Raw genomic sequence first — 115,343 nt, 5'->3', positions numbered from 1 at the left:
GTGCCGCCGACTTGGTGCCCGAGTGCAGGTAGCAATCGCCAATTTTGACGTTGAGCGCGGCGTTGTCGGGGTTGAGTTCCTGGGCCGCCAAGTAGTGCGGCAAGGCCGCGTTGTAGTTGGCCGGGTCGGCCTGGTAGGCCTCGTCGCCCGCCTTCAGTTCGCGCAGAGCTTCCTTCAGCTCCTGTTTCTTCTCCGCAAACTGGTCTTTCGAAAACTCCACATTTTGGGCTTGAGCCCCAAAGGCCAAGCCGCCGCTCAGCAGCACAAACCAAATAAAAGCACGCAGCATACTAGCTCTCGTAAAAAGCTGGGGGTAGGGAAAAAGCACCGGCGGCAGGCAGCCCTACCCCCGGCGGTGGCCGGCAGGCTACTCGGCGGTAGCCTCCTCGGCGGCGGGGCCGGCGCAGCCAGCCGCGGCGGCGTAGTCGTTGCCCACGGCCAGGCCCAAGGCAGCCGCGTGGTGCCAATCTTGGCAGGCCTCGTCGGCGCGGCGCAGCATTTCGCGGGCGTGGCCGCGGTTGAGGAAGGCCTCGGCGTAGCGCGGGTTGAGGCGCAGGGCCTCGGTGGCGTCGGCGTCGGCCTTGGCATAGTGCTCCAGCTTTAGCTCGGCGGCGGCGCGGTTGTTCCAGGCGTAGGCGTAGGCCGCTTTCAGGGCGATGGCGCGGTCGTAGTCGGCCACGGCACCGGCGTAGTCTTTGTGCTCGAACCGGGCATTGCCCCGGTTATTATAGGCAATAGGGTTATCGGTTTTTTGGGTTAAATACGCATCGTAATCGCGCAAAGCCTCGGCGAGCTGGCCGGTGTGGCGCTCGGCGGCAGCCCGGTTGAGCAGCGCGGGCAGCAGCGCCGGCTGCAGCTCTAAGGCCCGCGAGTAGTCAGGCACGGCGGCCGCGTAGTTGCCGAGCCGCAGGTTGGTGCTGGCGCGGTCGTGGTAGGCGTAGGTGAAGGCCGGGTCGGCCTTCACGGCCCCGTCGAAGTCGGTGAGGGCCGCCGTGTACTCGCCTTTCTCAAAGCGCAGTACGCCCCGGTTGTACCAGGCCGGCGCGTAGGCCGGGTTCACCCGCAAGGCCTCGCCGTAATCGGCCTCGGCCTCGGGGGCTTTGCCAGCCGCCTCGCGGGCTTGGGCCCGGCCAAAATAATGAGCGTAGGCGCCGGGTTCCAGTTTGAGGGCCTGGTCGTAGTCGGCCACGGCGGCCGGGTAGTTCTTGAGGGCCAGCTGGGTAGCGGCCCGGTTAGCATAGGCCGGCGCAAAATCGGGCTTCTCCACCAGCGCCTGGTCGAAGCTGGCCAGCGCGGCCGCATAATTCTGAGCCGTGAAGCTGGTAAGGCCCGCGTTGTAAGCTTTTTCGGCCACTTGGCGGCCTGGCAAGGTACTGGCCCGCACGGTATCGACTTGGGCCTGGGCAGCAGTGGCGCTCAGCAGTGCAGCTGCCCACAAGCCCCAAGTAAGCAGCGTAGCGTGTTGCGGCATAAGAATAAGTTGTTGGAATAGAATAGCTCGGTAGTTATTCTGCGAAGATAAGACGGGATTGACCTATTGTATATTTTTTATATTTTTTGAACTTATCAAATAATTTATAGCAGCTTTGAGCCAAGGTCCGGCTTACATAATTAGCTCAGCACGTAATCCTTCCTTTGGCTTGTGTGGCGACTAAAGCCTAGTTTTGGCCGCCCGAGCCTGGCAAAAATGCTGCGCCTTTTTGTAATGCTAAAGCGGGGGCAGCTATCAAGTATAGCAGCAAGCCCGCCCCTACCCCCAGTCCTAGCCATGAGCGTCCAGCCCAGCCTTTTATGTCGTTAAAAATACAAATTCGCTTGGGCGTTTCCCTCATGCTGGGGCTGCTGCTAGGGCTAGGCAGCTACGTCATTTTCACCATTCACCGGCTCGAAAGCGAAGGGCCAGTGGTGCAGGCTGCCAACGCCCGCATGGCCCAGCAGGCCGTGTATTTATTCTTGGGCATCAGCACGTTGCTGGGCATTGTGCTACTGGTGCGGCTACCGCGGCTAGTGGTGCGCCCGCTGCACCGCCTCACCGCCGACGTGGAGCGGGTGGCGGGCCCCGGCCCCGCCACCCGGGTGTCGGTGGCCAAAAACAACGAAGTGGGTTCGGTAGCGGCGGCCGTCAACCGGGTGCTGCGCCAAGCCGAAGACGAGCGCCGCGCCACGCTGGCCGAGCTCATCACCCAGCGCAACCGCACCGATAGCCTGGTGCGCAGCCTCGACGAAGGCTTGCTGCTCATTGACCAGCAAGGCCTTATCGTGCTCACCAACCCCGTGGCGTGCTTGCTGTTAAGCCTACCCCCCAAGGAACTGCTGGGCCGCCCGGCTGCCGAAGTAGCCCGCACCAACGACATGCTGCGCGACTGGCTAGCGGTGCTCAGCGCGCCGCCGACCGCCGAGCACGCCAGCCAAGGACCCACCTATTTGGTGCGGCCGCACGGCGAAAACCTGCACTACCAGCTCACCGTCACGGCTATTGAGGCTTTCAATGAAGACTTAAAGAAAAGCGAACCCGCTGGCCACGTGCTGTGCCTGCGCAACGTATCGGATTTTAAAAACCTCGACCAGCTGAAATCCACCTTTTTGGCCACGATTTCGCACGAGTTGAAAACGCCGCTGGCTAGCATCAATCTCAGCCTCATGCTTTTGCAGGATGAGCGCCTGGAGGCCGCCAAGCGCCAGCAGGTGGCCGGCGGCATCCGGGCCGAAACGCAGCGGCTACTGGGCCTGGTGGGCCAGCTTATTGAGGTGGCGCGCCTCGACGCGGGCGGCGACCTTAAGCTAAACCCGCAGCCGGTGCCGCTGCCCGAGGTGGTGCGCTACGCCACCGAAACCATTAAGGCCCAGCTCGATGACAAGCAGCTACAACTGCGCGTGCGGCTGGCCGAGCCCCTACCCCATGCCCAGGCCGACGTGGAGAAAACGACCTGGGTGCTCATCAACCTGCTGTCGAACGCCATCCGCTACTCGCCGCACGGCGCCAACCTCACCATTCATGTGAAGCCCTGGGGCGAGATGGTGCAGCTGAGCGTGGAGGACGAAGGCCCCGGCATCCCGAAGGAGTACCATATCCGTATTTTTCAGCGCTTTGCGGGTGGGCCCAGGGCGGCCGGTATGCCGGGCGGCGGCTCGGGGCTGGGGCTGAGCATCTCGCGCGAATTCATCACGGCGCAGGGCGGGCAGCTGTGGGTCGAGAGCCAGCCGGGAGCCGGCAGTTGCTTCACCTTCACGCTGCCGGCGGCGGGATAAAGCCCGCCTGCGTGAGGGCCGCCTGGCTGCGGTGCTGGCACTGCGTGAGCCAAGCCGTGAGCGGGCCTTCTTCGGCAAAAAATGCAACCCAGCCCGCGCTATCGGCCGGCACTACAAACTGCTGCAAGAGGCTGGGCGATAGCAGGTATCCTAGGCAAACCGCCCGACCCAGCCGGCCCGCCAAGCCGGGCAAGAACTCGGCCGTGAGCCACTGCCTAGCCGCCGCGTCGGGGGCATTGCGGCCGCGCAAATCGAGCTGCCAAAAGGGGCAGCTGGTAGCCTGGGCAGCGCGCAGCATGGCGCGGTAGCCCTGCCTAAACTCGGTGGCCGAAACCGGCCGCTGCCAACGGCCCACCAGCAGGTGCAGGTCGGGGCGGTAACGCAGGTCTAGAAAGTCGGCTTCGGACCAGGAAAGAGCGGCGGTGGGCGGCGTTTGCATAGCGTAGAAATTGAGAAATAAGCCAGGGACTCACCCAATTGAGAGCCCAAAACTGGCCCTGGCGTTTAATGCCTGGCTCGTGGCTTCGGCCGGTAGCTTGTCTTTCTAGACCAATGCCCCGATTGCATCGCGCAAAAGCCGCGGGTTAATGCGCGCGCTGGTCCCGAACTTGGCTGCATGATTCGCTTCTTGCTGCTGTTTTTCGTGCTCGCTACCCCCCTGCTTACCAAGGCCCAAACGGGCACGGCTGATGATTTTCCGCTGGCTAAATACCCGGTGTACCAAGGCCCCGACTTGGGCCTGACCTTCGACCGCACCGGCCAGGGCACCCTGCGCGTGTGGGCCCCCACTGCCGAAGAAATGCGCCTGAACCTGTACGCGGCCGGGGTGGGTGGCACGGCCACCGCCGTACGCGAAATGCAGCCGGGCGGTGCGGGCGTTTGGCAGGCGACCCTGCCCGCTGGCACCACCGGCTTCTACACCGTGCAGGCCCTCATCGACGGCGAGTTGCGGGCCGAGGTGGCTGACCCCTACGCCCGCGCCGTGGGCGTGAACGGCCGCCGGGGCGCCTGGCTCGACCCCGCCACCGCCTACCCCCTCGGCTGGGACCAAGACCTGCGCCCGCCACTAGCCGCACCCACCGACATCCTAGTGGGGGAAGTGAGCGTGCGCGACCTCTCGGCCGACCCGCAGTCGGGCATCAAAAACCAGGGCAAATACCTAGGCCTGACCGAGCTGAACACCACTGGGCCGGGCGGCGTGCGCACCGGCCTCAGCCACTTGCAGGAGCTGGGCGTGACGCACGTGCACCTGCTACCGACCTACGACTTTGCGGCCATCGACGAAAGCCTACCCCCCTCGCCCAGCCGCTACAGCTGGGGCTACGACCCAGTCAATTATTTTGTGCCCGAAGGCTCGTACGCCACCAATGCGCTCGACCCCGCCGTGCGCATTCGGGAGTATAAGCAGCTGGTGCAGACCTTGCACGACCGCCAGCTGCGCGTGGTGGCCGACGTGGTGTTCAACCACGTGGCCGACGCCGGCACCAGCGCCTTCGAGCAGTTGGTGCCGGGCTACTACTTCCGCCACAACGCCGACGGCAAGCTCTCGAACGCCACCGCCTGCGGCAATGAAGTGGCCTCGGAGCGGCCCATGGTGCGCAAGCTCATCGTGGACTGCGTGAGCTACTGGGCCCGCGAATACCACGTCGATGGCTTCCGCTTCGACCTGATGGGCGTGCTCGATGTGGAGACAATGCGCGCCGTGCGCGTGGCCTTGGACCAGCAGGACAATAGCATCTTCGTCTACGGCGAAGGCTGGGCGGCTGGCCCTAGCCCCTTGCCCGAAGCCCAACGCGCCGTGAAGGCCAACCTGCCCCGCCTACCCCGCATTGCGGCCTTCGGCGACGAGCTGCGCGACGGCGTGAAGGGCCACTACGCCCGCCAGGCCGAAGCCGGTTTTGTGGGCGGCCAGCCGGGCCTGGAAGAGAGCGTGAAATTTGGCATCGTGGCCGCTACCCAGCACCCGCAGTTGGATTACACCAAGGTTAATTACAGCAAAGCGCCCTGGGCTACTACCCCCGCCCAGGCCCTCAACTACGTGGCCTGCCACGATGACCGCGTGCTCTGGGACAAGCTTAAAATCGCCAATCCTGCGGCCAGTGAGGAAGAGTTAATTAAAATGGATGCGCTCTGCAACACCATCGTTTTCACTTCGCAGGGCGTGCCGTTTATCCCAATTGGCGACGAGTTTTTGCGCACCAAAAAAGGCGCTGCTAACTCCTACAACCTCCCCGACAGCATCAACCAGCTTGATTGGGCCCGCAAGGCGAAGTACCGGGCTGTATTTGAGTTTTACCGGCAATTACTGGCCCTGCGCAAAGCGCACCCGGCCTTCCGGCTGCCCACCCAGGAAGCCATTGCACAGCACCTGCGGTTCTTACCCGGCCTACCGGCGGGTACCATCGGCTACCAACTTGTGGGCCACGCCGGCGGCGACGTCTGGCAGACAATTACGGTGTTGTTCAACGGCACGAGCCGCGCGGCTACCCTACCCGTGCCGGTTGGCACCTACAAGGTGGTGCTGCGCGGCCTCGACATCAAGCCCAGCGGCCTGGCCACGCTGCCCGCTACTACTAGCAAAGTGGCTGTGCCCGGCAGCACGGCGCTGATATTGGTGCAGCAACCACCTAGTGCAAAATAGTTGGCAGACCAGAAAAGGCTGCCAAAACAACAGCGTAGCTATTCAGAAAAAGGCCGTTCTGCTGAGCTTGCCGAAGCCTCTTGGCCGCCCCGCTGGAGGAAGGGGTAGAGCTGCTTCGGCAAGCTCAGCAGGACGGCCTTTTTCTTTCATGCCTTTGCTTTAACGTGTTGTTTCAGGCGAATTACCTCACGGCAACTGCACCTGTTTGGGCACTTGAGCCTTCCTGCGAATTAACCCAGGCGACAATGCTCTTGATATCCTTGTCCGATAGCTGCGGGAAGGAGGGCATTTGCTGCTTGCCATTGTCGTTGAACAGCTTCACGGCGTATTCGTCGCCGCTGGCGATGACTTTGCTGGAGTTTTTTACCCACGGCAGCAGCCACGAAATGGGGCGCCGCTTGGTGATGCCGGCCAGCGCCGGGCCCACTACTTTGTCGTTCACGGCGTGGCACTGGGCGCAGTTGTTTTTGAAGAGCGCGTCGCCGGCCGCGATGGCGCTGGCTTCTTCGGGCGAGGCGGGCTTGTAGGCCACTGGCAGCGCCGTACTGTCGCCGGCTAGTTGGCCGGGGCCTTCGTTCACGGGCATAGCTTGCTCGGTGAGGGGCAAGTAATCGGCCAGGCTCACCAAACCCGCCGCGCTTAGCACCGCAAATCCCATTAATAAAACAAGTAAGCCCATTCCGACGGAGAGGGCCAGGCTGGCTGGATTCGTGCGCATGGCAGCAAGGAGTTAAGTGGGTAAAAAAGTCCTTATATAGAACTCTACCGCCCAGCTTTTGCTTACTGAAAATCCTATTTTCTTAAAAAATAATTGGGCGCTGCTCAACCACTGCCGCTAGCGCACCTGCCGGCCCTTCCAGCGGTAGCCGCCGCGCTGCCCAGCCAAGCCCACCGCGAGGCCGTAGGGCGCGTACAGCAGCTGCAAGGGCAGCAACCAGGCCAGCAAGCGGCGGCGCTTTAGCAGCCGGAGCATGGGCAGCAAGAGCCAGGCATCGCCCCCTAGCTTTAGGGCCCACCCTACCCCCACCCACGGCGCCAAGGCCGGCCACCTCAGCGCCCACACTAGGCCCACCGCCAGGCTCACATTGGCCCCCAGCACCAGCAGCGCTAGCTGGCGCGGCGCGGCCGTGCGGTAGTGCGGCCATTTGCTAGCCCAACGCACCCGCTGGCGCAGCAGCGCCCGCAGCGTGGCGGGCGCGGGTGTATCAATGAGGGCCCGCGCATCGGCTAGGAAGTGAATGCCGGCCGGGTAGCGCAGGTGGATTTTGTGCAGCAAAAATTCGTCGTCGCCGCTAGCAATGCCTTGGTTGTCGGCGTAGCCGCCCACTTCGTGAAACGTGGCACGCCGGAAGGCCAGGTTGGCGCCGTTGCACATGGTGGGCCAGCCCCGCCCAATGCAGCCCGCCCCTACCCCCACCAAACCGGCAAACTCCAGCCCCAGCAGCCCGTCAAACCAGCCCCCCCCCGGCGTGAGGCGCACCGGCCCACTCACGAAGTGCAGCCCAGGCTGTGCACTTAGCAAGTCGGCGTAGGCGCGCAGCCAGCCGGGCGCGGGGCGGCAGTCGGCGTCGGTGCAGACTACCCAGGCGGCGCGGGCCTGGGCTTCGGCGGCGGCTAGGGCGGCCTTCTTGCCGGTGGTACCGGGGGGTAGGGTTATCAGGCGCAGGGCAAAAGGCGTTTTCTTGGCCGCCGCTACCACGAGCGCGGCGGTGCCGTCGGCCGAGTGGTCGTCGGCGATGAGCACCTCGAAGTAGTACGGGGGTAGGGTTTGGTTTTGGAGCGCTTGCAAAAGGTGCGGCAGGGCCGCGGCTTCATTGCGGGCGGCGAGCAGGAGGGAGAAGAGGGGCTGGTGGTTGGCCTCCTGGTTGGCTTCGCTGCCCGGCCCCGTCTCCTTCAGAAAGGGGAAACTGAGGGGCGAGGCCAGCCGGGCAGACGGCTTCGCAAACCCTATCCCCCCCCGTAGCCAGCCGAGCAGCCCCGCGTACAGCGCCGGCCCCAGTAGCAGCGCCCCTCCAAGTAGCGAACTAGCGTCCATGGCGTTCGCGCAGCACCCGCAGGCCGGGCAGCCACAAGAGTCCCAGCGCGCTTGGCAGCGCAATATTTAGCACCCACAAGCTCAGGCTAGCGCTGAGCACCGGCAACGCCGGCTGGCCTAGCAGGCCAAATAAATGCGTGGCCGACAGCTCACGCACGCCCACATCGGCCAGGGCGTTGAGCGAGGGCACCAGCGACTTAAACAAGAACGTGCCCGCCACCGCCGCCGTGGCCGGGCCCAGCGCCGTGCGCACCCCGTAGGCGTACAGCAACAGCAAAAACTGCCCGCAAAACACCGCGTAGCGCAGCCCCGAAATACCCAGCACCGCGTGCAATTCACTAGCCGAATAAGTAGGCATCACGGCCAGGTAGCGCTGAAAACGGCGCAGCGGCTTCACCGCCCCCAGCACGGCCAGCAGCAGCCGCGAGCGGTAGAGCGGCAGCAGCGCCACCGCGCCGCCAAGCCCGGCCGCCAGCCCTACCCCCACCTGCGCGGCCGGGTAGCCGCCGAGGTAAAATTTGAGCACGAAGTACAGCAGCCCTGCCCCGCCCGCCAGCACGGTGGCCACCAGTTGCGCGTAGCGCCCCAAAAACACCGCCCCCACGGCCTCCAGCCGGCGCCGGGCGTGCAGCTCCAGGATGCGAGCGGCGTAGTCGCCCACCCGGTTGGGGGTAGCAAACCCCAGCGTGAGGCCCACCAGCACCGCCCGCAAGCTGCGCCCAAATGAATGCCCCGGCTCGAGGTGCTGGGCCAGGCGCTGCCATTTCCAAGCCTCCAGGCCCCAGTTGAGGGGCACCAGCGCCAGGGCCGCCAGCACCGGGCCGCGCCCGTCGCCGCGCAGAGTGGTGGCCACCAGCTGGCGCCAGGCGGCGGCCGTGTCGGGCGCAGCAAACACCGAGTGGTAGAGCAGCCCCAGCGTGAGCAACGTGATGCCGACTTTGGCCAGCAGCACCCAGCGGGCACCGCGCCGTGGCGGTGGCGGGGGCATTGGGACGTAACTTTGGGCTAGATGGCCGTTTCTCATACTTTGCTTCCTACCCCCGCCCCGCTGCAACGGCTGCCCCCGGCCGAGAAGGTCATCATGGGCGTTGACCCCGGCACCCAGATTATGGGCTACGCCGTTATCGAGGTGCGCGGGCAGCGCATCGACGTGCTGTGCTACGACGTTATTAATATGAAGGCCTTGGGGTCGAATCACGCCGTGAAGTTAAAGCGGATTTTCACCCGGATGCTCGAGCTTATTGACGAATACCTGCCCGACGAGTTGGCCATCGAGGCGCCGTTCTACGGCGTCAATGTGCAGAGTATGCTCAAACTGGGCCGGGCGCAGGGGGTAGCCATTGCGGCCTGCCTCTCGCGCGATATTCCGTTTGTGGAGTACGCGCCCACCAAGGTCAAGCAGGCCGTCACGGGCTCGGGTTCGGCCGATAAAGAGCAGGTAGCCCGCATGTTGCGCCAAACCCTGACCCTACCCCCCCTTGAGGAAGCGCCCAAGTTTTTGGATGCCACCGATGCGCTGGCCGTGGCCCTGTGCCACCACTACCAGCAGGGCAACAACGTGAAGGCAGGTTCCAAAAGCTGGGGTAAGTTCTTGGAAGACAACCCCGGCCGCACCGTGGCCACCACTACCACCAAGAAATCCGCCCGGCCCAAGTAGGCCCTACCCCTCCCAACGGGCCCCAGCGGCGGCTTAGCGCCGCCAGCAGCCCTCCTCTGGGAGGCTCGGCGCCAAGCTAGACGCTTAGAAAGCGACATTCGGCCAGTAAAGGCAATCATTGGGATAGTTTGCCAAAGGGCGGGCAAAACGCCCCGTTAGCTTTGTCTTACTAAAATGCTACTCGCTACTTCGATGCGCTCCTTATTAGCCCTTTGCCTCTCCGTTTTTGTTATGCTCGTTCTCCGCTCTTGCTTCGCTCTGCCCGCCGCTTTATTGTTGTTTTCAGCTGGGCCCGCCTTCGCTGCCCACCCTACCCCCGCTCCCGCCAAAAGCAGCCGAATAACGGTACCTAAGCAACCAGCTGCAGCTGCTACCAGCCTAGCTCCTAAGGCTATGGCCCCATTAGCCAGCGGCTCGCCGCTGGCCGCCGATACTGCCGCTAAGCCACTGGCAGCAGCCCTGCGAATTTTGAGCGGCACCGTGCTCAGCGCCGATGGCCTGCCCTGCGTGGGTGCCTGCGTTTTTGCTACTACCAACACCCACCAGATTGCCGTTACCGACCGGCAGGGCACGTTTCGGCTGGCGGTACCCGCGAGCACGGCAGTGCAGCTGCAAGCCGACTATTTTGGACTTGGCAGCAGCCGGGTAGTAGTCGAAAACCAGCCTACTCAGCCAGTACGCATCGTGTTGGGTCAGTAAAAATACTTGCTAGCAATCAGTTATCTTCTATAAACTTAATTGCCTCTTTCTGAATCAGGAAGAGGCAATTTTATAACTATCTCGGTAAGCGGCCGTGGCTTTTCGCGCCGCGTGTGCTTGTTTTGCAACTGAGGAGCTTCGCCGCCACCTCCCCTCCTTATGGCTACTTCCCTTATAAATTATACTACTGCTGCTACTCTAGTAGGCCCGCCCAGCCCGCCGGAGTTGGCCCGCGCCCACGCCGAAATCATGGACTTGCGCCGCCAAGTAGCCGCACTGGAGGTTTTGACTAGTATTCCGGAGGATGACCCCAATCCCATTGTGCGGTTTGATGCGCTGGGACGGCAGCTCTACGCCAACCCAGCGGCCCGCCGCCTGCGCAATGGTCTCAGCCGGGCCGAGCAAGTGGGGGTGCGCCGGCAGCTGCGGGCAGTGGCTATGTCGGGAGCTGCCAACCAGCAGGTGCAGGTGGGGGAGCGGTATTTTCAGCTAAATGTGGTTCGGGCAATGGTTGGGCCTGCGGGCAGCGTTACCCTATACTTAGCCGAAACTACGAAGCGCGTATTAGCCGAGCAGCAACTGGCCGAGCAGCAGGCGTTTATCAAGGAAATACTAGACACTACGTCGAGCCCCATTTTTGTGCGCGACCACACAGGCGCGTTTGTGTTTGAGAACCGCGCCGCCACCGAGTGGCGCTGCCTGGCCGGCTACCTGCACCCGACCCAAGCCAACTTGCCTACCCCCACGCAGGCAGCCGAGCAGAGTCGCTACTTGGCTAACGATGCGCAAGTGCTGGCTACCGGCGAGCAGATGATAGCTGAAACTAACTTCACGCTGGCTTCGGGCGAGTTGCGCTACGTTCACACCGTGAAGCGGCTGCTGGTGCGCGCCGATGGTGCCCGGCAGGTACTGAGCGTTAGCACCGACATCACGGCCCAGCACTTGGCCAGCCAAGCCCTGGCTGAGCGCGAAAAGCTGTACCGCGACCTGATGACGTATTCGCAGGCCCTCATCTGCACTCACGACCTGGAGGGCAACATTTTGACGGCCAACCCCGCGGCGGCCGAGTTGGTGGGCCAGCCTTTAACTTCGCTACCGGGCCGCCACATTTGCGAAGCGTGCCGGCCCGAGCACCAGGCCGGCGTGGCCGAGTACCTGGCCAAACTGGCCGTAACCGGCAGCCAGCGCGGTATCATGGCCCTCACCGGGGCAAAAGGCGAGCGGCGCTACCTGCTCTACGACAACCACATGGTGCGCGAACCCGGCCAGGCACCCTACGTTATCGCCTACGGCCAGGAGATAACCGACCGCGTGCTGGCCGAACGCGAATTGAAACGGGCCAAAGTAGCCGCCGAAGCCGCCGTGCTGGCCCGCGAAAACTTTCTGGCCAACATGAGCCATGAAATTCGCACGCCCCTAAATGGTGTGCTAGGCATGGCCGCCCAATTGGCCAAAACGGCGCTCGACGCGCGCCAGCACGACTTTGTGCAAACCATTCGCCATTCGGGCCAGCACCTGCTGCACGTTATCAACGACGTGCTCGATATGGCCAAAATCACCTCTGGCAAGCTAGAGATGGATGCCGTGGCCTTCAACCTCTGCGACTCGATGGCCGAGGCCGTGCGCCCGCTGGCCGTGCAAGCCATTGAAAAAGGGCTGCACTTTATTGGCACGCACCTGCGCACTACCTGCGCCTACCCCTGGGTGCTGAGCGACCCCTACCGCCTCAACCAGATTCTTATTAATCTGGTAGCCAATGCCATCAAGTTTACGCCAGCGGGCGGGAGTGTGGCGGTGGCTGGCGAGCAATTGGCGGAAACCGCCACCACCATCACGGTGCGCTTTAGCGTGCACGACACCGGCATTGGCATTGCGCCCGACAAGCAGGAGCTTATTTTTGAAGGCTTTACCCAGGCCTACGCCGACACGGCTCGTCATTTTGGCGGCACCGGGCTGGGCCTCAGCATTTCGCGGGCGCTGGTAAACCAGCTGGGTGGCGAACTAATGCTCAGCAGCGAGCCGGGCCAGGGCAGCACCTTTGCCTTCATTATTACCTTGCCGAAGGCACCCATTTCCGAGCTACCGATAGCTGCCCCCGATGCTTACGATACCGGCGCCCTGCGCGGTCGCCGCGTGCTGGTGGTCGAAGACAATGAGATAAACCGCACCGTAGCCCGGCTGCTGCTCGAAGGTTGGGGCGCCCACGTCGACGAGGCGGTAGATGGCCACGCGGGCGTGGCGCAGGTGCAGCAAGCGCTTCCCTACGACATTGTGCTGATGGATATTCAATTGCCGGGCCTCAATGGCCTCGATGCCACGGCCGCCATCCGGGCCCTACCCGACCCGGCGCGGGCCGGCAGCACCATCATTGCCCTCACGGCCAATGCCTTCCGAGCCGACCGCGACCGCTACCTGGCCGCTGGTATGGCGGCCTGCCTGGCCAAGCCCTTTGAGGAAGAAGATGTGTATAGCACGCTCGTGCGCCTGCTGCCCACGACCCCAGCAGTGGCCTGCTCCTACGACCTCACCAAGCTGCGTACCATGGCCCGTGGCCGCGAAGAATTTGTGCACAAAATTGTACGTTCTTTTTTGCATAACATGCCCGGCAGCCTGGCCGCGTTGACTGCCGCGGCCGATGCCGGCAACTGGGCCGAAGCCGCCAAAATCGTCCACCACATCAAGCCCAGCCTCGAATCGCTGGGGGTACGGGCGGTAACCGCCGCGGTGCAGCAGCTTGAAGAAGCCCGCCCCGCCGACTATGGGCATCTGCCAGCCGCAGTGGCACAGCTGGTAGCGCAAGTGCAGTGCGCCTTGGCCAGCCTTCCCTGCGAATTAGTTGGTTAACTAATTCATCCGCAGGTCTTTGGAGAGCACAAGTATCTAGTTGCTACTTGTGCTCTCCAAAGACCTGCGGCTAAGTTTTGGGCCAACTTACAGGCTGCGTAGCTGCCGCTGAAAGTCTTCTTGGTACGACTTGCCTACCGGCACCTGGTAGCTACCAAGCTTAAGCACATAGTCTTCCACAGCCTCAATACGCTGCATATTAACAATATACGAGCGATGCACTCGCATAAAATTATGAAAGGGCAGCCGCTCCGTTAGCGATTTGAGCGTGTGGTACACGATGTGCTTTTGAGTGGGCATCACCAGCACCGAGTAAGTAGAGAGAGCCTCAATGTAGAGAACTTCATCAAAATTGACTCGTAGCGAGCGACTGCCAACTTTCACAAACATTTCGGCGCTGGTTGGCGCGGCTGGGGGCGCTACACGCGCGGTCGGCCGCGCCGCCAGCACCTTTGCCACTGCCTGGCTGAAGCGAGCAAATTCTACGGGTTTCACCAGATAATCAACGGCTTGCAACTCAAACGCTGCCACCGCAAACGTGCGGTGCGTAGTTACCAGCACCACGGCTGGGGCGGGGTCAGGGAGCAGCTTGGCCAGCTCGAGGCCCGACATGTTGGGCATCTCAATATCGAGTAGCAGCAAGTCGCAAGTGCCACCCTGCCGAAAAAAATGCAGCGCCTCCACGCCACCCGGCAGCGAGGCTACCAGGCTGAGCTCGGGCGTGAGGTCGACGAGGTGCTCCAGGGTCAGGCGGTTAATTTCATTGTCATCGACGATGACGCAGGTAAGTGGGGTAGTAGTTAGCATAGCTGATAATGAAGTAGTAATAAAGCAAGCCACCGGCTATTGCCCGGTAGCCGCTCACCCGAATAGCTAGTTAGCCTAAAGCTCTTAGCCGCCGAAATATACAAAACTATTGCGTAGCCTTCGCAGTGGATAAAGTCTATTCACCTTTCTATCACCGGCTTATAGCAAGCTGCTCTATCCTGCTACTTACAAGGCGCAATACCCTTGTAACCACTCATTAACGCGCTTATTTTCAATAGAACAGCATTCTACTGTACCAAGTAATTATCCAAATATTGTTTCTTGGATAACAACTAGTTTTTTATAAGTATAATCATAATTATTATTTTGCTATCTGCTTATGGCCGGCTACTTAAAGGGGGGTAGGACGCACTCGCCCTACCCCCCTTTAAGTAGCCGGCCTAGTAGTAGCCACCGGGCTTTGGGAAGCTAGTCCACGGCAATTTCGCCACGTAGATACGTTACGGCATACCCACCGATATCTACGCGGTCGCCACGCAGCCGGCACCAGAGTTCACCACCCCGCGCCGACTCCTGGCGGGCAAACAGTTCGGTTTTACCCAGTTTTTCGGCCCAATAGGGAATGAGGGTGCTATGGGCCGAGCCGGTGACGGGGTCTTCGGGCACTCCCACTTCGGGGGCAAAAAAGCGCGAAACAAAATCGACCCCGTTGCTACCGGGGGCAGTGGCAATCAGGCCAATATACCCCAAGTCAACGAGCGCCGCGAAGTCGGGGCGCAGCGCCAGCACTTCGTCGGCATGGGCAAACTCAACCACTAAATCGCGCGAAGCGAGCACCGCCAGCGGCGTAGCGGCGCCCGGCCCCAATGCCTGCACCAGCACCGCCGGGTGCTCGGCAATGGTTAGCAGCTGGGGTGGGCGGCTCGGGAAATCGAGCACCAGGCGGCCATCGGCCTCGCGGCGCACCCGCAGCAGGCCGCTCTGGCTTTTAAACACAATTTCGGGTTTCGAAAAACTGCGCTCGGTCCACAGCACGTGGGCTGTGGCCAACGTGGCGTGGCCACACAGGTCAATTTCGAAGGTGGGCGTAAACCAGCGCAAGTGAAAATCGGCTTCCTCCCCCACCAGCGGGATGAAAAAGGCCGTTTCGGCGAGGTTATTTTCAGCGGCAATTTGCTGCATGGTTTCGTCCGGCAGCCACGCAGACAGCGGGCACACGGCAGCCGGGTTGCCCGCAAACGGGCGCCGGGCAAAGGCATCGACCTGGTAAAGGGGGGTAGGCATTGGGAAAGCTACAAAAAGCGAAGCGCAAAGATGCGCTACCAAGGTTGGCTGCACCAATTATGCCCTACCCCCTCCCCCGGCGCCAGCCCCGACTAGCAACCAAGGCCCATCCTTAATTAATTATCTATTTCACTGATAGTCAAATTATAAAAGCTGGGCACTACCGCATGAGCACTTGGCTGGTAAGCTACGGCGCCTACGTAACCATCGGCCACGGTAAAACTGCTGACGAGCCAGGAAGGCACCAGTTGGCCGCTAGCCGCCGCCAACCGATGCGGCCCATCTAGCGCCGGAATGGTGCTAAACTCGTCGTCGATGCCACGGGCAGTAGCTTTCACGAAAGCCTCTTTACGCGTCCACAACTGGTAAAAGAGGTGAGCGCCGTCGGGGCTGCTCATTATGGCTTGCCTTTCGGGCAGGCTAAAACTGTGGGGGAGGATATCCTGAAACGGAAAAAGCGGGTCAATGGCCTCCACATCTACCCCCACTGGCGCCGCCGAAACGGCAATCAAAATCCAGTCTTTTGAGTGCGAAACATTGTAGTGCAAGCCCGGCTCGTTTTGGATGGCGGGCTTTTTATTCGGGCCAACCACAAACTGGATGGCGGCGGGTGCGCACGCCAGGTATTGGCCGAGTATGCTGCGCAAAGCGGCCCGCGCCACCACAAACCGCTGCTGGTCGGCTAGCTGGTGGTAGCGCTGGGCACGAGCCAGCTCATCGGCACGGAGCAACGTACGCAATCTGGGTATAAATGCTTTATTGTTAGCTATTCTAATCCTAAAAACTGCCAGCTCGGCTTGCGCAGAAAACCTACTTGTTTTCTGCGTAAACCGAGCTGACAGCGTGTTGCAGCTAATCAACATTTGAGTGGTTTTACTACCAGCTTTACGCAATTAGCTATGCATATTCAATGCTTCCTGCAAAATTCTGGCGCATTCTTTATCGTGCGGAGGAGCAAATATAAAATTGTGATTACCAGGGATATCATGAATATGAATCCCTCCTAGTGCGAACGGTTTCCACCCCAAGTGCTCAAAGTCTTCGACGTAAAACACGCGGTCCTCGTTGCGAAATAAGTGCACCGTGAACGGCTGCGGCGCCAAGCGGTACTTGTTAAACGCCAGCTCTTGGGCTTGGCCAATCTCGAAGCGGTGCCCGTGCAGCAACTCATAATGTTGCTTTTTGGTGTACTTGAGTTGGTCGACGGTGAGCTTTTTAATGGTGTTAGCGTTGGACAGCAGGGTACGACGCGGGTTGTTTTTTAGAAGCGTAAAGTTATACAGCAGCTTATTAAGCAAGAACTTAGTCCTCTTAAATAGCCTCACCAAATGCGGGCTATCCGCGTCGGATTGATAAGCATACGTGTCGAGCATGCCCAGAAACTTGACCACTTTGCCAGCGGCCGTTAGCTGCTTAGCCATCTCGAAGGCAATGATGCCCCCAAAGGAATAGCCAGCCAGCGCGTATGGCCCGGCCGGGTTGGTGGCTCTGATGGCGGCCACGTAATGCGCGGCCATCGCCTCAATACTGTCCAGGGGTTCTTCGCGGCCATCGAGGCCTTTGGCTTGCAGGCCGTAAACGGGCTGCTCGGCATCCATGTTCTTAGAAATCGCGTTGAAAAGCAGCACGTTGAGCCCCGCGCCGTGCACAATATAGAGTGGCGTTTTGGTGCCCTGCGGCTTGATGGGCACCAGCGAGTCCCAGCTGATGGCGTTGCTGTCCAGTTGCAGTACGGCGGCGAGTTTCTCGACCGTAGGATGCTCAAACAAAATAGCGAGGGGTAGGCGTTTGCCGGTTTCTTGCTCTAGGCGCAGCATCACGCGCACGGCAATGAGGGAGTGCCCCCCGAGCTCAAAAAAGTTGTCGGACACGCTGATGACACCCCCGCCTAGGTGCTCCTGCCAAATGGAGGCCACGAGTTGCTCGGCGTCGGTGCGCGGGCTGGTGGGCTGGGCCGGCGGCGCGGGGGGCGGGCTGGCATGCTGGCGCAGGGCCTGCCGGTCTACCTTGCCGTTAAGCGTTAAGGGTAAGGCCGGTACAACAACAAAATCGCTCGGCACCATGTACGCCGGGAGTTGTGCTAGCAGCGCTTTTTTCCAATGCCCAACGCTGGCCGAGCCATACGCAGCCGCGGGGCTGAGCACCACGTAGGCCACTAGGCGCTCATCGCCAGGATGCGGTTCGTGGGTGATGACGACGGCTTCCTTCACATCGGCCAGGGTGGTGAGGGCGTGCTCGATTTCGCCGGGCTCGATGCGGTAGCCGCGCACTTTTACTTGCTGGTCGAGGCGGCCCAAGCACTGCAATTCGCCTGTTTCCAGCAGCTTACCCAGGTCGCCGGTGCGGTAGAGGCGGGCACCGGGCTGGGTCGAAAACGGGTTAGCGATAAATTTTTCAGCCGTGAGGGCATCGCAATGCAGGTAGCCCTGCGCCACGCCATCACCGGCGATGCACAACTCGCCTACCCCCCCCACCGGCACGGGGCGGTCGGCTTCGTCTAGGATGTACACCTGGGTATTGGCAATGGGCCGGCCAATGGTAATGAGCTTATCCAGGTAGGTCAACTGCTTGACGGTGGACCAGATAGTAGTTTCCGTGGGGCCGTACATGTTCCATACCGACTGGCTGCGGGGCAGCAGGCGGTCGGCCAAGTCGCGGGCGAGGGCTTCGCCGCCGCAGAGCACCTTAAGGGGCAGGGGTTGCTCCCAGCCGGCTTCGAGCAGCAGCCGCCAACTCGAAGGGGTAGCCTGCATAATGGTGATGTGCTCGGCGGCCAGCACCCGCAGCAGCTCGCGGCCGTCGCGGGCGGTGGCGGCATTAGCCAGCACCAGCGTGGCTCCGCTCACCAGCGGCAAGAACAACTCCAGCCCCGCAATGTCGAAAGATATAGTGGTGATGGCTAGCAATTTATCTGCCGCCGTGATGCCGGGCGCTTGCTGCATGCTGTGCAAGAAGTTCACCACGTTGCGGTGGCTTATCTGCACGCCCTTGGGCCGGCCAGTCGAGCCCGACGTGTACAGCACGTATAGGGTGCTGTCGCTGGCTACCTGCACTGCCGGCGCCTGCCCCGAATACTGGCGAGCCGCCGCCAAAGCGTCATCGACAAACAGCACGGTGGCCGGGGCAGACGGGGCGGTGCGGTCCGAAGCCAGCAGAAACTCTGCCCCCGAATTGGTGAGCATAAAGGCCAGCCGCTCGGCGGGGTACGCGGGGTCGAGCGGCACGTAGGTGGCACCGCATTTGAGGGTGGCGAGCAGGGTGAGCAGCAGCGCAGGCTCGCGCGCCACGGCCAGCGCTACCACGTCGCCGGGCTGCACACCTTGGTCACGCAGGTAATTGGCCAGCTGGTTGGCCTGGCGGTGCAACTCAAAGTAAGTCAACTCGCTACCCTCAAAGCGCAGGGCTACGCTTTGGGGGGTAGCAAGGGCTTGCTCGGTCAGCAGCTGGGTCAGGGTTTGGGTGGCGGGGTAAGGCTGCGCGGTGCGGTTGAGGGACACGTAGGGGTCGGCCAACGGCGCGGCCGCGGCCCTACCCCCCACCGAACCGCGCAGGCTGGTGGCGGGGTTCGCAATAATTTCGCGCAGCAATTCCTCAAAGCTGCCCATCAGCTGGGCGATGGTTTCGGGCTTGAAAAGGGCCGTATTGAACGACCACTCCAGCACAAGCGCCTGCTCGGAGCCGCTGGCGTTGAGGAACAGTTCAAAGGCTTCGTAAGCGCGCGGGTTGCTGCGTAAAGTGTAGGTAAGGCCCTGAAAATCGACGTGGTCGGCTAGGCCCAGGTCGATGTTGAACATCACCGGCACCAGCGGCACGCGGGCAGTATCGCGCGCCAGGCGCAACTTTTTCAGCAAGCTACCAAAAGTAAGCTGCTGGTTTTCATAGGCGTCTAAGATGGCGGGGCGGCGCTGGCGCAGGTACTCGCCAAAGTTGGCCGCCGCGCCCGGCTGGCTGCGTAGGGGTAGCAAGTTCACGCAGTGGCCTACTAGGTGCAGCTGGCCGGCGGCCGACTGCCCAGCGGCGGGCAGCCCCACCACTAGGTCGGCTTGGCCCGTGAAGCGGTGCAGCAGCACCTCAAACGCCGCCAGTAGGGTGGTTACGAGGCTGCACCCGGCGCCCAGCCCCACCTTTTTGAGGCCGGCCACCAGCTCGGGCGCCAGCGGGTAGTCAGCGCGCGCGCTTTGGTAGGTGCGCACTGCGGGCCGCGGAAAATCGGTGGGCAGCGACACTACCGGCACTTCGCCCTGGTATTCTTTAAGCCAAAACTGCTCGACGCGCTGGTAGGCCGGGCTGCGGTTAAATACCAGTTGCTGGTCGGCGTAGCGGCTAAACGACGTGGCGGCCGGCAAGCTGGGGTATTGGCCCTGGCAGTAGGCCGAGTAGAGCTGGCCCAGGTCTTGCAGCAGAATGGCCAGCGACCAGCCATCGCAGATAATGTGGTGCACCGTGAGCACAAAATAGTGCTCGTTGGACGCTAGCCGCAGTAGGCCCGCTTTCAACAAGGGGCCGTGCAGCAGGTCGAACAGGTGGTGGGCATCTTGGCGCGTATACAAGTCTACTAGTTGCTGCTGGCGAGCAGCAGCTTCACTAGAGATGTCTTGATAATCAGTCGGAAGCACTAGTTCGCGCAGTACGCAACTGTACTTGCCATCGGCGCTAAATACCGAGCGCAGCGCCTCGTGGCGCTGCACCAGCGTCTGCACGGCTTGCTGCAACGCATCGGGGTCGAGCGGGCCGCGCAGGTGCAGCGCCACCGACTCGTTATACGCCCGGCTGGCGTCGTCGCCGCCCAGCCGGCAGGCCAGCCAAATCTCGGATTGCGGCTCAGTGATGGGGGCCAGGCGCACGATTTCGGGGCCGGCAAAGGGGTCGAACCCCACGGCCACCGCGCTAGGCGCGGCGGGCCGTTCGCTCATCAGAATGGGTTCCATCGCCTTAGTTCACGTTGATTTGCAGATGGCTACCGGGCTGGGTAGGGTCGGCGACGAACCAGGCGGGGTTGCCGGCGCGGTCGCGGCCTAGGCGGGCGCCCGGCACCGGCGGCTGGCTGAGCATAAACGACGTGCCGGGCTCGCGCAGGCTAGCTTCGGCCGCCGCCCCGGGGGCGCCCGTGAAGAAGCCAGCGGCTACCAGCTCGGCGGCGCTGGCTAGGCAGGCCGCCACTATCTGGTCTACCTCGGCTTCGGTGTGGGCCTCGGTGAGAAAGCAAGGAAAACCATCCCAGATGTGGATGCCTTTTTCGCGCATCAGTGTAAACAGCAGCTCACTGTAGGGTACTTCTTCGGGAAACTTAACCTTCCAGAGCGAGCCAAAATGCGCCACAAAGAAGGGCAGTTCGCGCCGCTCCAGCTCGGCGTTCAGGGCCTGGGCCAGCCGCTCGGTTTTGGCAGTGAGGCGCTCTTGCAGGGCCGGGCCCTGCGCCTGCATGTACTGCAAAGAGGCCTTGGCCGCGGCCAGCGCCAGGGGGTGCCGCACGAAGGTGCCCGCAAAATAGGTTACCCCCACTTCGGGCACCGAGGCGTCGCCGTATTGCCAGTAGCCGCCGTCGAGGGCATCCATCAGGTCTTTGCGGCCCGCGATGATGCCGATGGAGAGGCCGCCGCCCACCACTTTGCCGTAGGCCGCCAGGTCGGCCTTGATGCCGAACAGCGCCTGCGCGCCGCCGGGGTGCATTCGAAAACCGGTGATGACTTCATCAAAAATGAGCACCGTGCCGGCCGCCGCCGTGATGTCGCGCACTTGCCGCAAAAACGCCACTGGCCGAAACTCGGGCCGCCGGCTTTGCACCGGCTCCACGAGCACGGCCGCCAGCTCGTGGGCCCGCTCGCGGATGATGCGCAGGCTCTCATCGGTGCCGTAGTCCAGGATGAGCATGTTCTGCACCGACTCGGGCATGATGCCCGCCGCTGCCGGAAACGACTTCAATTTCTTGGTGCCGCGCACCAGCACTTCGTCCACAATGCCGTGGTACGAGCCCGTGAACGCCACCACCAGCGAGCGGCCCGTGGTGGTGCGGGCAATACGCAGCGCGCCCAGCACGGCCTCCGAGCCGGTATTGCACAAGCCCGCCCGCTCGAAGCCGGTAAACTCGCAAATCAATTCGCTTACCTCGCCGGCCAGCGCGTGCTGCGGACCTACTTCGTAGCCGGCGTCAATCTGCGCGTGCAGCGCCTCCTTGATGAAGTCGGGCTGGTAGCCGAGCATCGACGAGCCGAAGCCGTTGAGTGCGTCAATGTATTCATTGCCATCAATATCCCAGAGGCGGCTGCCCTTCGATTTGTTGACAACCAGGGGGTAGACAATCTCCTTGGTGAGCGGCTTGAAGCCCGATACCACCCGCGGGTCGGCCATGTGGGCGCGGTGCTGCTGGGCGTAGGCCTTGCTGGCCCGCGTTTTTTGGGTGTAGCTACGGGTGAGCTGCTGCAAAAAATCCTGCTGAGCGGCACCCAATTCGGTTACTTGGCGCTCGATGCGCGCCGTGGCGCCAAAGGGCTTCTTGATTTCGAGAGCTTCTTCGGGCGTCAGGTCAGGGGCCGGGGGTAGGGCCACCGGCGCGGCACTGGGGGCGAGCGCACTTATAGCCACTGGGGCGGCGGGCACCGCCACGGGTACTAGCGGGCTGGGGCTCAGCACCGGGCTAGGGCCCTGCATCAGCGCTACTTGCTTCGCCAATAGCTGCAGCTGCTGCACCACCAAGCCCAGGGCTGAATCGTCGGAGTGGGCGGCGGCTACGCCTACCCCCATTGCTACGGGCGAGGGAGCGGGCAGGTACACCGGGACGGGGGCGGGTTGGCTAAGCACCGGCACGGCGGCCAAAGCGGGCGCGGGGGGTAGGGCGGGCGCCGAGGTGGGCAATTGCTGGTCGAGGTAAGTAGCTAACTGAGCCAGCGTAGCGTACTCCTCGTTTAGCTGTCGGAAGGTCAGGGGCAAGGCAAATTCTTTGCGGAGCGTCAGCGCTACCTGAGTGAGGAGCAGCGAATCGAAGCCGATTTCGAGGAAGCTCATCTCGGGCGTTACGTCCGCCATTTCGATGCCCGAGGCATCTTCCAGAATGGTCTTGACTCTGTTGAGTAGAAGTGTTTTTCTCATAGTACTTGGTGCAGAAGGGGTAGGCAGGTTGGGTAAAGGGATAGCGATAGTAGGGAGCATAGTGGGCTGGGCGACCAGCGCAGCAGACTGCGTGACCGGCGCAGCGGGCGGGTCGAGCCAGCAGCGCTGACGAGCGAAAGCGTAGGTGGGCAACGCTATTTTTTGGCGGTGCTGCCCGGCGTAAAAGCCCGCCCAGTCGGGCGTTAAGCCAGCCAGCCACAGCTGGCCCAGCGTGTTTAGCAGGGTGTGGTAATCGGTTTGTGGCCCGGCCGGGGCTACTAGCCCGGGCAGAATGCCAGCGGCGCGCCCCGCGCCGGCCTGCCGGGCCAGGGTGGCTGCCACGTTGCCGGGGCCTACCTCTAGCAGCAGCGGCTGGCCCAGCTCGAAGAGGGTATGCAGGGCCGGCCCAAACTGCACAGTCTGGCGCAGGTGCCGGGCCCAGTAGTCGGGGTCGGTAGCTTGGGCATCAGTCAGCCACGTGCCACTGACGGTAGACACAATGGGTAGCTGCGGGCGGCTCAGCGCCACCTCGCCCACCACCTGCCGAAAGGCGTCCACCACAGGCTCCATCATGGCCGAGTGGAAGGCGTGGCTGGTGGCGAGCGCGCGGCTGGCCGTGCCTTGCGCCGCCAGCAATTGCCCGAAGGTGGCCACGGCCTCGTCGGGGCCCGCTACCACGCACGCTTTGTCGCTATTCACGGCGGCCAGCGACAATGCGGGGGGTAGGATGGCCAATAGTTTTTCGGCCGGCAGGCGCACCGACAACATACTGCCGCGGGGCTGCTCGCTCACCAGGCGGCCGCGGGTGGCCACCAGGCGCAGCGCATCGGCCAGGCTGAAAACGCCCGCCAGGTGGGCCGCCACAAACTCGCCGATGCTGTGGCCGCACAGCACCGTGGGCCGAATGCCCCAGCTGCGCCAGAGCATTGCCAGGGCATATTCCGTTACGAAAAGCGCGGGCTGGGCGTAGCGGGTATCGCGCAGTTGCTCGGCCGCCGCCGTAGCTGCGGGCGGGTAAAGCACCTGCCGGATGTCGGTTGCGAGCTGCCCTTGCAGCAAATCGGCGCACTCATCTACCGCCTGGCGGTACACCGGCTCCCTTTCATACAATAGCTGGCCCATGCCCAGGTACTGCGAGCCCTGGCCCGGAAACAAGAATACGGTTTCGGTGGGCACGGCGCGCACGGTGGCGGTAGTAGCCGGTGCTTCGGTATCGGCTTGCAGCGCGCGGTGCAGTTCGTCGGCATTGCTGACCACCGCAAAGCGGCGCTGCGCAAAATCGGGCCGGGTCGTGTGCAGGGTAAACGCGGCGTCGGCCAGCGAAAGCGCTGGGTTTTTGGCGAGGTGCTGGGTTAGGCGCTGCGCGTACCCCTCGCGGCTGGCCGCCGCCTTGGCCGACCACGCAAAGAGCTGTACCGGGCGCTCGTGGGCCACCGGCGGGGGGGTAGAAATATGTTCTTCCAGTACCACGTGCACGTTGGTGCCCCCCACCCCAAACGAGCTGACGCCCGCCCGCCGCGCGCTGGCTGCCGCCCAGGGCCGCAGCTCGGTATTGACAAAAAATGGGCTGTTGACGAAGTCGATGTGCGGGTTGGGCGCCGCAAAGCCCAGCGATGCCGGCAGCTGCTGGTAGTGCAGGGCCAGGGCCGTTTTGATGAAGCCCGCTACCCCCGCAGCGGCCGTGAGGTGGCCCATGTTGCTTTTAATGGAGCCTAGGGCGCAAAACTGCTTGGCCGCCTGCTCGCCAAAGGCCATCGTGAGGCCTTCTAGCTCGATGGGGTCGCCGAGGGGCGTGGCCGTGCCGTGGGCCTCCACGTAGCTGATGGTGGCGGGCGCTACTTGGCCGTCGGCCAGGGCCTGGCGAATGGCACCGGCCTGCCCTTCGGCGTTGGGCGCCGTGAAGCTGCCCTTGCCTGCACCGTCATTATTCACCCCTACCCCCTTGATAATGGCGAAGATGGTATCGCCATCTTGCTGCGCTTCGGCCAGGGGCTTGAGCAGCACCACGCCCGCGCCGTCGCTAAAAACGGTGCCCTGCGCATCGGCCGCAAACGAGCGGCAGTGGCCGTCGCGGCTCAGCATGGCGCCCTCCTGGTAGAGGTGCCCGCTGCGGATGGGCGCCGTGATGCTGACGCCGCCGGCCAGCGCCACTTCGCACTGCCCGCTGCGCAGGCTTTGCACCGCTTGGGCAATAGCCAGCAGCGAGGTCGAGCAGGCCGAATACACGCTCACGGCTGGGCCGGTGAGGTTGAGCTGGTAGGCAACGCGGGAAGCGACGTAGTCCTTCTCATTGACCGTCATCACCTGAAAGTCACCCAACTGCTCCACCACTTGCGGGTTGGCCAGCACATTGTTTAGGAAGTAAGTATTGTTGCCGCTGCCCGCAAACACACCCACGCGGCCGCCGTAGGTGGCGGGCAGGTAGCCGGCTTGCTCCAGGGCTTCCCAAGCAATTTCCAGAAAGAGCCGCTGCTGCGGGTCCATGGCCTCGGCCAGCTTGGGCGTGAGGCCAAAAAAAGCAGCGTCGAATTGGTCGGCGTCGGCCACGATGCCACGGGCTCGCACGTAGCGTGGGTCGGTGCGCAGGCGCGCTGGCACCGACGGGTCTAGTTCGGCCTCGGTGAAGAAACTGGTGGTTTCGCGGCCCTCGCGCAGCACGTCCCACAGGTCGGCCACCGTGGCGGCGCCCGGAAACCGGCCCGCCATGCTGATAACGGCAATGTCGCCCTGGTTGCCACCAGCAAGCCGCGCTTTTTGCGGGGCGGGACTAGTGGGGCGAACCGCCTGCGCCAGGTACTGCGCCACCCCAGAGGGGGTAGGAAACTGGTAGAGCTTGGTAATAGGGAGCACGTACTGGTGCTGCCGCAGCAGCTGCGCCACCACGGTTTGGGCCACCAACGAATTGCCCCCCAATTCAAAGAAATTATCATCCGCCCCAATCTCGTCGAGTTGCAAAAGCTGGCTCCAGAGCTGGGTAATGCGCTTTTCGGTCTCGGTAGTGGGCCGCCGATACAGGGTGGCTAGCTCGGGCCGCGTGCGGCCGGGCGGGGGTAGTGCCTTGCGGTCGACTTTACCGCTGGCCGACTTGGGCAGTTCCTCGAGCCACACGTAGGCGGCGGGCAGCATGTAGGCGGGCAGGCGCTGGGCCAAGGCCTGGCGCACGTGGGCCACGTCGCGCGCGGCCGCCGCGGCGGGCACCAGGTAGGCCACCAACTGCTGCTGGCCCACGGCGACTTCGCGGGCCACTACCACGGCTTGGCCGATGCCGGCTACTTTACTCAGGGCCACCTCTACCTCACCCAGCTCGATGCGGTGGCCTCGTATTTTCACTTGGTCGTCGCGCCGGCCCAGAAACTCGATATTGCCGTCGGGTAGGTAGCGGCCCAGGTCGCCGGTGCGGTACAGGCGCCCTACCCCCGCTTGGGTCACAAACTTCTCGGCCGTGAGGGCCAGCCGGTTGAGGTAACCCTCAGCGAGGCAAGCGCCACCGACACACAGCTCGCCAGCCTCGCCGGGGGGTAGCACTACCAAGTTTTCATCGACGATAAAAATCCGGGTATTCGCAATGGGCTGGCCAATGGTGGGCAGGCGGGGCCAGCTGGCGGGCGGGCCCATCAGCTGCAAATTGGTAGTGATGCAGGCGCACTCCGTAGGCCCAAACTGGTTGTACAACGTGCAGCTAGGCAAAGCGGTGAAGAACGCTTCGACCTGCGGCGTAATCTTGAGCTGCTCGCCGGCCGTCATTATTTCCTGCAAGCTGGCCGGAAAGTGCTGCGTGCTCACCGCTACTTCGGCCAGCGCCTGCAAGGCTACAAACGGCAAAAACAACCGGTTTACGCCGCGCTCCTCGATGAGATGCAGGAGCTTGGCTAGGTCCAGGCGCTGTTCTTCGGCCACCAGCACCAGCGTGCCGCCCGTGCTCAACGTAGCAAAAATCTCCTGAAAGGAAACGTCAAAAATCAGCGGCGCAAATTGCAGCGTACGCGTGCCCGGCCCGGCCAGCGAGTGGCCTTGCTGCCAGTGCAGTAGGTTGAGGAGCGGCGCGTGGCTTACGCACACCCCCTTGGGCTCGCCGGTGGTGCCCGAGGTGTACAGAACGTAGGCTAGCTGGCTGCCCGCTGCGGTTGCGGCAGGCGGGAAGTTATAGTCGGCTTCTGAAGCCAGTACGTGCAGGCCAAGCTCAGCAAATAAGGCAGTATCCGCGTCTGGGGCAAGGCAGGTAGTAATGCCCGAACTGGCCACAATCTGCGTGAGGCGCTGCGGGGGGTAGGCCGGGTCTAGCGGCAAGTAGGCCTTGCCGGCCTTCAAAATGGCCAGCACCCCTATAATGGTCGCCAGCCCGCGCGAACTGCTAATACCGATGAGAGTCTCCTCTGGTGCTCGGCGCCGAATGGCTTGGCTAAGCCGCTCGGCCCGCTCATTTACTTGGGTGTAGGTAAGCTCGACTTCACCCGCGATAAGGGCAATTCGCGCTCCATGGGCGGCTACCGCTTGCTCCACCAACTGGTGCACCGAGGCACCACTTAGGCTACTTGGCTGCTCACTCATAACCAAAACGCTTAGTTAGGCGATAGCTGGCAGCTACCGGCAGTGATAAGAAGCTTAGATAGGCTTGTAACATAAAACTCAGGTATATACTCACTTCACTACTAATAAAATACCTAATTATACTTAACTGAAGTGTTCTACCAAAGGTCAGCGTATAATATAATTTTCACTACAATAAACATAATTAAATACAGTTCGCTTGTCAATAATAATACTATTTCTTCTAGTTCTTATTTGCTACGATCTTTTATAAACCAAAAGGTACCGTTAATAGGCTATCATAGCATAAAATGACGATATAAAGCACCTTATAAAGACTAACGGTTGGGCAAACAGTTGGGTAAAAGTAAGAAGATTAACGAAGAAATAAGCAAGCAAATTTATTAGTTGTCAGTTAAATATCATAAAATACAACCTATTCCCCCAATCATCTTAGCCATTAGCTAGGTAGTACAATACTTACCCCACTTAGTTTTAACAAGACTCTTGTTTTCCTTAAATCATACGTTTGCATCCCCCTTATCTCCTATAATAAGCCTTGATTTGTAAGGCAATAGCTAGCACCAGCGACAACTACTGCTGCTCGCAACCGCCGGCAGTAATTACCACTAGCAAGCCTTTCTCCTCCGGCTGAGGTTAGCCTAGGGCTATCACTTCGTAGATTGACCGATAGCAAGTGGGGCTAACTTGGTAAGGCCGACTATAAAAGCAAGGAATTTACCGGCACGTGGCAGCCCGCAGCGCTGTTTTTCTGTGAAGACGACTTTTGGAGCGCTCAATCCGAGCTTTTAGTGTGCGGAGGCAACCGACTCATTTGGGCGCCAATGCCAATAGGAAATGTTGCTGAACCCGCTGCCGATGGGCCATCAGCTTAACCTTTCGGGGCTGGGCCGGGTACACCATTCGCCGGTTAAAGTCGCAGTTTGACGCGGCGCGGCTTTGTTGGTATGAAAGAACAAGCAACTCAACTTCTGGCGCACTTCCCCGATATTTTCGTCGTAATGGGCGTGCTACTGGGCGGTTTGGCCCTGGGGCTGGTCGTCAAAACGATACTATTTGCCCTATTACGGGCCTACGACCGGCGCGAAAACTCGGCCCTAGCCCGGTCGGTATGCGAGAACTTGAGCGCGGCCAGTGCTTTTTTCTTTCCAGTGCTAGCGCTCTCCTTGTTGTTGCCGCTGCTGCCCCTACCCCCCAAGCCCTTTGAAGTAGTGCGCCGGATAATAGAATTTGCCCTGATTCTGTCCTTTGCCTGGGGCCTCATCAAGACCTTGGATGTGCTGCAAGACCTGATTCGGTGGCACTACCAACTCGAAACCGGCGACAACCTGCGGGCGCGCAAGCTTTTTACGCAGCTGCAATTCATCAAGAAAGTGGCCGTGGGACTTATCGGCTTCGTGGCCGTGGGGCTGGTGCTGATGAGCTTCGAAACGGTGCGCCGCCTGGGCACGGGCCTACTCACCTCAGCGGGTATTGCCAGTGTTATTGTGGGCTTTGCGGCCCAGCGCTCCATCAGCAACTTGCTGGCTGGCTTTCAGATAGCGTTCACGCAACCTATTCGCATTGACGATGTGCTGGTAGTAGAAGGCGAGTGGGGCCGGGTCGAGGAAATCACGTTTACCTACGTCGTGCTCAACATCTGGGACGAGCGCCGCTTGGTGCTACCGCTCAATTATTTCATCGAAAAGCCCTTCCAAAATTGGACGCGCACTACCGCTCGCCTTACGGGCGCGGTCTACCTACACGCCGACTATACTGTGCCGGTTGAGGCCCTGCGCACAGAGTTGCGCCGCATTCTCACGGAACATCCGCTCTGGGACCAGCGCGTGTGCGTGCTGCAAGTCACCGATTCGAAAGAACTGACCGTTGAGCTGCGTGCCTTAGTGAGCGCCGCCAATGCCAGCGCACTCTGGGACTTGCGCTGCGCAGTACGCGAGCAGCTGGTAGCCTATCTGCAAACACATTACCCTGGCAGCCTACCCCGTACCCGGGCCGTACTGCAAGAGGTTGGCCCAACGCAGCATGGCTTCGCCGTTGAAGCAGTGAAGTAACACAACTTCTATCGTAGCGCTACTACACAAAAAAGCCCTGCCGATTCATCAGCAGGGCTTTTTTGTGTGTTATAAGCGGCTCGTTAAACGAGCGATACTTTTACAGCGTTCGGGCCTTTTTTACCCTGGGCGATTTCGAACTGTACCTTGTCGTTCTCGCGGATGTCGCTGAGAAGGTCGGTTACGTGTACGAAAACATCTTCGCCACTCTGGTCAACTTTGATAAAGCCGAAACCTTTGGTTTCGTTAAAGAATTTTACGGTTCCTGTCTGCATGATGCTAGGGAATGGAAGGTGATAAAGCAAGCAGCAGCGAACCTAACGTAACAAGCTGAACGAGCCAGCTTGATTGTATTGAAACGAGGCGATTTTACTTTTAATGAGCTAAAATTACGACTTATTTCTTTACCGGGCGGTCCAGCAGGTTACAGCCGGCGATGCAGCCTGTAAGCTTTAAGCTTAAACAAGGTTCTCGAATTTTATCCAAGTGACTGTAAATCAACAGTATAATTGTTCATTTTACGAGATAGCAAATCAAAAATAAGGGTTAAATAATAATGTGTATTTTTATACAGTAGTACGCTCACAGCTTAGGAATTGGCTGCAAAAGGCATCTGCACGCAGTCCTAGGCTGCCCAACGCCCCGCGGCTAACTCCTCCACGCGAAAGAGCGTAAAACCACTTCTCTACGCCACTGTAAAACCTATCTCGTGCCTACCGATTATCAACCCATTGCCTGCGGCTTTTATGATGTGCTTGAAGCCGCAGCTACCCGTAAGCAGCAGGTGTATTTGCAGTATTTCAACGACTTGCGGCAACTCTGCCAGGAGTCTACTACTATCAAAACCTTCTTCACCCGCGAGCACGCCGAATATGCGCAGCTTGCCTCCGGCGAGGAAGTGCGGCTCGACCGCATTATTCGCCTCGACGACACGCCGGCGCCGGCCTATGCCGAATACCCCGATTTTCGCTGCGGCTGCTAACCCTCCTACCCCGCCTGACTAGGCTGAGCTACTGGGTAAAGGCCGGGCCGGTGCTAGTGTTCTAAAAAAGCGCTTATTAACGCGTTTATCTCCTGTTGCTGAGCGGCCGTGGCACCGTCCCACATATCGTTGTGGATGGTGTGCGGCAGTGTTACAACGGTGCTACTAAAGTGGCGCTGCTCGGCCAGCGTATGCACTACTCCGCTATCAGCCACCTGGTCGCTCGAACGTAGTGAGAGGATGCGCGGCCGCCGGGCGCGCGGGAAAGGCATGCGGCGGTTATCGAGCGAAATAACACGCTGCACCAGTCGCGGATACTCTTGCGCGAAGAGCATACTCACGTCGCCACCGTTGGAGTGGCCCACTAGTAGTAGCCGGCTAAAATCGAGGCGCGGATAACGATGATGCAGCTCCTGCCGCACAAACAAGATATTTTGCACGCCGCGCTCCCAATTGGGGCGGCGCACAAGCTGAGGCGTGCCCACCAGCGGTATGGGTTCATCAGTGGGCAGCTCGTGCTGAATGCTGGCCACAAAATAGCCGTGCGCTACCAGGTTGCGGGCGATGAAAGAATAGCCCGTATGCTGCCCGCCGTAGCCGTGACTAATGATGGCGGCTTTGAGCCGGGTTTTGCTACCCCCCTTATTAGGCCAATACAAGGCCACGGGAATAGCGCGGTGCCGAGCAGAATCCACTAATTCCAATTGCTCAGTTCGTACTTCCGCCGAGGCCACAGCGGCTAGCGACGGCGAAGACTGCGTAGCCGTAGTTGGACGCGTATTCGCGCAGCTAGCCATAAGCAAGACCATGCAGCAGATAATGAACAGTTTCATTAGTGAGGCGTGGCTAGCTTACTGGTCCTCTATTGGGTGACCCAATTGTGTCAAAAATCCACGCAACGCTTGGTAAGTGTTCACATCGGCTTCTAGGTACAGTCCAACGTCAGTTTTCATGTAGAAGCACTCAAAACAGATATTGAGAACACCGAGCATTTCTCCCTGTTCGCTGTAGAAAACTAGTGCATCGCGATAAATTGGAATACACCCTGCATAAAACTGCTGCGCTGCCGAGTTCCGAAATATAGTTTTTACTTGCTGAGCCTCAATAGAACTGCTATTAATCTGAGCTATTACTGTAGCGGTGCTATGAAAGACTGCTCCTTCTTCTATTAAAGTTGAGTTCGCAGCCTCTAGGCTTTGTAACCGCTGCAGCAACTTTGGCCTGCGCATAAAGCGCGCAATTTGTAGCTCTCGTTTCGTTTGTTGAATCAACTCCGTACGTTTCGGACCCCGATTGAAGGAGTACGTTACCAAGTAGCTGAAATCCTGCTGGTCCCAAAACTCGCTGGCGGTCATCGTTATTCTTGCTTCGCGTGGGGTGCGAAGCTAGTTACTACGTCCAGTATTGCACGGGCGCGTGGGGGAAGCGGCGCTGCCACTCGGTGTAGAACCACGCTTTCAGCTCCTTCATGGTAGGCAGGTCGTACACGTATTTGAGGCCACCGAATTTGTTGCGCTTCACGGCGCGGGTGCTCTCTTCGAGGTCGAGGCTGGTGTTGGGGTACCAGCCGAGCAGCACTTCCTTCGAGCCGGGCGTGAAGCGGTGCGTGACAAACTCCACCGTGAGGTCGCAGTCAAAATCGAAAGCCGCTTGCACGCGGTCGAGCAACTCGCCGTAGTGCTGCTGCCAGTCGGGCAGGGGCATAATGGGCGCCAGCAGCACGCCTACGGGGTAGCCCCCGCCGCCCTGCGCTACCGGCAACGCCAGCTTGCGCAGCGCCTGAATACGGGCCTCGATGCTAGCCGTACCGCCTTCCAACTGCCGGGCCAGCGGCTCGGCATTGAGCGAAGCGCGGGCGCGGGTGTGGCCGTTGTGCGGCAAGCCCAGCAGGCTCTCGACGTGGTCGTACTTGCTGACGAAGCGCAGCCTACCCCCCTCGCGGCCCGCGAAGTAGCGCACGGTTTCGGCCAGGGCACCGGTGAGGTGCTCGATGCCCAGCACATCGGTGTAGCAGCTGGCCTCGAAGCTTACGGGGCGGTCGGCGCGCTCATATACCTGGGTGTTGGCCAGCAGCTTGGGCAGGTTGGCGAAGGCACGCACCACGGGCGGGCCGCTGAGGCTGCCCGCCAAGTAGCAGTACTGGCAGTGGGCGGGGCACCCCTCGGCCAGGTTGAGCTGGTAATCGGCCGAAGGGGGGGTAGGCTGGAGGCGCAGCGCGCCAGCGGGCGCGTTTACTACGGCCAGCGTGGTTTTGGCCGTGCGGTAGGTGGCGCGCTCGTCGTCGCCGCGCAGGCCGGTAAGGCGGTTGCTTTTTAACAGTTCCACCTCAAGATTGAGGGCAGTGGCGCGGGCCAGCATTTGCTGGCCGTACTCCTCCTGCAGCGCATCGGGCGTGAAAAGCACCCGCTTGGGCAGCCACAGCTTGGCGCCGTGCGTACGTGGGGCAGCGGCATCGCTAGGCGCGGGCGCTGCTACGGAAACTGGGGCGTTGAGAACGGGCAAAAAGAGGTCAGTCTGCATAAGTAGTAAACAGCCAGCGCCCGGCAATAGGTCATTTTCGACCTGCTTTGCGCCTAGTTTTTCGCGCTGAATTTCAGCATTTTATATAAATATTTTTGCTTCCTCACTAAAACCCAATGCTTACCCCCTCCCCTACCCCCCTCATTGTCACGCTCACGCTGGACGAGACAAGCCAGGCGTTTTTTGATGAGCAGCGCCGACTGCATTTTCCCTCCAAAATTAATTACCTGAGTGCGCATCTCACACTGTTTCATGCGCTGCCGGGCGCCGAATACGAGGCTATTGCGGCGCACCTGGCCGAGGTAGCGGGGGCTCAGCCCGAGCCATTGCCGCTGGCCGTGACTGGCCTAAAATTCATGGGTCGGGGCGTCATGTACACCCTTGCTAACCCTACCCTGCCCGCGCTGCACAAGGGCTTGCAGCAGCACTGGCAGGCCTGGCTAAGCCCGCAGGACCAGCAGGGCCTGCGCCCCCACATTACGGTGCAAAATAAGGTGGACCCCGCCGTGGCCCGGCGCCTGCTCGACGAGCTAACCGCTAGCTTCCGGCCCTTCGAGGTGCAGGGTACTGGCCTGGCGCTGTGGGCCTACCGAGGCGGCCCCTGGGAACTGCGGCAAAAGTGGGCCTTTGGCGGGGCTGCTGCCGCCAGCCAGGCGGGCTAGCGCACAGGCTCCTCGCTCAGGGCCAGAAAATCGTGCAGCAGCTGGCGAATTTGGCCGGCGGCGGGCAGGTTTACCAGCGGCAGGAAGCCTGGTAGCTGCACACGGCTGCCGGGGGGGGTAGCAAAACCCATGTGCCACTCGGCAAATTCGCGGTGGGGCACGGGGCCATCGGCCAGTTTTTCGAGCTTACCGTGGCGTAGGTCGGCGGCAATGTTGTTGTACACACTTTGCACAGCGGCCTGGCTGCCTTCTAGCACCTGCAAAAAGCGCCCGTTGCTATAGGCCATCATTCCGGTGATGCCGTGCTCTTGGTGCAAGGCCCAGGCCTGGGTCAGCAGCTTGAGCAGCTCAGCTTCGCCAAACTCGATGGTGGCGGTGCTCACGAAAACGATGCAATGGTAACTCATCTTGGTTAGTGCATTACGCTTACCTGCCAGTTACCAGCGGGCCAGATACACGAGGTTTTCTACTAGGCATTGCCACGTCTGCTTACATCACTGGGCACCTACTGGTAATCAGCAACGAGAGATGGGCCACCCCTCCAGGATACCCGGCGAAGTTAGGCATGCTGGGCGGGCAGTTGGTACTAGCGCGGGTATTATTTCGGCCTTGGCGCGCTGTTTCGCGTATTCCAGCCCAATTACCTTTGCGCACTATGAATCTTACGACCCCTTCCGCCAAGCCGCTTGACACCGATGTGGTGCTCATCGGGGCTGGCATTATGAGTGCTACGCTGGGAGTACTGCTCAAGCAATTAGCGCCCAGTCTGACCATCGGCATCTACGAGCGCCTCGACGCCGTGGCCGCCGAAAGCTCCGACGCCTGGAATAATGCTGGCACCGGCCACTCGGCTTTTTGCGAGCTTAATTATACTCCCGAGTTGCCCGACGGCCGCATCGAAATCAGCAAGGCGGATAAGATTGCCGAGCAGTTTGAGTTGAGCAAGCAATTTTGGGCCAGCCTGGTAAGCAAGGGCATGCTGCCCGACCCGGGCGCTTTCATCCACAGCATTCCGCACATGAGCTTTGTGTGGGGCGCCGACAATGTGGAGTACCTGCGCAAGCGCCACGCCGCGCTGCTGGGCTCGCCGCTGTTTGCGGGCATGGAGTTTTCGACCGACCCCGAGGAGATAGAAAAATGGATTCCGCTGGTGATGGATGGCCGCGACCGCAACCAGCCCGTGGCGGCTACGCGCATGGCCATCGGCACCGACGTCAACTTCGGTGCCCTCACGCGCGCGCTTTTTGACCACCTGCGCCAGCAGCCAGGCATCACGTTTGAACTGGGCCAGGAAATTGAAGATTTCAAGCGCAAGGAAGATGGCTCGTGGCGAGTGAAAATCCGCGACCGCGCCACCGGCAAGAGCCGCAAAGTGCACACCCGTTTCGTATTTATCGGGGCCGGTGGCGGCTCGCTCACGCTGCTCGAAAAATCGGGTATTCCCGAGGCCCGGGGCTTTGGTGGCTTCCCCGTGAGCGGGCAATGGCTGAAGTGCGTGAACCCGGCCGTGATTGCCGAGCACGACGCCAAGGTGTACGGCAAAGCGTCGGTGGGTTCGCCGCCCATGTCGGTGCCTCACCTCGACACCCGCCAGATAAACGGCCGCAAAGAGCTGCTATTCGGGCCCTACGCGGGCTTTAGTACCAAGTTCCTTAAGAAGGGCTCGTATACCGACTTGTTCCGCTCTATCGAATTAGGCAACATCCGGCCGCTGCTCTACGCCGGCGCGCGCAACATTCCGCTCACCAAATACCTCATCGGCCAGGTGCTTCAAACGCCTGAGCAGCGCATTGCGGCCCTGCGTGAATACTGCCCCCAGGCCCGGCCCGAAGACTGGCAGCTCGAAGTAGCCGGCCAACGTGTGCAGGTTATCAAGAAAGACAAAAAGCAGGGCGGTGTACTCGAATTTGGCACCGAAGTCGTGACCGCGGCCGACGGCTCCATTGCGGCGTTACTTGGGGCCTCGCCCGGCGCCAGCACCGCCGTCAGTATCATGCTCGACCTCACGCAGCGCTGCTTCCCCGAGCAAGCCGCCACGCCCGAATGGCAGGCGGTGTACCACGAGCTAGTGCCTTCCTTCGGCCAGCACCTCGCCGAAAATGCCGCGCTGACTAACAGCGTACGCGCCCACTCGTCCGAGGTGCTCAAGCTAGACTGAGGGGGTAGGGCAGCTTGCTAAAGCTGCTTGCTACATAAGAAAAGAACGTCATAAAAAGGCGGTCCGGCGGCGCTTGCCGAAGCACCTTGCTCGCTTCATCTAACGAGGCAAGCAAGATGCTTCGGCAAGCGCCGCCGGACCGCTTTTTTCTACCAGTTTCGTTTTTTACCGGTTATTCATCTGCTTAAACCGGGCATCCAGCTCTGCGCGGCCTACCAAGCGAATTTGCTCTGACGACTCGTAGCCAACCTCTTGCTCGCCAGCGGCTAGGCGCGCTAGCACCGCATCGGCAAAAGCCTCGACGGGCACACCAAACGTGTGCAGGCCAGGGCCGCCAAGGTCGGTATTGACAGCGGGCGGCACTATTTCCAGCACTTGCACCCCGGTTGGCGCCAATTGGTGCCGCAGTGAAAGCGTGAACGAGTGCAGGGCTGCTTTCGTGGCGCTGTAGATGGGGACAAAAGCAGCCGGCGCAAACGCCAGCCCCGACGTGACGTTGACAATGGCCGCACCGGGCTGCTGCTGCAAGTGCGGCAGCAGCAGGGTAGTGAGGTGAATGGGCGCCTCCACGTTGATGATGATTTCCTGGCGCTGCCGCTCCCAACCTGCGGGGCTAGTGTCAGCCTGCGCAAGTTGCACCCGGTTTTGAATGCCGGCGTTATTAATCAGCACGTTGAGGGCCGGAAAATCGGCCTGCACCCGGCGGGCCAGCTCGTCACGGTCGTTAGCCAAGGCCAGGTCGCAGGCGTACACGTGCAGGCCGGGCACCTGGTCCTGGGCTTCGCGCAGGCGGTCGGCGCGGCGGCCACACACGATAACTTCGCTGCCCGCCTGGCGCAGGCGCTGGGCCAGGGCCAGGCCAATACCGGTGGCCCCGCCCGTGAGGAGAATGGTGTTGTTGCTAAGGTTCATAAAATCAGGAAAACGATGCCCCCGGTAACCGCGGGGGGTAGGGCGGGGTTTCGGGCCGGGCCGCTACTTTTGCCCCCTACCCCTTGCTTTTTTTCTGATGACTGCCTTGCTACTGATTGACGTTCAGTTAGATTTTTTACCCGGCGGCGCGCTGGCCGTGCCCGAAGGTGATGCTATTCTGCAAATGCTCAACGACTTGCAGCCGCATTTCGACCTCGTGGTGGCCACCCAAGACTGGCACCCCGCCGGGCACCGCAGCTTTGCCAGTACCCACCCCGGCCAAGCTGTTTTTGCCGATATCGAGTGGCAGGGCCTGCCCCAGCGCCTTTGGCCCGACCACTGCGTGCAAGGTTCGCCCGGCGCGGCGCTGCACCCGGCGCTCAACCTCAACCGCGTTGAGGCCATCTTCCGCAAGGGCATCGCCCCCGATATTGACAGCTACAGCGCCTTTTTCGATAATGGCCACCGCCGCAGCACGGGCCTGGCGGCCTACCTGCGCGGCCGGGGCGTCACACACGTATTCGTGGCCGGCTTGGCGGCCGACTACTGCGTGTACTTCACCGCCAAAGACGCGCTGCAAGAAGGCTTTGCCGTGACGGTACTCGAAGACGCTACCCGCGGTATTGCCCCCGACAGCATTGCCGCCGCCTGGGCCGACCTGCGGGCGCAGGGCGCGCAACTAGCCAGCAGCCATACCGTGCTGAGTACTGGCCCAACTGCTTAGCGCTCGGCTTGCCCTGCCTGCGCAAACAGCAAATAAATTACTTGCCTATCAGCTTGTTATCAGGCTAGACTGCTCACGGGCGCCAAACTCTTGCAGCAAGGCCGTCAGCTCGGGCCACGCCTGGGGGTGGCTGGGCACCAGGCCGGCGGGCTGGGCCGGGCTAACGTAGCCCGCCAGCCGGCTTAGGTCGGGGGCGCCCAGCTCCACAAAGCCCATACTCCACTGCCCAAAGGCACGCGCTGGTACCAAGCCATCGGCCAGGGTGTGTACATTATAGTGGCGCGCATCGCGCAGAATGCGCTGATAAATCTGGTGCACGCTTGCGGGGCTGCCCTCCAGCACCTGAATAACGCCCTGCTCCCCGTACAGCAGCAGGCCGCTTAGGCCAGTAGCGTGGTTGCGGGTTCGCCAGGTAGGCAGCAAGTGTTGCAATTGGGCAGGTGTGATAGCCACGGTGGCCAGGCTTTGATAGACCAGCTGTTGAATTTGCATGAATGAGTAAAGGATTATAACAGGAATTTTTTAGCTTATGCTACTTGATAAAGCTTAGAAAGAATAAGTTACTACACTATAAAAACTAGCTTTTGCAAAGATGCGCAGTAGTAGCTATTTCAAAAAATCAGGCAAAAAGAAAGTCCGGCTACCGCTCCATATCAAGACAGGGAACGACTAGCCGAACTTTACTTTTTAGCCTTTTAGCGGGCCGCGCTTCAGGGCGTAATCGTGGCGATGCTACCGTCGGGGTTGTGGGTGAGCGCGGTCACTTTCACGTTGCGCAGCCAAGTCTTGCCGCTCAGCTCCGTATCGTGGTAGAAAATATACCACTTGCCCTTAAACTCGACGATGGAGTGGTGGGTAGTCCAACCCTGCACTGGCTTCATTAGCACGCCTTTGTAGGTGAAGGGGCCGGTGGGCGAGGTACCCACAGCGTACACCAGCAGGTGCGTGTCGCCGGTCGAGTACGAGAAGTAATACTTGCCCTGAAACTTGTGCATCCAGCCGCCCTCAAAAAAGCGGTGCTTGCTGTCGCTGGCCAGCACGGGCTTGCCGAGCGAATCGAGGATAGTGATTTCTTTCACCGGCCCGTCGAAATGCTTCATGTCGGCGCTGAGTTTAGCCACGCGGGCGCCCACAGCGGGCTCGCGGCCATCGGGCTTTTTGTCGGGCGCAGTGGGGTCGTAGGTGCCCGTTTTCCAGCGTTGCAATTGCCCGCCCCACAAGCCACCAAAGTACATGTAGGCCGCCCCGTTGGTGTCGCTAAACACGGCCGGGTCAATGCTATAGCTGCCCGTGATGGGGGTAGGCTCGGCTTTAAACGGGCCACTTGGCGAAGTGCTCGTAGCCACCCCAATGCGGAACACGTCCTTTTTATCCTTCACCGGGAAATACAGGAAGTATGTGCCGTTTTTGAAGGCCGCGTCGGGCGCCCACAGTTGCCGGCCGGCCCACGGAATATCCTTGGTGTCGAGGGCCACGCCGTGGTCGGTTACCTTGCCCCCAATGCTGTCGAGCGACAAAATGTGGTAGTCGCGCATGGCAAAATGGTCGCCATTATCATTCTCCGCAATGCCCGCCTCGATGTCGTGCGAAGGATAGATGTAGATTTTGCCGTTGAAAACGTGCGCTGATGGGTCGGCCGTGTAGATATTGCTAATCAACGGTTTGGCCAGGTATTTAGGGCCGGCCGAGTCGGCCTTGGCCGCGGCGGGGGGGGTAGCCGATTCGGTGGTTTGCTGGGAGGCGGGGCCTTGGCAGGCGGCGAGCGCCAGGGGCGCAGCCAGCACCAACGCTGGCCGGAAAAAAGCAGGTTTGAGCAACATTATGGTGGGCTTAAGCAGTAGATGTGCAAGGTACACGCCGGCATTTTTCCCTACCTACCGGTTTCGTTTTGATAGGCTTACCTCCTTGCTAGCCTAGCACAACTGTCTGGCTCACCGCCCTTTATTCTATGAAAGTCGAACCCCGCAACCCCAACCCTGGCTGGGAAAATACCCTGTACCGCGTCATTTTTGAGTCGGATACCCGCAGCGGCCGGGCGTTCGACATCGTTTTATTTTTTGCCATTATCCTGAGCGTGCTGGCTGTGATGCTCGACAGCGTGTACGCCATGCATGCCCGCTACGGCCCAGCGTTACTGGCGGTAGAGTGGTTTTTTACGGGTCTTTTTATTGTCGAATACGCGGCCCGGCTGCTAGTGGTGCGCCGGCCGCTGGCCTACGCTTTTAGCCTGCTGGGCCTCATTGATTTTCTGTCGATTGTGCCCGCGCTGGTGGCCTTGAGCATGGCGGGCAGCCACTATTTACTGGCTATTCGCACGCTGCGGCTGCTGCGGGTATTCCGCATTTTCAAGCTGGGGCAGTTTGTAGGCGAAGGTGAGTTCATCGTGACGGCCCTGAAAGCCAGTCGGTTTAAGATTTTCGTGTTTCTTTCCGCCGTGTTCACGCTGGCTATTGTAATGGGCACGCTCATGTATGTGGTAGAAGGCGGCCGAAACGGCTTCACGAGCATTCCACGCAGCGTTTACTGGGCCATCGTGACGGTGACTACGGTGGGCTACGGCGATATTTCGCCCCACACCGTGCCGGGCCAGACGCTGGCCTCGCTGCTCATGATTTTGGGCTATGCCATTATTGCCGTGCCCACGGGCATTGTATCGGCCCAAATGTCTATGCCGGCTGCGCCAGCGGCTCAGCTGGCCCCTACCCCCCCGCCAATATACAAGCTCGCGCAGTGCCGGGCCTGCCAGGCCGAGGGCCACCGCCCCGACGCGGCCTATTGCTGGCAGTGCGGCAAACCGGTATAGCTCCTTTTTTAGGCAGCCACTTGTGGCTAACCTACGTTAGTTGGCTGGCTGGCGCTCGCTGGCCGCTTTTTACCTTTCATGGCTGATTTGCTCATTATCCGCCCCGCTACCCCGGCCGACATTCCGGGCCTGACGGTGCTCATCAACCGGGCTTACCGGGGCGAGGGCTCGCGCCGGGGCTGGACCACCGAAGCTCATTTATTCAACGGGCCCCGCATTAATGAAGCGGCGCTGCGCATTCTAATACGCACGCCTTTCACGCGGCTTTGGTGCTGCCACGAGCCTTCCCGCGGCTTAGTAGGCTGCATCTGCCTCACGCGTCCGCTCGGCGATGCCCTGTACGTCAGCCTCTTGGCGGTGTCGCCCGAAGCCCAGGACCTTGGGGTGGGCCGCCGCTTACTGCTACACGCCGACTTGCAAGCGCGCCAGCTGCGGTGCATCCGCATCCGGATGACGGTGCTGGCCGAGCGCCCCGATTTGCTGGACTGGTATGCCCGCCGTGGTTACTACCAAACGGGCGAATCGGAGCCCTTTCCAGCCGGTGAGCAACTAGGCCAGCCGCGCCAACCGCTGTTGTTGCTAACGCTCGAAAAACCCGTTTCGGCCAGCTAAGCCCCTTACTTTGCGGCATGGTAAAATCAACTTTCGCCCTGTTGGGGCTCGCTGGGCTACTCGCCAGCTGCCAGCAAACGCCTACCACCAACGCTACGGGTGCTCCTACCATATCGGCCACCACCGACTCGGCTGCTACCCCTACCCCCACCGCCGGCGCCCAAACCGAGCCCGCCGCCCGCGCCGCCGTGGCCCGCTACATTCAAACGCTGCCCAATGCCACGCTTTATGTGCCCGATTCGGCCCGCGCCATCGAGGTCGATACGCACTGGCAAGTGCTGGTGCCCCGCACCGACTGGGCCAAGCGCATGCCTAATAAGGCCGCTTTTGAAGTTGATAAGGCCACTGGCACTGTCACCACGCGCCCGGTGAAATAAGACCGGCCTTTGGGCCAACCGCTTCCATGAAAAGGCGGGGGTAGCAAGCTAAGAACTTGCTACCCCCGCCTTTTCATGGAAGCGGTTCACTCAGTACTAATCGCCTTTTTTACCGGGGCCTTTGCCACCGTGGTCAGTCGACATGGGGCGGTTGCCCTGCGGGTTGCTGCGAATATTGTTTACGCCGTGGCCAGCGCTGTTGCCGTCCGTGGTATTGCCGTGGGCCGATACGTCGGTCGTATTTGGGCTTTGCACCTGCGTACTTTTTTTCTTGGTATTGGCAGCCGGGTTAACGGACGTTTTATCGTTCGTGAGGTCGGTTTCTTTCTTCGCTAGTGACATGGCTACAAGGAATAAGGTGGGACTACAAGACTTACCTTTCCTTTTACCCGTGTCACGCTTGCAGGGTTGCCAACAAAACCGCTAAATACTTAAAAAGAACGTCCTGCTAAGCCTGCAAAAACAGCTCAACAGGACGTTCTTTTTCGTTTACGCTACGTGCCTAGCCTTACGCTACTACGCTGGCCGGCTGCACTTTTACCAACTCTTCAAACTGCGCTTCGCGGGCTTCAATTTCTTCCTGCGTTAGCTTCAGCAGGCGCTCGGTGCCGAACTTCTCGACGCAGAACGAAGCCATGGCCGAGCCGTGGATAACGGCGCGCTTGAGGTTCTCGAACGAGCAATCGTCGGTAGCCGCAATGTGGCCGATAAAACCGCCTGCGAAGGTGTCGCCGGCGCCGGTGGGGTCAAATACTTCTTCCAGCGGCAGGGCCGGAGCGTAGAATACTTTGTTCTTGTGGAAGAGCAGCGCGCCGTGCTCACCCTTCTTGATAATCAAGAACTTTGGCCCGAGAGCCAGGATTTTGCGGGCCGCTTTCACCAGCGAGTACTCGCCCGAAAGCTGGCGGGCTTCCTCGTCGTTGATGCTGAGCACATCTACCATCTCAATGGTCGCTAGCAACTCATCGGGAGCCGAATCCATCCAAAAGTTCATCGTATCGAGCACGATGAGCTTGGGCCGGTTTACGAGGCGCTGCACCACGAGGCGCTGCACTTGCGGAGCCAAATTGCCGAGCATCAAGTACTTGCAATCCTGGTAGGCATCGGGGATAATGGGGTCGAACGAGCCAAGCACGTTCAATTCCGTGGTGATGGTTTCGCGCGAGTTAAGGTCCTTATTGTACTTACCCGACCAGAAGAACGACTTTTCGTCGGGCTTGATTTGCAGGCCCTCCACGTTCACGCCGTGTTCTTCCAAGGTCAGGATGTCGGACTGCGGAAAGTCGCCGCCCACCACGGCCACCAGGTTCACCGGCTTGGTAGAGTACGACGCCGCGAGGCTGATGTAGGTAGCCGCGCCGCCGATGATTTTGTCGGTTTTGCCAAAAGGGGTTTCCAGGGCGTCGAAGGCCACGGAGCCGATAACGAGAAGGCTCATTTGCAGGGAATGAGTTGAGGTGGTGAAAGAAGTGAACGTGCGCTCAACGGCACAAATAACAAAAAAAGTCCCCGGATTCGCATCCGGGGACTTTCGCGAGGGTAAATAATGGGGCTCGAACCCACGACCTTCGGAATCACAATCCGACGCTCTAACCAGCTGAGCTATATCTACCGTGTGTGGTTTGGGAGTGCAAAGATACGAGGAGGAATGTTTTTTGCAAGATTTTTTGGCGAAAAATGTCTGTTCTGCTGGGCAGCTCCGCCCCCGGCCCCTCCCCTGCGGGGGTAAGGCTGCTTGCCCACGCCGTGAGGGGGTAGGCCGCCCGCGCAGCAAAATAGCCCGACCTTTGCCAAATGGATACCCTTGCCACCTTCGCCGATTTCAAACTTAACAAGCAGCTACTCACGGCCGTAGCCGATGCGGGCTTTACCGAGCCCACGCCGGTGCAGCTGCAAACCATCCCGCTGCTGCTGGCCGGGCACGACGTGCTGGGCATTGCCCAAACGGGCACCGGCAAGACGGCGGCCTTCGGCCTACCCCTGCTCATGAAGGTGAAGTATGCCCAGGGCGAGCACCCGCGGGCGCTCATTCTGGCCCCAACCCGCGAGCTGGCCATCCAACTCGAAAAACACTTAAAAGTGCTGGCGGCAAACACCGATATCCGCATTTTTGCCATTTATGGCGGGCTGGGACCCAAGACGCAAATTGAGACGATAAAAGCGGGCCTCGACGTGCTGGTGGCCACGCCGGGCCGCCTCATGGAGATTTATTTAAAAGGTGACCTCATCCTCAAAAACCTGAACACGCTGGTGCTCGACGAGGCTGATAAGATGATGGACATGGGCTTCATGCCCCAGATTCGGCGAATTCTGGAAATCATTCCGCGCAAGCGGCAGAACGTGCTTTTTTCGGCTACCATGCCTGAGCGGGTGGCGGTGCTGAGCGAGGAGTTTCTGGAGTTTCCGGTGCGGGTGGAGGTGACGCCACCGGCCCAAACGGCCCAAACCATTACCCAGAGCTTGTATGAAGTGCCTAACCTGGCCACCAAAATCAACCTGCTCGAATACTTGCTGCACCGCGACGCCGAGGAAATGACGCGCGTGCTGTTCTTCACCCGCACCAAGGAAAACGCCGACCAGGTGGCGGATTTCCTCAAGCGCAAGGCGCCCGTGGGCGAGGTGCGCGTGATACACGGCAACAAGGGCCAGAATGCGCGCATGAACAGTATGGATGCCTTTAAGGAGGGCAACGTGCGCTACTTGGTGGCCACCGACGTGGCGGCCCGCGGCATCGACGTGCCGCAGGTGAGCCACGTGGTAAACTTCGACGTGCCAATGATTTATGACGACTACGTGCACCGCATTGGGCGCACGGGCCGGGCGCGGCACGCGGGCGCGGCCATCACGTTTGCCGACCCCACCGAGCGCCAGCACATGGAGCGCATCGCGGCGCTTATCAACCAGGAGATTCCCTTGCTGCCCATCCCGGAGGAAGTGGCGACCACTAGCACGCCCTTCGTGGAAAAGCAGGTGCAAAACCGGGCCCTCGACGAGCAGCGCCGCCGCGAAGACCCCGATTATAAGGGCGCCTTCCACGAGAAAAAGGAGTGGATAAAGCCCGGCGTCACCATCGACAAGCGCACCGGCAAAGCTTTTGAAGAAGGCAAACACCACAAAAAAAGCCAGAAAGGCAACAAGAAAAACCCCGGCAAAAAAGGCGCTTCGGCCCCGGGCATGAAGGCCATTAACGCCCGGCCACGCCGCCGTAGCAGCTAGCGCTCGCACCGTTTCAGTAACCCATCCTTCGTGGCCCTACCTCCTTTATTTGCCACAAGGGGGTAGGGCCACGAAGCGTTCGGCCGGCTGCTACGTACACGGGCTACTACTCACCACATTCAACCTGCTTACTGATGAAAGCGAACGCAAAAACCGCCTGGGGCGGCGTGGCCTTGGCCGCCGCTGCTACTGCTACATTTTTCTTGGCGACGAACAAGGGTCGGCTTTTCAAAAAATTTCAAGCCAGCCTGCAAGCGCTGCTGGGCGGCCAGGCACCGCCCGCCGCGGCCCCTACCCCCACCGCCGTGCCCAAGCTCGCCACTACTTCGCAGGGCCGCACCCCTACCCCCGAAAACGGCCACGTGCGCGACGTCATAGCCAGCAACCCGCCCAAGCCCGAAACGGGCAGCAACTTCACCCCGCAGGGTGATGTGCACCAGCCGCAGCACTAGCCAGCAATGCTTATAGCTAAGGCAGGGAGCGGGGCCTATTCTCGTCGGCCTTAGCCAATCCTTACAAAATCTCGCCCTGCCTAGGCCAGCCTGGGCAGGGCGTTTTTTATGCGTGGCTACGCCGAAAGGGTGCCGCACCCTATAGCGGGCCCCAAACGTATGGAAGGCGCGTATTTTTCTTATTATTTCTCCTTTCCCAATGGACCAAGTAGCTGCTGGCGTGCACCAGCTTCGCATTAAGCGTTTTGTGAACGTGTATTTTGTCGAGACCGGCACCCCGGGCGAATGGGTGCTGATTGACACCGGCCTGCCAGGCTCCGAAAAAGAGATTATTGCGGCGGCCGACAAGCTTTTTTATCCCGGCAGCCGCCCCGAGGCCATCCTGCTCACCCACGGCCACCTCGACCACCTGGGGTCGGCAAAGGAGCTGGCTGCGCACTGGCGGGTGCCCATTGTGGCTCACCCCCTGGAGCTGCCCTACCTCACGGCCCAGGCGCTGTACCCACCCCGCGACCCCACTGTGGGCGGCTCGCTGGCGTTTGCCAGCCGTTTTTTCCCTACCCAGCTACCCAATTTGGAAGGCTTAGTGGAAGCCCTGCCCCTGGATGATGAGCACCCGCCGCACTTGGTGCAGTGGCGCTGGCTGCACGTGCCAGGCCACGCACCGGGCCAAATTGCCTTCTTCCGCCTGGCCGACCGCACCCTTATTGGGGCCGATGCCTTTGCCACTACTGACCATGAGTCTATCGCGGCCGTGCTGCTGGGCATTCCTAAAATCAGCGTGGCAGGCGCGCCTTTCAACTACAACTGGCAGCAGTGCCGCGCCTCAGTAGAGCTGCTCGCCGACCTCGAGCCGCGGGCCATTGGCTGTGGCCACGGGCCGGTTATTAAGGGCCCCGCGGCCGCGGCGGGCCTGCGGCATTTGGCCGATAATTATACGTTGCCCGCCCAGGGCCGCTACCTCCACGAGCCGGCCATCACCGATGCCAGCGGCGTCGAGCACCTACCCCCGCCCGTGGCCGACAACCTGCCCAAGCAAGCTGCTGCCCTCGGCGCGGGCCTGCTGCTGGCCGGGGCCGGGTGGCTGCTGGTGGGCGGCCGCCGCAAGCGGCGCCGGCGCCTGGCAGCCACGCCCAAGCGCCCCACCACGTAGCGGCCGGCGCTATTTTTGACGGGGGGTAGGGCGGCGGGCCACTGAGGTATTGCCCGCCCTACCCCCCGTTTTTAGTTGTTGCTATGCTATTACCCTACTGCTGGCTGGTGCTGCTGGCGCGGCCCACCCAGGCACCACCGCCCGCCATTTACGCTACCTATACCTACGTAGCCTACACCGTGTACGACCTCACCAATGGCGAGCCACCCACCAAGGTGCCGGGGGTAGGCGGCACGCTGGCGCTGCACGCCGATGGCACCTACGACAAGCGCCTGAGCCTGCTGATGGGCGACAGTGGACCGCGCTTTTTTACGCAGCACGGCCGCTTCACCACCAGCGGCGACCGCATCGAGTTCAGCTTCAGCGACCTGAAGGGGGCTGATGTGCAGCGCGGCACTTTCCGCTACGAGGCCAAGGCGCGCAAACTCACCATCACCCTGGCCGGCTACCCCCCCGGCAACAAAGGGGTGTACGAGCTGGTGGCCACGCCACCGCCCGCCCGCTAACGCTGCGCGGCTTGCTGCCCCCCGGCCAGCGGTAGTAACTTGCGGCCGCATTCGGGGCCCCTACCCCCACCCCACGGGCCCGAACTGCTCATTGCTCATTGTTAATTGTTCATTGTATAAATGGGACGCGCATTTGAATTTCGGAAAGGCCGCAAAATGAAGCGGTGGGACCGCATGTCGAAAGACTTTACCCGCATCGGCAAAGAAATTGTGATGGCCGTGAAAGAGGGCGGCCCCAACCCCGACACCAACGCCCGCCTGCGCACGGCCATCCAAAACGGCAAGGGTGTGAACATGCCTAAAGACCGCGTAGAAGCCGCCATTAAGCGGGCTAGCAGCCGCGAAGAGAAAGATTACCAAGAGGTTGTGTATGAAGGCTACGGCCCCCACGGCGTGGCCATCGTGGTCGAAACTGCCACCGACAACCCTACCCGCACCGTGAGCAACGTGCGCATGTATTTCAACCGCAATAATGGGGCGCTCGGCACGGCCGGCAGCTCCGACTACACTTTCACCCGCAAGGGCGTGTTTAAGCTAGCCGCCGCCGGCCTCGACCGCGACGAGCTGGAGCTGGAATTGATTGACGCCGGCGCCGAGGACGTGTACGAAACCACCGAAGAAGACGAGCACGGCGCCGAGCACCAGTACATGGTGGTCGAGTCGGCTTTTGCTGATTTTGGCCAGATGCAGAAGGCCTTGGATGCCAAGGGCGTAAACATCGTGAGCGCCACCTTGCAGCGCGTGCCCAACACCACGGTTTCGCTCAACGACGAGCAGGCGGAGGAGGTCGAAAAGCTCATCGACAAGCTCGAAGAGGACGACGACGTGCAGGCCGTGTACCACACCATGGGCTAGCGCTCCGTATTGCGGACTCTTAGCGGTCGTGTTGGCAACCTAAACGCCACTCGCATCTCTCTGCGAGTGGCGTTTAGCGTTGCGAGCAGGCCTAGCCTGGCTAGCCGGGGGTAGGCAGTTCTCCGAAGCTATCGGGTTTATATTCGCTGGCTGTTTTTCTTTCTTACCAGCCCGTAAGCTCATGGCTGCCAACTTCCTAGAACCTCAGGCCAACGCCGCGCTCATCAGCCGCTTTTTTACTTTAATGCCCGACACGCAGCGCCGCTGGGGCACCATGACGGTGGGCCAGATGCTAGTGCACTGCGCCGACCAGCTGCGGGTGAGCCGCGGCGAGAAGCCTTTAACTTCCTTCCGCGTACCATTTTTTTTGAAGCCAGCGCTGAAGTGGTTTTTTGTAACGCAGCTCACGGAGTTCAAGCGCAATATGAAAACGCTGCCCGAGCTAGATGCCAAGGCGCGGATGACACCGCCTATCAGCTTTGCCACCGACCACGCCACCCTCATCCGCCTGCTGAACCCCGCGAGCTACCCCGCTGGCGGCATCGAGCACCCGTTGTTCGGCCATTTGTCGGCGCAGGAGTTTGGCGAGATTACCTGGAAGCACCTCGACCACCACCTGCGGCAGTTTGGGGCCTGAAGCCTGCTAAAGCTGCTGCTTGCCTTCGGCCGCTACCCACTTGCGCGCCGCCAGTCTTGGCTGACTGGCGGCGTTTGTCGTTTCTTGCGATTACTTATGAAAATTCTACGCCTTCTTCCTGGCCTGCTGCCCTTCGCTGCGCTGGCCCAACCTTCGGCCCCGCAGGCTACCCCCGACCCGACCATTCAGCGCTGGGTAAGTGAGGTTTCGACTAAAAACCTCGAAGCCGACGTGCGCAAAATGGTGAGCTACGGCACCCGCCACACCCTGAGCGACACGAAGAGCAAAACCCGGGGCATCGGGGCGGCGCGCCAGTACGTGTTTGATGAGTTTAAGAAGTACAGCAAGGCCGGAGGGGGTAGGATGCTGGTTGAGATGGATACCTTCCTGATGAAGCCCGACGGCAAGCGCGTGGATAAGCTCACGCCAATGGCCAACGTGTTGGCTACCATTCCCGGCACCGACCCCAGCGATAAGCGGGTGCTTATTATGAGCGGCCACCTCGACTCGCGCGTGACCGACGTGATGAACCGCACCGCCGACGCGCCCGGCGCCAACGACGATGCCTCGGGCGTGGCCGCCGTAATGGAAGTAGCCCGCGTGCTGGCCGGCCAGAAATTTCCGTGCACCATTAAGCTCGTGGCCGTGCAAGGCGAAGAGCAGGGCCTGCTCGGCTCGGGCCACCTGGCCTTGCGCGCCAAGCGCGAGGGCTGGAACGTGGTGGCGATGCTCAACAACGACATTGTGGGCAACTCGCACGGCTACGACCCCGAAATCACGGATACGCTGCACCTGCGCGTATTTAGCGAGGGCGTGCCAGCCACCGAAACGCCCGAGCAGGCGCGCATTCGCCGCCAGTTGAGCTCCGAAAACGACGCACCCAGCCGCCAGCTCGCCCGCTACGCTCAAACGGCCGCCCGCCAGTACGTGAACGAGGGCGGCTACTCGGTGCTCGTGGAGTACCGGCCCGACCGCTTTTTGCGCGGTGGCGACCACACGCCCTTCAACCAGCAGGGCTACGCGGCCGTGCGCTTCACCGAAACCAACGAAAACTTCAACCACCAGCACCAGGACCTGCGCACCGAAAACGGCCTTGTGTACGGCGACAAACCCGAGTTTGTGGACTATCGCTACCTGCGCCACACCGCCCAAGTAAACCTGGCTACCCTCGCCAGCCTGGCCCTGGCGCCCGCCGCTCCCCTCAAGGTCGAAGTCCTCACCGCCAAGCTCACCAACCGCACCGAGCTGCGCTGGCAGGCGCCGCAGGGCGGCCCTACCCCTTCGGGCTACGTGGTGCTCGTGCGCGAAACCAGCGCCCCGCAGTGGCAGCAGCGCTTCCCAGTTAGCGGCACTACCGCCGACTTAGGCATCAGCAAGGACAACTACATTTTTGGTGTGGCCAGCATCGATGCGCAAGGGCACGAGAGCGCCCCGGTACTGCCGGTGGTGGGGCGGTAATTTTCGCCTATAATTTAGGAGTTACTACCGCGGGGTCGGGCTTTATAAATAGAAGTACTACTTCCGTTTATAAAGCCCGACCCCGCGGTAGTAACTCCTTATTAGCTCCTTGCTTTTTCCAAGACCGAACTGAGTTTTTTGGCAAGCTCTTGCACCCCGGGCTCTTTGAAAATGGTGATGTGGTCGCCAGAAACGGTAAGCACTTCTATGGCGCCCGTTACGTGCTCGGACCAGCCGCCTAGTGGGTCATCAATCAGGCCGGGGGTAGGCACACTGGATTTGAAGAGCACCACTTTGCCCGGATAGTCTCTGATTACTTTCTGCTCATTTGCAACACCCGCAATCTTTCTAGCAATAAACTTCAGTTTAATAACTGCTTCCTCGCCAATGAATTTCACCGTTTCCGAAACGGTTTTTTTTCGTATTTGGTCGTGGTAGATTCTTATCTTTTGCTTGAGATATTGGGAGGATTTTTTGGAGAGAAAAGCAACCGGTGGATACGCTTCGAATAAGGCAACAACTGGCACTTTTTCGCCTTGGTCGAGCAGTTGCTGCGCTACCTCGAAGATGATGGGGTAGTCGCCGCAGAAAGCCCCCAGAAAATAAGGGCCGTGGGGCTGCACCTGCTTCATTTCGTGAATAAACTCGGCGGCTACTTCTTCTAGCTGCTCGTAGGCGGGCAGCTCGAAGCCGTAGAAGGGCTGGTTGTGGCCCATGTGCGCAGCCAGGTGCCGGTAGAGCAGAAAACCGGGAATAGCGAAAAACGGCGGATAAGCACCTTCTTTTTGGAGGGCGACCATAGAGCCCTCTTTGCCATTTAGCTTCACTATCCGCTTTTCGGTGGGTTTATCCACCGTGCTAGTTTCTTGCCGCGCCGCCACGGCTTGCGCCAGCTTGGCAATGGTCTGGTGGGTGAATAAGTCCTTGGGCTGAAGGGAATAACCAGCCTTCCGGGCCCGGCTTACTACCTGAATGGTGCTGATGGAGTCGCCGCCCAACTCAAAGAAATTGCCGTTGACGCCCGCCTTCCCTACCCCCAGCACTTCTTGCCAGATGGTAGCCAGCGCCTGCTCTATTGCCGTGCGGGGTGCCACGTACTCGTTGCCGAGCAAGAGGCTGGCTTCGGGTTCGGGCAGGGCTTTTTTGTCAATCTTCCCATTGGGCGTGAGCGGCAAAGCCGTTAGCTCTACCCAAAGGGGCGGCACCATGTACTCGGGCAGTCGGTTTCGGAGGTAATTAGCCAGCGCATCGCGGTCGAAAGCGCCGGTAGGCACCACGTAGCCGACCAGCCGCCGGGTGCCTTCCTGGTCGGCTTTGGCCAGTACTACCGCATGCTTTACCAAGGCCGACTGTTGCAGCACGCTTTCGATTTCGCCCAGCTCGATGCGGTAGCCGCGTACTTTCACCTGGTCGTCGAGGCGGCCCAGGTATTCGAGGTTGCCATCGGCCAACCAGCGGCCCAGGTCGCCGGTGCGGTAGAGGCGGGCGCCGGGCACGGAGCTGAAAGGATTAGGGATAAACTTTTCCGCTGTCAGCTCGGGCCGGTTGCGGTAGCCCCGCGCCAGGCCGTCGCCACCTAGGCAAATTTCCCCGGCCACGCCTAAGGGGTTTAGCTGGCCGCCTTTGCTCATTACGTAAGCCACGGTGTTGCCAATGGGCTTCCCGATTAAGGCCGGCACTCCTTTTTGCAGGCGGTACAGGGTGCTGTACGTGGTGTCTTCGGTAGGGCCATACAGGTTGCGCACCTCCATTTTGTCGGGGTCCAGGCCTTGCTGCACCTGCAACGGAATGGGCTCGCCCGCCATGTTGATGGCCGTAACGTTGGTTTTATCAATGCCTTCTTTCAGCAAGCTATTGATAACGCTCGGGACGCTGTTGAGCAAGATATTCGTGTCTTGGGCGACGTACTGCCCGATTTCCAGGCCATTCTCCAGCAGGCGCAACGGCTTGCCTACGCTGAGGGGGTAGAAAATCTCGAAAATCGACAAATCGAAGCAGACCGAAGTGCCCGCGTACACTATTTCGAACGGTGTAGCGGCAAACTCCTGCTGGCACCACTGAATAAAGGTAGCGGCGCTGCCGTGCTCAATCATGACGCCCTTCGGCGTGCCCGTGGAGCCGGACGTGTAGATGACATAAGCCAAGTCTTGGAGGCGGCTCTGCGGCGGCAGGTTCGTGGTGGGCTGCTGGGCAATGGCCGCCGCTTCGGCCCCATCGATTTCTACTAGCCGCAGCGCTGGCGTAGCCACCTCTTGTAGCCGGGTGCTGAGCGCGCGGCTGGTAAGCGCCAGTGGCGCGGTAGCATCTTGGAGCATGTAGCGCAGGCGCTCCGCCGGATAGTCTGGGTCGAGGGGTACGTAGGCGGCACCGGCTTTGAGAATACCAAGCAGCGCAACTAGCAGCTGCGGGGTACGGGGTAAGCACACGGGCACCAGCGGGGGCGGTGGGCCCAGGCTTAGCAGGTAGTGCGCCAGTTGGTTGGCCTGGGCATTGAGCTGCCCGTAGGTCATGGTTTCGTGGCCACAAACCACGGCCCGGGCCTGCGGCTGGGCGGCAGCCTGCTCCTCAAACAGGGTTACAAATGTCTTCGTCGGCGCCGCCAGTTGGGGGCCGACGCTGATTTCGGTTAGAAGCTGGTGCTCCTCGGCCGGCGTAAGGAGGGGTAGGGCGTCGATGGCTTGCTGCGGCTGCTTGACCACAGCATGCAGCAACTCCGTGAAATGGCCAATCAGGCGAGCTACCGTGGGCGCCTGGTAGAGGTCGGTGCTGTATTCTACAAAGCCTTGCAGGCCAAGCTCATCCTCGGTTAGGGTAAACGTGAAGTCAAACTGAGCAGTGGAGTGCGCATAACTTTCCCGCGTGGCCTGCACCTCACCTAGACTTAGGTCGGGAATGTCGGGCGTGTTTTGCAACACGAACAAGACCTGGAACAACGGGCTGCGGCTCAAGTCCCGCTCCTTCACCACGGCGTCCACCACTTTCTCGAAGGGGGCCTGCTGGTGCTCGTACGCTTCCAGGGTGGTAGCCCGCACTTGCTGCAGCAGCTCCGTGAAGCTGGCCTCGCCCCGCACCTGGCTGCGCAGCGCCAGCGTATTGACGAAGAAGCCAATCAGGTCTTCTATTTCGTGCTGTTGGCGGCCGGCAATGGCGCTGCCCACGCATATATCGGGCTGGCCGCTGTAGCGGTAGAGCAAGCTTTTGAAGGTGGCCAGCAAGGTCATAAACAAGGTAACGCCCTGCTGTTGGCTGAGCACTTGCAGCTTGTCAATCAGCTCTTTGTTTAGCCGAAAGCCCGCACTGGCGCCCTGGGTGCTTTGCACGGCCGGCCGCGGATAATCGGTAGGGAGCTGAAGGTGGGCTACCCCGTGCAGCTTTTCTTTCCAGTAGGCAAGCTGTTGCGCTAGCCGGGGGCCACGCAGGTGCTGGCGCTGCCACACGGCGAAGTCGGCGTACTGCACCGGTAGGGGCGCGAGGTGCACCGCGCGGCCTTCGGTGTGCGCTTCGTAAAGCGCCACCAGCTCGCGGAACAGGATGGACAACGACCAGCCATCCGAGGCAATGTGGTGCAGGGTAATCACGAGCAAGTGCTCCTGCTCTGCTAGCTTCAGCAGGGTAGCCCGGAGCATGGGGTCGCGCGACAAGTCGAAGGGCTGCGTAATCAACTGCTGTACTTGCAGCTGCACGGCTTCGGGGTCAGCGATGTACACGCAGCCATCCAGAACCCCGAGTTGCCAGTCGTCGTGGGGTAGCACCTGCTGGTAAGCCTGGCCATCGTGCGCGCGCAGCACCGTCCGCAGCACTTCGTGGCGCTGCAGAATTGTGCGCAGCGCCGCTGCCAGCGCCGGGCGATTTACCTGGCCCTTCAGCCGCAGCACCACGGGCACGTGGTACTGCACGCTGCCCTCTAGCTGGTCAATGAACCACAGGCGCTCCTGGCTGAAAGACAAGGGAATGCGCTCGGGGAGCGGCTGCCGGCTCAGCGTCGGCAGGGCCTCGCCCTTGGCCTGGGCCGGCAGGTGTTCGGCCAGCTCGGCAATAGTCGGGTGCACAAATAGGTCCTTAATGACCATCTCCACGGCTAGCCCCTTGCGCACCGCCGACACCACCCGCGTAGCCAGCAAGGAATGCCCGCCCAGCTCGAAAAAGTTATCGTGAATACCTACTTGCTCTACCCCCAGCAGTTCTTGCCAGATGGTAGCCAGCTGCCGCTCGGCCTCGTTGCGCGGTGCTTCGTAGTTGAATTTAGTTGCTACCCCCCGGTCTTCGCGCTGGCTCAGAAACCGGCGGTCTACTTTGCCGTTGCCAGTTAGGGGCAAATGGCTGAGCGCAATAAACTCGGTGGGCACCATGTACTCGGGTAGGCGCTGCTTGAGCAACGTGCGCAGCTCTTTTTGCAGCAGCGCGCTAATATCGGCAAACAGGGAGATGTTGGTTGCTGGGCGGTTGCTCAGTTCTTTCTCGCTGTAAATCTGCTGGATAAAGCTCGTCGTGGGCTGCCGTTCTAGCAGCACGTTCACCAGCAAGGGGTCTTCATCCAGAAATAGCCGGCAGTGGTATCCTTGCTCCAGCGCTACCCGCAGCACCTCTTCCGCCGCCGCACTGTCCGCATCGGTACCTTCTAAGGTATCCAAAACGGCGGCCAGCGGCTTATCCGACTTGTCTTGCAAGGCCAAGGCCAGGCGGCGCTCCTCCCGCAGGCGCGGATTGGGTACATCTTGCAGCGCCACGGTAGGCTGGCCCTGCACTAGCTGTGCTATAAAGTCTTTGTTAGCAAGGGCTTTCGACCATTTTTGCCAGGCCGGCACGACTAATTCGGTCTTCTCGCCTACGTGTAGTAGCACCGTGTAGCGGTACAACGTCAACTCATTGATATAGTCGCCTTGCTTCCACTGAATCTCAACGTGCGTAATCTGCGGGTAGCGCGCCTGAAGCCGGTAGAAGTATTCCGGCGAAAAGCACAGTTCTTCTTCCTTCAGCACCTCCTGCTCCACGGCCCAATCAAACTCCTTGGCCGTTAGCGAATCAGCCAGCTTAGGAGCCTGCAAGCGCCCTTTGAATAGGGGTAGCAACCGGTTGTCGCGCACGTCGCCGATGATGAGACGCCCCTGGCCATTCAGCAGCGCAAGGCCTTTTTCGATGACGCTGGTCAGGTAATCTTCCCCAGGAAAATACTGAATAATGGAGTTTAGAATGATGGTATCTACCGGCTCCCCTTCGCGCAAGGCTAATTCATGCGCCGCACCTACCAGCAGCTCGGTGGGGCCGTAGTCGCGGCGGCCCTGGCTAATGGTATGCGCGATTTGATTGATGCAGGAGCGCGAAAAATCGGTGCCGATGTACTTCTTGACTTTGCCAGCCAATTGATAGTAAATCAGACCCGTACCGCAGCCAATTTCCAGCACGTACTCGGGCCGCTCGGCCAGGATGACCGCGGTAATGTCGTGTAGCCACGCCTGCATTTGCGCAGCCGGAATGGGCTCGCCCGTAAAGCTGTCGTTCCAGCCGATAATGTTAAATTCCTGGTCTACCGCATCAGTACCCTCGGTTTTGGCATATTCTGTTTCGTAGAGTTCCTTCCAACTAGCTATTTGGCGATAATACAGTTCTCGTTCTTTTGCTTTTACTACCCCCCCATCTGGCACGTAGTAGCTCACCAGCCGGTTGGTAGTGTTACCCTCCTGGCGGGCCACCACGCAGCTGCTGCTCACAGGCGCCAGCGCGTTGAGCGCCGCCTCAATTTCGGCTAGCTCGATGCGGAAACCGCGCAGCTTGACCTGCTCATCGCGCCGCCCTAGGTACTCCAGGAGGCCATCGGGCCGCCAGCGGCCCCGGTCGCCGGTGCGGTACCAGCGGGCACCTGCCGTGGGGCTTAGCAGGTCGGGGCCAAAGGTGGCCTGCGTCAGCGCCTCCTGCCCCAGGTAGCCACGCGCTACCCCCGCGCCACCAACGTAAATTTCACCCTCCGCACCGGGCGCTACCGGCTGTTGGGCGGCGTCGAGCACGTAGGCATAGCGGTGGGGCAGCGGCCGCCCAAGGGGGATAGGGGCACCGGTGAGGTCGGCGGCCGTCAGCCGGTGCGTGAGCGAGAAAGTCGTATTCTCGGTAGGCCCGTACCCGTTGATGATTTCTAGCGCCGGATAAGCCCGTTGCAGGCGCTGCATGTGGGGCGGCGACAGGGCTTCGCCGCCCACCAGCACCGTACGCAGCCCTCGAAATACCGCCGGCGCCGTATCAATCAGCTGGTTGCACCAGCTCGCGGTAAACCACATGGTCGTCACCTGCCGGCGCTGAATCTCTTCGGCCAGCCACTGGCTGTTCAGGAGCTGGTGCTCGCCGGCGAGCACCAGCTGCCCGCCGTTCAGCAGCGGCCCCCAGTATTCGAAAGTAGTCGCGTCGAAGGCCGGGGACCCGGTAGCCAGTACCACCGTCTCGGGCGTGAGGGCTACGTAGTCAACCTCGTGCACCAAGCTCACCACGTTGCCGTGCTCCACCAGCACGCCTTTGGGCTGCCCCGTCGAGCCCGAGGTATAAAGCACGTAAGCCAGGTGCCGGGCCGTTACGCTCACGGCCGGGTTGTGGGTAGGCTGCTGGCTGATTAGGGCAGCCGCTGGCCCGTCTAGCTCCACTAGTTGCAGCTGCGCTACGCCAGCACCCGCCAGCGCAGCGGCCGTGTCTTGGCTGCTGATGACTACGCGGGCCTGGGTATCTAGCAGCAAGTAACGCAGGCGGGCGGGCGGATAGCTGGCCGCCAAGGGTACGTAGGCGGCACCGGCTTTGAGAATACCGAGTAGGGCCACTAGCAGCTGCGGGGTGCGGGGTAGGCACACGGGCACCAGCGTTTCGGCTGCCAAGCCCTGGCTACGTAAGTAGTGCGCTAGTTGGTTGGCGCGGGCGTTGAGCTGCTCGTAGGTCAGCTGTTCTTCGCCTTGCACTATGGCTACGGCCTGCGGCTGCGCTACCACCTGAGCCTCAAACAACTGAACAATACTCGGAAGCGTGGCTGGTTCCTTATCCAGCGGCCTATTCAATTTGCTTTGTATTCCGTGTTCCTTGCCTTCGATTAGCATAATACCTAACTTTTTGCTTTTATAGAATTTAGAGCGGGTAGGCTTACAGTTCTAGCTAAGTTGCTATAACAAGCCTTAGGGTTATAGCACCTAGCAAGAGAGGCACAAGCCGCCTCCGCCCGCTTCATGAGGGCTTCATACGCGCTCACGGGGCTTGGGAAGCCTTTTTTGACTATACTAAACTGTATGCGGTAAGTGGCTGGGGGGCTGGAATGTACGTCTAAATTTAAAATTCCTCCGCCCTATTAGTTAACAATAGTGCCTAATGCACAGAAGAGGGGGTAGCACTAAGGTAATTGAGTTTGGCTGGATAACCGAAGACCCCAGCTTGCAGACGTTGTTGCCGGCCGAAGAAAAATAACCTTCCTTGTTCTGTCCATATTCAGTTGGCTGCCTGCTAAGGGGTGAATCCTTGCCCTTTTAGTGCAATTAATAGCCGATTTTTGGCCCGGCAATGCCACCCGCCTGTTTTTCTGTAAAGCGTTGGGCGCGAAGCATTCGAAAAGCAGGCGGCTCCAGTAAGTAACTTGAGCGAAACTGAGCAGCTAAAACGAGGATTGAGGGCGGCCTTTAGCACTATCCGGGCATTGCCTTGCATAAAGCTAGCTGGCCGTGCGTAGCTTTACTGAAACCGGCTAGCGGCGCTTTTTTTTGCGATAATCTAGTCTTCAGACTCCGTTCCTTAAGGGCGGCGAGTGGCACTTTTCTTCCCGAATATCCGCTTACCTGTCTGCCCACTTATCTGCCCCACTATGCTCGCAGAGCTACCGCACCCTGCCCTCGCTCCTACCCATACTACCCCCTCCCTGCCCAGTGCTGCGCCCAGCCGGCGGGCTAGCACCGGCAGCCGGCACCCAGCCTATTCAGGCAGGCGGGCCCGGCCGGCTGCTGGCTGGCTGTTCACGCTGCTATTCCTGCTGCTAAGTGGCGCGGCTACCACTGCCCTGGCGCAGGCAACGCCCCCCCCGGAGTGCAGCCAGGACGAGAAGTTTGCCAATACCTGGTATTTTGGCTACAAGGCGGGGCTCGACTTCAACTCAGCCACTGATTCTATTCCGCCCAAGGCGCTGACCGATGGCCAAATGACGGCCCCCGCCGGCTCGGGGATAATGTCGGACGGCACTGGTAAGATTCTCTTCTACAGCAACGGCGACACCATCTGGAACGGTAACCACACCATCATGACCAATGGCACGGGCATGGGCGGCAACCGGCGTGTCACCGATGGGCCCCTACCCATCCGGATGCCCGGCAGCCCGCCCCCCGGGATGCCGGGTGCGGAAACGCACTACCTCATCTTCACGCAGGACGCGGCGGGCGGCCCCAAAGGCCTGAGCTACTCAGAAATTGTCATTCCCGCCGGTGGCGGAGTTGGCTCGGTTACAGCTGCCACCAAGAATACGCCGCTTACTCAAGGCACCACCGAGAAGATGACGGGCGTGTTTCACAAGAATGGCTGCGACATCTGGATTATTGTGCACGGCTGGGGCGATGCAAAATCCGGCACGGCCAACCGCGGCGACTCCTTCCTGGCTTACCGCGTACGCACGACCGGCGTAGACCCGACGCCCATTATCTCCACCGTGGGCTCGCTGCATTCGGCGAGCGTATCGCCGATGGGCTACCGCGGGCAGATGAAGGTGACGCCCGACGGCCAGCGACTGGCCGTAGCCCGCTACAGCGAGGTGCTGGGCGACAGTAGCAGCACCGTCGAGCTGTTTAGTTTCGATACGAGCACGGGCATAGTTAGCGCCAATCCCCAGGTTCCGTATGTTGTGGACAGCGGCGAGGGGAAATACTACGGGGTCGATTTTTCGGCCGGCAGCAAGCTCTACGCCACGGTGATGAACCCGCCCAAGCTGCTGCAATTTGATATTAGCGGCAATGGGCCGGTTAACAAGCAGAGCATTCCGCTCAAGCAAAAAACGCCGGTCAACCTGGGCTCGTTGCAGGCCGCGCCAGATGGCAAGATTTACGTGGCCCGCGAAAACCAGCCGGCGCTGGGCTTCATCGCCTACCCCGACTCGCTGGGGGCCAAGGCCCGCTACGCCGACGATAGCCTGACCCTGCAACTAAGTGGCCGCCGCAGCGGCTTGGGCCTGGTCAATTTCAATCAAAGCTCTTTGTTGCGGGTAGGCCCTTCGGCGGAGATAACGGGCTGCCGGCAAATCTCTTTCATGTCGCCGTCCATTGACTTCGATGGAAAAACCTACTCCTGGAAGTTTGGCGACGGTACCACCTCCACGGATGAGAATCCTGTGCACGTTTACGCTACGCCCGGCGACTACACGGTGACGTTGCGCATCACGACTAATTGCTTTTGCCGCGAAAGCTCGAGCCTTATTCGGGTGCCTAACCTCCCCGAGCCAGGCACTATTGCCAGACCCCAGACCTTGTGCGCCGGCACGGCCCCGGCCCCGCTTACTAGCACACTCAATGCGTCAAGCGATGCGGGCCTCCCGCTTATTTACCAGTGGCAATCCTCACCGGATAATGTCAATTTCACGGATATCAGCGGCGCTACCAGTGCTAGCTACACCCCACCAAGCTCACTACCAGTTGGCACTACTTATTTCCAGCGGCGCGCTCAACTTCTCCTCCCCAATCAATCGGGCCCTTACTGTACCCCCAGCTTTACTGCTTCCGTCGCCATCACCGTGCTTCCGGCCCTGGCGGCCGGCACCATCGCCGCCGACCAAACGGTGTGCGTGGGCAGCATTCCGGCGCCGCTGACGAGCAGCGCGGCGGCTACGGGGGGCACTGGCGCCTTTACTTATCAGTGGGAATCGTCGCCGGATAATATTACCTGGACGGCCATTCCCGGCGCCAACAACCCGACGTTCGCGCCTGGTGCGCTGGCGGCTACCACCTATTTCCGCCGCCAGGTGAGCTCCGGCCCCTGCACCAACGCTCCCTCCAACACCGTCACGCTAACCGTAACGCCCGCCCTCACGGCTGGCACCATCGGCGCCAGCCAAGCCTTGTGCGCCGGTGGCGCCCCTACCCCCCTCACCAGCGATACCCCCGCCGCGGGCGGCACGGGCACCATCACCTACCAGTGGGAAGCATCGACGGATAATGCTACCTGGACGGCCATTGGCGGCGCCACTGGCCCGACGTACGCCCCGGGCCAACTGAGTGCCACTACCTATTTCCGGCGCCGGGCAAATTCGGGCAGCGCCTGCAACCCCGCCTTTTCGAATGTCGTTACCATCACCGTAGCGCCGGCCCTGGCGGCCGGCACCATCGGTGCTAACCAGACGCTGTGCCCGGGCTCGACTCCGGCGCCGCTTACCAGTACAGCGGGGCCCGGCGGCGGCACCGGTAGCTTCAATTTCCAGTGGGAATCCTCACCCGATAACAACACCTGGACGGCTATTGCGGGCGCTACGGGCGCCACCTATGCCCCCGGCCCGCTTACGACTACTACCTACTACCGGCGCCGGGTCACGTCGGGCCCCTGCGGGCCGGAGTACTCGCCCGCCGTTACCCTAACGGTACTGCCCGCGCTGAGCGCCGGTACCATTGCGGCCGACCAAACCGTCTGCGCTGGCACCACGCCTACCCCCCTCATCAGCACCAGTGGGGCCAACGGCGGTACCGGCACCTTTAGCTACCAGTGGGAATCTTCGACGGATAACAGCACCTGGACGACGATAGCCGGGGCCAACAACCCGACGCTGGCGCTCGGCCCGCTCACCGTTACCACGTACTTCCGCCGCCAAGTACGCTCCGGCGACTGCGCCACCGCTCCATCCAACGTGGTGACTTTGAACGTGGTACCGGCCATAACGGCCGGCAGCATCGCCGCTAGCCAAGCCCTATGCGCCGGCGGTACCCCTACCCCCCTCACCAGCACTGCCCCCGCCGCGGGCGGCATTGGCGCGGTGACTTACCAGTGGGAATCCTCGGTGGATAATACTACCTGGACGGCCATTGGCGGGGCTACCGGCCCGACGTACGCGCCGGGCCAGCTGAGCACTACTACTTATTTCCGGCGCCGGGCAAGCTCGATTGGCACCTGCGACCCGGCCTTTTCAAATGCCGTCACCATCACGGTAGCTCCAGCTTTGGCGGCTGGCACTATCGCCGCCGACCAAACAGTGTGCGCTGGGGTAGCTCCGGCGCCGCTCACCAGCACGGCGAGCGCCAGCGGCGGCACCGGCACGTTTACCTACCAGTGGGAAGCATCGCCAGATAACAGCACCTGGACGGCTGTCGGCGGCGCCAATGGCGCCGACTACGCCCCCGGCACGCTCGCGACGACCACCTACTTCCGGCGCCGGGTCACGTCGGGCCCCTGCGGACCTGTGTATTCCGCAGCCGTTGCCGTGCGGGTACTGCCGCCGCTGACCGCGGGCAGCATTGCCGCCGACCAGGATGTGTGCGCGGGCGCCACGCCTACCCCCCTCACCAGCACCAGCGAGGCGGGCGGCGGCACCGGCACCTATACTTACCAATGGGAATCCTCGACTAACAATGCCAGCTGGACGGTCATTGCTGGCGCTACCAGTTTGACTTTTGCGCCAGGGGCCCTCACGGTCACCACGTATTTCCGGCGGCGGGCAACTTCGGGGACTTGTGCCGCACCGGTTTCTAATGTTGTAACGGTGCGGGTGGTACCTCTGGTGACGCCCACCATAAGCCTGGCGACCCCGCCCGTGCAGTGCGCGGGCACGGCCCTGACGTTCACGGCAGTGGTTGCGAATGTGGGCGCCACGCCCACTTTCCGGTGGTTCGTTAATAACGCGGCCGTGGCCACTGGGCCCACCTTTACCAGCAGCACGCTGGTAACCGGCGACCAGGTGCGGGTGGAGGTGACGCCCACGGTGGGGCTGTGCAGCACGGGCCCAGCCTCGGCTACGGTCACGGTCACGCGCACGCCCACGCCGCTGCCTACCCTCGCCATTACGGTGCAGCCGGGCGGGCCAGTTTGCGCGGGCGAGCCCCTCACGTACAGCATCGCCAACGTGACGGGTGCCGGCCCTACCCCCACCTACCAGTGGCAGGTAAACGGCACCGACGTGGCGGGGGCTACGGGCCCGGTCTTCACCAGCACTACGCTGCGCAATGGCCAAACCGTGACGCTGCGCCTGCGCACGACCGATGCCTGCGGGCAGCCCGTGACGGCGGTTTCCAACGGTGTGGTCGTAGGTATTCTGCCACCAGTGGTGGTGAATGCTGGTCCAGACAAGGAAATCCTGGCCGGCACTTCCGTGACGCTGGAAGGCACCGCCGATGGCACCTACCCCGTGACGTGGACGCCGGCGATAGGGCTGGTTATTCCGCCCAGCGACCCGCTGCACCCCATCGCCTCGCCTACCATAACCACGACTTACACCTTGTCGGGCGGCTCGGGCGGCTGCGCCAGCTCCGACCAAGTGACCGTGACGGTGCGCCCGGCCATTCGCATTCCCAACGCCTTTACGCCCAACGGCGACGGCCGCGACGATACCTGGCAGATTGAATTCATCGAGCAATTCCCGGATAACACCGTGAACGTGTTCAACCGCTGGGGCAATAAAATTTTCTCGGCCGAAAACTACAGCCGGTCCAACGAGTGGCGTGGCGACATCAACGGCCAGCCCGCGCCGGTGGGCACCTACTACTATGTCGTCGTCACGAAAGGCCCGCTGGGCAAGTCCTACGCCGGGTCGATTACGATTCTGTATTAATCAATCAACAAAACATCCAGCATTAAAGCGTCCTGCTGCGCTGCCCGCCGCAAGGTATCTCCTTCTTAGCTAGTCATTAAGGCCATTACTGTTATGAAAAAAGCTTTATATCTACTGCTGCTCCCGCTGCTGCTAGCCACCGCGCCAGCCCTGGCCCAGCAGCAGGCGCAGTACAGCCAGTATATGCAGAATAATTACCTCCTCAACCCGGGCGCTACGGGCGTGGAGGACTACATCGACGTCAAGTTTAGCTACCGCACCCAGTGGACGGGCCTGGAAGGGGCGCCCAAGACGTACTACGCCAGCGTTTCCTCGTCGCTGGGCAAGTGGCGCACCACCGACAAGCGCACCATGCGCGACCGGCTCCGGCCGTTTCACGCGATAGGCGGCCTCGTGTATAACGACGTGACCGGGCCCACCAGCCGAACCGGCGTTTACGGTTCCTACGCCTACAATGCCGTGCTCACGCGCAACATCCGGCTGGCGCTGGGCGTGTCGGTGGGGATGCAGCAGTTTGCCGTCGATGGGCAGCAGCTGCACTTCTTCGACCCTACTACCGTGGCCGCCAGCGCCGCCTCGCGGGTATTTGACTCCTCGGCGGGCCTGTGGATGTACAGCCCCAATTTCTACGTGGGCGTAGCGGGCGCGCAGCTATTTGGCAATCGGCTCGATTTCTCCTACGGGCCCAACCAGCTCGGCGTGGGCGCGCCCGGCAACTCGCTCAAGCGCCATTACTTCCTTACCGGTGGGGTGCGGCTGCCGCTCAGCGACGAGTGGACGCTGGTACCGTCGGTGCTACTCAAGGACGTGAACCCCGCTCCGCTCTCGGTGGACCTCAATGCTAAGCTCAAGTACAAAGACCTGCTGTGGGCCGGCGTATCCTGGCGCGCCTTCGATGCGGCCGTGGCTATGGTGGGTTTCAGCTACCAGCAGTTCGCGCTGAGCTACTCCTACGATGCCGGCCTCTCGGAGCTGGCCGGCTACCACGGCGGCAGCCACGAGGTGCTGCTGGGTTTGCGGCTGAAGAAGAAAGCCCAGGTAGTGTGCCCCGACAACCGGTTCTGGTAGGGCGGGGCCCCTACCCCCTTAGCAGGCGCGCAGCAAGCACATGAGTAGTTCTACGTATGATGCCGTCGTAGTAGGCTCCGGGCCCAATGGGCTGGCTGCTGCCATTGCGTTGCAGCAGGCCGGCTTGGCGGTGCTGCTGCTCGAAGGCAAAAGCGAGCTGGGCGGCGGCCTGCGCACAGCCGAGCTGACGCTGCCCGGCTTTCGCCACGACATCTGCTCGGCTATTCACCCGCTGGCGGCGGCTTCGCCGTTTTTCCAAACGCTGCCGCTGGCTCAGTATGGCCTAAAGTATATCGTGCCGCCCGTGGCCGCCGCGCACCCGTTTGACGATGGCACCGCCGCCACCGTGGTCACCTCCCTGGCCGACACGGCCCACTCGCTGGGCCCCGATGCAGCGGCGTATCAGCACTTACTTTCACCGCTCGTAGCGAGTTGGCCCGGCATTGCCAACGACGTGCTGGCCCCGCTGCACTTCCCCCGGCACCCGCTCGATATGGCCCGGTTTGGTCTACCCGCTCTGCTGCCAGCCACGGTGCTTACCCGGCGTTTTCAGGGCGAAAAAGCCAAGGGGTTATTTGCCGGCATGGCGGCCCACGCCATTCAGCCGCTGGGCAACTTAACAACCTCAGCTATTGGCCTGGTGCTGCTCATTGCGGCGCACCGGGGCGGCTGGCCCCTACCCCAGGGCGGCTCGCAAGCCATTGCCGATGCGCTAGTGGCACACTTCCGGGCGCTGGGCGGCACCGTCGAAACGGGCACCTACATCCGCTCGCTGGCGCAGTTGCCCCAGGCCCAGGCCGTGCTCTTCGACGTGACGCCGGCGCAGCTTTTGCAAATTGCCGGGCACAGCCTGAGCCGTATTTACCAGTGGCAGCTGCGGCGCTACCGCTACGGCATGGGCGTGTATAAGGTCGATTGGGCGCTTGAGGAGGCCATTCCCTTCACCGCGCCCGGCTGCCGGGAGGCTGGCACGGTGCACTTGGGCAATACCCAAGCCGAGATTGTGGCGGGCGAAAAGGCTACTTCCCAGGGCCAGCACCCGGCCCGGCCCTTTGTGCTGCTGGCCCAGCAAAGCCTGTTTGACCCTACCCGTGCCCCGGCGGGCCGGCACACGGCTTGGGCGTATTGCCACGTGCCCAACGGCTCGCGAGTCGATAGAACGGCCGCCATCGAGGCCCAGGTCGAGCGCTTCGCCCCGGGCTTTCGCGAGCGCATTATTGGCCGCCACACCCTCGACACAGCCCAACTGGAAAGCTACAACCCCAACTACGTAGGCGGCGACATCAACGGCGGGCGCCTCGATATCAGCCAGTTATTTACCCGGCCGGCGCTGCGGGCATCGCCCTACCGCACCTCGCAAGCGGGGCTCTACCTGTGCTCGTCGGCTACCCCACCGGGCGGGGGCGTGCACGGTATGTGCGGCTACTACGCCGCCCGCCGGGCCTTGCGCGACGTGTTTCGGCTGCCCGCTCCGCCGCTTTATCAGGCCTGAGTTTTTTTAAGAGTGGGGTGGGATTTTATTAAAAACGCTTTTGAAACGTCCTGCTTCGGCAAGCGCAGCAGGACGTTCTCTATAGATTTTCAAATACGTTCTCCATCTTCCCTACCCCTCTTTCTTAGCGCAGCCCCGGCGCGCTGGCCACTGCGGCAGTGATGAGCAAGCCGAATAGTGCCAACTTTGCGCTTCTCCTTCCCCGACCAACCTCCATGAGTCAGATTCTCGATGAAGTGCTCGCGGCTAACGCGCACTACCAGGCTAGCTTTGGCGACAAGGGTAGCCTCGCAGCTCCGCCGGCGCGCCATTTCGCTATCCTCACCTGCATGGACGCCCGCCTCGACCCCGCCAAGTACGCCGGGCTGGCCGAGGGTGATGCCCACGTTATTCGCAATGCGGGGGGTAGGGCCAGCGACGACGCCATCCGCTCGTTGGTCATCTCCTATAAGCTACTGGGTACCAAGGAGTGGTTTGTCATTCACCACACCGATTGCGGCATGCAGTCTTTCACGGATGCTATCCTGCGCGACCTGCTCGCCCAGAGCCTGGAAACGGCTGTTGTGGACGCTGACGGCTGGCACGATGTGGGCCAGGGCCCCGGCTCGACGGAAGCCAACTACCTGTCTTTTCTTCCGATTAAAGATTTGGTCAGCAGTGTGGTAGAAGACGTGCAGCGCATTCGGCGGCACCCACTGGTGCCGGCCACCATTCCGGTTTATGGCTACATCTACGACGTAAAATCGGGCCAGCTTCTGGAGGTGCCGACCGCTACGGCCGCCGGCCGCGCAGCCAATTAAGCCGTTTTGGCCGGCCAGCAATCGACACCAAGGAGTGCGCGCGGCGTGGGCCTCTTTACATAGTCCGGCGCATCGTCGAGAATGCGGGCAGCGCCATGCGGGTGCACAGCGAATTGGGAACAGGCTCTACTTTCACCGTTTCTTTTCCGGAAGCCGCCCGTATAACGGTAACCTAAACCATAACAGGACGCTCCTCATCACTTTCCATGCAAAAGCTTCCTAGCGTTTTATTGGTGGATGACGACCATATCACCAACTTTCTGCACGAGCAGTTGCTGCTAAGCCTGGGCGTAACCGACCACTGCCTGGTGGCCGAAAATGGCGCGCAGGCCCTTGCCCTGCTGGCCGAACTAGGCGACGAGCCCGCGCCTGCCCTGGTACTGCTCGACGTGCACATGCCCGTAATGGGTGGCGTCGATTTTCTCGAAGCCTACGCGCAGCCCCCCAGCCCGCCGCCTATTATCGTAGTGCTCTCGACTTCTGTGCACCCCCACGACCAGTCGCGGCTCGCTACCCTACCCGTTGCCGACTGGGTTACTAAACCCCTCACGCGCGAGAAAATCGACAGTCTGCTCCAGCACCACTTCCACCGCCAGCTACCCCCCCATGAGCCCGGGAGCGAGCAATAAGCCGGGTAGCAAGACGGCTTCTTCATCCGCGACCCGGGCCTGTCTCCGCCGGCCAACGGCCCCTGTGTTGCCCCGTTGCAATCCGGCGCGGCGCAATTCTTTCTTTACTTGATTTTCCCCTGGTTGTCCCAGTGACTGGATTTGACTGCTAGGCTGCCGGGCTGCCGCTTGATGGTGCGCGTGTACCGCTCGCCCACAATCAGGCCATCAGGCCGGCGCTTACCAAAAAATAGCAGTACCGGCTCACCGTGCTCGTTGGTTACGAAGGTGATGTCGTACCCCTTAAACACGTCGTCGATACTGGTTTTGGGGGCAAAAGTGTTGTTCAGCTTTTTAGCTAATTCGGGGTGTAGTGGCATGGCGCAAGCAGGGGGAGAGTACTTCGACGTGGGCCGGCAAGTTTCATACGCGGCTTAGGAGTGGGGGGTAGGCTAGGTGCGGTTGCCAGCAAGCAAGTGAACAGGCGATGAAAATAAATTAAGCGGTAGCTCCTTAGTAGCAAAGCAGAAGATTAGCGCTACAGTTGAGCTATTCTTTTTATTACTGCCAAATAGCCGTATTGCTCACCTTACCCTGCGTATGCACAAAGGGAGTACGGCTACTGCATATGCTTAGTCGACCTATTCTTTGTCCACCATCCTTTTTTTCCAAGCACTATGATACTTCGCCTCGACGAGTTGGCCCTTGACCTGCCAATTCCTAAAAACCCCTCGCCCAACGATGCCGCTGCTATCCAGGAGCTGCTAGGCGGCAAGTTTGGTGAGATGAGCACGCTGATGAACTACACGTTCCAGTCGTTCAACTTCCGGGGCCGCGAGCGCCTGCGCCCGTTCTACGCGCTCACTTCGGCCATCGCCGCCGAAGAGTACTCGCACATCGAGGCTGTAAGCTACGCCATCAACCTGCTGCTGACCGGCGTAACGGAACGCGGCACCGACCCCAAGCCCGGCCCGCTCGCCGATGCCGTAGATGCCCGCAACTCCTACCACTTCCTGGCTAGCGGCCAAGCCGCCCTACCCATGGACTCGATGGGCCAGCCCTGGACCGGCCAGTATGTGACCGCCTCGGGCAACCTGCGCTTGGATTTGTTGCACAACTTCTTCTTGGAATGTGGTGCCCGCGCCAACAAAATCCGCGCCTACGAAATGGTGACCGACCCTTGCGCTCGCACCATGATTGGCTACCTGCTGGTACGCGGCGGCTTGCACGTGTATGCCTATGCCAAGGCCCTAGAAGTCATTACGGGCGTGGACGTGAAGAAAATCATGCCCGTGCCGCCGCTCTCTAACTCGAAATTCCCGGAGGCGGTTAAGTTTATGGAGCATGGCTTGCACCGCGAGCTATACACCTTCTCACCCAATGCTTATGCCGAAGCCGGCCTCATCTGGAACGGCAAGCACCCCGAAGACGGCTCGGAGCTGAGCGTCGTACAGGGAGCTATCAAGGGTGTGCCCTACCCCGTGCTCGAAGAAGAACCCCAGCTTAATTCGCCCGGCGAGTTGGACTTCGACCCCGAAATGTTCAAAGACATTGCCAAGAAGCTCGGCCTCTCCGACGAGTGGAAGCAGCGCCACGGCTAAGCAGTTCTTTTAAGCGCTAACCCGGGGTAGAGTGGCCCAACAGCGCTTCTCTACCTCGGCTGCTTAGATAGGATAGGCAACTTGTTTGATTCCTTTTTTTTCCTTCTAGACCACCCAGTAGTATGCTCGCAATGAATTACCGGGGGCCTTACCGAGTCCGCGTGGCTCATAAGCCCCACCCCGAAATCCTGCACCCGCAGGATGCCATCGTGCGCGTGACCCGCTCCTGCATTTGCGGCTCCGATTTGCACCTCTACCATGGCTTGGTACCCGACACACGGGTAGGCTCCACCTTCGGCCACGAGTTTGTGGGCATTGTGGAAGAAATCGGGCCCGACGTGACCAAGATTAAAGTGGGCGACCAAGTGCTCGTGCCCTTCAATATTGCCTGCGGCGAGTGCGTATTCTGCAAGCAGGAGATGTACGGCAACTGCCACGAATCCAACGCGCAGGCCACGGCCGTGGGGGCCATTTATGGCTACTCGCACACCGCGGGTGGCTACGATGGGGGCCAGGCGGAATACGCCCGCGTGCCCTACGCCAACGTGGGCCCGACCGTCATTCCGGCAGACATGGACCCCGACGATGCCGTGCTGCTCACCGACGTGGTGCCTACCGGCTACCAGGCCGCCGAGATGGCCGGCATCCAAACCGGCGACACGGTGGTGGTATTTGGTGCGGGCCCGGTCGGCATTATGGCCGCCAAGTGCGCGTGGCTGTTCGGCGCGGGTCGCGTCATCGTGATTGACCACGTGGAGTACCGCCTCGAATTTGTGCGCAACTACGCGCAGTGCGAGGCCTACAACTTCGAGTCGCTCGAAGACCCGGTGCTCTTTATCAAGAAAACCACTGCCTGGCTCGGGGCTGATGTTTGCATCGACGCCGTGGGCGCCGACGCTGCCGGCAGCGCTATGCAAACCCTCACCGGCCGCAAGCTGCTGCTGCAAGCTGGTTCGGCCACGGCCCTGCACTGGGCTATCAATGCCGTAAAGAAAGGCGGTATCGTGTCGGTAGTAGGCGTGTATGGCCCGACTGATAACCTCGTGCCCATTGGCAACATGATGAACAAGGGCCTCACGATGCGCGGCAACCAGACGTCGGTTAAGCGCCTGCTGCCACGCCTTATCGAGCATGTGCAGGCCGGCCGCCTCGACCCCAAGGGCATCATTACGCACCGCGTGCCGCTGGAGGAAGTAGCCGATGCTTACCACATTTTTTCGGCGAAGCTGGACAATTGTATCAAGACGGTCCTCATCCCCTCACCCGCCAAAATGTAACCCCGCATTAGCATGGAAAAGACTGCGAAAGACTTTGCGCACATCAAGGGCTGGGGCATCGACGCCGACCCCAAAAACGACCCTACCTACCCCTACAAGCACCGCACCAACGGCGAGCACGCCGGCTACATCCGGCCCGATATTCCGCAGCAGCCACTTACGGTAGAGGTGCTGCACTCCAACGAGCGCCCCAACATCACGGCCGTTTTTGGCACGTCCGTGCCGCCTTCCGGCCTCAGCGGCATCCTGCGGCGCTACGCGTTCAAGTTCAGCGAGAATGAGTATGGCCACTGGCTGCCCTTGCTACTGGCCGACCGCGTGAACGTGGTCGAAGGCATCTTGGATGACTTGGTGCACGGCCACATTCCCAATCTCTTTGCTGAGAAAGGCGGCAAGTCCGATTGGAAATTCAACCGCAAAAGCCAGCTGCTAAAAGCCGGCATCGGCACGGCACTGGGCATAGCAACCATTGTGCTGCTGAGCCAGAAAAAGGGTAAAAAAGCGAAGCGCTAACGCGTTTGTCGCGCTTGCTGGGCCTGCGCAAAACGCAGTACTGGCACCCGGAGAATAAAAAAAGCCAACCGATTTTCGCCACTTTCGTCACTAGTAGGTGACGGCTGATAGTGGGATAGTCGGTTGGCTTTTTTATTGCCCTTGGGCGCCTACTGCCTTTTCTGTTTACCTAGACAAGTAGGTGCGCCTACCCCCTCCCATAGGCCAAGGGCTCCTACTAGCTGGCTCACCTAATCCGCCGCTCACCACACCGAATTGCTCAGCCCAAATACTTTTCTCAGATGGCCAGCGAAAACAGCTTAAAACGATTCGTAGATGCGCAAGCCACGGACTACCCGCAGGCCTTGGCTGAAATAAAGAATGGCCGCAAGCGTAGCCACTGGATGTGGTACATTTTTCCGCAAATTCAGGGGCTGGGCTTTAGCGAAACTTCTCGTTACTACGCCATTAAGGACAGAGCCGAAGCGGCAAGCTATTTGGCGCACCCCGTGTTGGGTAGTCGGCTGATAGAGATTTGCCAAGCCTTGCTGGGACTGCCCGAGAGCAATACCAACCGCGTTTTTGGCAGCCCAGATGATTTGAAGCTCAAATCTTCTATGACGCTATTTGCGGCAGTGCCCGGCGCTAACCCGGTCTTTGAGGCGGTGTTGACCAAATTCTTTGCGGGAACCACGGACGGCAAAACCCTGCAAATACTTAGCAAATAAGCGGTATTATGTCCGCTGCTAGCACGCACTAGCCACAATCCCTGTTGGGGGGGTAGTACCGGCGCTACCAGCCGGGGCAAAGGCCCAGTTGTAATGGCACTGCCCCGGTTGCGATTCATTCGCCAACTCACTTAACCTAGCTTGGCCATGTCGCTGCTTGTGCTTCTTTTTATTGTCTTCTTATTACTGGTCAGTAGCTTACGCATTGCGCAAGAGTACCAGCGAGCCATTGTGTTTCGGCTGGGCCGTTTCACGGGCACGCGGGGGCCGGGGCTATACTGGCTCATTCCGCTGCTCGAGCGCCAGCAAACGCTTGATATGCGCACCAAAACGGTGGAGCTGGAGCAGCAGGAAACCATCACCAAAGACAGCGTAACTATTAAGGTGAACGCCGTGCTATGGTTTCGGGTCACGAACCCGGCCGATGCCGTAATTAAGGTGGCCGATTTCAACAAGGCCGTGTACCAGCTCTCGGTGACGGCGCTGCGCAATATCATCGGCCAGCACCAGCTGGATGAAGTGCTGAAGGAGCGCGGCCAAATCAACAACGCCCTGCAACAAATAGTGGACACGGCCACCGAAACCTGGGGCGTGAAGATTGAACTGGTCGAGATAAAAGACGTCGAAATTCCGGAGTCGATGCAGCGGGCAATGGCCCGCGAGGCCGAGGCCATCCGCGAAAAGCGCGCCCGCATTATCAAGGCTGAGGCCGAACTGGAAGCTTCGCAGAAGCTGACGCTGGGCGCCCAGGAAATGGAAAAAAGTCCGTTTTCGCTGGAGCTGCGGCGCATGCAGATGCTCTCCGAAATTGGCATCGACAATAACACGACGACGGTAATCATGCTACCCTCCGATTTTTCGGCCGCTGCCAAGAGCTTTACCCAAATGGTAGCCAACCAGAGCGCGCCGCCGAAAGAATAAGTAGCCAAGGGAAATTAAAAGAACGTCATGCTGAGCGAAGCGAAGCATCTCGCTCGCATCGTTGGATTTATTGACCCAATGACGCGAGTGAGATGCTTCGCTTTGCTCAGCATGACGTTCTTTTTTAGGTAGTCAACTCGTCATTCTGGCTACTTCCTACCCCCTACTTCGGCCAGTAGCTGCTGGTTGAGGCGCGTGTACTCGGCTTTGGCCACTTCATTTTGGTCGGTTTTCACCAGTTCCAGCGACTGGTTGGCGGCGGTGGCAGCCTCCTGCTTTTTGCCTTGCTTTTGCAGCAGCTTAGCTTTCCAGTAGTAAGCCGAGTAGCTGGGCTTGGCCTGAATGGCCGCATCGAGCCAACCGAGGGCGGGCGTCAGGTCGGGCTGATTGGAATTGTAGTAGTACTGAGCGGCTGTGAGGTAGGGCTTCTTGTCGCCCTTCATTGCTTCCTGAATTTGGGCCAGTACAAGGGGGTCGGGGTTGGCAAGGAGGGGTAGGGCCACTTGGGTGCGCTCCCAGGTAAGGAGGAGGTCGGCGGCAGCGGGGCGCACGTTTTCGAGGCTCAGCAGCATGGTTTCTTGTGAAGCGGCCAGCTTGGTGGCTTTGGCAGAAAGACGGACTACGTCGAGGCTCTGCTGGTAGCTGTAGGCGCCCCACTGGGCGGTGTCGCGGTTGAGGATGAAAGTCCAGTCGGCCTTGCCAGGAATGGCGAGCAGCGCGTAGGTGCCAGCCGGCACGGTTTGGCCGGCCAGCTTCACTTCTTCACCAAAGCGAATTTTAGTAACCGTATTGGCCCCGAGGCGCCATACCTGGCCGTAGGGCACAAGCCCACCGAAGGCCACGCGGCCCTTCAGCGAGGGGCGCGAATAATTCAGCTCAACGAAGGACGTGGAAAACGCCTCCCGCATTTTCACCGTCGGGCTGGGCTGCGGAATGGTGAGCTTGGTTTGGGCCTGGGCAGCAGGGGCGAGCAGTAGCGCGAGGCCAGCGAGGGCGAGGGGGTAGGGAATCGTCATGGCTGCAAAAGTACGCCGCTTGTGGGGCCAGGCTGACCCCACAAGCTGCCCGAACAACTACGTCATTCCTACGTTCTTACCCCAGGCACTTGTCGAAGCGCTGCCCCTACCCTGCCTTTTCTTGCACACCCATGAAAATCTTGCTCACCGGTGCCACCGGCTACATAGGCCAGCGCTTGCTACCCCTGCTGGCCGGGGCGGGCCACGACGTGGTGTGCCTGGTGCGCGACGCGCGCCGCTTCGCCCTGCCCGACACGCTGCCCGAGGCCCTGCGCCCCCGCGTGAGCGTAGCGCAGGGCGACCTGCTCAAGCCCGATTCGCTGGCGGCCCTACCCCTCGATATTGACGCCGCCTACTACCTGGTGCACTCGATGAGCGGGGGCGGCAAGAATTTTTTTGCGCTAGAGCAGCAGTCGGCCCACAACTTTGCCGAGTACCTCGACCGCACCGCCGCCCGGCAGGTTATCTACCTCTCGGGCATTGCCAACGATGCGGGCCTGAGCGTGCACCTGCGCTCGCGCAGCGCCGTAGAAAGCGTGCTGGCCAAGGCCGAAAAAGCGAAGCTCACGGTGCTGCGCGCCAGCATTATTATCGGGTCGGGGTCGGCGTCGTTCGAGATTATCCGCGACATTGTGGAGAAGCTGCCCGTGATGGTGACGCCGCGCTGGTTGAACTCGCGCTGCCAGCCGCTGGGCATCCGCGACGTGATGTTTTACCTCACGGCCGTGCTCGACAACCCAGCTTGCTTGGGCGAGAGCTTCGACCTCGGCGGGCCCGACATCTTGACGTACAAGGAGATGCTGCTCGGGCTGGCCGCCCAACGTGGCTACCGGCGCTGGATAGTGACGGTGCCCGTGCTCACGCCGCGGCTGTCGTCGTGGTGGCTGTACCTGGTCACGAGCACGTCGTTTTCGCTGGCCCAAAGCCTAGTCGAAAGCCTCAAGAATGACACCATCGCCGACCCGGCCCGCAGCATCGACCGCGTAGTGCCGCACGCCTGCATGAGCTACCAGGAGGCGCTGGCACTAGCCTTCCAGCGCATCGAGCAGAACGAGGTGGTGAGCAGTTGGAGCGACGCCATGAGCAGCGGCACGCTGCGCCAGAACTACATGGACGCCATCCAAATCCCCAAAAACGGGATGTTTTTTGACCGCCAACTGCGGCCCTTCACCCGGCCCGTGGCCGAGGTGCTAGAGAATATCTGGCGTATTGGCGGCGACCGCGGCTGGTACAAAACCGACTGGCTCTGGCGCATTCGCGGGCTAATGGACAAGCTGGTGGGTGGCGTGGGTTTGCGCCGGGGCCGCCGCTCGCCCAACCACCTGCGCGCCGGCGACCCACTCGACTTTTGGCGGGTGCTCGTAGCCGACCGCGCCGCCAAGCGCCTGCTGCTTTATGCCGAGATGAAGCTGCCCGGCGAGGCTTGGCTGCAATTCCGCATCGTGGACAACCCCGATGGCACCCACGCCCTCGAGCAGTTGGCCGCCTACCGCCCCCAGGGCCTGCTGGGGCGGCTGTACTGGTACTCGGTGTTGCCGTTTCACGGCATCATCTTCAAGGGCATGGTGAAAAATTTGCTGCGCTATGGCAGCTAGTAGCGCATCGCCCCGGTAGCGCGCAGTTATTTACAAGGTGCCAGGCAACCGTTGGCACGACTACCACATCTGAAGGGACGGGTTGGGAGCACTTGGAAAGTAATTCTGAGCGCTTTCGGCCCGTCACTTTATTTTTTGGTGCGCTGTAACGTCTGCACTGCGCGCCTGGTAATGGGTTGTGAAGGGAAGAAATAAGTAGAAGTTCCGCTACTCATAAAAAAAGTTAGGTTTAAAAACTGCTTCTACAGGCTGCAAATAAGCTTTTCAAAAAATTCTTTGAAACAGTACTATGTGAAACAAAGTACCTGTTGTAAGTTTGTTCTATCAAAAGCCTAGTACCACCTCAACACCTATAACCTGGCGCCGCCCGGTTGTGGGTCTCGGAAAGCCTACCAGCCGCCAACCGGGCGGTGGCCCCATGCCAACAGCTTAGCCCTTACGGGCCCGACCACGCTGCTGGCTCTCGCTAGCCCTCCCGCCCCTGACGGGCCGGCTACTCCCCTCTTTTCCTCGTGCTTTTTTCATTGGCACCGACCCCCTACCCCCCGGAACCGCGGCCGGCTGGGAACGGAATCGCCATGCCTTTACCAAACGCTTTCTCAAGTTCTTGCGCCATGAACTTCTCTTTGAAAATCAATTCTTTACTACCAATTGCGGGCTTCGGCTTGCTGCTAACTTTGCCGCTGGGGCTGCGGGCCCAAACTACCCCAGCTACCCTCACGGGCAAGGCCGTGGATGGCGGCGCCAAGGCCGAGCCGCTGCCCTTTGCCACGGTGCTGCTGCGCCACGCCGAAGCCGGCGATACTAGCCTAGTAGCCAGCGCCCAAACCACGCTGGAAGGCACCTTTGAGCTAGCCAAAGTACCGGCCGGCGCCTACCGGCTGCGGGTGCTGGCCATGGGCTACCAAAGCCTGGCCCAGGCGGTGCGGGTAGCACCTGGCCAAACGAGCGTGGCCTTGGGCTTGCTTAAGCTGAGCGCCGCCAGCCAGCGCCTAGCCGAGGTGAAGGTGACGGGCGAGAAAGCCGTGGTGCAGCAAGAGCTGGGCAAAACGGTGATTAACGTGGAGAAAGACCTGAGCAGCGTGGGTGGCACCGCCGTGAACGTGCTCGAAAATGTGCCCGCCGTGGCCGTAGACGCCAGCGGCACGGTGAGCCTGCGCGGCTCCTCTAACCTCACGATTTTGATTGATGGCAAGCCGGCTGGCACCAGCAACGGCGGCCCTGGCCCGCGCCTCGACCAGATTCCGGCTTCGCAAATTGCGCAGGTAGAGGTGATGACGAACCCCTCGGCCAAGTACGACGCCAGCGGGGCAGGCGTCATCAACATCATCACGAAGAAGAACAAGAAAGAGGGCTGGAATGGCCAGGCGGCCCTGGTGGTGGGCACCCGCGACAAGTACGCCCCCAGCCTGAGCCTGAGCCGCCACCACGGCAAAGCCACCTGGAACTTGGGCTACGATGGCAACGACCAGATTTACCACACCCGCAGCCGCAACAACCAAACGGCGCTGCTAAGCGATGGCACCGGCAACAGCCTCTTTACGACCCAGGAAGGCCAGGGCAGCCAGCACAACCGCAACCACAGCCTCAACCTGGGCCTGAACTACGAGCTGCCGAAGGAGCAGACGCTGAGCCTAAGCGTGCAGCCGCACTGGGAGCACCAGTCGTCGCTCGACAACCAGGTGCTGACCCAGCAAACGGTAGGCTCGCCCACTGTGGCGACGCAATACGGCCAGGAAATAACCGATGTGAAGGTAATGGTGCTCGAAACCTCGGGCGACTACCGCCGCACCTGGGAAGCCCACAAGGGCCGCGAGCTGACAGCCAACGCCGGCATGGTGCACATCGACGCCACCATTCCGGTAAGCCAGCTGCTGACGGGCGGCACCGCGCCCGCCGGCTTTAAGCAGCAGCAGCAGGTGAATGCCCAGATTTATTTTGGCCAGGTAGACTACACCCTACCCAGCGCCGATGGCAAGAGCAAGCTCGAAACCGGCGTGAAGATGCAGGCCCTGCACAACACCGGCAGCACGGCCATGCTGAAGCCTACTAGCCTCGACCCCAACGGTGCCTTTGAGCGCGACGCCACCAACTCGTTCGACTACAACTTCACGCAGGTGATGCCCGCCGCCTACGCCACCTACCAGCGCACGCTAGCCCACGGCTGGAGCGCCCAGGGCGGCCTGCGCAGCGAGGCTACCTTCCTGAACGGCGGCGTGCAAGACCGCAACGCCACCGTTAACAAGAACTACATCAGCCTATTTCCGTCGGCCACGGTGGCCCGCGAACTAGGCAAGGAGCCCGGCCAAAGCCGCCTGCAATTCAGCTACGCCCGCCGCCTGAACCGGCCCGACTTCATGCAGCAGCTGCCCATTCAGCTCTACCAAGACCCGCGCAACTACCGCCAGGGCAACCCCGGCCTGCTGCCCGAGTTCAGCCACAACCTGGAACTGGGCCACCAGCTTAACCTGGCCAATGGGGCCAACATCACGACCACCGTATTTGCCCGCTTCACTCAGGATGCTATCCAGCGGGTGCGCAGCATCGACAGCACGGCCACCCGCGACAATAACGTGGGGGTAGTAACCCGCGAAACCTACCTCAACTACGGCAGCACCACCAACCTGGGCCTCGAAATGACCTGGGCCCAGCCCCTCACCGCCTGGTGGCGCGTGTCGGCCAGCGGCTCCATCTACCGCAGCCAGGTAGCCACCAACGCGGCCAACGCCGCCAACCGCACGGCCCTGGCCGGCACTGCCCGCCTGGCCAACAACTTCACCCCCTACAAAGGCCTCGACGTGCAGCTTACCGGCAGCATCCGCTCGACGGTGCTCACGGCCCAGGGCCGCCAGCTGCCCACCGGCGGCCTCGACCTGGCCGTGCGCCAGCGCCTCTTCAGCGAGCGTGCCGCCCTTACGCTGCGCGTCTCGGACCTGCTCAACACCCAGGTGCGCCGCACCGAAATCAACACACCTGAGCTGCAAACCTCGCTCTACAACAAGTACGAAACGCGCGTGGGCTGGCTGGGCTTCACCTGGTACATCGGGGCCAGCAAGCCCGGCAAAAAGATTGAAAGTGCCCCCAGCGGTGGCGGCGGCTTTGGGGGGTAGGGCAACTGACCCTACCCGGTAAATGGGGCCGGCGCCCGGCCGGCCCCGAGTTTCAAACAGCTTCTTTTTCCCTCTTTTACTTCTTTTCTGTTTACGCCATGAAAGCTTCCTCTTTGCTGGTTGCGGCCGCACTTTTGCTTCCCGCTGCCGGGGCATTTGCCCAGTCTTCTCTGACTACCGCTTCCCGCCAGCAAGGGGGTAGCGGCACCTTCCCTACCCCCTCGGCCACGGCCAGCCCCGTGCGCTACACCCGCAGCCTGGCCGGGGGCGGCAGCATCACGTACTTCGGCACGGTGTGCTCGCACGATGCCCAGCACGCGCAGTTTGCGCAGTTGCGGCAGGTTTTCGAAAGCAGCCAGCCTACGGTCGTCTTTTTTGAAAACCCTGACTGCGGTGTCGATAGCACCGAGGCCGCCACTATCAGCCGCGTGGGCCAGGCTGGCTACGCCCGCTACCTGGCTGGGCAGCACCAAGTGCCCGTAGCGCGCCTCGACGACCCCCTGGCCGAGTATGCCTACCTGCAAACCAAGCTCGACCCCGAACGGCTCAAAGTGTACTACCTGCTGCACATTTCTCAGCAGTTTCGCACCCGCACCGGCGCCAATAAGACCTTGATGGTGAAAGCCATGCGCCAGTTCATTGCCAACAGCCGGCACTTCGCACCCGGCACCGAGCAAGCCATCCATAACCTAGCCGAGTTTGAAGTGGCTTACCAGAAATATTGCCCCGCCGGCAGCAAGTGGTGGCAGGCGCCCACCGCGTGGTTTAGCCCCGCCGCGCCCGCGCCCAGTGCCGACAACCAGTTTTTGCAGGACGTGCGCACCGCGGTGGGCGAGTTCCGCGAGCGCTACACCTACCGCAAGCTGACGGACCTGGCCCAGGCTGGCCAGCGCGTACTGGTGGTGCTCGACCGCGACCACATGCCGGCCCCGGCCACCTCGTTGGCTAGCAAGTAACTCGCCGGGTAGCTCGGCGGTGGGGCCCTACCCTGGCCCTGCCGCCGAGCTACTTTACTACGCACCAAGCGCTGTTCTTCTATGAAAATAGCATTCCTCGCTCTAGCCTGTGGCGCGGCGTTAGCTGGTTGTTTCTCTGCGTGCTCCTCGGCTAAAAGCGCTGTTCAGCCGAACGCCTATCGGCCCGATGACCCTGCTCTGTACGCCACCATCACTCGGCTAGACAGCACTTTTTTTGCCGCTTATAATACGTGCGCAGTCAACCTGGCTACGTACGGGGCCTTTTACGCCGACAGCGTAGAGTTTTACCACGACAAAGGCGGGGTGATGACTTCCAAGCAGGATATTATCGAATCTACCAAGCGTAATGTTTGCGGCAAAGTAACCCGCGAGCTTGTCAGGGGCAGCATCGAAGTGTACCCCATCCACGGGTATGGGGCGGTAGAAATGGGCTTACACAAATTTCACAACCATACGGAGCAGGAAACCACCCCGCCCAGGGCTGGCAAGTTTGTCATTCTGTGGCAGCACCGCCACAACGAATGGCGCATTGCCCGGGTCATCAGCCTGCATTAGTGCGGCTCGGGAGCGGAGGTAGGGCCTCAAAACATAAAACGCAGCATCTAGCTGCTGCTCGCTGCCTGGCGCGAAAATTTATAGGGCAGCGGGTGGCGGCGGGGTGTTGCGTTTTTAGGGGTTTCTTAGCACTGAGGCGGCGCGGGGCCGTTGGCCAATGGGTTACTGGGTTGTCGCTGCTTTTAAACGCTAGCTACTAGCCCGGCGGCTTTGCCGCTCGACTCTGTGGGGCCGGGTGTGTTTACGTTCGACCGGGCCGGCATTCGCGTTGAGCTTAATGCAGCCAAGCCCCTTTTTATCTTTTTGCCGAATTGCGATAACTTCTTGCTTAGCAATACTCAAGTAGTTATTTGAGTAGTGATGCCTGGCGCCCTACCCCCACTAAGCCCGGACGGGCCCAGCGGCTGGTAGCATGGGGGCTATCTTGGCTGCCTGCAAGCAATTCTCCTCTCGTTTATATGCGCAAACTTCTGTACCTGGCCGCCGCGCTGGCGTGGGCTGCCGGGCCTGCCGGGGCCCAGGCGCCTACCCCCCTCGGCGCGGGCCAGGTAAAAATTAAAGCCAAGGCGGGCCGCCACGCCGGTGCCGCTCGCCCACGGCCGGCCGCCGCCGATTGGTCGGTGCCCTACGCCGCCAGCATCACGCCCGAGGGGCTCCAGGCTGACCTTTCGGTGCTGGCCTCCGACGCCTACGAGGGCCGCGCCACCGGCCAAAAAGGCCAGCAAATGGCCGCCGACTACCTCGCCAAGGCCTTTGCCGCGGCTGGGGTGGCCGGCCCGGTCGCCGGCTCCGACAACCCTTACTTCCAGCACTTCACCATCAACCGGGTGGGGCTAGACCCCGCCTTTTCGGTGCAGATTGGGAGCCGCACGTTCGTGGTGAACAAGGATTTTTACTTGTTTTTACCAAACCCGGCCACAATGCCCACCGTGGTGCAGCCCGCGTTTGTGGGCTACGGCATTCACACCGATGCCTACGCCGATTTTGCCACCGCCGACCCCAGCCTTAAGGGCAAAGACCTGGTGCTACTGCTTGGCGAGCCGCTGGGCAAAACTGGCCGGCCCTTGCTCGGCACCGGCGGCCAGCCCAGCGCCTACAGTGCCGCGGGCTTCGCCGAAATGGCGGCCCGCTCGCCAGCGCTGCGCACCCTGACGCCCCGGGCCACGTTTCGCATCGCGCCCAGTGCGGCGGCTTTTGCCCAAGCTCCGCAGGCGTATGAAGGCCTATTTGAGCGCCGCGAGCGGATGGCGCTGCCCGGCGACCCGGCCCCGGCGGGCCAGGGCACCAACTTATTCATCGTTTCGCCCGAGATGGGCGCCGCTTTGCTCGGCACTACCCCCGCCGGCCTGGCCCAGTACCGGCAGGCCGTGGCGAAAGCCGGCCGGCCGGTGGCCTCGCCCTTCAAGCCAGCGATTATGACGCTACCCGCCGTGGAAAAAACCGCAGCTTTCACCACCGAAAACGTGCTCGGCTACCTCGAAGGCACCGATAAAAAGGACGAGGTGCTGGTGGTGTCGGCGCACTACGACCACGTAGGCATTCAGCACGGCGTGGTATACAACGGCGCCGACGACGATGGCTCGGGCACGGTGAGCGTGCTGGCCCTGGCGCGGGCCTTTGCGCAAGCCAAAAAAGACGGCCACGGCCCGCGCCGCAGTCTTTTATTCTTGGCCAATGTGGGCGAGGAAGTGGGCTTACTGGGCTCGCGGTACTACACCGACCACCCGGTTTTTCCGCTGGCCAGCACCATCACCAACCTCAACATTGACATGATTGGCCGCGTCGATAGCGTGCATCAGGGCCAGGGGCCCTACCTCTACCTGATAGGCGACGACCGCCTTTCGGCCGAGTTGCACACGCTCAGCGAGGCCACCAACCAGCAGTACAATCCCCTGGCCCTCGACTACAAATACAACGCCCCCAATGACCCGGAGCACCTCTATACCCGCTCCGACCACTACAACTTCGCCAAGCACCAGGTGCCGGTGATTTTTTACACCAGCGGCCTGCACGCCGACTACCATAAGGCCACCGACGACGTGGAGAAAATCGACTTTCCGGCCATGGCCCGGCGCGACCAACTCGTGTTTCACACCGCCTGGGCGCTAGCCAACCGCGACGCCCGGCCGGCCCTCAGCGCCGCGCCGTAGGCGGCCGCTTACTTCCCCGCTTTACCTCCTTCACCCTACCCCCCTTTTCTCTCATGAAGTCTTTTTCCGCTACGCAATGCGCGGCCATCCTGCTCGGGCTGGCCGCCGCCAACCCGGCTTGGGCCCAAACCAAAGTCAAAACCAAAAGCAGCGCCGGCAAGCAAAAAACGGTGGTAACCGCCCCCACCGGGAGTAGCGTGCTTTCGCGGGCCAACCTCGATACGTCGGTGCAGCCCTGCGACAACTTTTACCAGTACGCCAACGGCGGCTGGATGAAGAACAACCCCATTCCCGCCGCCGAAACGTCTTGGGGCACTGGCGCCGAATTGGCCCAGCGCAACCGCACTATCCTGCACCGCATTTTGGACAAAGCTGCGGCTAATCGCTCGGCCCAGCCGGGCTCCAACATGCAGAAAGTGGGCGACTTCTACGGTTCGGCCATGGACACAGCAGCCATCGAGGCCGCGGGCCTCAAGTACCTGCAGCCCTACTTGGCTAAAATTGCCGCCGTGCAGGACCTGGCCGGCATGCAGCGCCTGCTAGCCGACCCCAAAGCGCACTTAGGAAATCCGTGGTTTGGCTTTGGGGTACTACCAGACCCGAAGCAGAGTGACGTGTATGCCGTGTACGGCGGCCAGGCCGGCCTGACGCTGCCCGACCGCGATTATTACCTCAAGGAGGATGGGCGTTCCAAAGCTATTCGGGCCGCTTACCAAACCTACCTAGTCAATACGTTCAAGCTACTGGGCGACAACCCGGCTACGGCCGCGCAAAATGCGGCCACCGTACAGCGCCTCGAAACCCGGCTGGCGCAAGCCAGCCGCGACCGGGTAGCCCTGCGCGACCTTGGAAAGAACTACAACAAGATGACTGTGGCGCAAGCCAATCAGGACTACCCCAACCTGAACTTGCCGCTGGCGCTGCAACAGGCTGGCCTGGGGGCCGCCCAGGAGGTCATTGTGGGTCAGCCCGAGTTTTTAAAGGAAGTAAATACCATGCTAGGGGCCGAGCCGCTGGCCGACCAGAAAACGTACCTGCGCTGGCACTTGGTCACGACGGCCATACCGGCCCTACCCCAGGCGTTTGGCGACGAAACCTTCCGTTTTTCGCAAACCCTGACCGGCGCCAAACAGCAGCAAACCCGCTGGCGGCGTAGCCAAACTGCTACTGACCAAGCGCTTGGCGAAGCCTTTGGCCAGCTCTACGTGGATGAAGCCTTTTCGCCGGCTGCCAAGGCGCGGGCCAAGCAGCTGGTCGAAAACCTGCGCTTAGCCTATTCCGAGCGCATTATGGCTACCGACTGGATGAGCCCCGATACCAAGGCGCAGGCCTTGAAAAAGCTCAATGCCTTTGTGGTGAAAATTGGCTACCCGGATAAGTGGAAAGACTACTCGGCGCTTAAAATAAGCCGCGAAAGCTACCTCAACAACCTGTTTGCAGCGCGCGAATTTGGCGAACAAGACAACCTCAAACACTACGGCAAGCCGATTGACCGCTCGGTATGGAGCATGACGCCACCCACGGTGAATGCGTACTACAACCCGCTCTACAACGAGATTGTGTTTCCGGCCGGCATTCTGCAACCGCCCTATTTTGACCCCACAGCCGATGATGCCGTGAACTACGGGGCCATTGGGGCCGTGATTGGCCACGAGATGACGCACGGCTTCGACGACCAGGGCCGCAAGTTTGACGCCCAGGGTAATTTGAAAGATTGGTGGACCAAGGAAGACAACGAGAAGTTCAATGCCAAGGCCGCCATGGTGGGCAAGCAGTACGACGCCTTCTCGCCCCTCGACTCGGTACACGTCAATGGCAAGCTCACGATGGGCGAAAATCTGGCCGACCTCGGTGGCCTCACCATTGCTTATCAAGCCTTCCAAAAAACGCCGCAGGCGAAGGAAAATAAGGCCATTGACGGCTTCACGCCCGACCAGCGCTTCTTCCTAAGCTTTGCTCAAAGCTGGCGCCGCAACCAGCGCCCCGAGGCGCTGCGCCAGCAAATCCAGACCGACCCGCACTCGCCCTCCCAGTACCGCGTAATGGGCCCGCTCATGAACATGCCCGAGTTTTACCAAGCCTTCGGCTGCAAAGACGGCAGCAAGATGGTGCGCAGCGCGGCCGACCGCTCGCGCATTTGGTAGGCCGCTGAGCCTAGTAACTAGCTGCTTCAACCTCTGGCTATTAGTCAAAAGAACGTCCTGCTGAGCTTGCCGAAGCATCTCTACCGCCTCTTCGGAGGAAGCGGTAGAGATACTTCGGCAAGCTCAGCAGGACGTTCTTTTAAGTTTTTACAAAGGCACGCTCGGCCAGCCTTTTTTTGTTTTTACCTAACTGCTTACCTCACTGGCTAGGCAGGGGGTAGGGCCTAGCGCCGGAAGCTTAAACCCAGGAAATATTCGCGGTCCACGCCGTGCGTAACGGGCAGGTGGGCGCCAAAATCGAGCTGCACATTATCGTTAATGTCGAACTGCGGGCCCACGTTGAGGGAGCTGCGCCACGATGCCTGGCGCACGTCCCAGTAGCCAACTAGCTCCACAAAGCCTTCGAGCAGCTTCGTAAACTCGTAGTCGGTGGTGAGCGTGGGCGTGAGCTGCAGGTAGTGCTCGCCCTGCTCGCGGTCGAAGAAATAATTGGCCGCCACTTGGCCGCCGGCGCTCCAGTGCTTGGTAAACCGGAACACGGCGGGCATTACCAGGCCGGGCTCGTAGCCGCCCTCGCCCACCGCGCCGCCGGTGGGCAGCAGCACGTAGCCAATCACGGCCAGCGCCCAGCGGCTGTCGTCGTCGCCGGCAATGGTGTGCTTCACGCGCAGCGTCAGGTCACCTACCCCCCGCGCCACCTGCGAGGCGCCGGGGTCGGCATCGTCGTAGTTGCGCGTGTCGGTGTACGAGTCGAGTGCCACCTGAAAATCGGTGCGGTCGCTGATGCCGATTTTGGCCAGGAAATGGTTGGCGTACCAGTCGTGGCCGTGGGTGGTGCCCTCGCGCCGCGTGAGCAGGCGCGCCACATCGGCCTCGTACTGCAAGTGGCCCGCATCTACCGAGTACGGGCTTTCGGTGATGCCAGGGCGGTCGGGCACCATGGGCCGCATGTACTTGCGGGGGGTAGGGTGGAACAGGTTGTACTGGTCTTTATCAACCTTAACGGTATCGTTAAGAACTGTTTGGCCTTGGGCAAAAGCTGGGCTAGCGAGGGGCAGCGTTGCCAGCAGGCAGAAGTAGAGAGGGCGCATCGTGGCAGCAAGGTAGGGCTGCCTTCGAGCAGCGGCGGGTACTTCACGAGCCCTTCATGTGCCAAAACCGGCGTTTATCGGCGGGCCGCAGCCAACCGCGCTAGTTGCGAACCAGGGGCAAGTAGTCGCGGTTAATCACGACAAATACCCGCTGCCCGTTTTGGGCTTTTTCCATGAGCTTGCCATACATGGTTTGCTCGCGAAACTCGCGGACCGCATTCCTGAAATCCTCTATGTCGGGGTTGCTCACACTCGCCACAGGCACCGCCGGATTGAACCACCCCGCCGGAGCATCCCACCACTTACCGCCAGTGGGGAAGTACAGCCGGTAGGCAAGTTCCAGCTCGGCCGTGTTGCGGATAACGTGCTCGGTGCCCGGCAAGAAGTACGCGCTATTCTTGATAAACGACTGCATAGCCTTCTTGGTAACGGCCCTGGAAGCGTTGGTGTGCGCCCGAAACCGCTGGGTTTCGCGCAGCAGGCAAAGCAGTTTGAGGCGCTCGGGGTCAATCTTGGTTTGCAGGTACGTGTATTCGGCCACGGGGTCGTCGAGGCGCGCTACGGGCACCTGGTGCTGCTCGGCCAGGTAGCGTATGTAGCCGGCCTCGCCCAAGCGGCTGATGGTAGCCGTTTCGGTGCTATCGACGCCGTCTTCGGGTTTTTCATAAAAAACAACGTTGGGCCGGCTGGTCTCAAAAGCGCGCCGCAGCTTCGCAAACTGCTCGTGCTGACAATTTTGTGAGCACACCGCCCCAAAATAGGTGATGCTACCCCCCCCAGCCACCTGCTGGGTATAGTAGGTAGCCTCCGCTGGCAGCGGGGGGGTAGGGCTGCCGCCACCCAGCGGCTGGCCATAGGCGCTGGCAGCAGCCACAAACGGCTGAGCAACCGCAACGGCGGGCAATAAGAGCGCGGCACCTACCCAAAGTAATGCTTTCATAACAAATGAGGAGAAGAGTGAAAAAAGCAGCGGCAATGCGACCGAAATAGCCCAAGCGCCCCCCGGGTAGCGGGGCGGCGGGCGGCGCCCAGTGGCGCCCGCTAAAAGGGAGAGGAGCCAGCTGAGCCAGCGCCGGCCAAGGCCCTACCCAGGGGGTAGCCATACCAGCGCCGGAACGAGGCCAAGATATTGGGAGGGGCCGCCGAGCGATAGGATAAATGCGTCAGCCCCGTTCAGCGCGCCCAAAAGAAGTGCGCAAAGTCGCTGTCAACCAATGAGTAGTTGCTGGGTGATTTCCCGGTAAAAAATCGAAACTCCCGGATAAAATGAGCTTGGTCGTAGTAGCCGCAGCGGTAGGCAATGTCCTGCCAGCTGGGCGCGGGGCTGGCCGCCAATAGCTGCAACACGTGGTTGAAGCGGACGATGCGGGCGTAGAGCTTGGGCGGCGCGCCCACCTCGGTTAGGAAGCGGCGCTCTAGCTGCCGCCGGCTCAGGCCCGCGTCGTGGGCCAGGGCCTCGATATTGACCTGGCCATGCTGGTGCAAAATGCGGTCCGCCACCAGGTCGATGGCGTTGGGCATGGGCTGCTGGCAGTGCAGCTGGCGCAGCAGCAGCTCGTCGGCCGCGGCCAGGCGCTGGCCGTTCGTCTCAGCCTGGCTAATGCGCTCAATCAGCTCGTGGGCAAACTGCCCGGCTAGTCGGCCCACGGCCAGCGTAGGGTCGGTGGCTTCCGCCATCGGGGCCCCAAACAAGTGAAAAAAGCCGGCGGGCCGGAAGTAAATCCCCAGCACCCCTGCCTGGCTCGCCTGGCGCTGATACAGCTGCTGCCAGGTAACCATGCCCACCATTCCGGCCAGGGCCGCCACCTGCACGCGGCTACCCTCGCCCGCCGCTGCCACCTCCACAGATCTGCCAACCAGCACGTTGAGGCCGTTTACTACGCCCGGCAGCACGGGCGCACCCAGGGGCACATCGTCTTCCGCGTCCTCCTCCCACACGCCATAGTACTCGACGTAGTCTGCCAGGGCTGGGGAGGGTGCCACCACCTCAAGATGCATATTCCAGAACGACAGGCGCCGCCGTGAGCTAATGAAACTATGAAGCCAAATTACGCCCCCGCCAAACGGCCTGCTTGTAAAATTGCGACATGCCCGCGTTTTCCGTTTTTTTACGGAGAGGCCGCAGTGCTGGGCGCAGCCGGTACCTTTGCGGTGTAATGGAAAAACCCAGCATTCCGCAAGGCACCCGCGATTTTGGCCCGGCCCAGGTGGCGCGTCGCCAGTATATTTTCAATGTTATCCGGCGTACGTTCGAGACGTTTGGCTACGCCCCGCTCGAAACCCCGACGCTCGAAAACCTGTCGGTGCTCACAGGCAAGTACGGCGACGAGGGCGACCAGCTGCTCTTTAAAGTCCTGAACTCGGGCAACTTCCTGGTAAAGGAGCGCCGGGGCGAAATCACGCCACTCGTCACGGCCGAGGACCTCGACGCCGGCCCCAAAGCCGTGCTGCCCAAGATTGCCGAAAAGGGCCTGCGCTACGACCTCACCGTGCCCTTTGCCCGCTACGTGGCCATGAACCGCGGCACGCTCACGTTCCCTTTTCGCCGCTACCAGATGCAGCCCGTGTGGCGCGCCGACCGCCCGCAGCGGGGCCGCTACCGCGAGTTTTACCAGTGCGACGCCGACGTGGTGGGCACCGACTCGCTGCTCTGCGAAGCCGAGATTGTGCTCATGATGGCCCAGGTGCTCAACGGGTTGGGGTTGGATGATTTCACCATCAAAATCAACCACCGCGGCGTGCTGCGCAACATTTACCAGGCGCTGGGCGGCGAGGGCCGAGAAACTGATTTGTTCGTGGCCATCGACAAGCTCGACAAAATCGGGCGCGACGGCGTAAGCAAGGAGCTGCTCGAAAAGGGCTTTACCGAACCCACCATCGACACGCTGTTTGCGCTGCTGGGCGTGGAGGGCAGCTACGCCGAGAAGCTCTCGCGCCTGCTCGCCGGTTTCGCCACGGCCGGCGTGGAGCCCGACGGCCAGCGCCCCACCGCCAGCGACGACGAGGACGACTCGGCCTTTTACCGCGGCCTGAACGAGCTGGCCGAAGTGCGCGACATTCTGCAAGCCTCGGGCTTTAAGCAGTTCGACCGGCTGGAGTTTGACCCTACCCTGGCGCGGGGCCTGAGCTACTACACGGGCTGCATTTTTGAGGTCAAAATCAACAACGTGGCGATGGGCAGCGTGAGCGGCGGCGGCCGCTACGACAACCTCACCGGCTCGTTTGGCTTGCCGGGCGTGTCGGGGGTAGGGTTTTCGTTTGGGGTAGACCGCCTCTACGATTGCCTCGAAACCCTCAACCTGTTCACCGAAACCGGCGAAACACCCACCCGGGTGCTGCTCACTAACTTCGACCAGGCCAGCGGCCGGGCGGCCCTACCCCTGCTGGCCGAACTGCGGGCAGGCGGCATTCCGGCCGAGCTGTACCCCGACGCGGGCAAGCTCCAAAAGCAGTTTAAATACGCTGATGCCAAGGGCATTCCGCTCGTCATCGTGCTTGGTCCGGAGGAGCTAGCGGCCAGCGTGGCCAAAATCAAAATCATGAAAACCGGCGAGGAAAAAACCTTGCCGCTGGGCGAAATAGTGGCGGCGCTTACGGTATAAGCCTCTTGAAATTGGAGCGCCACCGGCGGGCCGGCGGCGCTCCAGCCTTAACATACGCTACCCACTTGGCCACTACCCTCTCTGGCGGCTAGTGCGCTTGTGGCTTACACAAGGGCGGCTTTCGCTGCGAAGCGAATTGGGCCGCGGGCAAGCCAACCGTGCGGACCTTTGCCCCAGGCCGGTATTTTCTTGGCCGCTGTTTATGCCGCTTTTTTCGCCTACCCCCCTCACCCTGCCCGAGCTGGCTGCTGCCCTGCGCAGCCGCGACGCCCTACGCCTACCCCCTGCGGCCGAAACCAGCATCCAGGCCTGCTACGACTACCTGCACCAGCGCCTGGCCCACGCGCCCGACCAGCCGATTTATGGCTTGAATACCGGCTTTGGGTCGCTGCACAACGTGCCAATTCCGGCCGCTGACCGCGTGCAGCTGCAAGCCAACCTGGTCATGTCGCACGCCTGCGGCACCGGCGCCGAAGTGCCCACCGAGCTCGTGCGCCGCATGCTGCTGCTGAAGGTGCAAAGCCTGAGCTACGGCCACAGCGGCGTGGCCGTAGCCACGGCCAAGCGCCTGCTCGACTACTTCAACCGCGACGTGTGGCCGGTGGTGTACGAGCAGGGCTCGCTGGGGGCGAGCGGCGACCTGGCCCCGCTGGCGCACCTCTGCCTACCCCTTCTCGGGCTGGGCGAGGTCAATTACCAGGGCTACCGGCTGGCGGCCAGCGACGTGAACGGCCTCTTCGGCTGGGAGCCGCTGGCGTTGCAAGCCAAAGAGGGCTTAGCCCTGCTCAACGGCACCCAGTTTATGCTGGCTTACGCCACCGAGGCGCTGGAGCGCACCCAGCGCCTGCTCGATGCCGCCGACGTGATTGGGGCGCTGTCGGTGGAGGCGTTTGGGGCGCACGCGCAGCCTTTTGCCGCGCCGCTGCACCGCGTGCGGCCCCACGCCGGCCAGGTGCGGGTGGCCGAGCGTTTGCGTGCGCTGCTAGCTGGCTCCGAATTGCAGGCCCGCGACCGCTACGCCCTGCAAGACCCGTACTCGTTCCGGTGCCAGCCGCAGGTGCACGGCGCCAGCCGCGACGCGGTGGCCTACGTGGCCCAAACCGTAGAAACAGAGTGCAACTCGGTGACGGATAACCCGATTATTTTTCCCGAAGAAGACTTGATACTGAGTGGCGGCAACTTCCACGGGCAGCCGCTGGCCCTGGCCCTCGACCACCTGGCGCTGGCCGTAGCCGAGCTGGGCAGCATCTCGGAGCGGCGCACGTACCAGCTTATTTCGGGGCAGCGCGGGCTGCCGGCTTTTTTAGTGGCTGAGCCGGGGCTGAACTCGGGCCTGATGATTCCGCAGTACACTGCGGCGGGCATCGTGAGCCAGAACAAGCAGCTGTGCACGCCCGCCAGCGCCGACAGCATCACGAGCAGCAACGGCCAGGAAGACCACGTGAGCATGGGCGCCAACGCCGCCACCAAGGCCCGCCGCGTGGTCGAAAACGTGGAGCAAATATTGGGCATCGAGCTGCTGACGGCCGTGCAGGCCCTCGACTTGCGCCGCCCCCACCGCAGCAGCCCCGCCCTAGAAGCCGTGGCGGCCGCTTTTCGCGAGGTGGTTACCTTCGCGGCGCGTGACCGGGTGCTGGCCCCCGACTTGCACCGCGCCGCCCAATTTGTGCGCGAATACTCTTGGCACTAAGCAGTCGTTAGCGGTTGGTATGAAACAGTTTTTTCTTTCCGTGATGGGCCGCTGGCTGTTGGGGCTAGGGGTAGGGCTGGGCCTGCCGGCCCTGGCCGCCGCGCAGTGCACCCTCACGCCATTTCCGGCGGGCTGCCCTACCCCCTTCGTGGCCATCGACGTAGCTACGGGGCAAGAGGTGCAGGCGCTGTGCGTGGGCCGGGCCGTGCGCTTCGACCTAAGCTGTGGCCGCTCGATAGCGTCCAACCTCTTGTACTACAACGCCCTGGCTGGCACCAACACCACGCCTACAAACTGCGACTTCACCCCCGGCAAACTGACCAATAATACGTTTACCCCCACCGCGGCTGGGGCGTTCACTATCTCGGAGCTGGCCAACCCGGCCAGCGGCAGCGGCGTGGGCACGGTGTTCGTGCGCAACTTCCAGGTGTATGCCAGCCCGGCGCCCACCATTTCGCTTGCGCCGTGCCTCAACAACTCGGTGGCGCTCACCATCGCGGCCAGCGGCTACGACCAGTACTTTGCCCAGGTGAACGGGGGCGCCCTCATCGGGCCGTTGGCGGTGGGCACCGCCACCATTCCGGCGCCGGCCGGCAGCAGCCTTACCGTGGTGGGCCGCTACCTAGCCAATGGCCTCTGCGAGGGCCGCGCCACCCAAACCGTGCCGCCCATTGCCGCGCCCCAAACGCCGGTGCTCAATCGCCTCACGGTGCAAACTGTGCTGCCTACCCTCACGCTGGGGGTTGAGGCGGCTGGCTTGCCCGCCGGCTACCGCTACGATGTGCAGCGCGCCGACGCCAGCAGCCCCGGGGGTTTTCGGCGGGTGTTTGCCTTTGCGGGGGCGAGCACCGCGGCGTTTACTTTGGCCAATACGTCGGCGGGGCTTTACCGCATTGGCCGGCGCGATGTGTGCGGTACCGATTCGGCCTTTTCGGCGCCCGTGCCCACCATCCTGCTCAGCAGGGCGTCGGTTAATAATGTCAATAACCTGACCTGGCAAACGGCGGGCCCCGTGGCCAGCTACACCCTGCTGCGCAACGGCACCGCCCTGGCTACCCTCCCCCCCGGCAGCAGCGCCTACGCCGATGCGGCCGTGACCTGCGGCACCACCTACACCTACCGCTTGCAGGCCACTACGGCGGCCGGCAACCAGTCGGTTTCCAACGAGGTGGCGGTGCCCACCGTCTCGGCCCTCCCCCCCGCCGCGCCGCTGCTCAACGCCAGCTTCGACCGCCAAAACCGGGTGGTGCTCACGGCTACGGCGGCTGGGGGCGCGGCCCTGCCCGCGGGCAGCCAGCTGTACTACAGCCGCCAGGGCGGGCCGGGCGCCCTCGACTTTGGGGTGGTGCCCGCCGCCACCGACACCCTGCGCGACCCCGCTGCCCTGGCCACGCTGCTGGCCGCGCCGCCCTGCTACACCCTGCGGCTGCAAGATGTGTGCGGCAACACGTCGCGCCCTACCCCCCCTACTTGCCCCAGCCTGCTAGCGGTGGCCGCCGCCGACTCCGATGGCCTTACGGCGCAGCTCACGTGGTCGGCTTTCCAGGGGCCGGGCAGCCCGGCGGTGGCGGCCACGTACCGCGTGCTCAGCCTCGGGGCCGATGGCACGGTGCTGGCCACTTCGGCGCCCACCACCAGCCTCAGCTACTTCGACCCTACCCCCCCCCCCGACCGCCAGGTGCTGCGCTACCGCCTCGAAGTGAGTGGGGCGGGGCTACCGGCGGGCACCGTCAGCTACTCTACTACGGCCACGCTGGTGCGGCGGCCGCGCCTGGTGGTGCCCAATGCTTTCACGCCCAACGGCGACGGCCTCAACGACGTGCTGGAGCTGAAAGGGCGCTACCTAAATGGCTTTACTTTCGTAGTAATTGACCGCAACGAGCAGGAAGTATTTCGGGCTACCGACCGCACCCAGACCTGGGATGGCACCATCCGGGGCCACGCCCCGGTGAACGCCGCCTACGTGTGGCGCCTCACCATGCAGGACGAAACCGGCCAGCCCTTCATCCAAACCGGCACCGTTACTGTTTTGAAATGATTTTTTGCTAAAGTGAAAAAATAAAAAACACGTAAAAGGCGGTCATGCTGAGCCTGCCGAAGCATCTCGCTCGCCGGTAATGAATGCTTGAGTTAGTGCTGCAAGCGAGATGCTTCGGCAGGCTCAGCATGACCGCCTTTTTAGCACTTGTTTACCTCGAACAACCAATCACCCTTTCCATGCCAGACACTCAATTTGCTGCCACCTACGAACTGGGGCAGTACCAGTCCGCCGTTGAGGCCGAAGTGACCGCCCTAAACGACCAAAATTTCACATCCCGTTTCTGGCAAAAAGATGCCACCCTGTGGACGCAGGACGCGGCCGCGCAGGATAGCATTCGCAGTTTTATGGGCTGGCTCCGCAGCCCCGAAGTGATGCTGAAAGCCGTACCCGAAATCATGGATTTTGTGCACGAGGTGCAGCAGGCTGGCTTCCAGCACGTGGTGGTGATGGGCATGGGGGGTAGCACAATGGCGCCCATCGTGTTTCAACGCTCCTTCCAGCAGGGCACTACCAGCCTACCCCTCTCCATTCTCGACACCACCGACCCCGGCACCGTGGCGGCCCTAGAGGCTACGCTGCCGCTAGAGCACACGCTGTTTATCGTGGCCAGTAAGTCGGGCACCACGGCCGAGCCGCTGGCGTTTGGCGATTATTTCTACGACAAGGTAAAGGCCATCAAGGGCGAGAAGGCCGGCGAGAACTTCGTGGCCATCACTGACCCGGGCTCCAAGTTTGTGACCCAGGCTACGGCCGAGGGCTACCGCCACATCTTCCTGAATTTTGCCGAGGTAGGCGGCCGTTTTTCGGCCCTCACCTACTTCGGGTTGGTACCAGCTGCGCTCTACGGCATCGACATTGCAGCCCTCATCCAGGGCGGCGTAGACATGATGGGCAATTGCGGCGCCAACGGCCCGGTGGCCGGCAACCCCGGCCTGCTGCTCGGCACGGCGCTCGGCGTGCTCGCCAAGCAGGGCCGCGACAAGCTCACCCTCATCACCCCCGACTCGCTGAGCAGCGTGGGCTTGTGGCTCGAACAATTGCTGGCCGAAAGCACGGGGAAGGAGGGCAAAGGCATTTTGCCGGTAGCCGGCGAGCCCCTTGGCACGCCCGAAGAGTACGGCACCGACCGCGTATTTGTGTACCTGGGCTACGAGCGCGAAGCCGACCAGGCCAACCAGCAAAAGCTGCACGCCCTGGTGGCGGCTGGCCACCCGGTTATCACCATTCGCCTGAAGGAGCCGCTGGACTTGGGCAGCGAGTTTTACCGCTGGGAAATTGCGGTGGCAGTAGTGGGCATCGTGTTGGGCATCAACCCCTTCGACCAGCCCAACGTGCAAGCCGCCAAAACGGCCACCGACGCCCTCATGAAGGTCGTGACGGAGCAAGGCAAGCTACCTGCCCCCGGCGAGCCCGCCGCCAGCCAGGATGGCGTGAGCTATTACACCAAAGTGAGCGGGGCCGATGCTACGGCCGTGCTCCAGGCCTTTTTCGCGCAGGCCCAGCCCGGCGACTTTATGACGCTGCAAGCCTACTTGCACGAGTCAGACAAGCTGAACGAGGAACTGGCTCAGTTCCGCAAATTGGTGCAGGACAAGCTGCGCATTGCCACTACCTCGGGCTACGGCCCGCGCTTCCTGCACTCGACTGGCCAGTACCACAAGGGCGGCCCCAATAAGGGCCTATTTGTGCAGTTCACCGCCGACCACCCGCAGGATTTGCCGCTGCCCGGCCGCACCTACACCTTCGGCACCTTCGAGAATGCCCAGGCCCAGGGCGACCTCGACGCCCTGCACCAGTACGACCGCCGCACCCTGCACCTGCACCTCGGCCCCAACCCCGAGCAAGGCTTGCAATCGGTGCTGGCCGCGCTGCCCGCTGCCCTCGGCAAGCTGGGGTAAGGAACTACCGTTTTCGGTTATTAAAAAAGGCTCGTGCAGTACTGTACGGGCTTTTTTTGCGTTGGCGAGGTTGCCGCAGAAATTAAGTGTCTTTCCGTTCTACTTGGCTGTAGAGATAGCTAAAAAGAGCGGCTTGCTGCGCTTGTCACAGCATCTCTACTGAGCACTACTGGCCCACCAAACCGGTAGAGATGCTGCGACAAGCGCAGCAGGACCATCGCGCTCAAACGCATTTTTACGCCGCCGAATAGTGGCTGTACGAGCCGGGGTCGTCGCACAGATACACCCGAAACGTGGTGCCGCACCCCGGCTGGCTATCTACTTCGAGGTGGCCGCCACCGCCTTCTACTAGCCGGTTAACCAGGAACAACCCTACCCCCGTGCCTTCGCCCGCCTCGGGGTGGAACCGCCGGAATAAGTGAAACAACTCGTCGCCAAAACGGTCTAGGTCGATGCCCAGGCCATTGTCGGCTACTTCGAGCACGGGGCAACCCGCCACTTCGTAGGTGCGCACTTTCACCCGCAGCGAGCGCCCCGGCTGGTGGTATTTCAGGGCGTTGCTGAGCAGGTTAGTCAGCACCGTGCGCAGGCGGCTGCGCACGTACGACACGGTTGGCACGGCCGCAAAATCGACGGTCAGCTCGGCGCGCGTGGCCAGCAGCTCGGGGCGCAGCGTCAGGGTTACTTCGGTGGTAAGGTCGGCAAACGACACGGGCTCCACGGCCTGCTCGCCCGGGTGCCGCTGCTCCTGCACCACGGCCGCCAAGTCGTGGATGGTGGTGGACAGATTGCGCAGCGACTCATCAACCAGCCGCAGCACCATCGCCTCGTCGGCGTCGTGAAAGGTGGCCGTGCGGCGCAACTCGGCAAACAGGCCCACTAGGTTGTTGACGGGCTGCTTAAGGTCGTGGCTGGCAGCGTACACGAAGTTATCCAGGTCTTGGTTGGTGTGGGCCAGCTGCTGGTTGCGGGCCCCAATTTCTTGGTTGGCCACGTAGAGCGAGGTGTTCTTTTCGTGCACCTCCTGGCGGCTGGCGGTAAGGTCGAGCAGCGACTCGCGCAGCTGCTGGTTCACGGTGCACAGCTGCTCGTGGTAGCGACCCACGTACTGGCGCCACTCGTTTTTTTCGATGGCATGCGCCACCGTTTTGTAGAGCATAGCATGGTCAAACTGCTGCTTTACCAAGTAGTCGAGGGCCCCGTTGTGGAGGGCGCGCACGGCCAGCGTTTCGCTACCCCGCCCCGTCACCATCACCACGCACAGCGTGTCGGGCGGGCACAGCGCCTGCAAGCTGCCGAGCATGCGAAGCCCATCGGTATCGGGCAGCTGGTAGTCGAGCAGCACGCAGTCGGGCTGCCAGCGGGCAAACAGCGCCAGGCCTGCCTCGCCCGACGAAGCTTCTGCAAATTCTAGCCGCTCGCCCCCCGCCTGCTGGGTGAGGTAGCGCCGATAGAGCAGGCAGTCGGCAGGGTCGTCTTCAATGAGCAGGATTCGTTTCATGGTAGACGAAGGAGGAAAATCAAAAAAAGCGGTCCTAACGGCCCGCGCACGCACATCATTTTACCCTAGTTGGTTGGTCGCTGCCAGCGGGGCCCGTGGGCTGGCAATAGCTGCCTAGCTCGCCAGAGGGGGTAGCTATTTCCGGCCTCCATACAGGCACAGCAGCCGGGCGCGGTGGCTGCCAAGCAGCCCGCCGCATCCGGCTGCCACCAGTGCTTCTTCAAAAGAACCCGCGCCGTAGGTAGTCGTGCCAGTAGTGCGCTAGGCGTAGCGCACTGCTGGCAGCAGGCAGTGCCTCACAAGTAGTACAGGGAACCCAGTTCCGGGCCGACCAGCTTGTCGCAAAAAAGCCTGATTTTTATAAAGATAGCTCTTTTAAACTGAGCCGCACTACCTGCGGAGAAGTTAGTTGCAGATAGGCGCGGGGTGCGGGGCGCTTTTGGCGGTTGGTTGGCCCCGCACAAGCCCTACCCCCACTGGCCTGGCCGGCCCCAGCGGCAGCTAAAGGTGCCTCGGCGGGGCCAGTGGGTGGCGTAGGCCGCGCTAGCGGCTGGCCGCCTGCACTCATTGCACCTGGGCGGGCGTGAGCCGGGCGGCGCGCAGCACGGGGTCGGCGGCTTGCTCAATTTTGGCGCGCAGCTTGGGGTTGTAGTCGGGGTGGCTGCGCAAGAAGCCTTGCACGGTAGCGGCGGCCGTGGGCGTTTGGTACCAGCGCAGGGTGGCTTGCAACCAGCTTTGGGGAAAGAAAATGTCGCCGGTGCGCTGAATTTCCTCCACCAGCGCCAGGCTTTGGGGGAGGTATTTTTCGGAAGTCGCGGCCCGCAGCGGGTGGTGCAGGTAGCCGAGCGCCGAGGTTACCCAGGCTTCTTTCTCGCGGTTTTTGCGGTCGGCCAAGCCCGCGAAAAAGGCGTCGCGCACGGCCACCGTGTCCGAGAGCGACGGCCGCAGGTAGCGCAGGCGCAGGCGGCGGTCGGGGTTTTGGATGCGGCCGAGCTGGGTTTGCAAAATTTGCCCGTAGCCGGGGTAGGCGCGCACGGCCAGCGCGGCGGCCAGGTCGGTGTAGTCGTCTTCCGAGAGCTTAACGCCTGCCGGCGGCTGCTTGCTTTCCCACACGGCATACGCCCGTTTTTGCGCCTCGGCGCTCAGCATAAGGCCGGTATAAGCCTTGAAAAGCAGCTTTTTCTCGTTCGTCGATTTCACCTGCTGCATGGCCTGCCACAGCTCGGGCTCTAGGGTGGCAGCCAGCGCCGGGCGTTGCGCGGGCGACGTAAAGCGCCAAAAAATAGTCGTTACCTGGTCGAGTACCACGTTGAGGTTCAGCTCCTCGGGCTCGTGCGCGAGCAGCGGGCGCAAGCGCGCCAACAGCTGCGCCGGCGAGAGGGCGCGGCCGTTCAGCATGTTTTCGTGCAGGTTGATGTAGGCGGCCGCCCGCATCACGGGCTTCTTCAGCTCGGCCAAGTGGGGTAGCATCCGGGCATCGACGGGGAAGATGCCGTAGCCCTCGCCCGACGAGTTGAAGAGAAGGTAGCGCGGCGCCGGTTTGCCCTCGGCCGCGCGCAGCCGCAGGCTGGCCCCGCGCATGTCGGCGGTCAGTTCCTCCACGTGGTCGGCGTACACCAGGGCCACGCCAAACACCTGCGGCCACACGCGGGCGCTGCCATCTTCGCCTTTTTGGGTGAGGCTGAGCTGGGTGATTTTGCCGCCCGCCGTTTGCAGCTGGTAGCTGAACTGCGGCCGGCCGGGCTCGTCTACCCACACGCGGTTCCAGGCTTGCAGGTCGGCGGGCGTGCGCGCATCCAAGATGGCGATGAGGTCAGGCCAGGTGGCATTGCCAAAGGCGTAGCGCCGCACGTATTCGCGCAGGCCGTCGCGGAAGGGGGTAGGGCCCATCAGGCGCTCCAATTGGCGCATCATAATGGGCGCCTTGTGGTAAATAATATTGCCGTAGAGCGAGCCCGCATCTTGCAGGTTATCAAGCGGCTGCCGAATGGGGTTGGCGCCCGCCGTGCGGTCGATGGCGTAGGCCAGCGGATAATGGTCGGTGAGAAACTTAAGGTCGAAATTGCCGTCGGGCTGCGTGACGGTGCTGATTTTATCGGCCATAAAATTGGCAAACACCTCTTTGGTCCACACGTCGTTGAACCAGCGCATCGTCACGAGGTCGCCAAACCACATGTGGGCCGTTTCGTGGGCTAGCAGGTTGGCGCGGGCGTTGAGCTGGTCGCGGGTGGCGGCATCATCCAAAAACAACGTACTCGCCTTATAATCAATGGCGCCCACGTGCTCCATGCCACCGTACTGAAAATCGGGGATGGCCGTAAAATCGAACTTTTGGAACGGATATGGCCGCTGCGTGTACTCTTGCAAAAACGCCAACGCCCCCGCCTGAATGTTGAAAATCGGCCCCAGGCTGCGGTTGATTTTCACCGTATCCGTTTCGCGGTACAGAAAGTGCATGGCCCTACCCCCCGGCTGCCGGCTCACCTCCCGAAACCGGCCCGCCGCGAAGGCAAATAAGTAGGTGCTGATGGTATCAGAAGGCTGGAAGCGGTACGTTTTCTGCTGGCCATCGGCGGTGCGGGCCGAGTCGGCCAGCAGGCCGTTGGCCACGGCCTGCCAGGCGGCGGGCACCGTGAGCGTAAGCGCAAACGTGGCCTTGAGGTCGGGCTGGTCGAAGCACGGAAACACCGTGCGCGCCCGGTCGGGCACGAGCAGCGTGTAGAGATAATCGGGGTTGCGGTTCAGCGACTGGTCGCCGGCTACGAATTCGACATTCAACTCGTTGGCACCCAGCCGCAGCAATGCGGGCGCAATAACCAGGTGCTCGCGCTCCAGCGTCAGCGGCGCCGGCTGGCCATTCACCGTGAGGCGCTGCAAGTGGTCGGCACTCACTTTAAAATCGAGCTGGAGCGGCACGGCATTTTGCAACAGCCGAAACGTGATTTTCTCGGTGGCGGCAATGGGTTGCGCCACCTGGCTTGGCACTTGCAAATGCAGCGTGTAAGCCACGTGGCGCAGGGCTTGCGCCCGCTGCGCGGCCAGCGCACCCGCCACGCCCGGCTGCACCAACGAGGCGCCCGACTGGCCCAAACCGGGCAACGCAATCAAGGAAAAAACAACTAGCGGCAGGGCACGAAAAAGCAACATCAGCGAGTAGAAAAGAGCAAAAGGGGGAAGTAGCCCAGATTCTGCGAACCTGCCCTACCCCCACGAAAGTAAGGCTACTGGCTTTCGGCCAGCGCCGCAATAATGGCTTCTTCTTCGGGGGTGGCGGGCAGCACGTTGGCTTCCTGCCAGTAGGGGTGCTGGTAGTGCGTGCCGTTTTTGTAAAGCGAGCGGCCGCGGTACTGCTCGCTGCCCGGAATGGCCGGCGGATTGGGGCTAAGGTTAGAAACCAGCATCTCCGTCGAGAAATCGTACTGCAACGGCTGGCTTCGGCCAATGTGGACTTCGGTGCCGTATGCCAGCCGAATGAAACTGAGGTAGCAGCCGCCCGCCAACTGCCGGTATTCTACGTGCTTGCGCAGCACGTTTTCCTTGACCTTCACCAGCAGCAGCGTATGCTCTTCGGCGTAGGGCAGCAGCGCGGGGGCCAGCTCGCTGTCGATGGCCCGCAGGCAAAGCGTTTGCTTGTCGATGCGCACGGTGCCTTGCTGCAAGTGGTCGGCGTCGTGGGTGGTGGGCGTGAAGCTGATAATGTAGAAGGGCTCCTCGACCGGGCCTACCGATTCGCGCAACTCATATTTATAGAAGGCAAAATTGGTGCTGTCCAGGTAGTTGCTGTGTACTTCAGGCTCGCGCTCGTAGCCGCTGGCGGCGTGCTCGACGTCAATCACCGAGGGCAAATCCTCGAACCGCGAGCGGGCGGCCGTGACCACGCGGGCCCGCGAGGCGTTGATGCGCACCTGAATGGCCGGCTTGTCGGGCTTGCGCGGGTTCACGACCAGGCGGTAGTCCACCAGCCCATCGGCAAACTTGGTGTACGCGCCATTCACCCGCACAAACTCGCGGTAGTAGCTCTGAAGGAGCACCGGGCTCAGCAGGCGGGCGTGCGTGGTGCGCAGCGCTTGCTTGAGCAGGGTTTGCGGCGTGTAGCCCACCACGGCTACCCCCTGCAACTGCACGGCTTGCGGCTTAAGCAGCAGTGTGCTAGGCCCTACCCCCGCGCGCAGCACCACGCGGCTAGGCGCATACCCCACGCAACTCAGCACGACGCTATCGGCGGCGTGGGCGGGTGGCACCACCAGCTGAAACCGGCCCTCCGCATTCGACACGGTGCCGATGGCCGAATGCAGCACGCTAACGGCCGCGAATGGCACCGGCCGCTGGGTAGCGGCATCCAAAATGAGTCCTTCAAACTTTACGCCGCCCGTTTGGGCCCAGCCCAGCGAGGCTGCCAGCAGCCAACTCCCTATCAAGCATAGTGCTTTCATACCTTTCCATCAAGCGGCCGAGCGAAGCGCTAAGCGCCGTAAGAATACAACCCGCACCGGCCCCCGCCAAACCCGCGCCGGCAATTGTGGTTATACCAGCGCTACCCCTCTTCTAAGCACGTACCACCCAACTCTTTCCCCCTCTTGCCATGCCCGGTTTTTTCACCAATAAAGGCTTCCAGCCCAAGCGTAGCAGCGGCCACAAGCTGCCCCCCGGCCAGTACGAAACCACCGATTTTCCGGTGCTTACGGCGGGCCCTACCCCCCGCATCGCGCTCACGCAGTGGGCATTTGAACTGACGGGGCTGGTCGAAAAACCGATGAAGTGGAGCTGGCAGGAGTTTAACAGCTTGCCGCAGCAAGACTTCAACCCCGATATTCACTGCGTCACGAAGTGGTCGAAATTCGACACCCATTGGCGCGGCGTCAGCATCGACACGCTGCTCGAGCACGTGCAGCTCAAGCCCGAGGCTAAGTTTGTGATGGCCACCAGCTACGGCGGCTACACTACCAACCTGCCGCTGGCCGATTTGGTGGGGGGTAAGGCCTTTATCGGCCACACGTTTGAGGGCCAGCCGCTGGCGCCCGAGCACGGCGGCCCGGCCCGGCTGGTGGTGCCGCACCTCTACTTCTGGAAAAGCGCCAAGTGGGTGCAAAGCCTGCGCTTTATGAGCGAAGACGAGGCGGGTTTTTGGGAGCGCGCCGGCTACAGCATGTACGGCGACCCGTGGAAGGAACAGCGCTACGAAACCGACGACGAGGACCTGGCTGCTAGCGCCAACATTCGCCTATGAGCCGGCTTGCCTGGCAATTGGGCGTCGTAAAAGCCATTCGGCCCGAAACGCCAACCGTCAAAACCTTCGTGCTTACCCTGCCCAACTGGACGCCCCACCTGGCGGGCCAGCACTACGACCTGCGCCTCACCGCCGAGGGTGGCTACCAGGCCGAGCGCAGCTACTCCATCGCGTCGCCGCCCGAGCAAACCGGCGAAATCGAGCTCACCGTGGAGCAGATTGCCGACGGCGAGGTATCGGGCTATCTATTTGAGGGCGTGGGGGTAGGCGACCAGCTGGAACTGCGCGGGCCCATTGGCGGCTACTTTGTGTGGCGCGGGGCGCCGGCTGCGCCGCCGCTCTTGCTGGTGGGCGGCGGCTCGGGCGTGGTGCCGCTGATGGCCATGCTGCGCCACCGGCAGCGGGCGGGCTTGCACCTGCCTACCGTGCTGCTGTTTAGCGTGCGCACGCCGGAGGAGGTTATTTATCAAGCTGAGCTGGAAGCGATGGCGCAGGCTGACCCATCTTTCACGCTGCTGCTGACCTACACCCGCCAGGCCCCGGCCGCCTGGGCCGGCTACCACCGCCGCATCGACGCACCGATGCTGGCCGAGGTGCTGTCCCGCTTGCCCGCCGCGCCCGACTGTTTCGTATGTGGCCCAACTGGCCTAGTCGAGGCAGTAGCCAATGGTTTGCTCGGCGCTGGCCTACCCCCCGAAACCATTCGCACCGAACGCTTTGGCCCCACCGGCGGGTAACGGGTTTCTTGCTGTATATAGCCCCATGAATTTTCGCGTTCTCTTTTTATTACAAAGCTCGGCCCTGACCATTCTGGAAATTCAGCGGCTCGACCTGCCCGCCACCGCCCCCAAAGGCGAGCTGTACCGCTGGCTGCGCTACGAGGCTACAAACGAAACACTTACTGCGCTCGATTTTGTGCATATGCACTCAGCTCCGCCGCAGGAGGAGCGGCAGTTCCGGCAGGGCACGCTGGCCTTTTCGGCTGAGACAGGCACATTCCAGCCCGCCGAAGACCCAGCCGCAGTTTACACGCTGACCCTTACCCCCTCGCTGGAGCTGCCGCCTTCGCTGGCCGCGCAGGTAGCAAAGTTTCTGGCGGCCTAGTATGGGGGGCGGGCAACCAGGCGGGCAGCCCGCTACCCATCTAGCTGCACAGCGTCTGCGCTACTAGCCAGCTTACCTATCTTGGGGCGTTAACTCCTTAGCCCCCTGCCCAATGGCCAAGCCCGCTACTTCTCCTGGCCTCAAGCAGGCGCTTTCGCCGCTGCACCTGTGGGCCATTGCGGTGGGGCTGGTTATTTCGGGCGAGTATTTTGGTTGGAATTACGGCTGGGCAGCGGCCGGGCCGGTAGGGTTTCTGGTGGCTACGCTGGTAGTGACGGTGCTCTACGTGACGTTCATTTTCAGCTTCACCGAGCTTACCACGGCTATTCCGCAGGCGGGGGGGCCGTTTGCGTATTCGCTACGGGCGCTAGGGCCGGTGGGGGGGCTGGTGGCCGGCTACGCCACGTTGGTCGAGTTTCTGTTTGCGCCGCCGGCCATTGCGTTTGCGCTAGGCAGCTACGGGCATTTCTTGTGGCCAGCGGTGCCAGTGCTGCCCACGGCGCTGGGCTGCTACGTGGTTTTTACGTTCATCAACCTATTGGGCATTAAGGAGTCAGCCACTTTTTCCTTGGTGGTAACGCTGCTGGCCGTGGCCGAACTACTACTATTTATGGGCTTGCTGGCACCGCATTTTGAGGTGGCCAAATTTCTGGCCCACCCGGTGCCGGTGCGCGCTGCGGGCGTGCTGGCGGCGCTGCCGTTCGCCATCTGGTTTTACCTGGCTATTGAGGGGGTAGCGATGGTGGCCGAGGAGGTCGAAAACCCGCGCCGCACCATTCCGCGGGGCTACGGCTACGGCCTGCTTACGCTGGTGCTGCTGGCGCTGGGCGTGATGGTGCTCACGGGGGGCGCCACCGACTGGCGCCGCCTCAGCCACCTCGACTACCCCCTGCCCGAGGCCTTGAGCCTGGTGCTGGGCCAGCATAGCCCCTGGACCAAGTTTTTTGCCAGCATTGGCTTGTTTGGGCTTGTGGCGTCGTTTCACGGCACCATCATTGGCTACTCGCGGCAGATTTTTGCGCTGGCCCGGGGTGGCTTTCTGCCCGGTTTTCTGGCCCGGCTCAACGGCCGCCAAACGCCGCACTGGGCGCTGGTGGCGGGCGGTGCGGTGGGCTGCCTGGCGCTGTGCACCGGCACTACCGACCAGGTCATTATTCTGTCGGTGCTGGGGGCGGTGGTGATGTACCTCATGAGCCTGCTCAGCCTGTTTGTACTGCGCCGCCGCGAGCCCGAGCTGGTGCGGCCGTTTGCGGTGCCGGGCTATCCTTACGTGCCGCTGGTGGCGCTGGGGCTGGCACTGGTGTGCCTGGGCACGATAGTTTATTACAACCTGGGGCTGAGTATTGTCTTCTTCGCAGGTTTGCTGGGGCTACTGGTTTTATATACGCTACTCAAGCCTAAAGCTCCGACCCAAGGCCAGGCAGCTTAGCAGGTTGCGAAGAAACAAAAAAGAGGGTTCGCCAGTGGCGAACCCTCTTTTTTGTTTCTTCGCAACCTGCTTGCCCTTACTTTACCACTAGCCGCTGGCTAAGGGTGCCGCAGCGGAGCAGATAGAAGCCAAGAGGCAGGTCGGCCAGCGACAGCGTGGTTTCGCCACCATCGGGCGCAATAGCCTGCGTATGCACCATGCGGCCCGTGGCATCAAATACCTGCAAGGGCGCCGCGTCGGCTGTGCCAACCAACCGCACGAATACAGTTTCGCGCGCCGGGTTGGGGTAAGCAAGCAGCTGAGCTGCTACGACTGTATTCACCAGCGACACAGTCCGCACAGGTGAGTAGGTAGTGGCGCCATTCAGGTCGGTCTGGCGCAGGCGGTAGTAAAGCTGCGTGGCCTTAGCCGGCAGGCTGGCATCCAGGAACGAGTAGGTGTGCAGGGTGTTGCTGCTGCCCGCACCACTCACCTGGCCAACCGCTACAAAGGTTTGCCCAGCCACGCTACGCTCCACGGTGAAGCCCGCATTGTTGAGCTCCGAAGCCGTGTGCCAGTTCAGGCGCACTGCTTGCGGCCCTTCGGGCTGCGCCGTGAATAAGCTCAGGCTAACGGGTAGCGGGTTGCCGGGCAAAGCTGCGCCAAATACCGTCGTCTGCGCCGGGCCTTTGTAGTTCTCGGCGTTGCTGATGAAGGTACCATCGCCGATGTTGGTGCTGTTATAATCGAATACGTAGGCGTAGTAGGTCACATTAGGGTTGAGGCCTGTTATGGTGGCGGTAGGCGCGCCACCCGAAAAGACCACGTAGTACGTATTGCCGTTGCTATCCTGCAAGGTGCTTTGCCCCGCGCCCTGAAACGCGCCGTTGCTGGCATTATAGTCCGTGCCATCTTTGGGCAGCACATCCGGAATAGTTAGGCTGGGGCTGGTACTAATCAGCACGATGTGAAATTCGCCGTAGCCCGTTAGCAGCGGGTCGGGGTTGAAGGCGATAGCTGCTGAGGCCGCCCCTACCGTGCGCGAGGCCGAGAAGGGCGTGTCGCGGGTGGGCTCTACATCAATGGCCGTGCCCTGCAGCTTGTTGGCCGCCGGGTTGGAAGAGGTATTTACTACGGGCGACAGCGTGTTGGCCGGCGCGGCCGTCACGTCGGGCGTCAGGTATTGCAACACGGCCTGGGCCGCACCCACGCGGTTGGGCGCGTAGATGACGTAGATATCTTGGTCGATGATATTAGTCGTTGGGTCCGGCGTAAGCTGAATGTAGTTAGTCGTCGAGTTGGTGGGGTCGGTATACGTAACGCCATCCAGCGATATGCGGAACTGCGCGTAGCCATCCGGGTTGCCCAGCGCCCCCGTCGATTCGCCCGAGACGGAAATGCGGGCCGGGTTGCGCACCAGCTCGGCGTGCAGGCGAATGAGTTGGGGAGCCGTGCGCACGTTGGTGCCAATCACAAGCGGCCCTTCGGGGGTGTAAATCGTGCGCGATTCGATGGTACCGATGCTGTTCGCCCGCACAATAGAAGCGCTCGGAGTAGCCGGCGAGCTGTCGAAGCGGACGCCCGTGCCGCTTTCCGTGCCCGCCACTGCCGGCACGTAGCGAATGTACACCACCTGGTTGTTGATGGTACCATCAGCCGCCGGCGTGATGGTCAGCGAGTTGGCTGTAACAGTGCCCGCCGTGCCGCTGCCCTGCCCCGAGAAGGTGGCATCCAGCGACACCTGAAAATTGGCGGGGGCTCGCACTACTACCCCATTCACTAGGAAGCTCCCACTCACTATCACCGTTTGGCTGGCCGAAGCCTTCTCCGGCACCGTGCTAAAGGGTTGCAAGGGATTCCCGCTCGGCGTACTCACCGTGAAAGTTGATGACGTATTGGCGCCCGAAAACGGATTGTTGGCCGTTACGCTCACTACATTGGTGGGCGCTCCTACCGCCGAGCCGCTCGTGGCCATGATGGAGCCCGTAAAGTTGCTCTGGCCCGCAATAGGCCCCACAATGCGCACCTCAATGGTGGTGGCAGGCACCTGCCCATTCACAGGCGCAAGGGTGAGGGTAGGGCTGAATAAGCTGCCCACCACGGCCGGATTGCGTACCTGAATAGCTCCCGACGTGGTAGTACCCGTGAGGGCAGCCGTGAGGGTAAGAGCTGTAGTACCGAGGTTATTGCCCCCTACCACAAAAGTTTTTACCTGGCCCGAGCCACTGCCCGAAATCTGCCCAAACGCCAAGTTGGCGGGGTCCACAAATACGTAGGGGCCGGCGGGCGCCGTGCCGCTTACCGCCACCGCCGTGGAACCGGCCTGGCCCGGCGTCGAGAGGGCAATAGTGCTTGCGTAGTCGCCCGTGCCCGCCGGATAAGTACTGGAAGGTACCGGCGCAAATCGCACGTCGATGGTAGTGGCGCTGAGCGTGCCTGAGGTCGGCGTCAGCACGAGGCTGCCCGCTACAAAAGCGTTGGTGCCCACCCGCAGCTCGAAGCCATCGGGCGCCGTCACGGTGGCGTTGCCAATTAAATCAGCGCCACTCAGCCGGAAAGACTGCTGGGCCGAAGCTCGGTTAACGGGTATTTTGCCAAAGTCCTGCAGGGGCAGCGTGTTGCCGGGCGCGGCTTCCACCATAAGCGTCTGAGCTTGAACCGCTGCCGGCAGCAGTAGGCTAAGCCATAGCATGAGCAGGCTGGTACATTGCCCGAGTGCAACGCCCGTTTTAAGGTAAGTGTTTTTCATAAAATAATAGGAGTGAAAGAATAAGCATCGCTTCGCCAGGTAAAGTTAGCGGGCCATCAACATTTTTTGTGATTTATTAATGAACATAGCCGCAAATAAGGTTTAACAAGTTATTTAATTGTATTTTTTATATAAATTTTAAAAAATAATTTAGGTTTCTACCTATGGTAATTTTGCTTACTAGTAGCCCATGTGCCAATTTACTAGGCCCACCTGTGGCTAGCTTAGTGGCGGCAGCCTAAAGCAGTTTCGGAGGCTGTGTATAGCATAGGCAAGTAGCGCCTACTTTCAGCCTGCGAGTACCAGGCGTGCTAACCAACGGCCTAAGCATCTGCGCTACGGCCCCGTGACTCCGGAACCGTGCTAGCCTACCCCCCACGCCGACCCTTGGCTACTATGCGGCGGCTGGCACCTACCTTAAGCTATCGATTCAACACCTTGCCCCGCCTCCAGCGGCTAGCCCTACCCCCATGCCTTACCGCCACGTCATTCGCCAACGAGCCTACGTGTTCGAGGACCTGAAAACGCTGCTGGCGCGGGCCTCGCCCCTACGCTCGGGCGACGTGCTGGCCGGCGTGGCCGCGGCTACTTACGAGGAGCGCGTGGCCGCCCAGCTGGCGCTGGCCGACGTGCCGCTGCGCAACTTCTTGCGCGAGGCGCTAGTGCCCTACGAACAAGACGAGGTGACGCGCCTAATTCTGGACACGCACGACGCGGCGGCGTTTGCCAGCATCGGCCATTTCACGGTGGGGCAGCTGCGCGATTGGCTGGTTTCGGACGCGGCCGACGGGCCGACGCTGCACGCGCTGGCGCCCGGCCTCACGCCCGAAATGGTGGCCGCCGTGAGCAAGCTCCTGCGCAACCAAGAGCTGATTGCGGTGGCGCGGCGCTGCGAAATCATCACGCGCTTTCGCAATACCCTCGGGCTGCGCGGGCACCTTGCTACCCGTCTCCAACCCAACCACCCCACCGACGACCTGCGTGGCATTGCGGCCAGCCTCGTCGATGGCCTGCTTTATGGCAGCGGCGATGCGGTTATCGGCATCAACCCGGCCACGGATAACCCGCAGGCCGTCAGCCAACTGCTGCACATGCTCGATGCCGTGCGCGAGCAATACGCCATCCCTACGCAATCGTGCGTGCTGTGCCACGTCACAACCACGCTGCAACTCATTGCGCAGCAAGCGCCCGTTGATTTAACGTTTCAGTCCATCGGCGGCACCGAAGCTACCAACACCAGTTTTGGCATCAGCCTCAGCTTGTTGCAGGAAGCTTGGGAAGCCACGCTGGCGCTAAACCGCGGCACGCTGGGCGACAACGTGATGTACTTCGAAACCGGCCAGGGCAGCGCCCTCTCGGCCAATGCCCACCACGGCCTCGACCAGCAAACCTGCGAGGCGCGCGCCTACGCCGTGGCCCGGCGCTTCCGGCCGCTGCTGGTCAATTCGGTGGTTGGTTTTATTGGGCCCGAGTACCTGTACGACGGCAAGCAAATCATTCGGGCGGCGCTCGAAGACCACTTTTGCGGCAAGCTGCTGGGCTTGCCCATGGGCATGGACGTATGCTACACCAACCACGCCGAGGCCGACCAAGACGACATGGATACCCTGCTGACGCTGCTTGGCGTAGCGGGCTGCACTTACATTATGGGCGTGCCCGGCGCCGACGACATCATGCTTGGCTACCAGTCTACTTCCTTCCACGATGCGCTGTACCTGCGCCGCGTGTTGGGCCTGCGCACCGCCCCCGAGTTTGAGGCCTGGCTAAACCAACAGGGTATTTTCGACGGCCAGGGGCACTTGCTGCCCGCCTCCGCTACGCTGCAACTGCTCGAAAAGCTGCCGCCAGCCTTGCACTAAACGCCCTTTTTGCGTGCCCGCTCATGCCCGACCTTCCTGCTCAGCCCAGCCCTACCCCCACCCCGGCGCCCGACCCCTGGGCCGGGCTGCAAGCCTTCACGGCGGCGCGCATTGCGCTAGGCCGCAGCGGCACCAGCGTGCCGCTGGGCGCGGCGCTGGCTTTCAAGTTGGCGCACGCGCACGCCCGCGACGCCGTATATTCGCAACTGAATACCAGCGAGTTGCTAGCTACCATACCCTCCTTGCAGCTGCCCACCCTGCAAGTGCGCAGCCGGGCCCAAAACCGCCAGGAGTACTTGCAGCGCCCCGATTGGGGCCGGCAACTAAGCGAGGAATCCAGGGCGCAGCTGCGCGAGCAAGCCAGGGGCAGCTGCGACGTGGCCATCATCCTGGCCGATGGCTTATCGGCCACGGCCATTAACGACCACGCCGGGCCGCTGCTGGGCCTGCTGGTGCCGCTGCTGCGGCAGGCGGGCTTTCAGCTGGGGCCCATCATGCTGGCCGAGCAGGCCCGCGTGGCCATTGGCGACGAAATTGGCCAGCTGCTGGGCGCGCGGCTCACGCTGGTACTGATTGGCGAGCGGCCGGGGCTTAGCGCGCCGCACAGCTTGGGCGCGTATTTCACCTACGGACCGCGGCCGGGCCTCACCGACGAGGCGCGCAACTGCGTGTCCAACATCCGGCCCGAGGGCCTACCCTACCCCGCGGCGGCGACCAAGCTTTTTTACTTGGTGCAGGAGGCGCTGCGGCGGCAGCTATCGGGGGTAGGGCTGAAGGACCAATCCGATTTATTAGCTGCATAGCCGCGCATTTTGCGCAGCGCAAGTCAAAAATTTGCGATTTTTTTGAATAAAGTTTTTCTTTGCATAATTCAATTACCGCGTTCCAGCTACCTGTCCTGGCTCAAATTGGCCTGAATTATGCTTAGCTCGGTGTAATAGCGCCCCAGGAGCACCAGAAGCAGTTTATATCCGTTTTTACATACTAGTAGAGCCGCCAAATTTCCGCACTACCAGCTCGCTTGAGCGCTTATTTCTGCCGCCCAGCTTACGCAAGGAATTACATTTTCTCTGCATTATTTATTTCGAAGTAGTACCTTCATATTGTCAAAAAGCGGCCTTCTGCCAAGGCGGCTTTTTTTATTCCTTTTGTTCTTCTCTCTCGTGTCCTTCGAACTAGAATTAGCGGCTGCTTCAGCCGCTCCTGCTGGCTACTCGCCGGCCATCGCCCCCCATCCCACCCAAACTTCCTACGACCACGTGGTGCTTCCGGGCGATTTTCCCGACCCCACCATCATGAAAGTAGGTGACACTTACTGGGCCAGCGCCACCACCGCCGAGTGGGGCGCCGTGTACCCCATTTTTTCCTCTAAAAACCTGCTGGACTGGGAGCTGGTGAGCCATGTATTCCCGGACAAGCACCCTGCCTGGGCCAGCTCCAACTTCTGGGCGCCCGAGTTTTACCAAGAAAACGGCCGCTTCTACGTGTACTACACGGCCCGCAAAAAAGGCGGCATGCTGTGCGTGGCCGTGGCCAGCGCCGACCACCCCGCCGGCCCCTACCACGACCACGGCCCGCTAGTAGGCCAGGAGGCCGGTTCTATCGACGGCTTCGCGATGCCCGACGAGCACGGCGACCTCTACCTCATTTGGAAGGAAGACGGCAACTCCTGCCACCAGGATACGCCCATCTGGGCGCAGCGCCTCAACGACGAGCGAACCGCCCTCGTTGGCGAAGCTACCGAGCTGTTTGGCAACGATGTACGCTGGGAAGGCCCCTTGGTAGAAGGCTCGGCCCTGGTGCGGCACAACGACTGGTTCTACATGTTTTATGCTGGCAACAGCTGCTGCGGCAAGGGCTGCAACTACGCCACCGGAGTAGCCCGCTCGCGCGCTTTGCTGGGCCCCTGGGAGAAGTACGAGCAGAACCCCATCCTCATCGGCAATGATACCTGGAAGTGCCCTGGCCACGGCACCGTGACGGAGCTAGACGGCCGCTGGTTCTTGCTGCACCACGCCTATTTCGCACAAAGCCACGAGTTTGTGGGCCGCCAGGGGTTGCTCAGCGAGTTTACCTGGAACGCCCAAGAATGGCCCGAGTTTGTAAACCGCAGCCCCCAGGCCGCGCCCCTCACCGACCTAGCCCGCCTGCACATTGCCGAAGAGTTTGAAGGCAACGAGCTGGGCCCAGCCTGGCAGTGGCCCCTTGGCCAGCAGCCCACCAGCCGCGTGCACGAGGGCCAGTTGCACCTAACTGCCAAGCCCAGCCGCCTGGGCGCGCTAGTGGCCCGGCGCACCCATGTAGCTACCTACAAAGCGGCTACTACGCTGGACTTTGCCGCCCTACCCGCCGATACTTTTGCTGGTCTGGCCGCGGTGGGCGACCCCTACAATGCCCTGGCCCTGATGGCTGGCAACGGCCAACTGCAAATCTGGCACGTTAAGAGTGGCAAGCAGCAGTGCCTCCAGCACGTATTTATCGAGCCCTGCGCTACCCTCACGCTGCGCCTTGAGGTGTGGGGCGGCCAGCGCTACCGCTTCGCCTACAGCACCGACGGCGCCACCTGGCAGCCGCTACCCACCGAGAGCTTCACCCTCAACGGCACCTACCTACCCCCCTGGGACCAGGGCGTGCGCGTGGCCCTCGTAGCCCAGGGCGCCGAGGACACTACGGCTGTTTTCAACAACTTTATTATCCGCAACCAACGATAAGTCCAGCCTTTCTATAGTTAGCCAAACCAGCCAGGTTGCCTTCGCGGTGGCCTGGCTGGTTTGCGTTTGGGCGGTGCGGGTGGGTTGCTACGATGGGGCTGCCTGCTTCTGGCTTGCGCTACCCAACCTGCACCACCAACTGCGAGGTTTAGCCGGGGCAGGCGGGGCCCTACCCCCTGGTTTTCAGCGGGCGAGTTTCGGTTGTTGGCAGAGCTTGCACGTACAATGGACCGGGCGCCTTTTCCATTTTTTTACCTGCCGATGTCAACCTTCACCGTCGAACGACTTTCTTTTCAGCATTTAGCCGAGCTACCTACGGCTTGGCAAAATACTGACTACCAAGCCTTACTAGCCAAGCTGGATTATGAAAACCCCAGCGAAGTGCCCCCGGCCGAGCTAAAAGAGATGTGCCAGCTAGCCCTCACCGACTTGGAGCCGGCCGAGGCCGCGCAACTCGTGCTTGGCTACCTCTTTGCCGATGAGCTGAAGGAGGGCCAAATTGCCCAGCTGGCCCACCAGATGGAAACCGAAAAACTGTGGGAGGAAAACCCGCGCCTAGAGCTGCACGAGGGCTTTTACAACGCTACGCAGCTGCTCTATGATGCCTACAACGGCAAGTTTCCGCACCCGCAGGCCGTCGAGTTTGCGGTAAAAATAACCGCCGCCGATGCGGCCGACCTAACTGTGTTTCAGCCCGAGCCGGCACCTGCGCTGCTGCGCTTGCTGGCCGCTGGCCTCACCGACCACGCGCTGCTCAACCGCTTGTTTGGCGAGCAGCTGGCGGGCACTGCCTTTGCCGAAGCACCTCATATCCTCTGGCACCTTACGCCCAGCGACCAAACCGCTACCAGCCTCACGTTTACCGTCATCAGCTCGGCGTATTGGCTCGAAGAGTTTAAGTATGCCGACACGTATGAGGCGGCTACGCACGCCGACGCGGCCCCGGCAGCCGAGTAAGGGGTAGGGCCCCCGGTGCCGCCCCGCGCAGTTCCTATACTGGCAGTTGTATCTTTAAGGCCTACCCCTATTTAACTACTAACCAAGAAGCCCCGGCTGCTGCAGCTGAGGCTTTTTTTGGGAATTTTAGTATGACTCAAGAGCAGCTTGCCCGCCAAATGCACAGCGTAGTGTACGCCCAACGCAAATTATCTTACTTAAAGGAAAAACTAGAAGAGCTGCTGGCGCAAGACCCCCTCATGCTGGCCGCCGACCAGCGCACGCTTTCGGCCGCCAACGTGGAAACCGCTGCCCTGCACGAAGACCGCATCAACGAAGCCAAGGACGAGATTGAGCAGGAGGAATCTTCCATGCAACGCCTCACAAACGAGTTATTGGCCAAGCTGCCGGAGATTATCAAAAAGCTTATTCGCGAGGGCATGCCGCTGGTGGCCCAGTGGCAAATGGACGGCATCGAGTCGCTGGCGCTGGTGCATGAGGGCGACCTGTTTCGCATCATTCCCGACAACAAAGTGGTGTAAAGGCCGGCGCCCTACCCCCTGCTTTCACGCGCAGGCTCAGGGCTTGCTGTGCAACTGAAAGGCACGCGAAATATTGAAGCCGAAGAAAATATCGCCCTTGAAAAAATTGCCCGTAGTTTGGGGGATAAAGAATTTCTCAATCATGCCCTGGGCGTTGGTAAAGTGCAGCTGAAACACGTGGCCGCCGGTTTCAATGTCGAAGCCGACGGCCAGGGCGTTGCGGAAGTCGTCGGCGGTGGCGCCGGGCAGCAAATAGTAGTATTCGCCGGTGAGGGCCAGGCGCTTCGTGAGCTTTTGGCGCACGGCGCCGCCAAGGGCGTACACGTTGTTTTGGTCGCGGCTCAGGTCTACGTAGTTGCGGTGCAGCAGCGTGGGCATAAGCTGCACCGATAGGCTGGGGCTGATTTTGCGGGCCAGCAACGCCTGGTAGGTGTAGGTGAAGCGCGAGGTGGTGGAGCGCTCGGGCGGGGCCACAAACTTGAGGGAAGATAGAGCCGATGTTGCCAGCAGCGTTACCGAAATGGGCAGGGCCCCTACCCCCGTACTTTGGCGCAACAGCTTGTATTTCAAGAAACCGTCGAACGTTTTTTCGAGCGAGCTGCGCCCCACCCCCACCGCCAGGCGGTCGGTGAGGCCGTACTCCAGCCCGAGGCGAATGGTGGCTTGGTCGAGGCCAAAAAACTCGTAGGCGCCGCTGTTAAGTGTGCCAAAGCGGTGCGAAATCAGGAACACGAGGCTGCCCGCGCCTGGCGTTTCGATGGAGTGGCCATTGATGACGCGCGTGCCTTTGAAGGTGGCCTCCACGTACTCGCGGCGCAGGCTGTCGGTGGCCAGGTGGTTGAGCTGCTGGAGCAGGTCTTGGGCGCAGGCCGGGGCGGCGCTCAGCACGGCCAGGGCCAGCCCGGCGGCCAGCCGCCCGGGCGTAAAGTTTGAAGCCATACTATTAGTTATTAAGGAATTGGTTCGCAAGCCAGCGCCACTGTTACGTCCACCGTTTTGGCCACGTGGCTACGCACCAGGGCCGGTATCTCGATGTTGTAATCGGCCGAGGCGACGGCAAATTTTGAATTGACCAGCAGGCGATTACCCTGCTTTTCGAGCGTGCCCGGCACCCGCACATGCCTCGTGACGCCGTGGATGGTGAGGTCGCCCTCAACCTGCACCTGCCGGGGGCCGCTGCTCACCAGCTGCACGCTTTCAAACCCCACCAAATGGCCCGTAAACGTGGCCTTGGGGTACTTCTCCGACTCCACGTAGTTTTCGTTGAAGTGCACCTGCATCAGCGACTTAGGAAACTTGAACTCCTTCATCGGCACTGTAAAAGCTACTTGGCCCGACTGCACATCCACGGCCGCACCTACCTGCTGGTTGCGGGCCTCAATGTCTTCGAAGGGGGTAGCCGAAAAGAAGCTGATAGTGCCGGTGCGCGTGAAGTACTTGGTTTGGCCCAGGGCCGGGCCCACCGCCAGCCAGCTCAGCAGCCCGGCGAGAATTATAATGCGGTTCATACTTGATTGCTAAGGTGATACGGTTAGTTATTAGGTGCGCCGGCGGCAACCCACTGGCGCAAGTGGCCGATATCGCAGTCCGACAGCTTGGCGCCGCCCTGGGGCATGGCCGGGAAGCCGGGGTCGTGGTTGACGGTGCCAAGCAGGCTGCCGTTGGTGGCCACAGCTTTCACCTGGGCGTAAAGGCTCAGGTTCAGGCCGCTAGCGAGCTGGGTGCTGTTGTGGCACCGGGTGCACTGCTGCTGCAGCAGGGGCGCCACCGTGAGGGCGTAGGTGACGGGGCCAGGGTCGCAGCTGGGGGCCGGCAGCGGGCTGGCCGCGTACAGGTCCTCGCCGTTTTGCGAAGCGCAGGCCCCAAGCAAGCAGGCCGCGCTTGCCACTAGCAAGTATTTGATTAGCATAAGTTTATCGACAAAAACGTGGGGAAACAGCGGTGGTGGCCGGTGTAGGTGCACCGGCCACCAGCTGGCTTAAGGGGTAGCCACCGACCATATGTTGCCGATGCCATCGCCCTCTACCACGTTGCGCGTGGCGTTGTCGGGCGTGTAGTAGTACAGGGGTAGGCCCTTGTAAGTGGCCTGCGGCCGGGTGGTACCGTTGGCGCCGTCGGAGCGGGTAATGGTGCTAAAGTCGCTGGCTTTCAGCGCCGAAGGCAGGTTAGTAATAGCATCGGCATACACGGGCCAAGTGGCAATGCAGCCGCCCGTGCAGTTGGTAGACTGGGTGGCGGGGCTGGTCTTGTCTTTGCCGAAGGTGTAGAGTGTGCGGCCCTGATTGTCAATGAGAAAGCTTTTGGAGCTGGTGACGTTGGTAGTCTTGTTGGTGACGTTGGTGAAGGCCAGCAGCAGCGAATAGTCGGGGCGCATCGTGAACCATACGTTGCCGACTTTGTCGCCGGTTACCTGGCCGGGTTTTTCGCGCACAAACTGGCCGCTGGCGTCGGCCGGGGCGTAGTAGTACATGGGCCAGCCTTTGTAGGTGGTTTGCGGCTGCCCCCCACTGGTGGTGATGGTGGCAAAGTCGCTGGCTTTCAGGCCATCGCCCACTATTAGGTTGGGCTCGTAGTAGATGGGCCACACGCTAGCACAGCCGCCGGTGCAGTTGTTGGTGCCCGACAGGTCGCGGCTGAAATAGTACACCGTGTTGCCGGCCGCGTCCACCAAGTGGGGGCCTACTACGGCATCAGACGCGAGCTGAATGGTGGGCGTCGGCGTGGGCGGCGTGTCGTCCGATTTGTGGCAGCTGCCCAGGCCCAGGGCCACGCTGGCCAGCAGGGCAGCGCACCAGGCTACGAGGCGGGTGGGCCGGGCATAGGAGGATTGTCCAAGCATGATGATGATTGGTAAAGAGTTGACAATAAGAAAAATGGAGGCGAGCTAGCGGGCTACGAGCCAGCACCTGCCGGGCCCAGCAGAAATGCAGCCCCTACCCAGGCCAGCCGGCCGGAGGGAGGGCCCCGCCGCGAACGGAGCCCAGAAAAAGCAAGAGAAAAGCCGAGAGAAAACGGGTGCCCACCCGGCACCCAGGCGGCAGCGCGCCGGCTACCGAAACAAGCTGTACTTCAGGGAAAAGGAGAGGCCCGCGCTGCTCAGCCGAACCTGCCCGGCCCCTACCCCACCCAGCGGCACCTGCCAAAACGGCTCGGCTTGCAGCGCCCAGCGGGCCCCCAGCGGCCGCTCGATGCCCGCCGAAAAGCTGAGCACACTCAGAAAACTATTGGACCCCTTGACAACGTGCGCCTCCTTGGTGAACGTTTGGCCGTTCATCATCCAGTCGTAGCTGTAGCGCTCGTCGCGCATCAGCAGCGAGGTGGCTCCGAGGCTGGCAAACACCGTGTAGCTGTGCCGGCGCAGCACATCAACCCGTAAATCGAGGGGAATTTCGGTGATGCGGCAATTGGCATCTACTTGGTAATCAGCGGCAAACCACTGCCACGACGCCGGCGCCTGGTAGTCGGAGCTGGCAGCACTGTAGCGCTTCTGGCTGCTGATTAGGCCCGTGCGCACCCGCAGCCGGGGCGTAAGCCGGTACTCCACAGTCAGGCCAAAGTCGCCGCCCAGCCGGGCGGTTTGGGCCGTGCGCACCGCGCTCACGGAAGGCGCGCCCACTACCCCCACTAGGAGCCGGTAGGCCATTGGCGCCAGCGGGCGCTGCTCGGGGTGAGCCGAGTCGGCGGCGGGGCGGGCCAGGTGCGCCAGGGTATCGGGCAGGGGCACCAGGGCCATAGCCAGCAGGCGCCGGACAGCCAATTGCGCCACCGAATCGGGTTGAGCGGCCGCCGCGGATGTTACCGGCTGCTCTAGTTCGGTTTTCGGCGGGTTTACTTCTGCGTAGTCAGCGGTTATTTCTGCTGCTGCGGTATGCGTGCCCGCTGCTGGCAGCGCAGCAAAAGCACCTGTTGCGCTGTCTCTTGCTTTCAACAGAACATGACGAGGCTGGGAGCCGATTGCATAGGTACGATTGGCTAGCAATTTCTTATTCCTCTTATCCAGCAACGACTGCTGCGAATTTATTACCCCCGCCAAAGCCAGCGGAACGTGGCCAAGAGCGGCGCGAGGCGCAGGCGCACTGCTAGCCGCAGTGGCCGCCTGTGGCACTGCTGTAGCTGCTGGTACTGAGCCCACTACACGCCGGTTACTTGCCTCGGCCGCGTGAAGGAGGATAGGGCGATGCGCAGCCCACGTAGTACCGGCCAAGGCAGCTTGGCCCGCTGGCGCGGTCTGCTGCGCGTGGCCAGCCAGAGCGGGGCGCCCGGCCGAGCGCTCGGGCAGCGCCCGGTGGCTGGCGGTAGTTGCCAAAGGCGCGAGGCGGTAGCCCTGCCAGAGCAGCAGCAGCACCGCAACGGCCTCGATGGCCAGCCCGCGCACCACCTTGCGGCGCAGCTGCTGGGTAGTGGTGGCAGCATCTAGCTTCGCCGCCATGCGGTCCCAATCCGCAGGCGGGACGGGCCCGGTCGGATAGGATTCCGCCCCGCGCCGAAACAACGAGTCTAGCTCCTCATCTGACATAGTGGGCGTAGGCATGGTGGTGGTTGCGTTTAAGAATATTTTTGAGAGTAGCCCTGGCCTTGAATAAGTTGGACTTGGAAGTACCTACCGAAATGTGCAGCTGGTCCGCGATTTCTTCGTGCGAGTAGCCGTCAATGACATGGAGGTTAAACACGGCCCGGCTGGCCGGTGGCAGCTCGCTAATGAGCCGCAGCAGTTCATCAAACGAGAGCGTATCGAGCGGGGTGTGCCCGTCGGCGGCGTGGGTCGGCTCTACTTCGTCGAGGCTGGCATGGAAGGCATGGCGGTGAGTAGCCCGAAACT

At 61.5% G+C, this 115,343-nt stretch carries 86 protein-coding genes and 1 tRNA gene (2 of these 87 only partly in view); 49 read left to right on the top strand and 38 right to left on the bottom strand.

The features are described 5' to 3' along the window. Positions 1-289, bottom strand: the 5' portion of a protein-coding gene (locus GO988_RS01815; protein WP_157561823.1) for an OmpA family protein. It extends 1,772 nt beyond the left edge of the window; only the first 289 of its 2,061 coding nucleotides appear in the window; it begins with the start codon at positions 287-289; its stop codon lies off the left edge, out of view. Between the two features lie 78 nt (positions 290-367). Beyond that, positions 368-1,471, bottom strand: a complete 1,104-nt coding sequence (locus tag GO988_RS01810; protein WP_157561822.1) for a tetratricopeptide repeat protein — start codon at positions 1,469-1,471, stop codon at positions 368-370. A 320-nt stretch (positions 1,472-1,791) separates the two neighbouring features. Here GO988_RS01810 and GO988_RS01805 point away from each other — a divergent pair, with 320 nt between their 5' ends. After that, positions 1,792-3,249, top strand: coding sequence for a sensor histidine kinase (locus tag GO988_RS01805; protein WP_157561821.1), 1,458 nt, complete (start codon positions 1,792-1,794; stop codon positions 3,247-3,249). On the opposite strand, the gene GO988_RS01800 is transcribed toward GO988_RS01805, so the two are convergent. Beyond that, positions 3,227-3,688, bottom strand: a complete 462-nt coding sequence (locus tag GO988_RS01800) for a hypothetical protein (RefSeq protein ID WP_157561820.1) — start codon at positions 3,686-3,688, stop codon at positions 3,227-3,229. The two genes, GO988_RS01805 and GO988_RS01800, sit on opposite strands and share 23 nt — an antisense overlap. 177 nt (positions 3,689-3,865) lie before the next feature. Between GO988_RS01800 and pulA the strand changes: the two genes are divergently transcribed. After that, entirely contained in the window at positions 3,866-5,890 is a 2,025-nt protein-coding gene (gene pulA / locus GO988_RS01795; RefSeq protein WP_157561819.1) for a type I pullulanase, read from the top strand. A gap of 181 nt (positions 5,891-6,071) precedes the next feature. Here pulA and GO988_RS01790 read toward each other — a convergent pair whose 3' ends face one another. The 3 genes from GO988_RS01790 to GO988_RS01780 form a co-directional block, all read right to left on the bottom strand. Next, entirely contained in the window at positions 6,072-6,608 is a 537-nt protein-coding gene (locus tag GO988_RS01790; RefSeq protein ID WP_232341332.1) for a c-type cytochrome, read from the bottom strand. Between the two features lie 117 nt (positions 6,609-6,725). Next, positions 6,726-7,925 carry a glycosyltransferase gene (locus tag GO988_RS01785; RefSeq protein WP_157561818.1) on the bottom strand — a complete coding sequence of 400 codons (1,200 nt, stop codon included), beginning with the start codon at positions 7,923-7,925 and terminating at the stop codon, positions 6,726-6,728. Continuing rightward, entirely contained in the window at positions 7,915-8,913 is a 999-nt protein-coding gene (locus GO988_RS01780; protein ID WP_198172465.1) for a lysylphosphatidylglycerol synthase transmembrane domain-containing protein, read from the bottom strand. The genes GO988_RS01785 and GO988_RS01780 overlap by 11 nt, the downstream gene beginning before the upstream one ends. Before the next feature lie 21 nt (positions 8,914-8,934). Here GO988_RS01780 and ruvC point away from each other — a divergent pair, with 21 nt between their 5' ends. The 3 genes from ruvC to GO988_RS01765 all read left to right on the top strand — a co-directional run bounded on the left by ruvC (position 8,935) and on the right by GO988_RS01765 (position 13,125). After that, entirely contained in the window at positions 8,935-9,582 is a 648-nt protein-coding gene (gene ruvC / locus GO988_RS01775) for a crossover junction endodeoxyribonuclease RuvC (RefSeq protein ID WP_157561816.1), read from the top strand. Positions 9,583-9,975: 393 nt separating this feature from the next. Beyond that, entirely contained in the window at positions 9,976-10,281 is a 306-nt protein-coding gene (locus GO988_RS23700) for a carboxypeptidase regulatory-like domain-containing protein (protein ID WP_198172464.1), read from the top strand. Positions 10,282-10,440: 159 nt separating this feature from the next. Beyond that, positions 10,441-13,125 carry an ATP-binding protein gene (locus GO988_RS01765; protein ID WP_157561814.1) on the top strand — a complete coding sequence of 895 codons (2,685 nt, stop codon included), beginning with the start codon at positions 10,441-10,443 and terminating at the stop codon, positions 13,123-13,125. A gap of 87 nt (positions 13,126-13,212) precedes the next feature. Here the strand turns inward: GO988_RS01765 and GO988_RS01760 are convergent, their stop codons facing one another. The 5 genes from GO988_RS01760 to GO988_RS01740 all read right to left on the bottom strand — a co-directional run bounded on the left by GO988_RS01760 (position 13,213) and on the right by GO988_RS01740 (position 26,811). Continuing rightward, the gene (locus GO988_RS01760; RefSeq protein WP_157561813.1) at positions 13,213-13,932 is read right to left on the bottom strand and encodes a LytR/AlgR family response regulator transcription factor; all 720 of its coding nucleotides are present in this window, start codon (positions 13,930-13,932) and stop codon (positions 13,213-13,215) included. 429 nt (positions 13,933-14,361) lie between these two features. Next, complete coding sequence (locus GO988_RS01755) at positions 14,362-15,177, bottom strand: PhzF family phenazine biosynthesis protein (RefSeq protein WP_157561812.1); 816 nt, start codon at positions 15,175-15,177, stop codon at positions 14,362-14,364. 116 nt (positions 15,178-15,293) lie between these two features. After that, positions 15,294-15,917: a 4'-phosphopantetheinyl transferase family protein gene (locus GO988_RS01750; RefSeq protein WP_198172463.1), complete on the bottom strand. Its 624-nt coding sequence runs from the start codon at positions 15,915-15,917 to the stop codon at positions 15,294-15,296. A 153-nt stretch (positions 15,918-16,070) separates the two neighbouring features. Further along, positions 16,071-20,105: a non-ribosomal peptide synthetase gene (locus tag GO988_RS01745; protein ID WP_232341331.1), complete on the bottom strand. Its 4,035-nt coding sequence runs from the start codon at positions 20,103-20,105 to the stop codon at positions 16,071-16,073. A gap of 4 nt (positions 20,106-20,109) precedes the next feature. Then, complete coding sequence (locus GO988_RS01740; RefSeq protein ID WP_157561810.1) at positions 20,110-26,811, bottom strand: polyketide synthase; 6,702 nt, start codon at positions 26,809-26,811, stop codon at positions 20,110-20,112. A 947-nt stretch (positions 26,812-27,758) separates the two neighbouring features. On the opposite strand from GO988_RS01740, the gene GO988_RS01735 reads away from it, so the two are divergent. Beyond that, the gene (locus GO988_RS01735) at positions 27,759-28,862 is read left to right on the top strand and encodes a mechanosensitive ion channel family protein (RefSeq protein ID WP_157561809.1); all 1,104 of its coding nucleotides are present in this window, start codon (positions 27,759-27,761) and stop codon (positions 28,860-28,862) included. 83 nt (positions 28,863-28,945) lie between these two features. Here the strand turns inward: GO988_RS01735 and GO988_RS01730 are convergent, their stop codons facing one another. Next, positions 28,946-29,137, bottom strand: coding sequence for a cold-shock protein (locus GO988_RS01730; protein ID WP_157561808.1), 192 nt, complete (start codon positions 29,135-29,137; stop codon positions 28,946-28,948). Positions 29,138-29,571: 434 nt separating this feature from the next. Between GO988_RS01730 and GO988_RS01725 the strand changes: the two genes are divergently transcribed. After that, positions 29,572-29,844, top strand: a complete 273-nt coding sequence (locus GO988_RS01725) for a hypothetical protein (protein WP_157561807.1) — start codon at positions 29,572-29,574, stop codon at positions 29,842-29,844. 53 nt (positions 29,845-29,897) lie between these two features. Here GO988_RS01725 and GO988_RS01720 read toward each other — a convergent pair whose 3' ends face one another. The 3 genes from GO988_RS01720 to GO988_RS01710 form a co-directional block, all read right to left on the bottom strand. Next, a complete protein-coding gene (locus GO988_RS01720; protein WP_317164763.1) occupies positions 29,898-30,509 on the bottom strand; it encodes a serine aminopeptidase domain-containing protein in 612 nt (203 codons plus the stop codon). Between the two features lie 186 nt (positions 30,510-30,695). Beyond that, entirely contained in the window at positions 30,696-31,199 is a 504-nt protein-coding gene (locus GO988_RS01715) for a hypothetical protein (protein WP_157561805.1), read from the bottom strand. Positions 31,200-31,236: 37 nt separating this feature from the next. Beyond that, on the bottom strand, positions 31,237-32,364 hold the full coding sequence (locus GO988_RS01710; RefSeq protein WP_232341330.1) for a spore photoproduct lyase family protein: 1,128 nt from the start codon (positions 32,362-32,364) through the stop codon (positions 31,237-31,239). Positions 32,365-32,480: 116 nt separating this feature from the next. Here GO988_RS01710 and GO988_RS01705 point away from each other — a divergent pair, with 116 nt between their 5' ends. Then, positions 32,481-33,026: a 2'-5' RNA ligase family protein gene (locus GO988_RS01705; protein ID WP_157561804.1), complete on the top strand. Its 546-nt coding sequence runs from the start codon at positions 32,481-32,483 to the stop codon at positions 33,024-33,026. On the opposite strand, the gene GO988_RS01700 is transcribed toward GO988_RS01705, so the two are convergent. Further along, entirely contained in the window at positions 33,023-33,433 is a 411-nt protein-coding gene (locus GO988_RS01700) for a BLUF domain-containing protein (protein WP_157561803.1), read from the bottom strand. The genes GO988_RS01705 and GO988_RS01700 overlap by 4 nt on opposite strands. A 248-nt stretch (positions 33,434-33,681) precedes the next feature. Here GO988_RS01700 and GO988_RS01695 point away from each other — a divergent pair, with 248 nt between their 5' ends. Then, positions 33,682-35,184 (top strand): malate:quinone oxidoreductase, encoded by a 1,503-nt coding sequence (locus GO988_RS01695; RefSeq protein ID WP_157561802.1) that lies wholly within the window; start codon positions 33,682-33,684, stop codon positions 35,182-35,184. 165 nt (positions 35,185-35,349) lie between these two features. On the opposite strand, the gene GO988_RS01690 is transcribed toward GO988_RS01695, so the two are convergent. Next, on the bottom strand, positions 35,350-36,096 hold the full coding sequence (locus GO988_RS01690; RefSeq protein ID WP_157561801.1) for an SDR family oxidoreductase: 747 nt from the start codon (positions 36,094-36,096) through the stop codon (positions 35,350-35,352). Positions 36,097-36,193: 97 nt separating this feature from the next. Here GO988_RS01690 and pncA point away from each other — a divergent pair, with 97 nt between their 5' ends. Next, on the top strand, positions 36,194-36,820 hold the full coding sequence (gene pncA / locus GO988_RS01685; RefSeq protein WP_157561800.1) for a bifunctional nicotinamidase/pyrazinamidase: 627 nt from the start codon (positions 36,194-36,196) through the stop codon (positions 36,818-36,820). A 48-nt stretch (positions 36,821-36,868) separates the two neighbouring features. Here the strand turns inward: pncA and GO988_RS01680 are convergent, their stop codons facing one another. Next, complete coding sequence (locus GO988_RS01680) at positions 36,869-37,312, bottom strand: BLUF domain-containing protein (protein ID WP_157561799.1); 444 nt, start codon at positions 37,310-37,312, stop codon at positions 36,869-36,871. Positions 37,313-37,530: 218 nt separating this feature from the next. Then, the gene (locus tag GO988_RS01675) at positions 37,531-38,640 is read right to left on the bottom strand and encodes a glycoside hydrolase family 43 protein (protein WP_157561798.1); all 1,110 of its coding nucleotides are present in this window, start codon (positions 38,638-38,640) and stop codon (positions 37,531-37,533) included. Between the two features lie 128 nt (positions 38,641-38,768). Between GO988_RS01675 and GO988_RS01670 the strand changes: the two genes are divergently transcribed. The 3 genes from GO988_RS01670 (at position 38,769) to GO988_RS01660 (ending at position 40,612) form a co-directional block, all read left to right on the top strand. Then, entirely contained in the window at positions 38,769-39,623 is an 855-nt protein-coding gene (locus GO988_RS01670; RefSeq protein ID WP_157561797.1) for an ion transporter, read from the top strand. 78 nt (positions 39,624-39,701) lie between these two features. After that, positions 39,702-40,235 carry a GNAT family N-acetyltransferase gene (locus GO988_RS01665; protein WP_157561796.1) on the top strand — a complete coding sequence of 178 codons (534 nt, stop codon included), beginning with the start codon at positions 39,702-39,704 and terminating at the stop codon, positions 40,233-40,235. A gap of 17 nt (positions 40,236-40,252) precedes the next feature. Further along, positions 40,253-40,612 (top strand): hypothetical protein, encoded by a 360-nt coding sequence (locus GO988_RS01660; RefSeq protein ID WP_157561795.1) that lies wholly within the window; start codon positions 40,253-40,255, stop codon positions 40,610-40,612. A 96-nt stretch (positions 40,613-40,708) separates the two neighbouring features. Here GO988_RS01660 and GO988_RS01655 read toward each other — a convergent pair whose 3' ends face one another. The 3 genes from GO988_RS01655 to GO988_RS01645 all read right to left on the bottom strand — a co-directional run bounded on the left by GO988_RS01655 (position 40,709) and on the right by GO988_RS01645 (position 42,224). Beyond that, a complete protein-coding gene (locus tag GO988_RS01655) occupies positions 40,709-40,954 on the bottom strand; it encodes a hypothetical protein (RefSeq protein WP_157561794.1) in 246 nt (81 codons plus the stop codon). Positions 40,955-41,120: 166 nt separating this feature from the next. Next, positions 41,121-42,050: a PfkB family carbohydrate kinase gene (locus tag GO988_RS01650; protein WP_157561793.1), complete on the bottom strand. Its 930-nt coding sequence runs from the start codon at positions 42,048-42,050 to the stop codon at positions 41,121-41,123. Positions 42,051-42,150: 100 nt separating this feature from the next. After that, a tRNA-His gene (locus tag GO988_RS01645) sits at positions 42,151-42,224 on the bottom strand. Between the two features lie 182 nt (positions 42,225-42,406). On the opposite strand from GO988_RS01645, the gene GO988_RS01640 reads away from it, so the two are divergent. From GO988_RS01640 to GO988_RS01610, 7 genes are all read left to right on the top strand, one after another. Continuing rightward, positions 42,407-43,828, top strand: coding sequence for a DEAD/DEAH box helicase (locus GO988_RS01640; RefSeq protein ID WP_157561792.1), 1,422 nt, complete (start codon positions 42,407-42,409; stop codon positions 43,826-43,828). A gap of 134 nt (positions 43,829-43,962) precedes the next feature. Next, on the top strand, positions 43,963-44,280 hold the full coding sequence (locus GO988_RS01635) for a hypothetical protein (protein WP_157561791.1): 318 nt from the start codon (positions 43,963-43,965) through the stop codon (positions 44,278-44,280). A gap of 199 nt (positions 44,281-44,479) precedes the next feature. After that, on the top strand, positions 44,480-45,433 hold the full coding sequence (locus GO988_RS01630; protein ID WP_157561790.1) for an MBL fold metallo-hydrolase: 954 nt from the start codon (positions 44,480-44,482) through the stop codon (positions 45,431-45,433). Positions 45,434-45,516: 83 nt separating this feature from the next. Then, positions 45,517-45,939 carry a hypothetical protein gene (locus GO988_RS01625; RefSeq protein ID WP_157561789.1) on the top strand — a complete coding sequence of 141 codons (423 nt, stop codon included), beginning with the start codon at positions 45,517-45,519 and terminating at the stop codon, positions 45,937-45,939. Positions 45,940-46,059: 120 nt separating this feature from the next. Continuing rightward, positions 46,060-46,794, top strand: coding sequence for a YebC/PmpR family DNA-binding transcriptional regulator (locus tag GO988_RS01620; protein WP_157561788.1), 735 nt, complete (start codon positions 46,060-46,062; stop codon positions 46,792-46,794). A gap of 181 nt (positions 46,795-46,975) precedes the next feature. Then, the gene (locus tag GO988_RS01615; protein ID WP_157561787.1) at positions 46,976-47,431 is read left to right on the top strand and encodes a DUF1569 domain-containing protein; all 456 of its coding nucleotides are present in this window, start codon (positions 46,976-46,978) and stop codon (positions 47,429-47,431) included. Between the two features lie 96 nt (positions 47,432-47,527). Further along, positions 47,528-48,889, top strand: coding sequence for a M28 family metallopeptidase (locus GO988_RS01610; protein ID WP_157561786.1), 1,362 nt, complete (start codon positions 47,528-47,530; stop codon positions 48,887-48,889). Positions 48,890-48,990: 101 nt separating this feature from the next. Here GO988_RS01610 and GO988_RS01605 read toward each other — a convergent pair whose 3' ends face one another. Further along, on the bottom strand, positions 48,991-55,866 hold the full coding sequence (locus tag GO988_RS01605; protein ID WP_198172462.1) for a non-ribosomal peptide synthetase: 6,876 nt from the start codon (positions 55,864-55,866) through the stop codon (positions 48,991-48,993). 842 nt (positions 55,867-56,708) lie between these two features. Here GO988_RS01605 and GO988_RS01600 point away from each other — a divergent pair. From GO988_RS01600 to GO988_RS01580, 5 genes are all read left to right on the top strand, one after another. Continuing rightward, a complete protein-coding gene (locus GO988_RS01600) occupies positions 56,709-61,631 on the top strand; it encodes a T9SS type B sorting domain-containing protein (RefSeq protein ID WP_157561784.1) in 4,923 nt (1,640 codons plus the stop codon). Positions 61,632-61,724: 93 nt separating this feature from the next. Continuing rightward, positions 61,725-62,699, top strand: coding sequence for a PorP/SprF family type IX secretion system membrane protein (locus tag GO988_RS01595; RefSeq protein ID WP_157561783.1), 975 nt, complete (start codon positions 61,725-61,727; stop codon positions 62,697-62,699). A gap of 40 nt (positions 62,700-62,739) precedes the next feature. Continuing rightward, entirely contained in the window at positions 62,740-64,191 is a 1,452-nt protein-coding gene (locus tag GO988_RS01590; RefSeq protein ID WP_157561782.1) for a phytoene desaturase family protein, read from the top strand. 215 nt (positions 64,192-64,406) lie between these two features. Beyond that, a complete protein-coding gene (locus GO988_RS01585) occupies positions 64,407-64,991 on the top strand; it encodes a beta-class carbonic anhydrase (protein WP_157561781.1) in 585 nt (194 codons plus the stop codon). A gap of 206 nt (positions 64,992-65,197) precedes the next feature. Then, the gene (locus GO988_RS01580) at positions 65,198-65,620 is read left to right on the top strand and encodes a response regulator (RefSeq protein WP_157561780.1); all 423 of its coding nucleotides are present in this window, start codon (positions 65,198-65,200) and stop codon (positions 65,618-65,620) included. A gap of 104 nt (positions 65,621-65,724) precedes the next feature. On the opposite strand, the gene GO988_RS01575 is transcribed toward GO988_RS01580, so the two are convergent. Then, on the bottom strand, positions 65,725-65,979 hold the full coding sequence (locus GO988_RS01575; protein WP_157561779.1) for a hypothetical protein: 255 nt from the start codon (positions 65,977-65,979) through the stop codon (positions 65,725-65,727). A gap of 297 nt (positions 65,980-66,276) precedes the next feature. Here GO988_RS01575 and GO988_RS01570 point away from each other — a divergent pair, with 297 nt between their 5' ends. The 5 genes from GO988_RS01570 (at position 66,277) to GO988_RS01550 (ending at position 70,618) form a co-directional block, all read left to right on the top strand. After that, positions 66,277-67,200 carry a manganese catalase family protein gene (locus GO988_RS01570; protein WP_157561778.1) on the top strand — a complete coding sequence of 308 codons (924 nt, stop codon included), beginning with the start codon at positions 66,277-66,279 and terminating at the stop codon, positions 67,198-67,200. A 122-nt stretch (positions 67,201-67,322) separates the two neighbouring features. Further along, positions 67,323-68,477, top strand: coding sequence for a zinc-dependent alcohol dehydrogenase (locus tag GO988_RS01565; RefSeq protein ID WP_157561777.1), 1,155 nt, complete (start codon positions 67,323-67,325; stop codon positions 68,475-68,477). A gap of 12 nt (positions 68,478-68,489) precedes the next feature. After that, positions 68,490-68,990, top strand: a complete 501-nt coding sequence (locus GO988_RS01560; protein ID WP_157561776.1) for a hypothetical protein — start codon at positions 68,490-68,492, stop codon at positions 68,988-68,990. Positions 68,991-69,271: 281 nt separating this feature from the next. After that, positions 69,272-69,697, top strand: a complete 426-nt coding sequence (locus tag GO988_RS01555) for a DUF1810 domain-containing protein (RefSeq protein WP_157561775.1) — start codon at positions 69,272-69,274, stop codon at positions 69,695-69,697. A 147-nt stretch (positions 69,698-69,844) separates the two neighbouring features. Next, positions 69,845-70,618 (top strand): slipin family protein, encoded by a 774-nt coding sequence (locus tag GO988_RS01550; protein WP_157561774.1) that lies wholly within the window; start codon positions 69,845-69,847, stop codon positions 70,616-70,618. 149 nt (positions 70,619-70,767) lie between these two features. Here GO988_RS01550 and GO988_RS01545 read toward each other — a convergent pair whose 3' ends face one another. Beyond that, positions 70,768-71,634 carry a DUF2911 domain-containing protein gene (locus GO988_RS01545; protein ID WP_157561773.1) on the bottom strand — a complete coding sequence of 289 codons (867 nt, stop codon included), beginning with the start codon at positions 71,632-71,634 and terminating at the stop codon, positions 70,768-70,770. 131 nt (positions 71,635-71,765) lie between these two features. Between GO988_RS01545 and GO988_RS01540 the strand changes: the two genes are divergently transcribed. The 6 genes from GO988_RS01540 (at position 71,766) to GO988_RS01515 (ending at position 82,165) form a co-directional block, all read left to right on the top strand. Beyond that, on the top strand, positions 71,766-73,229 hold the full coding sequence (locus GO988_RS01540; protein ID WP_157561772.1) for an SDR family oxidoreductase: 1,464 nt from the start codon (positions 71,766-71,768) through the stop codon (positions 73,227-73,229). Positions 73,230-73,843: 614 nt separating this feature from the next. Continuing rightward, on the top strand, positions 73,844-76,339 hold the full coding sequence (locus tag GO988_RS01535; RefSeq protein WP_198172461.1) for an outer membrane beta-barrel protein: 2,496 nt from the start codon (positions 73,844-73,846) through the stop codon (positions 76,337-76,339). 98 nt (positions 76,340-76,437) lie between these two features. Then, entirely contained in the window at positions 76,438-77,295 is an 858-nt protein-coding gene (locus GO988_RS01530; RefSeq protein WP_157561770.1) for a hypothetical protein, read from the top strand. 81 nt (positions 77,296-77,376) lie between these two features. Then, positions 77,377-77,871 (top strand): nuclear transport factor 2 family protein, encoded by a 495-nt coding sequence (locus GO988_RS01525; RefSeq protein ID WP_157561769.1) that lies wholly within the window; start codon positions 77,377-77,379, stop codon positions 77,869-77,871. Between the two features lie 458 nt (positions 77,872-78,329). Continuing rightward, positions 78,330-80,021 carry a M28 family peptidase gene (locus GO988_RS01520; RefSeq protein WP_157561768.1) on the top strand — a complete coding sequence of 564 codons (1,692 nt, stop codon included), beginning with the start codon at positions 78,330-78,332 and terminating at the stop codon, positions 80,019-80,021. Positions 80,022-80,074: 53 nt separating this feature from the next. Further along, complete coding sequence (locus GO988_RS01515; protein ID WP_157561767.1) at positions 80,075-82,165, top strand: M13 family metallopeptidase; 2,091 nt, start codon at positions 80,075-80,077, stop codon at positions 82,163-82,165. A 224-nt stretch (positions 82,166-82,389) separates the two neighbouring features. Here GO988_RS01515 and GO988_RS01510 read toward each other — a convergent pair whose 3' ends face one another. From GO988_RS01510 to GO988_RS01500, 3 genes are all read right to left on the bottom strand, one after another. Continuing rightward, the gene (locus tag GO988_RS01510; protein ID WP_157561766.1) at positions 82,390-83,256 is read right to left on the bottom strand and encodes a transporter; all 867 of its coding nucleotides are present in this window, start codon (positions 83,254-83,256) and stop codon (positions 82,390-82,392) included. A 100-nt stretch (positions 83,257-83,356) separates the two neighbouring features. Continuing rightward, a complete protein-coding gene (locus GO988_RS01505) occupies positions 83,357-84,196 on the bottom strand; it encodes a hypothetical protein (protein ID WP_157561765.1) in 840 nt (279 codons plus the stop codon). Positions 84,197-84,429: 233 nt separating this feature from the next. Continuing rightward, entirely contained in the window at positions 84,430-85,254 is an 825-nt protein-coding gene (locus GO988_RS01500; RefSeq protein ID WP_157561764.1) for a helix-turn-helix domain-containing protein, read from the bottom strand. A 158-nt stretch (positions 85,255-85,412) separates the two neighbouring features. On the opposite strand from GO988_RS01500, the gene hisS reads away from it, so the two are divergent. The 4 genes from hisS to GO988_RS01480 all read left to right on the top strand — a co-directional run bounded on the left by hisS (position 85,413) and on the right by GO988_RS01480 (position 92,487). Continuing rightward, entirely contained in the window at positions 85,413-86,858 is a 1,446-nt protein-coding gene (hisS, locus tag GO988_RS01495) for a histidine--tRNA ligase (RefSeq protein WP_157561763.1), read from the top strand. A gap of 202 nt (positions 86,859-87,060) precedes the next feature. After that, positions 87,061-88,548 carry a histidine ammonia-lyase gene (gene hutH / locus GO988_RS01490; RefSeq protein ID WP_157561762.1) on the top strand — a complete coding sequence of 496 codons (1,488 nt, stop codon included), beginning with the start codon at positions 87,061-87,063 and terminating at the stop codon, positions 88,546-88,548. 19 nt (positions 88,549-88,567) lie between these two features. Then, positions 88,568-90,586 (top strand): T9SS type B sorting domain-containing protein, encoded by a 2,019-nt coding sequence (locus tag GO988_RS01485; protein ID WP_157561761.1) that lies wholly within the window; start codon positions 88,568-88,570, stop codon positions 90,584-90,586. Positions 90,587-90,765: 179 nt separating this feature from the next. After that, entirely contained in the window at positions 90,766-92,487 is a 1,722-nt protein-coding gene (locus GO988_RS01480) for a hypothetical protein (RefSeq protein WP_198172460.1), read from the top strand. A gap of 235 nt (positions 92,488-92,722) precedes the next feature. Here the strand turns inward: GO988_RS01480 and GO988_RS01475 are convergent, their stop codons facing one another. The 3 genes from GO988_RS01475 to GO988_RS01465 form a co-directional block, all read right to left on the bottom strand. Further along, positions 92,723-93,988 (bottom strand): sensor histidine kinase, encoded by a 1,266-nt coding sequence (locus GO988_RS01475; protein WP_157561759.1) that lies wholly within the window; start codon positions 93,986-93,988, stop codon positions 92,723-92,725. Between the two features lie 564 nt (positions 93,989-94,552). Beyond that, complete coding sequence (locus tag GO988_RS01470; RefSeq protein WP_157561758.1) at positions 94,553-97,135, bottom strand: M1 family metallopeptidase; 2,583 nt, start codon at positions 97,133-97,135, stop codon at positions 94,553-94,555. A 74-nt stretch (positions 97,136-97,209) separates the two neighbouring features. Further along, positions 97,210-98,421, bottom strand: a complete 1,212-nt coding sequence (locus tag GO988_RS01465; RefSeq protein ID WP_157561757.1) for a carboxypeptidase-like regulatory domain-containing protein — start codon at positions 98,419-98,421, stop codon at positions 97,210-97,212. 149 nt (positions 98,422-98,570) lie between these two features. On the opposite strand from GO988_RS01465, the gene GO988_RS01460 reads away from it, so the two are divergent. The 4 genes from GO988_RS01460 to eat all read left to right on the top strand — a co-directional run bounded on the left by GO988_RS01460 (position 98,571) and on the right by eat (position 101,748). After that, the gene (locus GO988_RS01460; protein ID WP_157561756.1) at positions 98,571-99,215 is read left to right on the top strand and encodes a sulfite oxidase-like oxidoreductase; all 645 of its coding nucleotides are present in this window, start codon (positions 98,571-98,573) and stop codon (positions 99,213-99,215) included. Next, positions 99,212-99,952 carry a ferredoxin reductase gene (locus tag GO988_RS01455; protein WP_157561755.1) on the top strand — a complete coding sequence of 247 codons (741 nt, stop codon included), beginning with the start codon at positions 99,212-99,214 and terminating at the stop codon, positions 99,950-99,952. Before GO988_RS01460 ends, GO988_RS01455 begins: the two co-directional genes overlap by 4 nt. Positions 99,953-99,977: 25 nt before the next feature. Beyond that, entirely contained in the window at positions 99,978-100,319 is a 342-nt protein-coding gene (locus GO988_RS01450; protein WP_157561754.1) for a hypothetical protein, read from the top strand. Positions 100,320-100,431: 112 nt separating this feature from the next. Further along, positions 100,432-101,748: an ethanolamine permease gene (gene eat, locus GO988_RS01445; RefSeq protein WP_157561753.1), complete on the top strand. Its 1,317-nt coding sequence runs from the start codon at positions 100,432-100,434 to the stop codon at positions 101,746-101,748. A gap of 76 nt (positions 101,749-101,824) precedes the next feature. On the opposite strand, the gene GO988_RS01440 is transcribed toward eat, so the two are convergent. Beyond that, a complete protein-coding gene (locus GO988_RS01440; RefSeq protein WP_157561752.1) occupies positions 101,825-104,476 on the bottom strand; it encodes a T9SS type A sorting domain-containing protein in 2,652 nt (883 codons plus the stop codon). A 470-nt stretch (positions 104,477-104,946) separates the two neighbouring features. On the opposite strand from GO988_RS01440, the gene GO988_RS01435 reads away from it, so the two are divergent. From GO988_RS01435 to GO988_RS01415, 5 genes are all read left to right on the top strand, one after another. After that, positions 104,947-106,335, top strand: coding sequence for an ethanolamine ammonia-lyase subunit EutB (locus tag GO988_RS01435; RefSeq protein ID WP_157561751.1), 1,389 nt, complete (start codon positions 104,947-104,949; stop codon positions 106,333-106,335). 23 nt (positions 106,336-106,358) lie between these two features. Beyond that, positions 106,359-107,138, top strand: a complete 780-nt coding sequence (gene eutC / locus GO988_RS01430; protein ID WP_157561750.1) for an ethanolamine ammonia-lyase subunit EutC — start codon at positions 106,359-106,361, stop codon at positions 107,136-107,138. Between the two features lie 360 nt (positions 107,139-107,498). Continuing rightward, positions 107,499-109,046, top strand: a complete 1,548-nt coding sequence (locus GO988_RS01425; RefSeq protein WP_157561749.1) for a family 43 glycosylhydrolase — start codon at positions 107,499-107,501, stop codon at positions 109,044-109,046. A 261-nt stretch (positions 109,047-109,307) separates the two neighbouring features. Further along, positions 109,308-110,003 carry a hypothetical protein gene (locus GO988_RS01420; RefSeq protein WP_157561748.1) on the top strand — a complete coding sequence of 232 codons (696 nt, stop codon included), beginning with the start codon at positions 109,308-109,310 and terminating at the stop codon, positions 110,001-110,003. Positions 110,004-110,134: 131 nt separating this feature from the next. Continuing rightward, on the top strand, positions 110,135-110,524 hold the full coding sequence (locus GO988_RS01415; RefSeq protein WP_157561747.1) for a hypothetical protein: 390 nt from the start codon (positions 110,135-110,137) through the stop codon (positions 110,522-110,524). Between the two features lie 36 nt (positions 110,525-110,560). Here GO988_RS01415 and GO988_RS01410 read toward each other — a convergent pair whose 3' ends face one another. The 6 genes from GO988_RS01410 to GO988_RS01385 form a co-directional block, all read right to left on the bottom strand. Further along, positions 110,561-111,463, bottom strand: a complete 903-nt coding sequence (locus GO988_RS01410; protein ID WP_157561746.1) for a DUF5777 family beta-barrel protein — start codon at positions 111,461-111,463, stop codon at positions 110,561-110,563. Between the two features lie 11 nt (positions 111,464-111,474). Continuing rightward, a complete protein-coding gene (locus tag GO988_RS01405) occupies positions 111,475-112,032 on the bottom strand; it encodes a YceI family protein (RefSeq protein WP_157561745.1) in 558 nt (185 codons plus the stop codon). A gap of 23 nt (positions 112,033-112,055) precedes the next feature. Beyond that, a complete protein-coding gene (locus tag GO988_RS01400; protein ID WP_157561744.1) occupies positions 112,056-112,433 on the bottom strand; it encodes a hypothetical protein in 378 nt (125 codons plus the stop codon). 69 nt (positions 112,434-112,502) lie between these two features. After that, positions 112,503-113,363 carry a hypothetical protein gene (locus GO988_RS01395; RefSeq protein ID WP_157561743.1) on the bottom strand — a complete coding sequence of 287 codons (861 nt, stop codon included), beginning with the start codon at positions 113,361-113,363 and terminating at the stop codon, positions 112,503-112,505. Positions 113,364-113,573: 210 nt separating this feature from the next. Next, entirely contained in the window at positions 113,574-115,055 is a 1,482-nt protein-coding gene (locus tag GO988_RS01390) for a hypothetical protein (protein WP_157561742.1), read from the bottom strand. Further along, positions 115,030-115,343, bottom strand: partial view of an RNA polymerase sigma factor gene (locus GO988_RS01385; RefSeq protein WP_157561741.1) — the 3' portion only. 280 nt of this gene lie beyond the right edge of the window; only the last 314 of its 594 coding nucleotides appear in the window; its start codon lies off the right edge, out of view; its stop codon occupies positions 115,030-115,032. The genes GO988_RS01390 and GO988_RS01385 overlap by 26 nt, the downstream gene beginning before the upstream one ends.

Source organism: Hymenobacter ginkgonis (genome assembly GCF_009755225.1).
Taxonomy (GTDB): Bacteria; Bacteroidota; Bacteroidia; order Cytophagales; family Hymenobacteraceae; genus Hymenobacter; species Hymenobacter ginkgonis.
Note: the sequence above shows the minus strand (reverse complement) of the source record. Positions and strands in the feature narration are given on the sequence as shown.

Bases quoted from the DNA above. Each gene is read 5' to 3' on its own strand.
- GO988_RS01810 (WP_157561822.1), bottom strand. From the start codon at position 1,471: ATGCCGCAACACGCTACGCTGCTTACTTGGGGCTTGTGGGCAGCTGCA.
- GO988_RS01805 (WP_157561821.1), top strand. From the start codon at position 1,792: ATGTCGTTAAAAATACAAATTCGCTTGGGCGTTTCCCTCATGCTGGGG.
- GO988_RS01800 (WP_157561820.1), bottom strand. From the start codon at position 3,688: ATGCAAACGCCGCCCACCGCCGCTCTTTCCTGGTCCGAAGCCGACTTT.
- pulA (WP_157561819.1), top strand. From the start codon at position 3,866: ATGATTCGCTTCTTGCTGCTGTTTTTCGTGCTCGCTACCCCCCTGCTT.
- GO988_RS01790 (WP_232341332.1), bottom strand. From the start codon at position 6,608: ATGCGCACGAATCCAGCCAGCCTGGCCCTCTCCGTCGGAATGGGCTTA.
- GO988_RS01785 (WP_157561818.1), bottom strand. From the start codon at position 7,925: ATGGACGCTAGTTCGCTACTTGGAGGGGCGCTGCTACTGGGGCCGGCG.
- GO988_RS01780 (WP_198172465.1), bottom strand. From the start codon at position 8,913: ATGCCCCCGCCACCGCCACGGCGCGGTGCCCGCTGGGTGCTGCTGGCC.
- ruvC (WP_157561816.1), top strand. From the start codon at position 8,935: ATGGCCGTTTCTCATACTTTGCTTCCTACCCCCGCCCCGCTGCAACGG.
- GO988_RS23700 (WP_198172464.1), top strand. From the start codon at position 9,976: ATGGCCCCATTAGCCAGCGGCTCGCCGCTGGCCGCCGATACTGCCGCT.
- GO988_RS01765 (WP_157561814.1), top strand. From the start codon at position 10,441: ATGGCTACTTCCCTTATAAATTATACTACTGCTGCTACTCTAGTAGGC.
- GO988_RS01760 (WP_157561813.1), bottom strand. From the start codon at position 13,932: ATGCTAACTACTACCCCACTTACCTGCGTCATCGTCGATGACAATGAA.
- GO988_RS01755 (WP_157561812.1), bottom strand. From the start codon at position 15,177: ATGCCTACCCCCCTTTACCAGGTCGATGCCTTTGCCCGGCGCCCGTTT.
- GO988_RS01745 (WP_232341331.1), bottom strand. From the start codon at position 20,105: ATGGAACCCATTCTGATGAGCGAACGGCCCGCCGCGCCTAGCGCGGTG.
- GO988_RS01740 (WP_157561810.1), bottom strand. From the start codon at position 26,811: ATGAGTGAGCAGCCAAGTAGCCTAAGTGGTGCCTCGGTGCACCAGTTG.
- GO988_RS01735 (WP_157561809.1), top strand. From the start codon at position 27,759: ATGAAAGAACAAGCAACTCAACTTCTGGCGCACTTCCCCGATATTTTC.
- GO988_RS01730 (WP_157561808.1), bottom strand. From the start codon at position 29,137: ATGCAGACAGGAACCGTAAAATTCTTTAACGAAACCAAAGGTTTCGGC.
- GO988_RS01715 (WP_157561805.1), bottom strand. From the start codon at position 31,199: ATGACCGCCAGCGAGTTTTGGGACCAGCAGGATTTCAGCTACTTGGTA.
- GO988_RS01710 (WP_232341330.1), bottom strand. From the start codon at position 32,364: ATGCAGACTGACCTCTTTTTGCCCGTTCTCAACGCCCCAGTTTCCGTA.
- GO988_RS01705 (WP_157561804.1), top strand. From the start codon at position 32,481: ATGCTTACCCCCTCCCCTACCCCCCTCATTGTCACGCTCACGCTGGAC.
- GO988_RS01700 (WP_157561803.1), bottom strand. From the start codon at position 33,433: ATGAGTTACCATTGCATCGTTTTCGTGAGCACCGCCACCATCGAGTTT.
- GO988_RS01695 (WP_157561802.1), top strand. From the start codon at position 33,682: ATGAATCTTACGACCCCTTCCGCCAAGCCGCTTGACACCGATGTGGTG.
- GO988_RS01690 (WP_157561801.1), bottom strand. From the start codon at position 36,096: ATGAACCTTAGCAACAACACCATTCTCCTCACGGGCGGGGCCACCGGT.
- pncA (WP_157561800.1), top strand. From the start codon at position 36,194: ATGACTGCCTTGCTACTGATTGACGTTCAGTTAGATTTTTTACCCGGC.
- GO988_RS01680 (WP_157561799.1), bottom strand. From the start codon at position 37,312: ATGCAAATTCAACAGCTGGTCTATCAAAGCCTGGCCACCGTGGCTATC.
- GO988_RS01675 (WP_157561798.1), bottom strand. From the start codon at position 38,640: ATGTTGCTCAAACCTGCTTTTTTCCGGCCAGCGTTGGTGCTGGCTGCG.
- GO988_RS01670 (WP_157561797.1), top strand. From the start codon at position 38,769: ATGAAAGTCGAACCCCGCAACCCCAACCCTGGCTGGGAAAATACCCTG.
- GO988_RS01665 (WP_157561796.1), top strand. From the start codon at position 39,702: ATGGCTGATTTGCTCATTATCCGCCCCGCTACCCCGGCCGACATTCCG.
- GO988_RS01660 (WP_157561795.1), top strand. From the start codon at position 40,253: ATGGTAAAATCAACTTTCGCCCTGTTGGGGCTCGCTGGGCTACTCGCC.
- GO988_RS01655 (WP_157561794.1), bottom strand. From the start codon at position 40,954: ATGTCACTAGCGAAGAAAGAAACCGACCTCACGAACGATAAAACGTCC.
- GO988_RS01650 (WP_157561793.1), bottom strand. From the start codon at position 42,050: ATGAGCCTTCTCGTTATCGGCTCCGTGGCCTTCGACGCCCTGGAAACC.
- GO988_RS01640 (WP_157561792.1), top strand. From the start codon at position 42,407: ATGGATACCCTTGCCACCTTCGCCGATTTCAAACTTAACAAGCAGCTA.
- GO988_RS01635 (WP_157561791.1), top strand. From the start codon at position 43,963: ATGAAAGCGAACGCAAAAACCGCCTGGGGCGGCGTGGCCTTGGCCGCC.
- GO988_RS01630 (WP_157561790.1), top strand. From the start codon at position 44,480: ATGGACCAAGTAGCTGCTGGCGTGCACCAGCTTCGCATTAAGCGTTTT.
- GO988_RS01625 (WP_157561789.1), top strand. From the start codon at position 45,517: ATGCTATTACCCTACTGCTGGCTGGTGCTGCTGGCGCGGCCCACCCAG.
- GO988_RS01620 (WP_157561788.1), top strand. From the start codon at position 46,060: ATGGGACGCGCATTTGAATTTCGGAAAGGCCGCAAAATGAAGCGGTGG.
- GO988_RS01615 (WP_157561787.1), top strand. From the start codon at position 46,976: ATGGCTGCCAACTTCCTAGAACCTCAGGCCAACGCCGCGCTCATCAGC.
- GO988_RS01610 (WP_157561786.1), top strand. From the start codon at position 47,528: ATGAAAATTCTACGCCTTCTTCCTGGCCTGCTGCCCTTCGCTGCGCTG.
- GO988_RS01600 (WP_157561784.1), top strand. From the start codon at position 56,709: ATGCTCGCAGAGCTACCGCACCCTGCCCTCGCTCCTACCCATACTACC.
- GO988_RS01595 (WP_157561783.1), top strand. From the start codon at position 61,725: ATGAAAAAAGCTTTATATCTACTGCTGCTCCCGCTGCTGCTAGCCACC.
- GO988_RS01590 (WP_157561782.1), top strand. From the start codon at position 62,740: ATGAGTAGTTCTACGTATGATGCCGTCGTAGTAGGCTCCGGGCCCAAT.
- GO988_RS01585 (WP_157561781.1), top strand. From the start codon at position 64,407: ATGAGTCAGATTCTCGATGAAGTGCTCGCGGCTAACGCGCACTACCAG.
- GO988_RS01580 (WP_157561780.1), top strand. From the start codon at position 65,198: ATGCAAAAGCTTCCTAGCGTTTTATTGGTGGATGACGACCATATCACC.
- GO988_RS01575 (WP_157561779.1), bottom strand. From the start codon at position 65,979: ATGCCACTACACCCCGAATTAGCTAAAAAGCTGAACAACACTTTTGCC.
- GO988_RS01570 (WP_157561778.1), top strand. From the start codon at position 66,277: ATGATACTTCGCCTCGACGAGTTGGCCCTTGACCTGCCAATTCCTAAA.
- GO988_RS01565 (WP_157561777.1), top strand. From the start codon at position 67,323: ATGCTCGCAATGAATTACCGGGGGCCTTACCGAGTCCGCGTGGCTCAT.
- GO988_RS01560 (WP_157561776.1), top strand. From the start codon at position 68,490: ATGGAAAAGACTGCGAAAGACTTTGCGCACATCAAGGGCTGGGGCATC.
- GO988_RS01555 (WP_157561775.1), top strand. From the start codon at position 69,272: ATGGCCAGCGAAAACAGCTTAAAACGATTCGTAGATGCGCAAGCCACG.
- GO988_RS01550 (WP_157561774.1), top strand. From the start codon at position 69,845: ATGTCGCTGCTTGTGCTTCTTTTTATTGTCTTCTTATTACTGGTCAGT.
- GO988_RS01545 (WP_157561773.1), bottom strand. From the start codon at position 71,634: ATGACGATTCCCTACCCCCTCGCCCTCGCTGGCCTCGCGCTACTGCTC.
- GO988_RS01540 (WP_157561772.1), top strand. From the start codon at position 71,766: ATGAAAATCTTGCTCACCGGTGCCACCGGCTACATAGGCCAGCGCTTG.
- GO988_RS01535 (WP_198172461.1), top strand. From the start codon at position 73,844: ATGAACTTCTCTTTGAAAATCAATTCTTTACTACCAATTGCGGGCTTC.
- GO988_RS01530 (WP_157561770.1), top strand. From the start codon at position 76,438: ATGAAAGCTTCCTCTTTGCTGGTTGCGGCCGCACTTTTGCTTCCCGCT.
- GO988_RS01525 (WP_157561769.1), top strand. From the start codon at position 77,377: ATGAAAATAGCATTCCTCGCTCTAGCCTGTGGCGCGGCGTTAGCTGGT.
- GO988_RS01520 (WP_157561768.1), top strand. From the start codon at position 78,330: ATGCGCAAACTTCTGTACCTGGCCGCCGCGCTGGCGTGGGCTGCCGGG.
- GO988_RS01515 (WP_157561767.1), top strand. From the start codon at position 80,075: ATGAAGTCTTTTTCCGCTACGCAATGCGCGGCCATCCTGCTCGGGCTG.
- GO988_RS01510 (WP_157561766.1), bottom strand. From the start codon at position 83,256: ATGCGCCCTCTCTACTTCTGCCTGCTGGCAACGCTGCCCCTCGCTAGC.
- GO988_RS01505 (WP_157561765.1), bottom strand. From the start codon at position 84,196: ATGAAAGCATTACTTTGGGTAGGTGCCGCGCTCTTATTGCCCGCCGTT.
- GO988_RS01500 (WP_157561764.1), bottom strand. From the start codon at position 85,254: ATGCATCTTGAGGTGGTGGCACCCTCCCCAGCCCTGGCAGACTACGTC.
- hisS (WP_157561763.1), top strand. From the start codon at position 85,413: ATGGAAAAACCCAGCATTCCGCAAGGCACCCGCGATTTTGGCCCGGCC.
- hutH (WP_157561762.1), top strand. From the start codon at position 87,061: ATGCCGCTTTTTTCGCCTACCCCCCTCACCCTGCCCGAGCTGGCTGCT.
- GO988_RS01485 (WP_157561761.1), top strand. From the start codon at position 88,568: ATGAAACAGTTTTTTCTTTCCGTGATGGGCCGCTGGCTGTTGGGGCTA.
- GO988_RS01480 (WP_198172460.1), top strand. From the start codon at position 90,766: ATGCCAGACACTCAATTTGCTGCCACCTACGAACTGGGGCAGTACCAG.
- GO988_RS01475 (WP_157561759.1), bottom strand. From the start codon at position 93,988: ATGAAACGAATCCTGCTCATTGAAGACGACCCTGCCGACTGCCTGCTC.
- GO988_RS01470 (WP_157561758.1), bottom strand. From the start codon at position 97,135: ATGTTGCTTTTTCGTGCCCTGCCGCTAGTTGTTTTTTCCTTGATTGCG.
- GO988_RS01465 (WP_157561757.1), bottom strand. From the start codon at position 98,421: ATGAAAGCACTATGCTTGATAGGGAGTTGGCTGCTGGCAGCCTCGCTG.
- GO988_RS01460 (WP_157561756.1), top strand. From the start codon at position 98,571: ATGCCCGGTTTTTTCACCAATAAAGGCTTCCAGCCCAAGCGTAGCAGC.
- GO988_RS01455 (WP_157561755.1), top strand. From the start codon at position 99,212: ATGAGCCGGCTTGCCTGGCAATTGGGCGTCGTAAAAGCCATTCGGCCC.
- GO988_RS01450 (WP_157561754.1), top strand. From the start codon at position 99,978: ATGAATTTTCGCGTTCTCTTTTTATTACAAAGCTCGGCCCTGACCATT.
- eat (WP_157561753.1), top strand. From the start codon at position 100,432: ATGGCCAAGCCCGCTACTTCTCCTGGCCTCAAGCAGGCGCTTTCGCCG.
- GO988_RS01440 (WP_157561752.1), bottom strand. From the start codon at position 104,476: ATGAAAAACACTTACCTTAAAACGGGCGTTGCACTCGGGCAATGTACC.
- GO988_RS01435 (WP_157561751.1), top strand. From the start codon at position 104,947: ATGCCTTACCGCCACGTCATTCGCCAACGAGCCTACGTGTTCGAGGAC.
- eutC (WP_157561750.1), top strand. From the start codon at position 106,359: ATGCCCGACCTTCCTGCTCAGCCCAGCCCTACCCCCACCCCGGCGCCC.
- GO988_RS01420 (WP_157561748.1), top strand. From the start codon at position 109,308: ATGTCAACCTTCACCGTCGAACGACTTTCTTTTCAGCATTTAGCCGAG.
- GO988_RS01415 (WP_157561747.1), top strand. From the start codon at position 110,135: ATGACTCAAGAGCAGCTTGCCCGCCAAATGCACAGCGTAGTGTACGCC.
- GO988_RS01410 (WP_157561746.1), bottom strand. From the start codon at position 111,463: ATGGCTTCAAACTTTACGCCCGGGCGGCTGGCCGCCGGGCTGGCCCTG.
- GO988_RS01405 (WP_157561745.1), bottom strand. From the start codon at position 112,032: ATGAACCGCATTATAATTCTCGCCGGGCTGCTGAGCTGGCTGGCGGTG.
- GO988_RS01400 (WP_157561744.1), bottom strand. From the start codon at position 112,433: ATGCTAATCAAATACTTGCTAGTGGCAAGCGCGGCCTGCTTGCTTGGG.
- GO988_RS01395 (WP_157561743.1), bottom strand. From the start codon at position 113,363: ATGCTTGGACAATCCTCCTATGCCCGGCCCACCCGCCTCGTAGCCTGG.
- GO988_RS01390 (WP_157561742.1), bottom strand. From the start codon at position 115,055: ATGCCTACGCCCACTATGTCAGATGAGGAGCTAGACTCGTTGTTTCGG.